104 protein-coding genes and 1 pseudogene (1 of these 105 running past the window's edge) are annotated in these 115,343 nt (G+C 55.0%); 64 read left to right on the top strand and 41 right to left on the bottom strand.

Going from position 1 to position 115,343, the window contains the following annotated elements:
• From murF to secA, 13 genes are all read left to right on the top strand, one after another.
• Positions 1–519 carry the end of a UDP-N-acetylmuramoyl-tripeptide--D-alanyl-D-alanine ligase gene (gene murF / locus K5Y30_RS11620; RefSeq protein WP_222185263.1) on the top strand. 843 nt of this gene lie to the left of the window's left edge, so 519 of the gene's 1,362 nt are visible here — the last part of the coding sequence; its start codon lies beyond the left edge, outside the window; its stop codon occupies positions 517–519.
• Positions 513–1,595 (top strand): phospho-N-acetylmuramoyl-pentapeptide-transferase, encoded by a 1,083-nt coding sequence (gene mraY / locus K5Y30_RS11615; RefSeq protein WP_007888613.1) that lies wholly within the window; start codon positions 513–515, stop codon positions 1,593–1,595. The genes murF and mraY overlap by 7 nt, the downstream gene beginning before the upstream one ends.
• Positions 1,596–1,597: 2 nt before the next feature.
• Positions 1,598–2,914: a UDP-N-acetylmuramoyl-L-alanine--D-glutamate ligase gene (gene murD, locus K5Y30_RS11610; RefSeq protein WP_222211503.1), complete on the top strand. Its 1,317-nt coding sequence runs from the start codon at positions 1,598–1,600 to the stop codon at positions 2,912–2,914.
• Positions 2,914–4,128 carry a cell division protein FtsW gene (gene ftsW, locus K5Y30_RS11605; protein ID WP_222211501.1) on the top strand — a complete coding sequence of 405 codons (1,215 nt, stop codon included), beginning with the start codon at positions 2,914–2,916 and terminating at the stop codon, positions 4,126–4,128. The genes murD and ftsW overlap by 1 nt, the downstream gene beginning before the upstream one ends.
• On the top strand, positions 4,125–5,183 hold the full coding sequence (gene murG / locus K5Y30_RS11600) for an undecaprenyldiphospho-muramoylpentapeptide beta-N-acetylglucosaminyltransferase (protein WP_101762114.1): 1,059 nt from the start codon (positions 4,125–4,127) through the stop codon (positions 5,181–5,183). The genes ftsW and murG overlap by 4 nt, the downstream gene beginning before the upstream one ends.
• Before the next feature lie 70 nt (positions 5,184–5,253).
• Positions 5,254–6,729 (top strand): UDP-N-acetylmuramate--L-alanine ligase, encoded by a 1,476-nt coding sequence (gene murC / locus K5Y30_RS11595; RefSeq protein ID WP_222211499.1) that lies wholly within the window; start codon positions 5,254–5,256, stop codon positions 6,727–6,729.
• Positions 6,722–7,642, top strand: a complete 921-nt coding sequence (locus tag K5Y30_RS11590) for a D-alanine--D-alanine ligase (RefSeq protein ID WP_222185268.1) — start codon at positions 6,722–6,724, stop codon at positions 7,640–7,642. The genes murC and K5Y30_RS11590 overlap by 8 nt, the downstream gene beginning before the upstream one ends.
• A 1-nt stretch (position 7,643) precedes the next feature.
• Entirely contained in the window at positions 7,644–8,483 is an 840-nt protein-coding gene (ftsQ, locus tag K5Y30_RS11585; protein WP_101762111.1) for a cell division protein FtsQ, read from the top strand.
• Positions 8,480–9,736: a cell division protein FtsA gene (gene ftsA / locus K5Y30_RS11580; protein ID WP_007888634.1), complete on the top strand. Its 1,257-nt coding sequence runs from the start codon at positions 8,480–8,482 to the stop codon at positions 9,734–9,736. Before ftsQ ends, ftsA begins: the two co-directional genes overlap by 4 nt.
• A gap of 71 nt (positions 9,737–9,807) precedes the next feature.
• Entirely contained in the window at positions 9,808–10,962 is a 1,155-nt protein-coding gene (gene ftsZ / locus K5Y30_RS11575; RefSeq protein WP_008108602.1) for a cell division protein FtsZ, read from the top strand.
• Between the two features lie 101 nt (positions 10,963–11,063).
• Positions 11,064–11,981, top strand: a complete 918-nt coding sequence (gene lpxC, locus K5Y30_RS11570) for a UDP-3-O-acyl-N-acetylglucosamine deacetylase (RefSeq protein ID WP_007888639.1) — start codon at positions 11,064–11,066, stop codon at positions 11,979–11,981.
• Positions 11,982–12,255: 274 nt separating this feature from the next.
• Positions 12,256–12,756 carry a secA translation cis-regulator SecM gene (gene secM, locus K5Y30_RS11565; protein ID WP_222185270.1) on the top strand — a complete coding sequence of 167 codons (501 nt, stop codon included), beginning with the start codon at positions 12,256–12,258 and terminating at the stop codon, positions 12,754–12,756.
• A 76-nt stretch (positions 12,757–12,832) separates the two neighbouring features.
• Positions 12,833–15,538, top strand: coding sequence for a preprotein translocase subunit SecA (gene secA / locus K5Y30_RS11560; protein WP_154154201.1), 2,706 nt, complete (start codon positions 12,833–12,835; stop codon positions 15,536–15,538).
• A 40-nt stretch (positions 15,539–15,578) separates the two neighbouring features.
• Here secA and K5Y30_RS11555 read toward each other — a convergent pair whose 3' ends face one another.
• On the bottom strand, positions 15,579–16,013 hold the full coding sequence (locus tag K5Y30_RS11555) for a response regulator (RefSeq protein ID WP_255602682.1): 435 nt from the start codon (positions 16,011–16,013) through the stop codon (positions 15,579–15,581).
• Positions 16,014–16,151: 138 nt separating this feature from the next.
• Between K5Y30_RS11555 and mutT the strand changes: the two genes are divergently transcribed.
• On the top strand, positions 16,152–16,547 hold the full coding sequence (gene mutT / locus K5Y30_RS11550) for an 8-oxo-dGTP diphosphatase MutT (RefSeq protein WP_222185271.1): 396 nt from the start codon (positions 16,152–16,154) through the stop codon (positions 16,545–16,547).
• Between the two features lie 27 nt (positions 16,548–16,574).
• Here mutT and yacG read toward each other — a convergent pair whose 3' ends face one another.
• From yacG to coaE, 3 genes are read right to left on the bottom strand one after another with little or no spacing between them, the layout of a single operon-like run.
• A complete protein-coding gene (gene yacG, locus K5Y30_RS11545; RefSeq protein ID WP_064737573.1) occupies positions 16,575–16,772 on the bottom strand; it encodes a DNA gyrase inhibitor YacG in 198 nt (65 codons plus the stop codon).
• Positions 16,773–16,780: 8 nt separating this feature from the next.
• A complete protein-coding gene (gene zapD, locus K5Y30_RS11540; RefSeq protein ID WP_222185272.1) occupies positions 16,781–17,524 on the bottom strand; it encodes a cell division protein ZapD in 744 nt (247 codons plus the stop codon).
• Between the two features lie 4 nt (positions 17,525–17,528).
• Positions 17,529–18,137 (bottom strand): dephospho-CoA kinase, encoded by a 609-nt coding sequence (gene coaE / locus K5Y30_RS11535; RefSeq protein WP_222185273.1) that lies wholly within the window; start codon positions 18,135–18,137, stop codon positions 17,529–17,531.
• Positions 18,138–18,355: 218 nt separating this feature from the next.
• On the opposite strand from coaE, the gene K5Y30_RS11530 reads away from it, so the two are divergent.
• Positions 18,356–19,396 carry a GMP reductase gene (locus tag K5Y30_RS11530; protein WP_222185274.1) on the top strand — a complete coding sequence of 347 codons (1,041 nt, stop codon included), beginning with the start codon at positions 18,356–18,358 and terminating at the stop codon, positions 19,394–19,396.
• A 33-nt stretch (positions 19,397–19,429) separates the two neighbouring features.
• On the opposite strand, the gene hofC is transcribed toward K5Y30_RS11530, so the two are convergent.
• The 4 genes from hofC to nadC all read right to left on the bottom strand — a co-directional run bounded on the left by hofC (position 19,430) and on the right by nadC (position 23,528).
• Positions 19,430–20,629: a protein transport protein HofC gene (gene hofC, locus K5Y30_RS11525; protein ID WP_222211498.1), complete on the bottom strand. Its 1,200-nt coding sequence runs from the start codon at positions 20,627–20,629 to the stop codon at positions 19,430–19,432.
• Positions 20,622–22,010 (bottom strand): type II secretion system protein GspE, encoded by a 1,389-nt coding sequence (gspE, locus tag K5Y30_RS11520; RefSeq protein ID WP_222211496.1) that lies wholly within the window; start codon positions 22,008–22,010, stop codon positions 20,622–20,624. Before gspE ends, hofC begins: the two co-directional genes overlap by 8 nt.
• Complete coding sequence (gene ppdD, locus K5Y30_RS11515; RefSeq protein WP_222185277.1) at positions 22,010–22,453, bottom strand: prepilin peptidase-dependent pilin; 444 nt, start codon at positions 22,451–22,453, stop codon at positions 22,010–22,012. The genes gspE and ppdD overlap by 1 nt, the downstream gene beginning before the upstream one ends.
• Positions 22,454–22,631: 178 nt before the next feature.
• Positions 22,632–23,528 carry a carboxylating nicotinate-nucleotide diphosphorylase gene (nadC, locus tag K5Y30_RS11510; RefSeq protein ID WP_222211494.1) on the bottom strand — a complete coding sequence of 299 codons (897 nt, stop codon included), beginning with the start codon at positions 23,526–23,528 and terminating at the stop codon, positions 22,632–22,634.
• A 182-nt stretch (positions 23,529–23,710) separates the two neighbouring features.
• Here nadC and ampD point away from each other — a divergent pair, with 182 nt between their 5' ends.
• Entirely contained in the window at positions 23,711–24,262 is a 552-nt protein-coding gene (gene ampD, locus K5Y30_RS11505; protein ID WP_192412383.1) for a 1,6-anhydro-N-acetylmuramyl-L-alanine amidase AmpD, read from the top strand.
• 16 nt (positions 24,263–24,278) lie between these two features.
• Positions 24,279–25,133, top strand: a complete 855-nt coding sequence (ampE, locus tag K5Y30_RS11500) for a beta-lactamase regulator AmpE (RefSeq protein ID WP_222211492.1) — start codon at positions 24,279–24,281, stop codon at positions 25,131–25,133.
• Here the strand turns inward: ampE and K5Y30_RS11495 are convergent.
• From K5Y30_RS11495 to aroP, 3 genes are all read right to left on the bottom strand, one after another.
• Entirely contained in the window at positions 25,115–26,068 is a 954-nt protein-coding gene (locus K5Y30_RS11495; protein ID WP_222211490.1) for a family 43 glycosylhydrolase, read from the bottom strand. The genes ampE and K5Y30_RS11495 overlap by 19 nt on opposite strands.
• Positions 26,065–27,471 carry a glycoside-pentoside-hexuronide (GPH):cation symporter gene (locus tag K5Y30_RS11490; protein WP_222211479.1) on the bottom strand — a complete coding sequence of 469 codons (1,407 nt, stop codon included), beginning with the start codon at positions 27,469–27,471 and terminating at the stop codon, positions 26,065–26,067. Before K5Y30_RS11490 ends, K5Y30_RS11495 begins: the two co-directional genes overlap by 4 nt.
• Before the next feature lie 161 nt (positions 27,472–27,632).
• The gene (gene aroP, locus K5Y30_RS11485; RefSeq protein WP_110867537.1) at positions 27,633–28,988 is read right to left on the bottom strand and encodes an aromatic amino acid transporter AroP; all 1,356 of its coding nucleotides are present in this window, start codon (positions 28,986–28,988) and stop codon (positions 27,633–27,635) included.
• Between the two features lie 513 nt (positions 28,989–29,501).
• Between aroP and pdhR the strand changes: the two genes are divergently transcribed.
• The 4 genes from pdhR (at position 29,502) to lpdA (ending at position 36,568) form a co-directional block, all read left to right on the top strand.
• Positions 29,502–30,266, top strand: a complete 765-nt coding sequence (gene pdhR, locus K5Y30_RS11480; RefSeq protein WP_008108566.1) for a pyruvate dehydrogenase complex transcriptional repressor PdhR — start codon at positions 29,502–29,504, stop codon at positions 30,264–30,266.
• 127 nt (positions 30,267–30,393) lie between these two features.
• Positions 30,394–33,060, top strand: a complete 2,667-nt coding sequence (aceE, locus tag K5Y30_RS11475; protein ID WP_222211478.1) for a pyruvate dehydrogenase (acetyl-transferring), homodimeric type — start codon at positions 30,394–30,396, stop codon at positions 33,058–33,060.
• Positions 33,061–33,074: 14 nt separating this feature from the next.
• The gene (gene aceF, locus K5Y30_RS11470; RefSeq protein ID WP_222211477.1) at positions 33,075–34,970 is read left to right on the top strand and encodes a pyruvate dehydrogenase complex dihydrolipoyllysine-residue acetyltransferase; all 1,896 of its coding nucleotides are present in this window, start codon (positions 33,075–33,077) and stop codon (positions 34,968–34,970) included.
• Between the two features lie 173 nt (positions 34,971–35,143).
• Positions 35,144–36,568, top strand: coding sequence for a dihydrolipoyl dehydrogenase (gene lpdA, locus K5Y30_RS11465; protein WP_008108560.1), 1,425 nt, complete (start codon positions 35,144–35,146; stop codon positions 36,566–36,568).
• A gap of 143 nt (positions 36,569–36,711) precedes the next feature.
• Here the strand turns inward: lpdA and K5Y30_RS24935 are convergent, their stop codons facing one another.
• Both K5Y30_RS24935 and K5Y30_RS11455 read right to left on the bottom strand, forming a co-directional pair.
• A complete protein-coding gene (locus K5Y30_RS24935; RefSeq protein WP_137385164.1) occupies positions 36,712–36,858 on the bottom strand; it encodes a Hok/Gef family protein in 147 nt (48 codons plus the stop codon).
• 279 nt (positions 36,859–37,137) lie between these two features.
• Positions 37,138–37,380: a LysR substrate-binding domain-containing protein gene (locus K5Y30_RS11455; protein WP_255606651.1), complete on the bottom strand. Its 243-nt coding sequence runs from the start codon at positions 37,378–37,380 to the stop codon at positions 37,138–37,140.
• A 30-nt stretch (positions 37,381–37,410) separates the two neighbouring features.
• On the opposite strand from K5Y30_RS11455, the gene K5Y30_RS11450 reads away from it, so the two are divergent.
• The 5 genes and pseudogenes from K5Y30_RS11450 to K5Y30_RS11430 all read left to right on the top strand — a co-directional run bounded on the left by K5Y30_RS11450 (position 37,411) and on the right by K5Y30_RS11430 (position 41,914).
• A complete protein-coding gene (locus tag K5Y30_RS11450; RefSeq protein ID WP_255606650.1) occupies positions 37,411–37,650 on the top strand; it encodes an aldo/keto reductase in 240 nt (79 codons plus the stop codon).
• Between the two features lie 237 nt (positions 37,651–37,887).
• Entirely contained in the window at positions 37,888–40,485 is a 2,598-nt protein-coding gene (gene acnB / locus K5Y30_RS11445) for a bifunctional aconitate hydratase 2/2-methylisocitrate dehydratase (RefSeq protein ID WP_222211476.1), read from the top strand.
• A 170-nt stretch (positions 40,486–40,655) separates the two neighbouring features.
• Positions 40,656–41,018, top strand: coding sequence for a protein YacL (yacL, locus tag K5Y30_RS11440; RefSeq protein WP_101762088.1), 363 nt, complete (start codon positions 40,656–40,658; stop codon positions 41,016–41,018).
• A 41-nt stretch (positions 41,019–41,059) separates the two neighbouring features.
• A pseudogene (locus K5Y30_RS11435) lies at positions 41,060–41,146 on the top strand (hypothetical protein); the annotation flags it as partial.
• A gap of 6 nt (positions 41,147–41,152) precedes the next feature.
• Positions 41,153–41,914 carry a DeoR/GlpR family DNA-binding transcription regulator gene (locus tag K5Y30_RS11430; protein WP_101762081.1) on the top strand — a complete coding sequence of 254 codons (762 nt, stop codon included), beginning with the start codon at positions 41,153–41,155 and terminating at the stop codon, positions 41,912–41,914.
• A 183-nt stretch (positions 41,915–42,097) separates the two neighbouring features.
• On the opposite strand, the gene K5Y30_RS11425 is transcribed toward K5Y30_RS11430, so the two are convergent.
• Positions 42,098–42,445, bottom strand: coding sequence for a YacC family pilotin-like protein (locus K5Y30_RS11425; RefSeq protein WP_007888732.1), 348 nt, complete (start codon positions 42,443–42,445; stop codon positions 42,098–42,100).
• A gap of 177 nt (positions 42,446–42,622) precedes the next feature.
• On the opposite strand from K5Y30_RS11425, the gene cueO reads away from it, so the two are divergent.
• Positions 42,623–44,212 carry a multicopper oxidase CueO gene (cueO, locus tag K5Y30_RS11420; RefSeq protein ID WP_222211475.1) on the top strand — a complete coding sequence of 530 codons (1,590 nt, stop codon included), beginning with the start codon at positions 42,623–42,625 and terminating at the stop codon, positions 44,210–44,212.
• On the opposite strand, the gene K5Y30_RS11415 is transcribed toward cueO, so the two are convergent.
• Positions 44,205–45,494, bottom strand: a complete 1,290-nt coding sequence (locus K5Y30_RS11415; protein ID WP_101762079.1) for a cystathionine gamma-synthase family protein — start codon at positions 45,492–45,494, stop codon at positions 44,205–44,207. The genes cueO and K5Y30_RS11415 overlap by 8 nt on opposite strands.
• A gap of 165 nt (positions 45,495–45,659) precedes the next feature.
• On the opposite strand from K5Y30_RS11415, the gene hpt reads away from it, so the two are divergent.
• The 3 genes from hpt (at position 45,660) to K5Y30_RS11400 (ending at position 48,082) form a co-directional block, all read left to right on the top strand.
• The gene (hpt, locus tag K5Y30_RS11410; protein ID WP_222211474.1) at positions 45,660–46,196 is read left to right on the top strand and encodes a hypoxanthine phosphoribosyltransferase; all 537 of its coding nucleotides are present in this window, start codon (positions 45,660–45,662) and stop codon (positions 46,194–46,196) included.
• A gap of 192 nt (positions 46,197–46,388) precedes the next feature.
• Positions 46,389–47,315: an ABC transporter ATP-binding protein gene (locus K5Y30_RS11405; protein WP_008108526.1), complete on the top strand. Its 927-nt coding sequence runs from the start codon at positions 46,389–46,391 to the stop codon at positions 47,313–47,315.
• A complete protein-coding gene (locus K5Y30_RS11400; protein WP_101762076.1) occupies positions 47,312–48,082 on the top strand; it encodes an ABC transporter permease in 771 nt (256 codons plus the stop codon). Before K5Y30_RS11405 ends, K5Y30_RS11400 begins: the two co-directional genes overlap by 4 nt.
• Before the next feature lie 83 nt (positions 48,083–48,165).
• Here the strand turns inward: K5Y30_RS11400 and panD are convergent, their stop codons facing one another.
• The 9 genes from panD to thpR all read right to left on the bottom strand — a co-directional run bounded on the left by panD (position 48,166) and on the right by thpR (position 55,175).
• Positions 48,166–48,546: an aspartate 1-decarboxylase gene (gene panD / locus K5Y30_RS11395; RefSeq protein WP_007888760.1), complete on the bottom strand. Its 381-nt coding sequence runs from the start codon at positions 48,544–48,546 to the stop codon at positions 48,166–48,168.
• A gap of 41 nt (positions 48,547–48,587) precedes the next feature.
• Positions 48,588–49,442, bottom strand: a complete 855-nt coding sequence (panC, locus tag K5Y30_RS11390; RefSeq protein WP_222211473.1) for a pantoate--beta-alanine ligase — start codon at positions 49,440–49,442, stop codon at positions 48,588–48,590.
• A 15-nt stretch (positions 49,443–49,457) separates the two neighbouring features.
• On the bottom strand, positions 49,458–50,252 hold the full coding sequence (gene panB / locus K5Y30_RS11385) for a 3-methyl-2-oxobutanoate hydroxymethyltransferase (protein ID WP_222211472.1): 795 nt from the start codon (positions 50,250–50,252) through the stop codon (positions 49,458–49,460).
• Positions 50,253–50,294: 42 nt separating this feature from the next.
• Positions 50,295–50,780 carry a 2-amino-4-hydroxy-6-hydroxymethyldihydropteridine diphosphokinase gene (gene folK / locus K5Y30_RS11380; protein ID WP_222185289.1) on the bottom strand — a complete coding sequence of 162 codons (486 nt, stop codon included), beginning with the start codon at positions 50,778–50,780 and terminating at the stop codon, positions 50,295–50,297.
• Positions 50,777–52,189 carry a polynucleotide adenylyltransferase PcnB gene (pcnB, locus tag K5Y30_RS11375; protein WP_206098210.1) on the bottom strand — a complete coding sequence of 471 codons (1,413 nt, stop codon included), beginning with the start codon at positions 52,187–52,189 and terminating at the stop codon, positions 50,777–50,779. The genes folK and pcnB overlap by 4 nt, the downstream gene beginning before the upstream one ends.
• A 38-nt stretch (positions 52,190–52,227) precedes the next feature.
• Complete coding sequence (gluQRS, locus tag K5Y30_RS11370; RefSeq protein WP_222211471.1) at positions 52,228–53,157, bottom strand: tRNA glutamyl-Q(34) synthetase GluQRS; 930 nt, start codon at positions 53,155–53,157, stop codon at positions 52,228–52,230.
• Positions 53,158–53,227: 70 nt separating this feature from the next.
• A complete protein-coding gene (gene dksA, locus K5Y30_RS11365; RefSeq protein WP_007888770.1) occupies positions 53,228–53,683 on the bottom strand; it encodes an RNA polymerase-binding protein DksA in 456 nt (151 codons plus the stop codon).
• A gap of 247 nt (positions 53,684–53,930) precedes the next feature.
• Complete coding sequence (gene sfsA, locus K5Y30_RS11360; protein ID WP_222211470.1) at positions 53,931–54,635, bottom strand: DNA/RNA nuclease SfsA; 705 nt, start codon at positions 54,633–54,635, stop codon at positions 53,931–53,933.
• Positions 54,636–55,175 (bottom strand): RNA 2',3'-cyclic phosphodiesterase, encoded by a 540-nt coding sequence (thpR, locus tag K5Y30_RS11355; RefSeq protein WP_222211770.1) that lies wholly within the window; start codon positions 55,173–55,175, stop codon positions 54,636–54,638.
• 36 nt (positions 55,176–55,211) lie between these two features.
• On the opposite strand from thpR, the gene hrpB reads away from it, so the two are divergent.
• The 6 genes from hrpB to fhuB all read left to right on the top strand — a co-directional run bounded on the left by hrpB (position 55,212) and on the right by fhuB (position 66,462).
• Positions 55,212–57,686 carry an ATP-dependent helicase HrpB gene (gene hrpB / locus K5Y30_RS11350; protein ID WP_222211468.1) on the top strand — a complete coding sequence of 825 codons (2,475 nt, stop codon included), beginning with the start codon at positions 55,212–55,214 and terminating at the stop codon, positions 57,684–57,686.
• A 98-nt stretch (positions 57,687–57,784) separates the two neighbouring features.
• Positions 57,785–60,340 (top strand): bifunctional glycosyl transferase/transpeptidase, encoded by a 2,556-nt coding sequence (gene mrcB, locus K5Y30_RS11345; RefSeq protein WP_222211465.1) that lies wholly within the window; start codon positions 57,785–57,787, stop codon positions 60,338–60,340.
• Between the two features lie 213 nt (positions 60,341–60,553).
• The gene (gene fhuA / locus K5Y30_RS11340) at positions 60,554–62,752 is read left to right on the top strand and encodes a ferrichrome porin FhuA (protein WP_222211464.1); all 2,199 of its coding nucleotides are present in this window, start codon (positions 60,554–60,556) and stop codon (positions 62,750–62,752) included.
• 54 nt (positions 62,753–62,806) lie between these two features.
• The gene (gene fhuC, locus K5Y30_RS11335) at positions 62,807–63,601 is read left to right on the top strand and encodes a Fe3+-hydroxamate ABC transporter ATP-binding protein FhuC (protein ID WP_222211462.1); all 795 of its coding nucleotides are present in this window, start codon (positions 62,807–62,809) and stop codon (positions 63,599–63,601) included.
• Between the two features lie 9 nt (positions 63,602–63,610).
• The gene (fhuD, locus tag K5Y30_RS11330; protein WP_222211460.1) at positions 63,611–64,489 is read left to right on the top strand and encodes a Fe(3+)-hydroxamate ABC transporter substrate-binding protein FhuD; all 879 of its coding nucleotides are present in this window, start codon (positions 63,611–63,613) and stop codon (positions 64,487–64,489) included.
• The gene (fhuB, locus tag K5Y30_RS11325; RefSeq protein WP_222211458.1) at positions 64,489–66,462 is read left to right on the top strand and encodes a Fe(3+)-hydroxamate ABC transporter permease FhuB; all 1,974 of its coding nucleotides are present in this window, start codon (positions 64,489–64,491) and stop codon (positions 66,460–66,462) included. Before fhuD ends, fhuB begins: the two co-directional genes overlap by 1 nt.
• A 2-nt stretch (positions 66,463–66,464) precedes the next feature.
• Here the strand turns inward: fhuB and K5Y30_RS11320 are convergent, their stop codons facing one another.
• Complete coding sequence (locus K5Y30_RS11320; protein ID WP_222211456.1) at positions 66,465–68,498, bottom strand: glycosyltransferase family 9 protein; 2,034 nt, start codon at positions 68,496–68,498, stop codon at positions 66,465–66,467.
• Positions 68,499–68,629: 131 nt separating this feature from the next.
• Complete coding sequence (hemL, locus tag K5Y30_RS11315; RefSeq protein WP_222211454.1) at positions 68,630–69,910, bottom strand: glutamate-1-semialdehyde 2,1-aminomutase; 1,281 nt, start codon at positions 69,908–69,910, stop codon at positions 68,630–68,632.
• Between the two features lie 200 nt (positions 69,911–70,110).
• Between hemL and erpA the strand changes: the two genes are divergently transcribed.
• Positions 70,111–70,458, top strand: a complete 348-nt coding sequence (gene erpA / locus K5Y30_RS11310) for an iron-sulfur cluster insertion protein ErpA (RefSeq protein WP_007893884.1) — start codon at positions 70,111–70,113, stop codon at positions 70,456–70,458.
• A 35-nt stretch (positions 70,459–70,493) separates the two neighbouring features.
• Here erpA and K5Y30_RS11305 read toward each other — a convergent pair whose 3' ends face one another.
• The 3 genes from K5Y30_RS11305 to mtnN form a co-directional block, all read right to left on the bottom strand.
• Entirely contained in the window at positions 70,494–70,745 is a 252-nt protein-coding gene (locus K5Y30_RS11305) for a hypothetical protein (protein ID WP_101762055.1), read from the bottom strand.
• A gap of 108 nt (positions 70,746–70,853) precedes the next feature.
• The gene (gene btuF, locus K5Y30_RS11300; RefSeq protein ID WP_222211452.1) at positions 70,854–71,663 is read right to left on the bottom strand and encodes a vitamin B12 ABC transporter substrate-binding protein BtuF; all 810 of its coding nucleotides are present in this window, start codon (positions 71,661–71,663) and stop codon (positions 70,854–70,856) included.
• A complete protein-coding gene (mtnN, locus tag K5Y30_RS11295) occupies positions 71,656–72,354 on the bottom strand; it encodes a 5'-methylthioadenosine/S-adenosylhomocysteine nucleosidase (RefSeq protein WP_192235659.1) in 699 nt (232 codons plus the stop codon). Before mtnN ends, btuF begins: the two co-directional genes overlap by 8 nt.
• Before the next feature lie 97 nt (positions 72,355–72,451).
• Here mtnN and dgt point away from each other — a divergent pair, with 97 nt between their 5' ends.
• The 4 genes from dgt (at position 72,452) to K5Y30_RS11275 (ending at position 78,091) form a co-directional block, all read left to right on the top strand.
• Complete coding sequence (gene dgt, locus K5Y30_RS11290; RefSeq protein ID WP_222211450.1) at positions 72,452–73,945, top strand: dGTPase; 1,494 nt, start codon at positions 72,452–72,454, stop codon at positions 73,943–73,945.
• Positions 73,946–74,081: 136 nt separating this feature from the next.
• Complete coding sequence (degP, locus tag K5Y30_RS11285) at positions 74,082–75,524, top strand: serine endoprotease DegP (protein WP_101762052.1); 1,443 nt, start codon at positions 74,082–74,084, stop codon at positions 75,522–75,524.
• Positions 75,525–75,707: 183 nt separating this feature from the next.
• Positions 75,708–76,865: a CdaR family transcriptional regulator gene (locus K5Y30_RS11280; RefSeq protein ID WP_061718082.1), complete on the top strand. Its 1,158-nt coding sequence runs from the start codon at positions 75,708–75,710 to the stop codon at positions 76,863–76,865.
• Positions 76,865–78,091, top strand: coding sequence for an alginate lyase family protein (locus tag K5Y30_RS11275; protein ID WP_222211438.1), 1,227 nt, complete (start codon positions 76,865–76,867; stop codon positions 78,089–78,091). Before K5Y30_RS11280 ends, K5Y30_RS11275 begins: the two co-directional genes overlap by 1 nt.
• 42 nt (positions 78,092–78,133) lie before the next feature.
• On the opposite strand, the gene K5Y30_RS11270 is transcribed toward K5Y30_RS11275, so the two are convergent.
• The 4 genes from K5Y30_RS11270 to map form a co-directional block, all read right to left on the bottom strand.
• Positions 78,134–78,526: a DUF3461 family protein gene (locus K5Y30_RS11270; RefSeq protein ID WP_007893894.1), complete on the bottom strand. Its 393-nt coding sequence runs from the start codon at positions 78,524–78,526 to the stop codon at positions 78,134–78,136.
• 293 nt (positions 78,527–78,819) lie between these two features.
• Positions 78,820–79,644, bottom strand: a complete 825-nt coding sequence (gene dapD, locus K5Y30_RS11265; protein ID WP_008108489.1) for a 2,3,4,5-tetrahydropyridine-2,6-dicarboxylate N-succinyltransferase — start codon at positions 79,642–79,644, stop codon at positions 78,820–78,822.
• A gap of 76 nt (positions 79,645–79,720) precedes the next feature.
• Complete coding sequence (gene glnD / locus K5Y30_RS11260) at positions 79,721–82,375, bottom strand: bifunctional uridylyltransferase/uridylyl-removing protein GlnD (protein ID WP_222211768.1); 2,655 nt, start codon at positions 82,373–82,375, stop codon at positions 79,721–79,723.
• 70 nt (positions 82,376–82,445) lie between these two features.
• Entirely contained in the window at positions 82,446–83,240 is a 795-nt protein-coding gene (gene map, locus K5Y30_RS11255) for a type I methionyl aminopeptidase (protein ID WP_008108487.1), read from the bottom strand.
• A 318-nt stretch (positions 83,241–83,558) separates the two neighbouring features.
• On the opposite strand from map, the gene rpsB reads away from it, so the two are divergent.
• From rpsB to K5Y30_RS11150, 21 genes are all read left to right on the top strand, one after another.
• Positions 83,559–84,278, top strand: a complete 720-nt coding sequence (gene rpsB / locus K5Y30_RS11250; protein ID WP_007893898.1) for a 30S ribosomal protein S2 — start codon at positions 83,559–83,561, stop codon at positions 84,276–84,278.
• A gap of 182 nt (positions 84,279–84,460) precedes the next feature.
• Positions 84,461–85,312, top strand: a complete 852-nt coding sequence (gene tsf, locus K5Y30_RS11245) for a translation elongation factor Ts (protein ID WP_101762048.1) — start codon at positions 84,461–84,463, stop codon at positions 85,310–85,312.
• Positions 85,313–85,466: 154 nt separating this feature from the next.
• On the top strand, positions 85,467–86,192 hold the full coding sequence (gene pyrH / locus K5Y30_RS11240; RefSeq protein ID WP_007893903.1) for a UMP kinase: 726 nt from the start codon (positions 85,467–85,469) through the stop codon (positions 86,190–86,192).
• Between the two features lie 142 nt (positions 86,193–86,334).
• Entirely contained in the window at positions 86,335–86,892 is a 558-nt protein-coding gene (gene frr, locus K5Y30_RS11235) for a ribosome recycling factor (RefSeq protein WP_036649587.1), read from the top strand.
• A 114-nt stretch (positions 86,893–87,006) separates the two neighbouring features.
• Complete coding sequence (ispC, locus tag K5Y30_RS11230; protein WP_192412747.1) at positions 87,007–88,209, top strand: 1-deoxy-D-xylulose-5-phosphate reductoisomerase; 1,203 nt, start codon at positions 87,007–87,009, stop codon at positions 88,207–88,209.
• Positions 88,210–88,375: 166 nt separating this feature from the next.
• The gene (gene ispU, locus K5Y30_RS11225) at positions 88,376–89,128 is read left to right on the top strand and encodes a (2E,6E)-farnesyl-diphosphate-specific ditrans,polycis-undecaprenyl-diphosphate synthase (RefSeq protein ID WP_222185303.1); all 753 of its coding nucleotides are present in this window, start codon (positions 88,376–88,378) and stop codon (positions 89,126–89,128) included.
• 18 nt (positions 89,129–89,146) lie between these two features.
• Complete coding sequence (gene cdsA / locus K5Y30_RS11220; RefSeq protein ID WP_222211435.1) at positions 89,147–90,004, top strand: phosphatidate cytidylyltransferase; 858 nt, start codon at positions 89,147–89,149, stop codon at positions 90,002–90,004.
• A gap of 12 nt (positions 90,005–90,016) precedes the next feature.
• On the top strand, positions 90,017–91,366 hold the full coding sequence (gene rseP, locus K5Y30_RS11215; RefSeq protein ID WP_101762045.1) for a sigma E protease regulator RseP: 1,350 nt from the start codon (positions 90,017–90,019) through the stop codon (positions 91,364–91,366).
• 51 nt (positions 91,367–91,417) lie between these two features.
• A complete protein-coding gene (gene bamA, locus K5Y30_RS11210) occupies positions 91,418–93,829 on the top strand; it encodes an outer membrane protein assembly factor BamA (protein ID WP_222185315.1) in 2,412 nt (803 codons plus the stop codon).
• Positions 93,830–93,924: 95 nt separating this feature from the next.
• Positions 93,925–94,425 carry an OmpH family outer membrane protein gene (locus K5Y30_RS11205; RefSeq protein WP_007893920.1) on the top strand — a complete coding sequence of 167 codons (501 nt, stop codon included), beginning with the start codon at positions 93,925–93,927 and terminating at the stop codon, positions 94,423–94,425.
• 3 nt (positions 94,426–94,428) lie between these two features.
• Positions 94,429–95,454, top strand: a complete 1,026-nt coding sequence (gene lpxD, locus K5Y30_RS11200) for a UDP-3-O-(3-hydroxymyristoyl)glucosamine N-acyltransferase (protein ID WP_110867574.1) — start codon at positions 94,429–94,431, stop codon at positions 95,452–95,454.
• 191 nt (positions 95,455–95,645) lie between these two features.
• The gene (gene fabZ / locus K5Y30_RS11195; protein WP_007893924.1) at positions 95,646–96,101 is read left to right on the top strand and encodes a 3-hydroxyacyl-ACP dehydratase FabZ; all 456 of its coding nucleotides are present in this window, start codon (positions 95,646–95,648) and stop codon (positions 96,099–96,101) included.
• Between the two features lie 3 nt (positions 96,102–96,104).
• Positions 96,105–96,893: an acyl-ACP--UDP-N-acetylglucosamine O-acyltransferase gene (gene lpxA, locus K5Y30_RS11190; protein WP_101762042.1), complete on the top strand. Its 789-nt coding sequence runs from the start codon at positions 96,105–96,107 to the stop codon at positions 96,891–96,893.
• 3 nt (positions 96,894–96,896) lie between these two features.
• Positions 96,897–98,045, top strand: coding sequence for a lipid-A-disaccharide synthase (lpxB, locus tag K5Y30_RS11185; protein WP_101762041.1), 1,149 nt, complete (start codon positions 96,897–96,899; stop codon positions 98,043–98,045).
• Positions 98,038–98,664, top strand: coding sequence for a ribonuclease HII (rnhB, locus tag K5Y30_RS11180; RefSeq protein WP_222211433.1), 627 nt, complete (start codon positions 98,038–98,040; stop codon positions 98,662–98,664). Before lpxB ends, rnhB begins: the two co-directional genes overlap by 8 nt.
• A gap of 31 nt (positions 98,665–98,695) precedes the next feature.
• Positions 98,696–102,178, top strand: a complete 3,483-nt coding sequence (dnaE, locus tag K5Y30_RS11175; RefSeq protein WP_101762039.1) for a DNA polymerase III subunit alpha — start codon at positions 98,696–98,698, stop codon at positions 102,176–102,178.
• Positions 102,179–102,190: 12 nt separating this feature from the next.
• Positions 102,191–103,150, top strand: coding sequence for an acetyl-CoA carboxylase carboxyl transferase subunit alpha (gene accA, locus K5Y30_RS11170; RefSeq protein WP_101762038.1), 960 nt, complete (start codon positions 102,191–102,193; stop codon positions 103,148–103,150).
• Positions 103,151–103,408: 258 nt separating this feature from the next.
• Positions 103,409–105,559 (top strand): lysine decarboxylase LdcC, encoded by a 2,151-nt coding sequence (locus tag K5Y30_RS11165; RefSeq protein ID WP_222211431.1) that lies wholly within the window; start codon positions 103,409–103,411, stop codon positions 105,557–105,559.
• 75 nt (positions 105,560–105,634) lie between these two features.
• The gene (locus K5Y30_RS11160) at positions 105,635–106,024 is read left to right on the top strand and encodes a VOC family protein (RefSeq protein WP_222211429.1); all 390 of its coding nucleotides are present in this window, start codon (positions 105,635–105,637) and stop codon (positions 106,022–106,024) included.
• A gap of 54 nt (positions 106,025–106,078) precedes the next feature.
• Positions 106,079–107,380: a tRNA lysidine(34) synthetase TilS gene (gene tilS / locus K5Y30_RS11155; protein WP_222211427.1), complete on the top strand. Its 1,302-nt coding sequence runs from the start codon at positions 106,079–106,081 to the stop codon at positions 107,378–107,380.
• Positions 107,381–107,394: 14 nt separating this feature from the next.
• On the top strand, positions 107,395–107,703 hold the full coding sequence (locus K5Y30_RS11150; protein ID WP_101762035.1) for a cytochrome c: 309 nt from the start codon (positions 107,395–107,397) through the stop codon (positions 107,701–107,703).
• A gap of 39 nt (positions 107,704–107,742) precedes the next feature.
• Here K5Y30_RS11150 and rof read toward each other — a convergent pair whose 3' ends face one another.
• Together rof and K5Y30_RS11140 are read right to left on the bottom strand one after the other, a co-directional pair.
• Positions 107,743–108,006, bottom strand: a complete 264-nt coding sequence (gene rof, locus K5Y30_RS11145; RefSeq protein ID WP_101762034.1) for a Rho-binding antiterminator — start codon at positions 108,004–108,006, stop codon at positions 107,743–107,745.
• Entirely contained in the window at positions 107,993–108,193 is a 201-nt protein-coding gene (locus K5Y30_RS11140; RefSeq protein WP_222211425.1) for a YaeP family protein, read from the bottom strand. Before K5Y30_RS11140 ends, rof begins: the two co-directional genes overlap by 14 nt.
• A gap of 214 nt (positions 108,194–108,407) precedes the next feature.
• On the opposite strand from K5Y30_RS11140, the gene arfB reads away from it, so the two are divergent.
• Entirely contained in the window at positions 108,408–108,818 is a 411-nt protein-coding gene (gene arfB, locus K5Y30_RS11135; protein WP_154154056.1) for an alternative ribosome rescue aminoacyl-tRNA hydrolase ArfB, read from the top strand.
• A 30-nt stretch (positions 108,819–108,848) separates the two neighbouring features.
• Here arfB and proS read toward each other — a convergent pair whose 3' ends face one another.
• From proS to metN, 6 genes are all read right to left on the bottom strand, one after another.
• On the bottom strand, positions 108,849–110,567 hold the full coding sequence (gene proS, locus K5Y30_RS11130) for a proline--tRNA ligase (protein ID WP_222211423.1): 1,719 nt from the start codon (positions 110,565–110,567) through the stop codon (positions 108,849–108,851).
• 89 nt (positions 110,568–110,656) lie between these two features.
• The gene (gene tsaA / locus K5Y30_RS11125; protein WP_192235639.1) at positions 110,657–111,364 is read right to left on the bottom strand and encodes a tRNA (N6-threonylcarbamoyladenosine(37)-N6)-methyltransferase TrmO; all 708 of its coding nucleotides are present in this window, start codon (positions 111,362–111,364) and stop codon (positions 110,657–110,659) included.
• Positions 111,361–111,762, bottom strand: a complete 402-nt coding sequence (gene rcsF, locus K5Y30_RS11120) for an Rcs stress response system protein RcsF (protein WP_101762030.1) — start codon at positions 111,760–111,762, stop codon at positions 111,361–111,363. Before rcsF ends, tsaA begins: the two co-directional genes overlap by 4 nt.
• A gap of 129 nt (positions 111,763–111,891) precedes the next feature.
• Positions 111,892–112,707: a MetQ/NlpA family lipoprotein gene (locus K5Y30_RS11115; protein WP_110867582.1), complete on the bottom strand. Its 816-nt coding sequence runs from the start codon at positions 112,705–112,707 to the stop codon at positions 111,892–111,894.
• A 37-nt stretch (positions 112,708–112,744) separates the two neighbouring features.
• On the bottom strand, positions 112,745–113,398 hold the full coding sequence (locus K5Y30_RS11110) for a methionine ABC transporter permease MetI (protein WP_222185308.1): 654 nt from the start codon (positions 113,396–113,398) through the stop codon (positions 112,745–112,747).
• Entirely contained in the window at positions 113,391–114,422 is a 1,032-nt protein-coding gene (metN, locus tag K5Y30_RS11105; protein ID WP_101762027.1) for a methionine ABC transporter ATP-binding protein MetN, read from the bottom strand. Before metN ends, K5Y30_RS11110 begins: the two co-directional genes overlap by 8 nt.
• Before the next feature lie 187 nt (positions 114,423–114,609).
• Here metN and gmhB point away from each other — a divergent pair, with 187 nt between their 5' ends.
• Positions 114,610–115,170: a D-glycero-beta-D-manno-heptose 1,7-bisphosphate 7-phosphatase gene (gmhB, locus tag K5Y30_RS11100; RefSeq protein WP_222211421.1), complete on the top strand. Its 561-nt coding sequence runs from the start codon at positions 114,610–114,612 to the stop codon at positions 115,168–115,170.
• Positions 115,171–115,343: the final 173 nt, after the last annotated feature.

The raw sequence follows: 115,343 nt of genomic DNA, 5'->3' as shown, positions 1-115,343 counted from the left end.
CATAACATCGCGAATGCGTTAGCCGCTGCAGCGCTGGCATTGTCAGTAGATGCGCCGCTAACGGCGATTCAAGCTGGCCTTAAAACCTTGCAGCCTGTTCCTGGTCGACTGTTCCCGATTCGTCTGGCGGCAAATCAGTTGCTGCTGGATGACAGCTACAATGCCAACGTCGGTTCCATGACTGCCGCCGCGCAGGTGCTGGGCGATATGCCTGGCTACCGCGTGATGGTGGTGGGCGATATGGCGGAGCTGGGCGATGAAGCCGAACTGTGTCATCGCCAGGTCGGCGATGCGGCCAAAGCGGCCGGTGTCGATCGCGTGCTTAGCACCGGAACGCTGAGCCAGCTGATTGGCGAAAGCAGCGGTAAAGGCGAGCATTTCGCCACGAAAGCCGCGCTGACTGAACGTTTACGCACATTGCTGTCCGAACATCAGGACATCACTATTTTGGTTAAAGGTTCACGTAGTGCCGCCATGGAGCAGGTAGTACAGAGCTTACAGGAGAAAGGAACATGCTAGTCTGGCTGGCCGAACATTTGGTCGCATTTTATTCCGGCTTTAACGTCTTCTCGTATCTGACGTTTCGCGCCATTGTCAGCCTGCTGACCGCCTTGTTCATTTCTCTGTGGATGGGCCCGCGCCTGATTGCCTGGCTGCAGAAACTGCAGATCGGTCAGGTGGTGCGTAACGACGGTCCAGAGTCACACTTCAGCAAGCGCGGCACGCCAACCATGGGCGGCGTGATGATCCTCACCTCCATCACCATTTCGGTACTGATGTGGGCCTATCCGTCCAATCCGTACGTCTGGTGCGTACTGGTGGTGCTGGTCGGTTTTGGCATCATCGGCTTTGTGGATGACTATCGTAAGGTGGTGCGCAAAGACACCAAAGGCCTGATCGCGCGCTGGAAATATTTCTGGATGTCGGTGATTTCGCTGGCTGTTGCTTTCGCGCTGTTTATCGCCGGAAAAGATACGCCTGCAACGCAGCTGGTGGTGCCATTCTTTAAAGACGTGATGCCGCAGCTGGGCCTGTTCTACGTGGTGCTGGCCTACTTCGTGATTGTCGGTACCGGCAACGCGGTTAACTTAACGGATGGCCTTGATGGCTTAGCCATTATGCCAACGGTGTTCGTGGCAGCAGGCTTTGCGCTGGTGGCGTGGGCGACCGGTAACGTCAAGTTTGCCGAATATCTGCACATTCCTTATTTACGGCACGCGGGCGAATTAGTGATTGTCTGCACCGCGATTGTCGGAGCCGGACTCGGATTTTTGTGGTTCAACACCTATCCAGCGCAAGTGTTCATGGGCGATGTCGGCTCCCTGGCGCTGGGTGGCGCGCTCGGCACCATCGCCGTGCTGCTGCGTCAGGAATTCTTGCTGTTAATCATGGGCGGCGTGTTTGTGGTCGAAACGCTGTCGGTGATTCTGCAGGTGGGATCGTTCAAGCTGCGCGGTCAACGCATTTTCCGTATGGCGCCGATTCATCATCACTATGAATTAAAAGGCTGGCCGGAGCCGCGCGTCATCGTGCGCTTCTGGATTATTTCGCTGATGCTGGTGCTGATTGGCCTGGCAACGCTGAAGGTACGTTAATCATGGCTGACTATCGGGGCAGAAAAGTCGTCATCATTGGATTAGGCATTACTGGCCTCTCCTGTGTTGATTTCTTCCTCGCGCAAGGCGTAACGCCACGCGTGATGGATACCCGTGTCTCGCCGCCGGGGCTGGACAAGCTGCCAGCCTCGGTGGAGCGCTATGTTGGCGGTATTAATAGCGATTGGCTGCTGGCGTCCGATCTGATTATCGCCAGCCCCGGCATCGCGCTGGCGCATCCTGCATTGAGCGAAGCCGCCGATGCCGGGATAGAAATCATCGGTGATATCGAGCTGTTCTGCCGTGAAGCGCAGGCACCGATTGTGGCGATTACCGGTTCCAACGGTAAAAGCACCGTGACGACGCTGGTGGGCGAAATGGCGCGTGCTGCAGGTTGGCAGGTGGGCGTGGGCGGCAACATCGGTTTGCCGGCGCTAACGCTGTTGAAATCGCCAGCACAGCTTTATGTGCTCGAACTCTCCAGCTTCCAGCTGGAAACCACCCACAGCCTGAAAGCGGCTGCGGCGACGATCCTCAATCTCACCGAGGATCATATGGATCGCTATCCGCTCGGCATGCAGCAGTATCGTGCCGCCAAGCTGCGCATTTACGAAAACGCCAGCGTCTGCGTAGTGAATGCTGACGATGGCATGACCATGCCGGTACGCGGTGTTGATCAGCGCTGCGTGAGCTTCGGCATCAACCTCGGCGATTATCATCTCAATCAGCAGCAGGGCAGCACCTGGCTGCGGGCGAAGGGCGAGAAAGTCCTGAACACCGATGAGATGACGCTGGTGGGTCAACACAATTACACCAACGCGCTGGCAGCGCTGGCATTGGCCGACGCGGTGAACATTCCGCGCGCTTCCAGCCTGAAAGCCTTAACCACCTTTACCGGCCTGGCGCACCGCTTCCAACTGGTGCATGAAGCCAACGGTGTGCGCTGGATTAACGATTCCAAAGCCACCAACGTTGGCAGCACCGAAGCGGCGCTGAATGGCCTGCAGGTAAAAGGCACTTTGTGGCTGCTGCTGGGCGGCGACGGCAAGTCGGCTGATTTCAGCCCGCTGGCGCGCTATCTGCAGGGCGACAATGTGAAGCTGTTCTGTTTTGGACGCGATGGCGATGCGTTAGTGGCATTGCGTCCCGACATTGCCACGCGCACAGAAACGATGCAGCAGGCGATGACGCAAATTGCCGCACAGGTAAAAGCGGGCGATATGGTGCTGTTATCACCGGCCTGCGCCAGCCTCGACCAGTTCCTTAATTTTGAACAGCGTGGCGATCAGTTCGCGCAACTGGCGAAGGAGTTGAGCTGATGCGCATTCCTGGAGCCGGTATCGCCAACTATCTGTCAATGCGCCTGCGCGATTGGGTGATGGGCGCGCGCGACAGTGATGATGCGCCAGTGGTGCTGTACGACCGCACGCTGCTGTGGTTGACCTTTGGTCTGGCGCTGATCGGTTTTGTGATGGTGACGTCGGCGTCAATGCCGGTTGGTCAACGTCTGAACGAAGATCCGTTCTACTTTGCCAAGCGTGATGCATTCTATATCGCTTTGGCGTTCGGCATGGCGCTGGTGACCTTGCGCATCCCGATGGATTTCTGGCAGCGCTACAGCAACGTGATGCTGATGGTATCCGTGGTGATGCTGCTAATCGTATTGGTGGTCGGTAGCTCGGTGAACGGTGCATCGCGCTGGATTGCCCTTGGCCCGCTGCGTATTCAGCCGGCCGAGCTTTCGAAGTTGACGCTGTTCTGCTATCTCGCCAGCTATCTGGTGCGCAAAGTCGAAGAGGTGCGTAACAACTTCTGGGGCTTCTGTAAGCCGATGGGCGTGATGGTGGTGCTGGCCGTGCTGCTGCTGGCGCAGCCGGATCTCGGTACCGTGGTTGTGCTGTTTGTTACCACGCTGGCGATGCTGTTCCTCGCCGGGGCGAAAATGTGGCAGTTCCTGGCGATCATCGGCTCCGGTATTTTTGCCGTGGTGCTGCTGATCATCGCCGAACCGTACCGTATGCGCCGTGTGACCTCCTTCTGGAACCCGTGGGAAGATCCCTTCGGCAGCGGCTACCAGCTGACGCAATCGTTGATGGCGTTTGGGCGCGGTGAGTTCTGGGGGCAGGGCTTAGGCAACTCGGTACAGAAACTGGAATATCTGCCGGAAGCACATACCGACTTTATCTTCTCCATCATCGGTGAAGAGTTGGGTTATGTCGGTGTGGTTTTAGCGCTGTTGATGGTATTCTTCGTCGCTTTTCGCGCGATGTCGATTGGTCGCCGTGCTCTGGAGATCGATCAACGCTTCTCAGGCTTCCTCGCTTGCTCAATTGGCGTGTGGTTTAGCTTCCAGGCGCTGGTTAACGTGGGTGCGGCCGCAGGTATGCTGCCAACCAAAGGTCTGACGCTGCCGCTGATCAGTTACGGTGGTTCGAGTCTGATCATCATGTCGACCGCCATCGTATTTTTATTGCGCATAGATTATGAAACGCGTTTGGCAAAAGCGCAGGCGTTTACCCGAGGTGCACGATGAGTGGCAAACGGTTGATGGTCATGGCAGGCGGTACTGGCGGACATGTGTTCCCCGGTCTGGCCGTTGCCCATCACCTGATGGAACAAGGCTGGCAGGTGCGCTGGCTGGGAACCGCTGACCGAATGGAAGCGGATTTGGTGCCGAAACACGGCATTGAAATTGATTTTATCCGCATCAGCGGTTTACGCGGTAAAGGTGTTAAAGCGCAGTTGCTGGCACCGGTACGCATCTTCAATGCATGGCGCCAGGCGCGTCGCATCATGAAGAGCTGGCAGCCGGATGTGGTGCTGGGAATGGGCGGCTACGTTTCGGGTCCTGGCGGCTTAGCGGCGTGGAGCTGCGGTATTCCGGTGGTGCTGCATGAGCAGAACGGCATTGCCGGACTGACCAACAAGTGGCTGGCGAAGATCGCCACCAAAGTGATGCAGGCGTTTCCGGGGGCGTTTCCAAATGCTGAAGTGGTTGGCAATCCGGTGCGTACCGATGTGTTAGCGCTGCCGTTACCGGCAGAGCGCCTAAGTGCACGTTTCGGCCCGATTCGCGTGCTGGTGGTTGGCGGCAGTCAGGGCGCGCGCATCCTTAACCAGACCGTGCCGCAAGTGGCCGCAGCGTTGGGCGATGCCATTACGGTTTGGCATCAAACCGGTAAAGGCGGACTGGAAACCGTGCAGCAGGCTTACCGCGCAGCGGGCCAGCCGCAGCACAAAGTCACCGAGTTTATCGATGACATGGCCGAAGCTTACGCCTGGGCCGATGTCGTAGTGTGCCGTTCGGGCGCATTGACGGTAAGTGAAGTGGCGGCTGCAGGTTTACCGGCAATTTTCGTACCGTTTCAGCACAAAGATCGTCAGCAGTACTGGAATGCGTTGCCGCTGGAAAAAGCGGGCGCAGCCAAAATTTTCGAGCAGCCGCAGTTCACCGCGGCTGTGGTAGCGGACACGCTGCGTCACTGGGATCGCACCACATTGTTGGCGATGGCAGAAAAAGCCCGTCAGGTCGCGATTCCCGATGCAACCGAGCGGGTTGCAAATGAAGTGGCGCGCGTCGCGAAGTAAATTAATCGGCCAGTTGATTTGGCCCGTACCTTTAGCAGGTACAAACGGGAAAAACAGGTAATTGAAACAGATGAATACACAACAATTGGCAAAACTGCGTTCTATTGTGCCCGAGATGCGTCGCGTCCGGCACATTCACTTTGTCGGCATCGGTGGTGCTGGCATGGGCGGTATTGCCGAGGTGTTGGCGAACGAAGGCTATCACATCAGCGGTTCTGATCTGGCGCCGAACGCGGTGACACAGCATCTGGCTGCGCTGGGTGCGACGATTTATTTCAACCATCGTCCGGAAAACGTCACCGATGCCAGCGTTGTCGTGGTGTCGACGGCCGTAGCGCAGGATAACCCTGAACTGGTTGCCGCCCGTGAGCAGCGTATTCCCGTGATTCGTCGCGCTGAGATGTTGGCTGAACTGATGCGTTTCCGTCACGGCATCGCCGTTGCGGGCACGCACGGTAAAACCACCACCACCGCGATGGTGACCAGCATTTACGCGGAAGGCGGACTGGATCCCACCTTCGTTAACGGTGGCTTGGTTAAAGCCGCAGGTACGCATGCGCGCCTGGGCAGCAGCCGTTATCTGATTGCTGAAGCAGATGAAAGTGATGCGTCCTTCCTGCATCTGCAACCGATGGTGGCAATTGTCACCAACATCGAAGCGGATCACATGGACACTTATCAGGGCGATTTCGAGAACCTGAAGCAGACGTTCATTAACTTCCTGCACAACCTGCCATTCTATGGACGCGCGGTAATGTGCGTGGATGATGCAGTGATTCGTGACCTGATCCCGCGCGTAGGCCGCCAGGTAACCACCTACGGCTTCAGCGATGACGCGGATGTGCGTATCGAGAATTACGAGCAGCGCGGCGCACAAGGACACTTCACCATTATTCGTCAGGATAAGCCGGTGCTGAAAGTGACGCTGAATGCGCCTGGCCGTCATAACGCGCTGAACGCAGCCGCCGCGGTAGCTGTTGCCAGCGAAGAGGGGATTGAAGATAACGCGATTCTGGCCGCGCTGGAGAGCTTCCAGGGCACCGGACGCCGCTTTGACGTGCTGGGCGAGTTCGATACCGCCGCCGTCAACGGTAATCCAGGCAGTGCGATGCTGGTCGACGATTATGGCCATCATCCCACCGAAGTGGATGTCACCATCAAAGCCGCACGTGCGGGCTGGCCTGAGAAGAAGCTGGTGATGGTGTTCCAGCCGCATCGTTACACGCGTACGCGTGACCTGTTTGATGATTTCGCTAATGTGTTGTCGCAGGTGGATGTGTTGCTGATGCTGGATGTCTATCCGGCGGGTGAAGCGGCGATTCCCGGCGCTGACAGCCGCTCGCTGTGCCGTGCGATTCGTAACCGTGGCAAGGTTGATCCGATTCTGGTCTCTGAGCATGACGCGCTGCCAGATGCGCTGGCGCCGTTGCTATCGGGCGACGATCTGGTGATCGTGCAGGGCGCAGGCAACATCGGCAAGATTGCCCGCAAGCTGGCCGAAAACGAATTACAGCCTGCCGTTAAGTCGGAGGCGCGCCATGACTGAGAAGGTTGCAGTATTGATGGGCGGCACCTCGGCAGAGCGTGACGTATCGCTGATGTCCGGTGCGGCGGTACTGGCCGGACTGCGTGAAATGGGCATTGATGCGCATGCGGTCGATACGCGTGATGTGTCGGTGCTGGAACTGAAACAGCAAGGCTTCGCTAAAGCGTTTATTGCTTTGCACGGTCGTGGTGGTGAAGACGGCACGCTGCAAGCGGTGCTGGAGTTCCTGCAATTGCCTTACACCGGCAGCGGCGTGATGGCTTCGGCTATCACTATGGACAAACTGCGCAGCAAATTGCTGTGGCAGGGCAGGGGATTACCATCAGGCAAATTTGTCTGGCTGACGCGTCAGCAGCATGAACAAGGTTTAGACGCGGATACCACCAAAGCTATTGAGGCGCTGGGCTTACCGCTGTTTGTAAAGCCAAGCTGCGAAGGTTCTAGCGTTGGTATCAGCCGCGTGAACCATGCGGATGCATTACCCGCAGCGCTTGAAGAAGCCTTTCGTCATGATGATGACGTGCTGATTGAAGCTTTTCTGAGCGGCGCGGAGTACACCGTGGGCATCGTAGGTGAGCAAATTCTGCCTTCCATCAGAATTAAAACCGCCAGCGAGTTCTATGACTATGAAGCGAAATACATTTCTGACGATACTGAATACTTCTGCCCGAGCGGTTTAAGCGTCGAGCAGGAAGCAGAATTGCAGACGTTGGTGTGGTCAGCCTGGCGCGCATTGGGTTGCAGCGGCTGGGGCCGCGTGGACGTGATGGCTGACGGTGAGGGCAATTTCCAGCTGCTGGAAGTGAATACTTCGCCTGGCATGACCAGCCACAGTTTAGTGCCGATGGCCGCAAAGCAAGCGGGATACAGCTTCCCGCAGCTGGTGGCGCGTATTCTGGAGCTGGCTGACTGATATGTCTCAGGCAGCGATACGAGTACGCAATCGCGAACCTCAGGAGCGGACACGCTCCGGGCGTAGCAACGGTGCGCGACTGTTTGGCATGGTGTTCCTGCTGATTGTGCTGGGCATTATGGTGGCGGGCGGCCTCGTGGTGCTGAAGTGGATGAATGACGCGTCACGCTTGCCGTTATCGAAGCTGGTGGTGACCGGGCAAACCCACTACACCACGCATGATGATATTCGTCAGGCCATTTTATCGCTTGGCGCGCCGGGGACCTTCATGTCGCAGAACGTGGATATCATCCAGCAGCAGATTGAGCGTTTACCCTGGATTAAGCAGGTCAGTGTGCGCAAGCAGTGGCCTGATGAGCTGAAGATAAATCTGGTGGAGTATGTTCCGGTTGCACGCTGGAACGACTCACATATGGTGGACGCCGCTGGCGTCTCCTTCAGCGTCCCGGCCAGTCACGTTGGCAAAGAAACGTTGCCAATGTTGTACGGCCCGGAAGGCAGTGAAAATGAGGTGTTAGCCGGCTATCACACCATGAGTGATGTGTTAAAGGCTAACAAGTTTACCCTGAAGGTCGCGTCGATGACGGCGCGGCGCTCGTGGCAATTAGTGACCAGTGACGATGTGCGCATCGAATTAGGTCGTAGCGATACCATGAAGCGTCTGAACCGTTTTATTGAGCTTTATCCGGATTTGCAGCAGCAGGGCCAGAGTCAGAACCAGCGCATCACGTACGTTGATTTGCGCTACGATTCGGGCGCCGCAGTCGGTTGGGCCGCTGCACCGATAGAGCCACAGGACAGTAATCAGCAACAGAACCAGGCACAGGCTAAACCACAATGATCAAGGCAACGGACAGAAAACTGGTAGTAGGACTCGAAATTGGCACCGCGAAGGTGTCCGCCCTGGTTGGGGAAATTCTGCCCGATGGTATGGTCAATATTATTGGGGTGGGCAGTTGCCCGTCTCGCGGCATGGATAAAGGCGGCGTAAACGATCTGGAGTCGGTGGTGAAATGCGTACAGCGCGCCATCGATCAGGCTGAATTGATGGCGGATTGCCAGATTTCATCGGTCTACCTTGCTTTATCGGGCAAACATATCAGTTGCCAGAACGAAATCGGGATGGTTCCGATTTCGGAAGAGGAAGTGACTCAGGATGATGTAGAGAACGTGGTGCATACGGCGAAATCCGTTCGCGTACGTGATGAGCATCGTATTCTGCATGTCATTCCGCAGGAATATGCCATCGATTATCAGGAAGGCATTAAGAATCCAGTGGGACTTTCCGGCGTGCGTATGCAGGCGAAAGTACATTTGATCACCTGCCACAACGATATGGCAAAAAATATTGTCAAAGCCGTTGAACGTTGCGGCCTGAAAGTTGACCAACTGATTTTTGCTGGGTTGGCATCCAGTTTCTCTGTACTGACGGAAGATGAACGTGAGCTGGGCGTCTGTGTTGTTGATATCGGTGGCGGTACAATGGATATCGCTGTCTATACTGGCGGTGCACTGCGTCACACCAAAGTGATCCCGTATGCCGGGAACGTGGTAACCAGCGATATTGCATACGCTTTTGGTACACCGCCGACCGACGCAGAAGCGATTAAAGTGCGTCACGGTTGTGCATTGGGCTCGATTGTCGGCAAAGACGAAAATGTCGAAGTGCCGAGCGTAGGTGGACGTCCACCACGTAGCCTGCAGCGTCAAACGCTGGCTGAAGTCATCGAGCCGCGTTACACCGAACTGTTGAATCTGGTCAACGACGAGATTCTGCAATTACAGGAGCAGCTGCGCCAGCAAGGCGTGAAACATCATCTGGCGGCCGGTATCGTGCTGACCGGTGGTGCGGCGCAGATTGAAGGTTTGGCAGCCTGCGCACAGCGCGTGTTCCACACGCAAGTGCGCATCGGACAGCCGCTTAACATCACCGGCCTGACGGATTATGCGCAGGAGCCGTATTACTCTACGGCGGTTGGCCTGCTGCATTACGGCAAAGAGTCACACATGAACGGTGATGCAGAAACGGAAAAACGTGCTTCAGTGGGCAACTGGTTCAAGCGGATCAACAGCTGGCTGAAGAAAGAGTTTTAATTTTTGAAAAAGGAGATCATGCTGGCAATGTTTATGATCTCCAGGCGACAGGCACATAACGGAGAGAAATCATGTTTGAACCTATGGAATTAACCAATGACGCGGTGATTAAAGTCATCGGCGTCGGCGGTGGCGGTGGCAACGCCGTAGAGCACATGGTACGCGAGCGTATCGAAGGTGTGGAATTCTTCGCTGTAAACACCGACGCGCAAGCGTTGCGTAAGACAGCGGTCGGCCAGACGATCCAGATCGGGACCAATATCACTAAAGGTCTTGGTGCAGGTGCGAACCCAGAAGTGGGCCGTAACTCTGCAGAAGAGGATCGCGAAGCACTGCGTGCTGCGCTGGATGGTGCAGACATGGTATTTATCGCAGCTGGCATGGGCGGCGGTACTGGTACCGGTGCAGCGCCAGTCGTGGCTGAAGTGGCAAAAGATTTGGGTATCCTGACGGTTGCGGTGGTGACTAAGCCATTCAACTTTGAAGGTAAAAAGCGTATGGCTTTTGCTGAGCAAGGTATCGCTGAACTGTCTAAGCATGTCGATTCACTGATCACTATTCCAAACGACAAGCTGCTGAAAGTTCTGGGGCGCGGTATTTCTCTGTTGGATGCGTTCGGCGCAGCCAACGACGTATTGAAAGGCGCAGTGCAGGGTATCGCTGAACTGATTACGCGTCCTGGCCTGATGAACGTCGACTTCGCGGACGTGCGTACCGTGATGTCAGAAATGGGTTACGCCATGATGGGTTCAGGTGTGGCATGTGGTGAAGATCGTGCGGAAGAAGCGGCAGAAATGGCGATCTCTTCTCCACTGTTGGAAGACATCGATCTGTCTGGCGCGCGCGGCGTGCTGGTCAACATCACTGCGGGCTTCGACCTGCGTCTTGATGAGTTCGAAACCGTGGGTAACACCATCCGTGCCTTCGCTTCTGACAACGCAACCGTAGTTATCGGTACTTCTCTGGATCCAGAGATGAACGACGAACTGCGTGTGACCGTAGTTGCAACCGGCATCGGCATGGATAAGCGTCCGGAAATCACTCTGGTGACCAACAAACCGGCCACTCAGCCAGTGATGGATCATCGCTACCAGCAGCACGGCATGGCGCCGCTGCCGCAGGAGCAAAAACCAGCCGCGAAAGTGGTGAATGACCAACCGGCGGCATCCAGCAAAGAACCCGATTACCTTGATATTCCAGCCTTCTTGCGTAAGCAGGCAGACTAAGAATATCCCGAGAATTGGGATTCCCCGCTCTTTGTGCTAAAGTATCCCCCCGCTGGTAATTTATACTGGCGGTCGGAAGGGTAATATTGCGAGATAAAGCGATGATCAAACAAAGGACATTAAAACGTATTGTTCAGGCGACTGGCGTCGGTTTACATACCGGCAAGAAAGTCACACTGACGTTACGCCCTGCGTCGGCTAACACCGGGGTCATCTATCGTCGCACTGACTTGAATCCACCGGTAGATTTCCCGGCTGATGCAAAATATGTGCGCGACACCATGCTGAGTACTTGCCTGGTGAATGATGAAGGCGTGCGTATTTCAACAGTTGAACACCTGAACGCCGCATTGGCGGGCTTGGGCATCGACAATATCATTGTTGAAGTTGATGCACCGGAAATCCCAATCATGGATGGCAGTGCCGCACCTTTTGTCTATCTGCTGATGGACGCAGGCATCGAAGAGCTGAACAGCGCGAAGAAATTCGTACGCGTTAAGCAAACGGTGCGTGTGGAGGATGGCGATAAGTGGGCCGAGATCAAACCGTATAACGGTTTCTCACTCGACTTCACTATCGACTTCAAACATCCAGCGATTGACTCAAGCTCGCAGCGTTACCAGCTCAACTTCTCGGCTGAGAACTTTGTTCGCCAAATCAGCCGTGCGCGCACTTTTGGCTTTATGCGTGAAATCGAATATCTGCAGTCTAAAGGCCTGTGCCTGGGCGGTAGTTTAGATTGTGCGATTGGCCTCGATGATTTCCGCGTATTAAACGAAGACGGTCTGCGCTTTGAAGACGAATTTGTTCGTCATAAAATGCTCGATGCGATCGGTGACCTGTTCATGTGCGGCCACAATGTTATTGGCGCGTTTACCGCCTTTAAATCGGGCCATGCGTTGAACAACAAGTTGCTGCAAGCGGTTCTTGCTAAGCAGGAAGCCTGGGAATGGGCGACCTTCGAAGATGAAGCTGAACTGCCACTGGCATTCAAAGCACCAAATTTAGTTCTGGCGTAAGTCAGACCTAAAACGGCAGGTTTCGCTGACACCCTCTCCGGTCAGTTGAACCTGCCGTTTTTTATTGCCTCATTTTCAATCCTGCCAAACCGATCTCATTTCGCTGTAGCAACTGGCGAAACCCTGTACAAAAAAACGTGAATTCCGCCGAAGCCCCTTTAATGACTGGTGTCGAAGCCGCACATAAGTGCTATCATCTGGCGCTCATATAAGCCGGGTAACGCAGATTTTTGCCACCGCTTTATCACTTTATTCAACGCATTGTGGACGGATTGTGATCGGGATTTTCTCACGCTGGCGACAATTAGGCAGACGCTATTTCTGGCCACATCTCCTGTTGGGGATGGTGGCGGCCAGTTTAGGTTTGCCTGCCTGTGCGCAAAGTTCTGAGCCGAAAGCAAATGATTCGCCGATCAGCAGCCTGTTTGTCGGCAATGTTGTCCATTTTGACCATCTGATTCGTCTGCAGGAAAGCGCGCGTCGACCGAATTTCAACGTCGATTACTGGCACCAGCATGCGATTCGCACCGTTATTCGCCACCTTTCCTTTAGTATGACGCCGCCCGCTCAGGCGGAAGCCGATCAAGCTGTGCCGCTAACGGCACAAAAGCTGGCGTTGATAGGTTCGCTTCAGGCGTTGCTGACTTCTCCGGCGCAATCGCTGACTGTTGTTGAGCCGCAACAAAACCTGCGTCACAACGAACCACAAATCCTTTCCTCTGCTGATTGGCAAGCTGCTATTCATGGCATCCGCGCCGGGCCTTTCATTGCTTAACTGCTAACGTTTTTTCCACATCCTGAATCAGATTTTGCAGCCCGTGAAATCACGGCTGAATTGAGAAAAATTTATCATGTTAATCAAATTATTAACTAAAGTATTCGGCAGCAGCAATGATCGTACTCTGCGCCGTATGCGCAAAATCGTCGACGTCATCAATAAGATGGAGCCGGATTTCGTAAAGCTCTCTGACGATGAACTGAAAGCGAAAACTGACCTGTTCCGCGAGCGCCTGAAAAAAGGCGAAAGCCTTGAGAGCCTGATTCCAGAAGCCTTTGCCACCGTACGTGAAGCAAGTAAGCGCGTCTTCGGTATGCGTCACTTTGATGTGCAGCTGATTGGCGGCATGGTGCTCAACGAACGTTGCATCGCAGAGATGCGCACCGGTGAAGGTAAAACCCTGACTGCGACCCTGCCCGCTTACCTGAACGCGCTGAGCGGCAAAGGCGTGCACGTTGTTACCGTCAACGACTATCTGGCGCAGCGTGACGCCGAAAATAACCGTGCACTGTTTGAATTCCTTGGCCTGACCATCGGCATTAACCTGCCAAACATGCCAGCTGTGGCGAAGCGTGCAGCTTATGCCGCTGACATCACCTACGGCACCAACAACGAATACGGCTTCGACTACCTGCGCGACAACATGGCGTTCAGCCCGGAAGAGCGCGTGCAGCGTAAGCTGCATTACGCATTAGTGGATGAAGTCGACTCAATCCTGATCGATGAAGCACGTACGCCACTGATCATCTCTGGTCCGGCGGAAGACAGCTCTGAGCTGTATACCAAAGTTAACAAGATCATCCCGCATCTGGTGCGTCAGGAAAAAGAAGACTCTGAAACCTTCCAGGGCGAAGGCGATTTCTGGGTCGATGAAAAAGCGCGCCAGGCACACATGAGCGAGCGCGGCCTGGTAAAAGTTGAAGAGCTGCTGGTTAGCCAAAACATTATGGTAGAGGGCGAGTCACTCTACTCCCCAACCAACATCATGCTGATGCACCACGTTACTGCGGCGCTGCGTGCTCATGCACTCTTCACCCGCGATGTTGATTACATCGTTAAAGATGGCGAAGTGGTCATCGTTGATGAACACACCGGTCGTACCATGCAAGGTCGCCGCTGGTCAGATGGTCTGCATCAGGCGGTTGAAGCGAAAGAAGGCGTGGAAATCCAGAATGAAAACCAGACGCTGGCTTCCATTACCTTCCAGAACTACTTCCGTATCTATGAGAAACTGGCCGGTATGACCGGTACCGCGGATACCGAAGCGTTCGAATTCAGCTCCATTTACAAGCTCGACACTATCGTGGTGCCAACCAACCGTCCGATGGTGCGTAAAGATATGGCCGATCTGGTCTACATGACCGAGAAAGAGAAGATCGATGCCATTATCGAAGACATCCGTGCCTGTACTGCCAAAGGGCAGCCGGTGTTGGTGGGTACGATTTCGATTGAGAAATCGGAAGTCGTATCCAACGAACTGACGCGCGCAGGCATTAAACACAGCGTACTGAACGCTAAATTCCACGCCAGCGAAGCGGATATTGTTGCTCAGGCAGGTCAACCTGCAGCGGTCACCATCGCAACCAACATGGCCGGTCGTGGTACCGATATCGTGCTGGGCGGTAGCTGGCAGGCTGAGCTTGCCGCGATGGACGAGCCAACCGAAGAGCAGATTCAGGCGATGAAAGAGGCGTGGAAACTGCGTCACGATGCGGTGCTGGCTGCAGGCGGTCTGCACATCATTGGTACTGAGCGTCACGAATCTCGCCGTATCGATAACCAGCTGCGTGGTCGTGCGGGTCGTCAGGGTGATGCCGGTTCTTCACGCTTCTATCTGTCGATGGAAGATGCATTGATGCGTATCTTCGCTTCAGATCGCGTATCGAACATGATGCGTAAACTGGGCATGAAACCAGGCGAAGCAATTGAGCATCCATGGGTGACCAAAGCGATTGCCAACGCCCAGCGTAAAGTGGAAAGCCGCAACTTCGATATTCGTAAGCAGCTGCTGGAATACGATGACGTGGCTAACGATCAGCGTCGTGCTATCTATAGCCAGCGTAACGAACTGCTGGATGTGTCTGATGTGTCGGAAACCATCAACAGCATCCGCGAAGATGTCTACAAAACCACCATTGATACCTACATTCCGCCGCAGTCACTGGAAGAGATGTGGGATGTTGCCGGCCTGGAAGAGCGTCTGCGTAACGACTTCGATCTGAACCTGCCTATTGCTGAGTGGTTGGATAAAGAGCCCGATCTTCACGAAGAGACGCTGCGCGAACGCATCATGACCCACGCCGCGGAAAACTATGCTGCCAAAGAAGAAGTGGTTGGCGAAGAGATGATGCGTAACTTCGAGAAAGGCGTGATGCTGCAAACGCTGGATTCGTTGTGGAAAGAGCATCTGGCGGCGATGGATTATTTGCGTCAGGGCATCCACCTGCGCGGTTATGCCCAGAAAGATCCGAAGCAGGAATACAAGCGTGAATCCTTCTCTATGTTTGCGGCGATGCTGGAGTCACTGAAATACGAAGTGATCAGCACCCTGAGCAAAGTTCAGGTGCGCATGCCAGAAGAAGTTGAAGCGATGGAACAGCAGCGCCGTGAAGAAGCTGAGCGTTTAGCGCAACAGCAGCAGTTGAGCCACGTTGATGATGCCACCGCTGCCGCCGAAGCATTAGCCGCACAAGGCGGGGAGCGTAAAGTGGGCCGTAATGATCTCTGCCCATGTGGTTCCGGCAAAAAATACAAACAGTGCCACGGTCGTCTGGCCTGATAAAAAAGGAGCCTTCGGGCTCCTTTTTTTTAATAACGATTTAGCGTGTTATCGCCATTAGTTTCTCTTCGTTTAGGCGCACGCCATGATAGGGCAGCGTCACCAGCAGACCATCCGGTAGGCCAGCTCGCTTCAACAGCGCCCGGCTTTGGAACAGGAGTTGATGGTAATTATTATCGCTGATGCTCGGATAGCTCTCATTCCACACCGTAGCAATAATCTGACGCTTCGAGGTAATGCGCAGCAACAGGCAGGAGAAGAATCTTTTTTGCGCTTCATTCAACGAAATAACTTTGTGTTCAGGCCACCATGTTAAGGTGTTCTTAGCGCTGTCTAACGTCAGGATGTCATGAAATACCAAATGGCGTAGGGCATGTAATTGTTCCGGCGTATTTTGCGCCAGAAACGTTGTTTCTTTGAATTCCATAGGTAGTCGGGTTTGGCAGAAGAAAGTGGCTGCGAGTATTCCCAACATTCCCGGTTGCGATCCTTACGACATGTCTTAATCACTGGCTTTTGTGCGGCGCAGGGCGTCACTTTCCTCTCAACGGTTAACATCACTTCATGACTGATTTACACTCAGCGCTCATTTATTAAAAGTGGAATCCAGCTTATGAAACACCTGCAGGTTGCGGTGGGCATCATTCGCAATACAGAACGTCAAATCTTCCTTGCCCAGCGTGCGGCAAGCTCCTACATGGCAAATAAGTGGGAGTTTCCTGGCGGAAAAATTGAACAAGATGAATCTGCCGAGCAGGCGCTCAAGCGTGAGCTGATGGAAGAAACCGGTATCGAAGTCACATCGGCAAGCGCGATTGGCCAGGCCGACCACAGTTATGAAGATCTGCGCGTTACGCTGCATTTCTTCCTGGTTGAAGGCTGGAACGGCGAACCTTATGGTCGTGAAGGTCAGCCACAGCGTTGGGTCGAACAGCAGAATTTGGTCGCGGATGAATTTCCGCCTGCGAACCATGAACTGATCAGCCGATTAGTGGCTGGCGAGATTTAAGTGAAGGGGCGCTAGGCCCCTTACTTTTTACTGCTGTTCTTCGCTCCAGTCATCGCTGTCCATCTGGTCACCGCTGCTGGGAATGCGTTTCTCTTCTGCTGCCCATTCACCTAAATCAATCAGCTGGCAGCGTTTACTGCAGAATGGCCGCCACGGGCTCAACTCATCCCAAATCACATCGCGACGACAATTGGGGCAAGGTACGGTAATCATCTCTTCCGGCATAACTTCCTCTAACAACAAGCTAATTCAAAATTCAGTCGGGCTGGCACTTCTCCGCGTTCGCTGTCTAACGGCAGGAAACGAATCGCATAACGGCTTTTATGGCCCGAGACTTGCGGATACAGCGCGTCTTCCAGAGTTAATTGCAGGCGCAGTAAATCGGATCCTTCGGCGTTATCCTGATAAAAGCCGTTGAGGCTGGTTTGATGACGAAATACGCCAGACTGGCGTACTAAATCAAGGATCATCGTCAAACTATTACGCAGCGGATTCAGTGATTCCAGCCAGCCATTCACCTGAACATCCCGCACCGCTTGCTCCTGATGCAGCCAGATATGCAGGCTTGGTAGATCGAAACTGCAGCAGCCGCCGGGAATACTCAAACGCTGACGTACCAGAGCAACCAGGCGATCTTCACGTAACTGTTGGCCCATGCGCGGTGCCGCCATGAGTTCGCTTGAGCATTGCTTCAACTGCTGACGCAGATTATTCACACGCAATTCGTCAATGCCTGGCACATCCAGCCACGCGCGCAATTTTTGCTGCTGGCGCTCCAGCTCTTTTAGCAGTTCAGTGCGCATATCCCCGCGCTCAAAAATATCCAGTAAATCGCTAAGGATGCGGAACACGCCAAGTGCTGAAACCGAACCACTAACCGGCACCGTTTCATACAGCTGATCAATCAGATATTCAACTCGCAGCCAGGTGCGCATCTTCTCATTCAAAGGGTGTTCAAACAGAACAACAGTGCTCATGATGTTAATCCTTTCCGGTTGCTGCCAGGCGTAGATAGCGCTGGTGAAGCTCAGCAACGCGCGGTAGCACCTGTTCAGGCGTACCACTGTTATCAATGATGTCATCCGCACAGGCTTGACGCTGTTCGCGACTGGCCTGTGCGGCAAGAATATTTTTCGCCTGACTCAGCGAAATGCCATCCCGCTGTTGGGTGCGTTGCAACTGCGTGGCGGTATCCACATCTACGACCAACACGCGATCGGCCTGATGCTGTAAGCCGTTTTCGACCAACAGCGGTACCACCCAAAGCACATAAGGTGAAGTAGCCAGTAACTTTAATTGTTGCGTGCGGGCGTTGATGAGTGGATGAAGCAACTGATTGAGCCAGTTTTTCTCTTGTGGCTGCTGGAAAATAATTTCACGAAGCCGTGCACGATAGAGCGTGCCTTCTGCCGTCAGAATGGTATCTCCATAACGCTGAGCAATCGCCTTTAGTGCAGGCGTTCCGGGCTCAACAACTTCTCTGGCAATGACGTCAGCGTCAATAATATCAACGCCTAGCGCTGCGAAAGCGTTGGCAATAGTGGTTTTACCACTGCCAATGCCGCCGGTGAGCGCAACGGTATAAGGCATAGCGTTCTCGCAAAATTTATATCGTGAGCGGCGATCAACCACAGCAAGATGAGAGCATGATCACAATCAATTCTCTCAGCTAAATTTAAGGGATTGTAGCCTAAATAAAGTGAAATTCGCAGTCTTGTCGCGGAACGAATGGCGCGTATGATAACGACACTGGAGCCGTGAGCGCTACCCGAACCGCGGTTCGTCGTCACTAACCAGGATAATTAGCTATGCGCATTGAAGAAGATCTAAAACTGGGCTTTAAAGATGTTTTGATCCGCCCAAAACGTTCCACGTTGAAAAGCCGTTCCGAGGTTGAGCTGGAACGCACCTTCACTTTTAAACACTCAGGCTTGAACTGGAGTGGCATTCCAATCATTGCCGCCAACATGGATACCGTCGGCACTTTCACGATGGCTGAAGCCCTGGCGAGTTTTAACGTACTGACCGCAGTGCATAAACATTACAGCGTGCAAGAGTGGCAGGCATTTGTGCAGCGCGCGCCAGCGGCGGCGCTGAGTTATGTGATGGTCTCATCCGGTACATCAGAATCAGATTTCACGAAGTTATCCGCCATTCTGGCGTTATCACCGCAGCTCAACTTTATCTGTATCGACGTTGCTAACGGCTACTCTGAGCACTTCGTTCAGTTTCTGTTGCGCGTGCGTGAAAGCTTCCCTGGTAAAACCATCTGCGCAGGCAACGTGGTTACCGGTGAAATGGTGGAAGAACTGATTTTGTCTGGCGCAGACATCGTCAAAGTGGGTATTGGCCCCGGCTCAGTGTGCACCACACGCGTGAAGACCGGCGTTGGTTATCCTCAGCTTTCTGCCGTTATCGAGTGCGCTGATGCGGCCCACGGTTTAGGCGGACAGATCGTCAGCGACGGCGGCTGCTCGGTTCCAGGTGACATTGCCAAAGCTTTCGGGGGCGGTGCAGATTTCACCATGCTCGGCGGCATGCTTGCGGCACATGACGAGTGTGAAGGAACCATCGTTGAAGAACAGGGTGAGAAATTTATGCTGTTCTACGGCATGAGTTCCGAATCGGCGATGAAACGCCACGTTGGCGGTGTCGCACAATACCGTGCGGCGGAAGGCAAAACCGTGCGGTTACCAGTGCGCGGGCCGGTTGAGGAGACGGTTAAAGATATCCTCGGCGGTTTACGTTCGGCCTGTACCTACGTCGGTGCTGAACGATTGAAAGAGCTGACGAAACGCACCACCTTTATCCGCGTCGCTGAACAAGAGAACCGCGTGTTCACTCGTTAATCTCTGCCAACGGGCGCGCATCGCGCGTGCCCGTCATCGAATGGCATCGCCAAGACCAAATACCGGCAGATACATTGCAATCACTAAGGTGCCAACAATCCCGCCGATTACCACCATCATCATCGGTTCCAGCGATGCCGCCAGAGCATCAGCGCGCGCTAATGTTTGCGCCTCATGCCACTCCGCCAGCCGTGCCAGCATCACATCTAACGCACCCGCTTCTTCACCCACTCGGATGAGTTGGGCACACAGGGGCGTAAACAGCAGATGCTGTTGCAGCGCCTGATGCAGCGGCGCACCCGCAGCAATGTGCTGCTGCAACTGAATGATGGCATCGCGCCACAATCGCGATACCAAGGTCACTTCAACCGCCTGCAGGCTTTGCAACAAGGTCAAACCGGATTGTTGTGTAAGTTGCAGGATTGCGTATATCTGGCTGAGCTGCCCGCCGCGCCACAGCGGAGATAACAATGGCATGCGCAGTAACCATTGATGTACGCGCTTTTGCCACGGTACCGAACGTCGATAAGTCTGCTGCACAATCACCACTAATACGGCACCTACCAGCAACAGCGGCAGCGCGGCCTTCTGCAGCAGTTCTGACAGCGACATCACCGCCGCAGTAAAAGCGGGCAGCGGCGCATCAAAGCTGGCATAGACAGAGACAAACTCCGGTAAAACAAACAGCAGCATGCCAGCACTGACCCCGAGCGCTACCAGCAAGATAAACAGGGGATAACGCAGCGCCTTCACCACTTTTTGCCGTAAGTATTGCTGCTTGCTTTGCTGCTGCGCCAGCTGGCGACAGCACTCGTCGAGTTGGCCGGTTAATTCACCCACTTGCATCAAAGCGGGAAACAGCGGGGGAAAGATTTGCGGCCACTCTTGCAAGGCTTGCGAGAAGGGCTCACCAGCGATGACGCGGCGCTGCAATCCTTTCAGTAATACCCGCCAACCGGCATGAGGATGGCCTTCTGCCAGCAGAATCAGACTTTCGGCCAGCGGTAAGCCGGCCTTGAGCAGCGTCGCCAGTTGCCGCACCAGGTCGATTTTCTGTTGCCACTTCCAGTCGCGCGAACGCCAGCATTTTCCACGCTGCCAGTTCACCGGCAGCATGCCGCGATCGGAGAGTTGATTGAGCAACGTATCCTGGCTGGCATTGAGTGATTCGCCTTCCTGCAGCACGCCCATGGTATCAAGAGCCTGCCAGCGGAAATGATAGAGATTAGCCATCGCCCAATCCCACCACGCGCTGCATCTCTTCAAAGGAGGTATCGCCGCGACTTACCGCTTCAAGCCCCGCAGCCAGCAAAGTTTTCATTCCCTGCTCATTTGCCAGCGTTAGCAGATGCTCCAGCGGCATATCTGCCGAAATAGCATTCTGCAATTTGCTGGTTAGCGGCAAGACTTCAAACAGCGCCAGCCGCCCGTAATAGCCGGAGAAGCAGTGATCGCAGCCCGGTGCGCGCCAGGTTTGCAGCGTGCCCGGCCAGAGTTCGGCCGGCAGATGGGCGATGGCTTGTCCCGGCTGACGGCAATGCACGCACAAGCGTCTGACCAGACGCTGCGCCACCACCAACTGCAAAGCGGGGCCCAGCAGATAACCGGGAATATCCATCTGGCGCAGGCGCGTTAGCGTTTCAGCTGTCGAGTTGGTATGCAGTGTTGAAAGCACCAGATGGCCGGTCTGCGCAGCTTTAACGGCGATGCTGGCCGTCTCGGCATCACGGATTTCCCCTACCATAATCACATCGGGATCCTGGCGCAGCAGTGCGCGCAGCACACGATTGAAATCAAGTCCGCTGCGCGGCTGGATCTGTGTTTGATTAATGCCATCCAGCGGGATCTCAACCGGATCTTCTACGCTACATACATTCTTCTCCGGCACGTTAAGCGCGCTTAACCCGCTATAGAGCGTGAAGGTTTTACCGCTGCCGGTCGGGCCGGTAACCAGAATCAAACCCTGCGGTTTCGCCAGCGCGTTTTTCAGCAAACGCAGTTGTGCTGCGGGCATGCCGAGTTTATCGAGGGTGATGGCGCTGTTTTCACTTTGCAGCAGCCGCACCACGGCTTTTTCACCCTGGCTTACCGGCAGCGTTGAGAGTCGAAACGCCGCCAGTTTGTCCTCTATCTCCAGCGTAAACTGTCCGTCCTGCGGCAGACGCCGTTCGGCGATATCCAATCCACCGAGGATTTTCAGGCGCGCCAGAATCGCAGCGGGTTGTGCTTCAGAAGGCTGAGGCAGTTTATGCAACACGCCATCGATGCGCAGACGCACCCGCAATCCATGGCGCTGCGGTTCGAAATGCACATCTGAGGCGCGGCGCTGAATGGCCTGGCGCAAAATCTGATCGACCGCGTTAATCGCTGACTCAGCGCTGGCATGTTCACGCGGTGCTGCGGCGGCATCCGGTTCGTGCAGCAACTGCTCAAGTCGTGCGGCAGGCCAGCACTCGACCTCCACCTTACATTGGCTGGCGAACTGTAGCGCTTCCAGCAGCAGCGGATCGGGCGTGTCGGCTACCGCTACGCGCAGTAGTGTGGCGTCATGGTGCAGAATCACCGCCTGATAACGGGCGCACAAGGCTTGCAGCGCACTATTAGGATTGTCCATCAGTTGGCATCCTTGTCGGCAAAGCGGAACTGCTCGAGGCAGCTATCGCGCAGGCTGCTGTTATCGCTGGTACAAGTGCGTTGCCAGCTCAACGTGCCATCGGTTGCGCTCCAAATCGGCAGCATTTCAACCGTTAATCCGCTGAGACTTTCCTGGCCGGTCAGGTTGATGGTTCCATTAACGACGCTGAGTGTCGCCACATAGCGCGAACCTTTGGCCACCGGAATACCGCGTTGTCCTGCCTGACACTGTGCCGGTCCGCCGCGCTCAATGGAGCAGAGTTCAACTGCTGTTTTGTACGGCACCATGGTTTGCAGCATGTCGGTAAGCGCTGCGCGTTGCAGGTAGTTTTGATAGGCCGGTAAACCGATGGCGCTGAGAATGGCGACGATGCCAATCACAATCATCAATTCGATAAGGGTAAAACCGCGTTGTCTGTCCATAGTGAGGCTCCTTGTTGTGGAGCCGCTACGGTAGAAAAGGGCGAGAGAAAGCGGAAGTCAGGCCTGCGTGAGGCTGGAAAGCATCGCGCAGAGAATCGTAAGGATTACAGCGGGGATAACAGCATTTTTGAAGCCAGCTCGCATATCTGCCGCGCTAACAGGCGGCAGACTTAGAGCATTAGAGTTCGCGGAAACGCATCGACAGATCCAGCGCATGCACATGTTTGGTCAGCGCGCCGACAGAAACATAATCAACGCCGGTCTGGGCAATTTGCGGCAGCGTGGTTTCGGTTACGTTGCCAGAGACTTCCAGTAAAGCTCGCTTGTTGGTTAGCGCAACCGCTTCATGCATCATCTCAAGGCTGAAGTTATCGAGCATGATGATGTCCGCTCCAGCATCGATGGCATCCTGCAGTTCCGTCAGCGATTCGACTTCAACTTCTACCGGCACATCAGGCGACAGCCACAGCGCTTTTTCTACGGCGTTACGCACCGAGCCGCTGGCGATAATGTGGTTCTCTTTGATAAGAAAAGCATCCGACAGGCCTAAACGATGGTTGTTACCGCCACCGCACAGCACCGCATATTTCAGTGCGGTACGCAGGCCTGGCAAGGTCTTGCGTGTATCAAGCAGCTGGGTTTCGCTGCTCGCCAGCAGGGCGACATAACGGTTGACCTCGGTGGCCACGCCGGACAGTGTTTGCACGAAATTGAGCGCGGTGCGCTCTGCGGTTAACAGCAGGCGCGCCGGACCGGTAAGCTCGAACAGCAGCTGATCGGCAACCAGTGTTTGTCCATCTTCAACATGCCAGGTAAGAGTGACTTTATTGCCAAGCTGGATAAAGACTTCTTCCACCCAGCGTTTACCACAAAAAACACCGGCTTCACGGGTGATGACTTTTGCCACCGCCTGTTTTTCTGCCGGCAGCAGCAACGCAGTGATATCGCGATCCGCATCCACTTCGCCGCCTAAATCCTCCTGAAGCGCCCGGGCAACGGCTTCCGGGATATCCTGTTCAATACGTTTAATCAGTTCCTGACGGCGATGATCGGGATCGTAACGACGCGTTGCCATGGTTTTGCCACTCCACAAGACGAGATTTTGTGCGCTCACCTTAGCCTGGTTTATCGGTCATTGCCAGTTGCTGGCGGTGAAATGTTTAGTATCCTGAACTCAGCTGCGTCGGCGCATTAAGTCGCAAGTCTGATGGGTGAAACATGTTATTCTCAGCCTGATTTTGCTTAGGATTTAACAGCATGAAACTGGAAGAGGGCTGGATTACCAGCGCGCGTAAAGTACCTTCACCACACTTCAATCAGCGTCCAAATGATGAAGTGCCTTCGCTGTTGGTGATTCATAACATCAGCTTACCGCCCGGTGAGTTTGGCGGGCCGTGGATCGATCGCTTGTTTACCGGCACGTTGCCTGCCGATGCGCATCCCTATTTTGCTGATATCGCCCATTTACGCGTGGCGGCGCACTGTTTAATCCGCCGCGACGGCGAGCTGGTGCAATACGTCTCTTTCGATCAGCGTGCCTGGCACGCCGGTGTGTCGCAGTTTGAAGGGCGTGAAAGCTGCAACGACTTTTCCATGGGCATTGAACTGGAAGGCACTGATACGCTGCCCTATACCGATGCCCAGTACGTGACTTTGCAGCAGGTGACTCAACTCCTGCTGCAGCACTATCCGTTGACGCCTGCGCGCATCACCGGCCATAGCGATATCGCACCAGAGCGGAAAACCGATCCCGGTTCCTCTTTTGACTGGTTGCGCTATAAAGAATCCATCAGGCAGGAGAATCCCTGATACAGCAGGAGCGGGTATGACGTTGTTTAGCTTGTTATTAGTTTTAGGTTGGGAACGCCTGTTTAAGTTGGGTGAGCATTGGCAACTGGACCATCGGCTGGAGCCGCTGTTTCGTGGCCGTCAGCGTTTTTCCCTGCTGCGCACGCTAATGATGACAGTGATAGCGATGCTGATCGTCTGGCTGGTGGTGTGGAGCCTGAAAGGCATCTTGTTTGGCGTGACGCAACTGCTGTTCTGGATTTTGGTGGGATTGCTGTGTATCGGCGCGGGTTCGGTGCGACTGCACTATCACAGCTATCTCAAAGCCGCGAGCCATGACGATGAAGCGGCACATCAGGCGATGGCGGCTGAACTGACGCTGATTCACGGCGTGCCGGTTGAGTGCAGCGAGCGCGAGTTCCTGCGTGAACTGCAGAACGCGCTGATTTGGATTAACTTCCGCTTCTATCTTGCGCCGCTGTTCTGGTTTGTGGTCGGTGGGCCTTACGGTCCGGTGCTGCTGGTGGGGTATGCGTTTCTGCGTGCCTGGCAGAGCTGGCTGGCGAAACATCAGTCGCCGCTGGCGCGCTCGCAGTCTGGCGTTGATCGTCTGCTGCACGTTTTGGACTGGATCCCCGTGCGTTTGGCCGGCGTGGCTTACGCGCTGCTCGGCCATGGCGAACGTGCGCTGCCAGCATGGTTTGCCGCGCTGGGCGATCTGCATCGCCCGCAATATCAGGTGCTGACCAGCCTGGCGCAGTTCTCGCTGGCGCGCGATCCGCACATGGATAAAGTCGAAACGCCACGTATTGCGGTGGCGTTGGCGAAACGTATTTCTCTGGTGCTGGTGGTGGTGGTCGCGCTGTTGACGATCTACGGCACGCTGGTGTGATCGGCTGGCGGCACGCCGAAATCCGGTGTGCCGTCTTCGCGCCAGTCGAAGTATTTCAAGCGCGTATGGCGATTCGGATCCCACAGCGGGTCGCCCTCAATTTCGGTGTAATTGCGCGCGTGATACACCAGCACCGCTCTTCCCGCTTCATCCACCGTAAAGCTGTTGTGTCCCGGTCCGTATTGCTGATTATCCCAGCTGGTGGCAAATACCGGCCGCGCGGATTTATGCCAGGCGCTGATGTTGAGCGGATCGGCCAGCACATCAATGCTTAATATCCCCAGGCAGTAGTTTTCATCGGTCGCGCTGGCGGAATAGGTGACAAAAAGCTGGTCGCCATGCTGAATCACCGCCGGTCCTTCATTAACGCTAAATCCCGCGCACTCCCATTCATACTCCGGTCGGCTCAGCATCAGCGGGGCGCTTTTTAGCGTCCACGGATTGAGCAACTCGGCGAGATACAGGTTAGAGTTTCCGGGAATCGCCGGATCTTTTTGCGCCCACAGATACCAGTGTTTACCTTGATGGTGGAAGTAGGTGGCGTCCAGTGAGAAGGAGTCGATGGGCGTATGTACGCGGCGGCAGGGCTGCCAGTTACCGCTCAGCGGATCGGCATCATTACACACCAGCGCATACATGCGGTGCTGGAACAGGCCATCTTTTATCGCCCGCGTCGGTGCGGCGGCGAAATAGATCACCCATTGCCCGTTGATGTAATGCAGTTCTGGCGCCCAGATCAGCGCGCTATACGGGCCGGTATCCGGTTTGCGCCACACCGTTACCGCTTCTGCCTCAATCAGGCCTGCCAGCGTTGTGGCATAGCGAATCTCCAGTCGGTCATATTCCGGCACCGAGGCGATAAAATAGTAGCCATCGGCATGGCGCAGAATAAAGGGATCGGCACGTTGAGTTATAAAAGGATTGGGCCAGCTCATTTGATCTCTCCAGGTTGCGCAGTTGCAGAGGACGCGATAGGGGATACGTGATGTGAATGGGCACGGCGCAGCGCCAGATCGGCCTGAATCGTACGCATTAAGTTGCGATCCACTTTCATTAAACGCACGACGCCGGCGGTGATCAGATATCCCACGCCCGGGATCACCGTGAACAGCAGCATGATGCCGTTAATGGCGTTGGGGGCCTGCTGTTTTGCGCCGGCATCGTAGCCATAAATCGACAGCAGGAAACCGACCATCGCCCCCGCAACCGCCAGCCCCACTTTGAGGAAGAACAGGTTGCCGGAGAAGCTCATACCGGTGATACGTTTGCCGGTTTTCCATTCGCCGTAATCATCCACGTCGGCCATTAGCGACCAGTGCAGCGGCGACGGAATCTGATGCAGGATATTCAGCAGGAAGTAGGCGATCACCACCGCGACGGTGGCGTGCGGATCAATCCAGTAGAAGCCGCAGGAGAACAGCGCCAGCGCGATGTTGGTCCAGAAGAACACTTTGAGCTTGCACCAGCGATCGGTGAGGATTTTCGCCAGCGTGCTGCCGAACATCATGCCGATCACCCCAAGGCTGATAAACAGCGTGGCAAAGTGCGTTGATTGCCCCATCACCCAGGTGACGTAATACATGGTGGCGGCCATGCGGATAAAACCGGGGCAGACGTTGCAGAAGGTCAGCAGCAGAATGCGCACCCACTGATCGTTTTTCCACACGTCGCGCAGATCTTGTTTCAAATCATCGTTGCTTGGCGTCGCAGGATGAATGCGTTCACGCACATTGGCAAAACAGAACAGGAACATCACCAAACCAATCAGCGCCAGCACGCTCATCGCCAGTTGATAGCCGCGCGCTTTGTTGTCGCCGCCAAACCATTCGGCCATCGGCAGCAGCGAAAGTGAGAGGATCAGCGTGGCGATGCCCACCATCACAAAGCGATAGGACTGACATGACACGCGCTCACCCGGATCGTTGGTGATTACGCCGCCCAGCGAGCAGTAAGGAATGTTGATGGCGGTGTAAGTGAGTGACATCAGGAAGTAAGTGACAAACGCCCAGATAACCTTGTTGTCGTAGCTCCACTCCGGCGTGGTGAACATCAACACGCTAAATAGCACGTAAGGCACGGAAACCCACAGCAGCCACGGACGGAAGCGGCCCCAGCGGCTTTGCGTACGATCGGCAATGGCGCCCATGATCGGATCGGTTACCGCATCAAGTACGCGTACCGACAGTAATAGCGTACCGACCAGCGCCGGGGCTAAACCAAACACATCAGTGTAGAAATAATTGAGGAACAGCATGATGGCACCGCCAATCATGTTGCATCCGGCATCGCCCATGCCATATCCCAGTTTCTCTCTGAACGAGAGGGCTGATCCTTTCATTGATCGTCTCCAGCGATATGATGAGCAGGAATTATCTGTGCAAAATCAGTAATCTGCTGGGGAGCAAATGGTCGGGTAGATGGACAAAACGCGCGGGCGGGGAAAAGTGTGAGCCAGATCAGAAGTGCTGCCCGGCAACAGCGTGCCGGGCAGGGAAAACATTACGCTTTCTGTAGTTTGTTTTTGATGGTGTAACCGATAGCCAGAATCACCAGCCATACCGGAATCAACCATACCGATATCGCCATGCCTGGCGTCATCAGCATAATGACCAACACACCGGCGAGGAACACCAGGCAAATCCAGTTACCCAGCGGATAGAGCACCGCTTTGAAGCGCGTGGTGACACCTTGCTGGTCTTTCTTTTTACGGAATTTCAGATGCGCGAGGCTGATCATCGCCCAGTTGATCACCAGTGCGGAAACCACCAGCGCCATCAGCAGGCCAAAGGCTTCGCCTGGCATCAGGTAGTTGATCAGTACACACAGCAGGGTCGCTACGGCTGAGACCAGAATGGTGGCGACCGGTACGCCGCGACTGTCCACTTTCAGCAATGCTTTCGGCGCATTACCCTGTTGCGCCAGACCAAACAGCATGCGGCTGTTGCAGTAAACGCAGCTGTTGTAGACCGACAGCGCCGCCGTCAGGATTACCACGTTCAGCGCGTTGGCCACAAAGGCATCGCCCAGCTCATGAAAAATCAGCACGAACGGGCTGGTATCGGCAGTGACACGCGTCCAAGGCAGCAGCGAAAGCAGCACCGCGAGTGAGCCAATATAGAAAATCAGAATACGCCACAGCACCTGATTGGTGGCTTTCGGGATGCTCTCTTGTGGATTGTCGGCTTCTGCGGCAGTGATGCCCACCAGCTCCAGACCACCAAACGAGAACATAATGATTGCCATCATCATCACCAATCCGGTCATGCCGTGAGGCAGGAAGCCGCCCTGATCCCACAGGTTGCTGACGCTGGCCTGCGGGCCGCCGTTGCCGCTAAACAGCAACCAGCCACCGAACAGAATCATGCCGATGACCGCGACCACTTTGATAATCGCGAACCAGAACTCCATCTCACCGAACACTTTGACGTTGGTCAGGTTAATGGCGTTGATCAATACAAAGAAGATGGCGGCGGTGGCCCAGGTAGGGAAGTCAGGCCACCAGAATTGTACGTACTTGCCCACAGCGGTGAGTTCGGCCATGGCAACCAGCACATACAGAACCCAATAGTTCCAGCCCGAGGCGAAACCGGCGAAGTTGCCCCAATATTTGTAGGCGAAGTGACTGAAGCTGCCGGCAACCGGCTCTTCAACCACCATCTCGCCGAGTTGGCGCATGATCAGAAAGGCAATAAAACCGGCAATCGCATATCCCAGAATCACGGCCGGACCGGCCGATTGAATCACTGATGCGCTACCCAGAAACAGGCCAGTACCTACGGCTCCGCCCAGCGCAATCAGCTGAATATGGCGATTCTTTAAGCCGCGGTGCAGCGTGTCGCCATGCTGTTGTTCCATACAAACCTCGTGATGTTGTTATTGTGCACCTGCAGTGCGCGCACTGTAAGGCTGTTTACCTTAATGTATTCTTTTCTTTACGGTATCTGGCGTGCTGTGTGCATGCATGAGCTACCACGGCGTTCAGAATAGTGATAAGCGCGTCAGTTTGCACCTGCTTTTGCTTTTTGTGCTGAGAGATGACTGAAAAAGCAGCAGCATCCTCTGCGCGCCCGTCGCAGTATTTCTGCCATGAAAAAAGGGTGAACACGAATAGGTTTCCCTTATGGTTGGGCCGTTTTCTGGGCGCTAACTCAGTGTAAGGTTAGGTAAAAGTGCAATTCATTAACATTTGCCGCGTGCGGGGGATTTCTCGCTTGATGCCGGTAGGTTAGCGCACCAGCGCTGCGATCATCACATGAAGTGTGACCGCACCCATATAGACACAAGGTGAATACTTTGTTACTTTACCGGCACCATTTTTCAATTGGTATTACCAATTTACTCCGGACGTTTGGCTGATAAGAAGGGAAGATGGCCTACAGTAAAATTCGCCAACCCAAGCTCTCCGATGCGATCGAGCAACAGCTGGAATCCCTCATTATGGAAGGGACGCTCCAGCCGGGTGAAAAACTGCTCCCCGAGCGTGAACTGGCGAAACAGTTTGATGTCTCACGTCCATCCCTGCGCGAAGCGATTCAGAGCCTGGAAGCTAAAGGCCTGCTGCTACGTCGTCAGGGCGGCGGCACCTTCGTCCAAAAAAATCTCTGGCAAAGCCTGAGCGACCCGCTGGTCGGTCTGCTTGCCGAACATCCAGAATCTCAGTTTGACCTGCTGGAAACCCGCCACGCGCTGGAAGGCGTTGCTGCCTATTACGCGGCACTACGGGGAACCGATGAAGATCTGCAGCGCATCCGCGACTGCCATGTTCATATTCAGCAGGCACAGGACAGCGGCGATCTCGACGCCGAAGCGGATGCAGTGATGAAGTATCAGATCGCTGTCACAGAAGCCGCCCATAATGTGGTGTTGCTGCATCTGCTGCGTTCCATGGGCCCTATGCTGGAACAAAACGTCCGTCAGAATTTTGAATTGCTCTACGCTCGTCGGGAAATGCTGGCGAAAGTGAGCGGTCACCGCGCCAGTATCTACGAGGCGATTGTGGCTCGTGAGCCAGAACAAGCACGCGAGGCATCTCATCGTCACCTGGCGTTCATTGAGGAAATCTTGCTGGATAGAAGTCGGGAGCAGAGTCGTCGTGAACGCTCCCTGCGTCGTTTACAGCAACGTAAGGAATAACGCACGGCAACGAACGTGCGGAAAACACGACGGGCCTGTCTTCTTGTGCTGTGAACCAGAAGCAAAGCACAAGAAGACAGGCTCCTGATAATTTCAACGTATTAGACACAGATAAGGAATACACCCCATGTCAGAACGTTTACAGAATGACGTGGATCCGATCGAAACTCGTGATTGGCTACAAGCGATCGAATCGGTCATCCGTGAAGAAGGTGTTGAGCGCGCGCAGTATCTGATTGATCAGGTAATGAGTGCAGCACGCAAAGGTGGCGTGAAAGTTGCCGCAGGTTCCTCTGCAATCAGCAACTACATTAACTCTATTGCTGTTGAAGATGAGCCGGACTATCCGGGCAACACCTCTCTTGAACGTCGTATCCGTTCCGCAATTCGTTGGAACGCCATCATGTCGGTGCTGCGTGCGTCGAAGAAAGATCTGGAGCTTGGCGGCCACATGTCCTCCTTCCAGTCTTCCGCGACCATTTATGAAGTGTGCTTTAACCACTTCTTCCGCGCGCGTAGCGACAAAGACGGCGGCGATCTGGTTTTCTTCCAGGGTCACATTTCTCCAGGTATCTACGCCCGCGCCTTCCTTGAAGGTCGTCTGAGCGAAGACCAAATGAACAACTTCCGTCAGGAAGTGCAGGGCAAAGGTCTCTCTTCTTACCCGCACCCGAAACTGATGCCGGACTTCTGGCAGTTCCCAACCGTATCAATGGGCCTGGGTCCGTTGAACGCGATCTATCAGGCGAAATTCCTGAAGTATCTGGAACACCGCGGTCTGAAAGACACCTCAGCACAAACCGTTTACGCCTTCCTCGGTGATGGCGAGATGGATGAGCCGGAATCCAAAGGTGCGATCACCATCGCCACCCGCGAGAAGCTGGACAACCTGGTGTTCATCATCAACTGTAACCTGCAGCGTCTGGACGGCCCGGTCACCGGTAACGGTAAGATCATCAACGAGCTGGAAGGCATCTTTGCCGGTGCTGGCTGGAACGTGATCAAAGTGATTTGGGGCGGTCGTTGGGATGAACTGCTGCGTCAGGACACCAGCGGCAAGCTGATTCAGCTGATGAACGAAACCGTTGATGGCGATTATCAGACCTTCAAATCCCGTAACGGCGCGTACGTACGTGAGCACTTCTTCGGTAAATATCCGGAAACCGCAGCTCTGGTGAAAGACTGGTCAGACGAAGAGATCTTCGCGCTGAACCGCGGCGGCCACGATCCGAAGAAAGTCTACGCTGCACTGAAAAAAGCGCAGGACACCAAAGGTCAGCCAACGCTGATTCTGGCCCATACCATCAAAGGTTATGGCATGGGTGACACTGCTGAAGGTAAAAACATCGCGCACCAGGTTAAGAAGATGAACATGGATGGCGTTCGCTACATCCGCGATCGCTTCAATGTGCCGGTGGCCGATGACAGAATCGAAGAGCTGCCATACGTCACCTTCGAAAAAGGCTCTGAAGAGTACAACTATCTGCACGGTCAGCGTGAGAAGTTGGGCGGCTACCTGCCAACGCGTCAGGCTGAGTTCAGCGAGAAGCTGGAAATGCCAACGCTGGAAGAGTTCCGTCCACTGCTGGAAGAGCAGAATAAAGAGATCTCCACCACCATCGCCTTCGTGCGTGCATTGAACGTGATGCTGAAGAACAAGTCGATCAAAGATCGTCTGGTTCCAATCCTTGCCGACGAAGCCCGTACCTTCGGTATGGAAGGTCTGTTCCGTCAGATTGGTATCTACAGCCCGAACGGTCAGCAGTACACCCCGCAGGACCGCGAGCAGGTTGCGTACTATAAAGAAGACGAGAAAGGCCAGATTCTGCAGGAAGGGATCAACGAGCTGGGCGCAGGTTCATCCTGGCTGGCGGCGGCGACCTCTTACAGCACCAACAACCTGCCGATGATTCCGTTCTACATCTATTACTCGATGTTCGGCTTCCAGCGCATCGGCGATCTGATGTGGCTGGCCGGCGATATGCAGGCACGCGGCTTCCTGGTTGGCGGTACTTCAGGTCGCACTACGCTGAACGGCGAAGGTTTGCAGCACGAAGATGGTCACAGCCACATTCAGTCGCTGACTATCCCGAACTGTATCTCTTACGATCCGTCTTACGCGTACGAAATCGCGGTCATCATGCAAGATGGCCTGGTGCGTATGTACGGCGAAGCGCAGGAAAACATCTACTACTACATCACCACGCTGAACGAAAACTACCACATGCCTGCGATGCCGCAGGGTGCGGAAGAGGGTATCCGTAAGGGTATCTACAAGCTGGAAACCGTAGAAGGTAGCAAAGGCAAAGTGCAGCTGCTGGGTTCAGGTTCAATTATGCGTCACGTGCGTGAAGCCGCGCAGATCCTGGCGAAAGATTACGGCATCGCTTCTGACGTCTACAGCGTGACCTCGTTCACCGAGCTGGCGCGTGATGGTCAGGATTGTGAGCGCTGGAACATGCTGCACCCAACCGATGAGCCACGCGTACCTTACATCGCGCAAGTGATGAACGAAGCACCGGCCGTCGCATCGACCGACTACATGAAGCTGTTCGCAGAACAAGTTCGCAGCTACGTGCCTTCCAGCGATTATCGCGTGTTGGGTACCGATGGCTTCGGTCGTTCTGACAGCCGTGAAAACCTGCGTCACCACTTCGAAGTGGATGCATCGTATGTGGTTGTGGCTGCGCTGGGTGAGCTGGCTAAACGCGGTGAAATCGATAAGAAAGTGGTGGCAGAAGCCATCACCAAATTCAATATCGACGCCGATAAAGTTAACCCGCGTCTGGCATAAGAGGTAAGAGAGTAATGGCTATCGAAATTAACGTACCGGACATCGGGGCAGACGAAGTTGAAGTCACCGAAATCCTGGTAAAGGTGGGCGACAAAGTTGAAGCTGAACAGTCGCTGATCACCGTGGAAGGCGATAAAGCCTCCATGGAAGTGCCTTCGCCGCAGGCGGGCGTGGTTAAAGAGATCAAAATCTCGACCGGCGACAAAGTAGAAACCGGCTCGCTGATTATGATTTTTGACGCAGAAGGTGCCGCAGAAGCGGCGCCAGCGCCAGCAGAAGAGAAGAAAGCGGAAGCCGCTCCTGCTCCAGCTGCTGCCGCTGCTGCGGTCAGCAAAGAAGTCAACGTACCGGACATCGGCGGCGACGAAGTTGAAGTCACTGAGATCCTGGTCAAAGTGGGCGACACCGTAACGGCTGAGCAGTCGCTGATCACTGTTGAAGGCGACAAAGCCTCAATGGAAGTCCCGGCACCGTTCGCGGGCGTGGTGAAAGAGATCAAAATCTCCACCGGCGACAAAGTGAACACCGGTTCACTGATCATGGTGTTCGAAGCAGAAGGCGCAGCGCCGGCGGCTGCTCCAGCAGCTAAACAGGAAGCGGCTCCAGCAGCAACACCTGCGGCGTCTGGCGCTAAAGACGTCAACGTGCCAGACATTGGTGGCGACGAAGTTGAAGTCACCGAGATCCTGGTGAAAGTGGGCGACAAAGTCGCTGCTGAGCAATCCCTGATCGTGGTGGAAGGCGACAAAGCCTCAATGGAAGTGCCTGCACCGTTCGCCGGTACCGTGAAAGAGTTGAAAGTGTCGACAGGCGATAAAGTCAGCACCGGTAAACTGATCATGGTGTTCGAAGTGGAAGGCGCGGCACCGGCTGCGGCTCCTGCGGCTAAGCAGGAAGCGGCTCCAGCGGCAGAAGCAGCGAAACCGGCAGCGGCCCCAGCAGCAGCCAAAGCAGATGCGAAAGGCGAGTTCGCTGAGAACGATGCTTACGTACACGCGACGCCGGTGATTCGTCGCCTGGCGCGCGAGTTCGGTGTTAACCTGGCGAAAGTCAAAGGTACCGGCCGTAAAGGTCGCATCCTGAAAGAAGACGTGCAGACTTACGTCAAAGACGCAGTGAAACGCGCTGAAGCGGCTCCGGCTGCAGCAGCCAGTGGCGGAAGCCTGCCAGGTCTGTTGCCTTGGCCGAAAGTGGACTTCAGCAAGTTCGGCGAAATCGAAGAAGTTGAACTGGGTCGTATCCAGAAAATTTCCGGTGCCAACCTGAGCCGTAACTGGGTGGTGATCCCGCACGTTACGCACTTCGACAAAACCGATATCACCGATCTGGAAGCGTTCCGCAAACAGCAGAATGCCGAAGCAGAGAAACGCAAACTGGATGTGAAATTCACGCCAGTGGTGTTCATCATGAAAGCCGTTGCCGCTGCTCTTGAGCAGATGCCACGCTTCAACAGTTCACTGTCTGAAGATGCACAGAAACTGACGCTGAAGAAATACATCAACATCGGTGTGGCGGTTGATACGCCAAACGGTCTGGTGGTTCCAGTGTTCAAAGATGTGAACAAGAAAGGCATCACTGAACTGTCCCGCGAGCTGATGGCGATTTCGAAGAAAGCGCGTGATGGCAAGCTGACCGCCGGCGACATGCAGGGCGGTTGCTTCACCATCTCCAGCCTTGGCGGCCTGGGCACCACGCACTTCGCGCCAATCGTCAACGCGCCGGAAGTGGCTATCCTCGGTGTTTCCAAGTCAGCGATGGAACCGGTGTGGAACGGTAAAGAGTTTGAGCCGCGTCTGATGATGCCGATCTCACTCTCCTTCGACCACCGTGTGATCGACGGTGCTGATGGTGCGCGCTTTATCACCATCATCAACAACACACTGTCCGACATTCGCCGTCTGGTGATGTGAAGTTAATCAAGGCCGGCGAAAGCCGGCCTTGTTGTAAGCATTCAATGTTGCCGCGGTTGGCAGTTTGTTAACAATTCTGTAAACTCTCGCGGTGAAATGTCCCGGCGGATATAGGGCATTAGAGCTTGGGAAAAGCTTTTTCCTGACTGCCGGTAATCAAACAAGAGGTCATGATGAGTACAGAGATTAAAACTCAAGTCGTGGTACTTGGGGCAGGTCCTGCAGGTTACTCTGCAGCCTTCCGTTGCGCTGATTTAGGTCTGGAAACCGTAATCGTTGAGCGTTACAGCACCCTTGGCGGTGTTTGTCTGAACGTAGGCTGTATCCCGTCAAAAGCGCTGCTGCACGTCGCCAAAGTGATCGACGAAGCAAAAGCCCTGGAAGAGCACGGTATCGTGTTTGGCCAGCCGCAAACTGACATCGACAAAATTCGTTCGTGGAAAGAGAAGGTGATCAACCAGCTCACTGGCGGCCTCGCGGGTATGGCGAAAGGTCGTAAAGTGAAAGTGGTGACTGGCCTCGGCAAATTCACCGGTGCTAACACGCTGGTGGTCGAAGGTGAAGGTGGCGCAACCACTATTAACTTCGATAACGCGATTATCGCGGCCGGTTCTCGTCCAATCGAACTGCCATTCATTCCGCACAACGATCCGCGCGTGTGGGACTCAACCGATGCGCTGGAACTGAAAGAAGTGCCAAAGCGTCTGCTGGTTATGGGCGGCGGCATCATCGGTCTGGAAATGGCCACCGTTTATAAAGCGCTGGGTTCAGAGATCGACGTGGTTGAGATGTTCGACCAGGTGATCCCGGCTGCCGATAAAGACGTAGTGAAAGTCTTTACCAAGCGTATCAGCAAGAAATTCAACCTGATGCTGGAAACCAAAGTCACCGCTGTTGAAGCGAAAGACGACGGTATCTACGTATCGATGGAAGGCAAAAAAGCACCAGCTGATGCACAGCGTTACGATGCGGTGCTGGTGGCGATTGGTCGCGTACCGAACGGTAAAGGCCTTGATGCGGGTAAAGCAGGCGTGGAAGTGGACGATCGCGGCTTTATCCGCGTCGATAAGCAGATGCGCACCAACGTACCGCACATCTACGCTATCGGTGACATCGTGGGTCAGCCAATGCTGGCGCACAAAGGTGTGCACGAAGGCCACGTAGCGGCGGAAGTGATCTCGGGCCTGAAGCACTACTTCGACCCGAAAGTGATCCCATCCATTGCTTACACCGAGCCAGAAGTTGCCTGGGTTGGTCTGACCGAGAAAGAAGCCAAAGAGAAAGGCATCAGCTACGAAGTGTCCACCTTCCCGTGGGCCGCTTCAGGCCGTGCTATCGCTTCTGATTGTGCAGACGGCATGACCAAACTGATTTTCGACAAAGAGACTCACCGTGTTATCGGTGGTGCGATTGTCGGTACCAACGGCGGCGAGCTGCTGGGTGAAATCGGTCTGGCGATTGAAATGGGCTGTGATGCCGAAGATATCGCTCTGACCATTCACGCGCACCCAACGCTGCATGAGTCTGTCGGCCTGGCTGCCGAAGTGTTCGAAGGTAGCATCACTGACCTGCCGAACCCTAAAGCGAAAAAGAAATAAGTTTACGCTTTAAATAAATTAACGGCTCCTTTAAGGAGCCGTTTTTAATTAATGGTTCTATTTAAATAAACAAATAAAAAGGCGCGAGAGCTAACACGTGCGCAATGCCGGAATAGCGGGAGCGAACTCCCGCTAGTAAAGTTTTACTGTTGTGCTTCGTAAGCCATAACAGCCGATAATTCAGCAGTGAATATCCGTAATCGTAATTCACAGAGTGAACTGCGATTAACCAGACACAATCCTAATAGAATGAGCCCGCTGATAATCAGCTTGCTGAATATAGACTTCATAGTCACGTTCCTCTTGATTTAGCACGAGCAAGCGACTACCCTGACATTTCTCAGGTGTAGGGTAGTTCGCTTGCCCGTGCGGTTAATGAAAGTTAACTGCACGGTTTTACGCTCCACAACCCACCCCAATCTTTTCAGCTTGAAGCAAGTTGCCTCAAGCGCCCGCAGGCAGTCTACGCCAAACTTCTTTTATTTCATCTTAAATTTTAAATTATTTATAATTAATGACTTTCTCTATTATCTAATTATTTAAAAAGAACGTGTAATGGATGGGTTTAATTAATGATTAATTTCCTTAAGCCAATCAATAAAATGCCTTAGCGGAGCGGAAAGATATTTTCGGCTCGGATAGTAGAGCCAGAATCCTTCTTCTACCTGAGTGAAGTTCGCCAGTATTTCTACTAAGTCACCGCGAATTAAAACTTCCCGCACCGTAGCTTGATGCAGAAAGGCAATGCCTACGCCCGCACGGGCTGCCTGTAATATCCTCTCATTACTATCCTGCAGGATGCGCAGGCTCATAACCAGAAGTTAGTAAATCAACTTACCGAGATGGCTGCAGGTTATGATGCAACAGCCGCTCAGCTGGCGTTAGCGTGGGTGCTGGCAAAAGGCGAGTCTATTGTGCCGATTCCAGGCGCCAGTAAAATCGCCCATCTGGAACAGAACTGTGCCGCCGCCGATTTAGCAATACTTCATGCGGATGTCGCCACGCTGGACGAGTTATTTAGCGAGAAAAATATTCTGGGCGAACGCTATAACGACAGCGAATTTGTGCTGGTCGATCGTTAACACTCTTCTGCGCACATGAGAAAAAGCAGGCTTTCATAGCCTGCTTTTTATGTGATCCCGCTCAATTTGTAGATGAAGCTGCTAAAAAACGCACGGATGTTGCTTTTTTGTAAACAGATTAACAATCAGGCGAAATGCTGCTATGCTGCCCCACGCGGAACCGGGCACCTCACCCTACTGTTCGACAGCATCAAGGGGTGCACCGGAAAGCTATACAATGAGAGCGAGGAGAACGTCGTGCTAGAAGAATACCGTAAGCACGTTGCCGAGCGTGCTGCCCAGGGAATCGTACCTAAGCCGTTAGATGCTTCCCAAATGGCCGCGCTGGTTGAACTGCTGAAAAACCCGCCAGCGGGTGAAGAAGAATTCCTGACCGACCTGTTGGTCAATCGTGTCCCACCAGGTGTTGATGAAGCGGCGTACGTAAAAGCCGGTTTCCTGGCAGCTGTCACTAAGGGCGAAGCCCACTCTCCTCTGGTTACTCGCGAAAAAGCCGTTGAGCTGCTGGGCACCATGCAGGGCGGTTATAACATCCATGCGCTGATTGAAGCGTTAGAAGATGAAGCCTTAGCACCGATTGCTGCCGAAGCCCTGTCTCACACGCTGCTGATGTTCGATAACTTCTACGATGTCGAAGAGAAAGCCAAAGCGGGTAACCCACACGCGAAAAAAATTATCCAGTCCTGGGCCGATGCCGAATGGTTCCTGAAGCGTCCAAAACTGGCTGAAAAAATCACCACCACCGTGTTCAAAGTGACCGGCGAAACCAACACCGATGACCTCTCTCCGGCGCCGGATGCATGGTCACGTCCGGATATTCCACTGCACGCGCTGGCAATGCTGAAAAACGCCCGTGAAGGCATCGAACCCGACGATGCTGGTAACATTGGCCCGATCAAACAGATCGAAGCACTGCAGACCAAAGGCTTCCCGCTGACCTACGTCGGCGACGTGGTCGGTACCGGTTCTTCACGTAAATCCGCCACCAACTCGGTGCTGTGGTTTATGGGCGACGATATTCCTTTCGTGCCGAACAAGAAGGGCGGCGGTCTGTGCCTCGGCGGTAAAATCGCTCCTATCTTCTTCAACACCATGGAAGATGCTGGCGCCTTGCCGATCGAGCTCGACGTTGATCGTCTGAACATGGGCGATGTCATCGACGTTTACCCGTACAAAGGCGAAGTGCGCAATCATGAAACCGACGAATTGCTGGCGACCTTCGAGCTGAAGACCGACGTACTGCTGGACGAAGTCCGTGCTGGCGGTCGTATTCCGCTGATCATCGGTCGTGGCCTGACCACCAAAGCGCGCGAATCGCTGGGTCTGCCGCATAGCGATGTGTTCGTACAAGCCAAAGATGTGGCTGTTAGCACCCGCGGTTACTCGCTGGCGCAGAAAATGGTCGGGCGCGCTTGCGGCGTAGAGGGGGTCCGTCCGGGCTCATACTGCGAACCAAAAATGACCTCAGTGGGTTCTCAGGACACCACCGGTCCAATGACCCGTGATGAACTGAAAGACCTGGCCTGCCTCGGCTTCTCCGCTGACCTGGTGATGCAGTCATTCTGCCACACCGCCGCCTATCCGAAGCCGGTCGACGTGACCACGCACCATACGCTGCCAGACTTCATCATGAACCGTGGCGGCGTGTCGCTGCGTCCGGGCGATGGCGTTATCCATAGCTGGCTGAACCGTATGCTGCTGCCAGATACCGTTGGTACCGGCGGTGACTCACACACCCGTTTCCCAATCGGTATTTCCTTCCCGGCAGGTTCTGGTCTGGTGGCGTTTGCTGCTGCGACGGGCGTGATGCCGCTGGATATGCCGGAATCGGTGCTGGTGCGCTTCAAAGGCGAAATGCAGCCGGGTATCACCCTGCGCGATCTGGTACACGCCATTCCGCTGTATGCGATTAAAGCTGGCCTGCTGACCGTTGAGAAGAAAGGGAAGAAAAACATCTTCTCTGGCCGCGTGCTGGAAATCGAAGGTCTGCCGAAACTGAAAGTTGAGCAGGCATTTGAGCTGACCGATGCCTCGGCTGAGCGTTCTGCTGCCGGCTGTACTATTAAGCTGGATAAAGAGCCAATCATCGAGTACCTCAACTCGAACATCGTGCTGCTGAAGTGGATGATCTCGGAAGGCTACGGCGATCGTCGTACGCTGGAGCGCCGCATTGAAGGCATGCAGAAATGGCTGGCCGATCCGCAACTGCTGGAAGGCGATGCGGATGCTGAGTACGCGGCGGTGATCGATATCGATCTGGCCGAGATCAAAGAGCCAATTCTGTGCGCACCGAACGATCCAGATGACGCGCGTTGGTTGTCTGACGTGCAGGGCGAGAAGATTGACGAAGTGTTCATCGGTTCGTGCATGACCAACATCGGTCACTTCCGCGCGGCCGGTAAGCTGCTGGATGCCCATAAAGGCCAGCTGCCAACCCGTCTGTGGGTTGCGCCGCCAACCAAAATGGACGCCGCCCAGCTGACCGAAGAGGGCTATTACAGCGTCTTTGGTAAGAGCGGTGCGCGTATCGAAATTCCAGGCTGTTCACTGTGCATGGGTAACCAGGCGCGTGTGGCAGACGGCGCGACGGTGGTTTCCACCTCAACCCGTAACTTCCCGAACCGTCTGGGTACCGGTGCGAACGTCTTCCTGGCGTCAGCGGAACTGGCGGCGGTCGCTTCGCTGCTTGGCAAGCTGCCAACGCCGGACGAGTATCAACAGTTCATGCTGCAGGTTGATAAAACCGCGGCTGACACGTATCGCTACCTCAACTTTGATCAGCTGGGACAATACACTGACAAAGCCGACACAGTGATCTTCCAGACTGCCGTTTAATCGGTTATCGGGATGAACAAGGGGACGATGAAAATCGTCCCTTTTTTTATGCCCTTTTTTCCGCTGACATCTCCAGGCATAATGCGAGCGCGATCCCACTTTATTCAGCGTGCTGCGCACAAAATGCACTAACACTGTGCTGCACAGCGCGTCATCAGTATGAGGCAATCATGGAATATGAATTTCTGCGTGATTTGACCGGTCAGGTCAAAGTGCGTATGTCGATGGACCACGAAGCGGTGGGGCACTGGTTCAACGAAGAGGTCAAAGACAATCTGCCGTTGCTGGATGAGGTTGAGGCCGCCGCCCAACAGGTGAAAGGCACCATCAATCAGTGGCAGCGTGTCGGGCATGAGTACACGCTGTGGCTGGATGATGAAGAGGTGATGATTCGTGCCAACCAGCTGGCGCTGGAAGATGACGGCATGGAAGAGGGCATGACTTATTACGACGAAGAGAGCCTCTCTTTCTGTGGCGTCGACGATTTTCTCGCAGTGATTGCCGCTTATCGCCTGTTTATTGCCGGTAAATAACAGCTGTACTCAGATGATGATAGACGTGGATAAGCACCTCTGGCACCACGTTTGATATCGCCTGGACAGGTAAAGCGAACTCTGCGAGCATGGCGATCTCCATTAAACTCGCGATGCAGCTTGCATAGGGAAAGATGAAGGGACAAAGCCGTCTCGACCAGATTATGGACTATCTGAAGAGCCATAATTTGGTCACTGTTGAACAACTGGTGAGCGCTATTTCCGCCTCGCCAGCAACGATCCGCCGCGATCTGATCAAGCTGGATAAGGAAGGCGTTATTAGCCGCAGCCACGGCGGCGTTACGCTGAATCGCTTTATCCCTAATCAGCCCACCACGCTGGAGAAGATGCAGCGTAACCTCGCCGAGAAGCAGGCCATCGCGCAATTTGCCGCCAGCTATGTGCAGTCGGGTGATGCGGTGGTGCTGGATGCCGGCACCACCATGCTGGAGCTGGCGCGCCAGCTGACGCACCTCAAGCTGCGCGTCATCACCGCCGATCTGCATATCGCGCTGTTTCTGTCCGAGTTTAAGCAAATCGAAACCACCATTATTGGTGGACGTATCGACGATTCCAGCCAGTCGTGCATTGGCGAACACGGTCGCCGTTTGCTGCGCAGCATCAATCCTGATATTGCCTTTGTCAGCTGCAACTCGTGGAGCATCGAACGCGGGATTACCACGCCAACCGAAGAGAAAGCCGGATTGAAGATGGATCTGCTGGCCAACGCGCGCCGCCGTGTTCTGCTGGCGGACAGCAGTAAATACGGTTCATGGTCGCTGTATTGCGCCGCGCCGATTGATAGCCTGACCGATGTGGTGACGGATGCGCGTCTGGATGAAGCGGTGTGCCGGGATCTACGCGAGCGTGGTATTGGCTTGGAGTTAACAGTTTAGATTGAGATTGGGATTGTGCTGGCTGTCCCCCATCCCGGCCTTCCCCCGCCAGCGGGGGAAGGAGACGCTGCCACATGCAACCTCAGAGCCGCATATTGCAGCATCTTCCTCCCCCACTTGTGGGGGGAGGACCGAGGAGGGGGACAGCAAGCACCATTCGAGGAGGGGGACAGCGGGCAACGATTACTTAACGTAAGCCAGCAAACTCAGCGAATCGCGCGCCAGCGACTTACACTTTTTGTCGTTGGTAATGGCGATGCCGCTCAAATCCTTGTAGCTCTCTTCGCCCAGCGACTTCATGTTGTAATTGCTGTAGTTGCTTAAATCCCAACGGTTTTGTTGGGCGAAAAACACCAGCGCTTTACGAATCTGTGCGTCCGGCAAATCCTGATAGCCACAATCGTTCTTGAGATAAACGAACACGGCGGTGAGGTCGGCCAGATCTTCTGCTTCGGATTCGCTCAGGGCAAAACTGGTGGAGGAGAAGCCAAGGAGTCCCGCCAGCAGCAGGATCTTGATGCTTTTCGTCATAATCATTCTCAACAAGGGACAATTTATTGACGTTAGCACAGTTATTGCCGGTATTCCGCTAAATTTGCCCTTTCGGGCCATTCCCACCAATTTTATCAGTGCAATCTGTTTCAGGGCTTGACCCTCCCGCAGGGTAAAGGTTTACGCTGTGCCCTTATTCACGACAAGGATAAGAATATGCAACGTCGTCATTTTCTAAAGTTGACTGCCGCACTCAGCGCCGCCGGTGCGCTGCCGCTGTGGAGCCGCTCACTAATGGCCGCCACGCGCCCATTATTACCGATTCCCTCCATTTTGCAGCCTGATGCCCGCGGGCAATACACCTTGACCGCCATGACCGGTAGCAGCCAATGGAATGGCAAAGCGGTGCCTACCTGGGGATACAACGGTGGATTGCTCGGACCCGCGCTGCGTCTGCAACGCGAAAAAGCCGTCACGGTGAACATCCATAACCAGCTGCCGGAAGCCACCACCTTGCACTGGCACGGGCTGGAGATCCCCGGCGATGTTGATGGCGGCCCGCAAGGGATTATTGCGCCCGGCGCGACGCGTCAGGTCAGTTTCACCCCCGATCAACCCGCCGCGACCTGCTGGTTCCATCCGCATCACCACGGCAAAACCGGTTATCAGGTGGCGCAAGGTCTGGCGGGTTTGGTGCTGCTGGAAGATGAAGCGTCCGGCAAGCTGCGTTTGCCGATGCAGTGGGGCGAAGACGATGTGCCGCTGATTTTCCAGGATAAGCAGCTGAACAAAGCCGGAACGCAAATCGATTATCAGCTGGATATTATGCGTGCCGCCGTCGGCTGGTTTGGCGACATGATGCTCACCAACGGCGTGCAATATCCGCAGCATGCGGTGCCACGCGGCTGGCTGCGTCTGCGTTTGCTTAACGGCTGTAACGCGCGTTCGCTGCATATCGCCACCAGCGATCAACGTCCGCTGTACGTAATTGGCAGCGACGGTGGGTTGCTGGCCGAGCCGGTGAAAGTGGATAGCTTGCCGCTGCTGCCGGGCGAGCGTTTTGAAGTGCTGGTGGATACGTCAGATGGCAAAGCCTTCGACGTGGTGACGCTGCCGGTGACGCAGATGGGCATGACGCTGGCGCCGTTTGACCAACCGCTGCCGCTGGTCAACATTCTGCCGCTGCGCGTAATGGCCAGCGGTACGCTGCCGGACAAGCTGGTGGATCTGCCGCCCATTCCCGCCACCGAAGGCCTGCAAAGCCGCTGGCTGCAGCTGATGATGGATCCGCAGCTTGATCAGCAAGGTATGCAGGCGCTTATGGATCGTTACGGCGATAAAGCCATGGGCGGCATGAAAATGGATCATGGCAACATGGCGATGAGTGATAGCGCGAAGCCGATGGATCATGGCGATATGGCGATGGATCACGGCAGCCACGGCAAAACTGCCGCCTATGATTTCCATAATGGCAACAAGATCAACGGTCAGGCATTTAACATGACCAAGCCGATGTTCAACGTGGAGTTGGGCAAAGTCGAGAAGTGGACGATTTCCGGTGAAGGCGATCACATGCTGCATCCGTTCCACATTCACGGCACGCAGTTCCGCATCCTGTCAGAAAACGGCAAGCCGCCTGCACCGCATCGCGCAGGCTGGAAGGACATGGTCAGCGTTAACGGCTGGCGCAGCGAAGTGCTGGTGCGCTTCAACTATGTCGCTAACGCCGACAATGCGTACATGGCGCATTGCCATCTACTGGAGCATGAAGATACCGGCATGATGCTCGGTTTTAGCGTCAGTTAACCGACGCCTCCAGCGCCAGGCGAATATCCTCGATCAGGTCGTCAGGATGTTCGATCCCAATCGACAAGCGCACGGTCGCATCGGTGATGCCAATACGCTGTCGTACATCCTGCGGCACGCCCGAATGGGTGGTGCTGGCAGGATGGCTGGCGAGCGACTCGGTGCCGCCGAGGCTCACTGCCAGCTTGAACAGTTCCAGCGTATTAAGGAAACGGAACGCCGCCGCTTGCCCGCCACGAATATCAAACGAGAAAGTTGAACCCGCGCCGCTGCACTGGCGCTGATACGTTTTGCCCGCCGGACTTTCAGCCGCCAGATACGGCAGCCAATGCAGTTTCTCCACCTGCGGATGATCGCGTAAAAACGCCGCCACGTTTTCGGCATTGCTGGTGGCTTTCTCCATGCGCAGCGACAGCGTTTCCAGCGAGCGGCCAATCATCCAGCTGGAGTGCGGATCCAGCTGCGTGCCGATGGCGCTGCGCAGCGAACGTACCTTGCCGATTAACGCTTTGCTACCCAGCACCGCACCGGCAATCAAGTCCGAATGGCCGCCGACATATTTGGTCAGTGAATAGAGCGACAAATCTGCGCCATGCTGCAACGGCTGTTGAAACACCGGCCCGAGCAGCGTGTTATCGCAGGCGAGAATCGGCCGCGAACCTTGCTGCTGCGCAATCACATCCGCCACCTGCTGCATCAACTGGATATCCACCAGGCTGTTGGTGGGATTGGCGGGCGTTTCAATCAGAATCAGCGCCACGCGTCCGCGCTGCCACGCCAGCTTCGCCGCTTCATGCACCTTATCTTCATCGGTGCCATCGCTGAAACCCACCGCTTTGATCTCCAAATCGTGCAGCGTTTTGCTCAGCAGCGTTTCGGTGCCGCCGTACAACGGCTGGGAATGCAGAATCACTTCACCCGGACGCGCAAACGTCAGCAGCGTGGTGGCAATCGCCGACATCCCGGAAGAGAACAGCGCCGCGCTTTCCGCGCCTTCATACACCGCCAGCCGATCCTCAACGATTTCGCTGTTGGGATGATTGAAGCGTGAATAGACCAGCCCACCAGTTTTGCCTTCCGGCGGCTGCTTGCGCCCGGCGACGAAATCGAAAAAGTCCTGCCCCTCTTCGGCGCTGTTAAACACGAAGGTGGAGGTGAGAAACACCGGCGGTTTCACCGCGCCTTCCGATAACTGCGGATCGTAACCGTAATTCAGCATCTGCGTTTCCGGGTGCAGATCGCGCGTACCAATCTTGGTTTTTTTACTGGATGAAGCGGTCATAGGAACTCCAGAACTCGGCGGTAAAGGGGCGGACGTGTTCCTATAGTTAACGCCAGCGCGATAAATTTCGCCACGGAATCGTTTGCGTTCTGTGCGCGGCGTTAGACGCTGGCTCGTCTATGATAGACTTCGTGGCTTTCCAAAAACCGTAACTGGACGCATGCAATGAAACATACCGTCGACGTGATGATCTCCGAGCAAGAGATCGCAACCCGAATTGCCGAACTGGGCAAGCAGATCAACGAGCACTACCGCAACAGCGGCAGCGAAATGGTGCTGGTGGGTTTGCTGCGCGGCTCCTTTATGTTTATGGCCGATCTGTGCCGCGCCATCGACGTGCCGCATGAAGTCGACTTTATGACGGCGTCAAGCTACGGCAGCGGCATGTCGAGCAGCCGCGATGTGAAAATCTTCAAAGATCTCGATGAAGATATTCGCGGCAAGGATGTGCTGATCGTGGAAGACATCATCGATTCCGGCAACACGCTGAGCAAAGTGCGTGAAATCCTGCGCCTGCGCGAGCCAAAGTCATTGGCGATTTGTACCTTGCTGGATAAGCCAGAGCGTCGCGAAGTGGACGTCACCGTCGAATTCGTTGGCTTTACCATTCCCGATGAGTTCGTGGTCGGCTTTGGTATCGATTACGCCCAGCGCTATCGCCATCTGCCGTATATCGGCAAAGTTATCCCGACCGGTGAATAACCGCACAATCGTCCAAGGCTAAACTTCCCCGCCTGCGATACACTGCGCAGCCCGTAAGCCAACGGTTTATGGGCTGGCTCGACTCTCTGCTAAACTCCATTGATTTCTTAATGTTAATGACCGCGACATCGCTCGTGCGCATTACCATTTTCATAGGCCTTTGATGTCTCTACAACAAGGTATGGATTCGCAATGACATATGCACTGGAAATTTCCGGGCTGACCAAAACCTATCCCGGCGGCGTACAGGCGCTGAAAGGACTCGATCTCAACGTGGAAGCGGGCGACTTTTACGCCCTGCTGGGGCCAAACGGCGCCGGTAAATCCACCACCATCGGTATTATCAGCTCGTTAGTGAATAAAACCGGCGGCAGCGTGCGCGTGTTTGGCTATGACCTGCAAAAAGATGTGGTCAACGCCAAGCGCCAGCTTGGGCTGGTGCCGCAGGAGTTCAACTTCAACCCGTTTGAAACCGTAATGCAGATTGTGGTCAATCAGGCCGGTTATTACGGCGTTGAACGCGCTGAAGCTAACAAGCGCGCGGAAAAATACCTGAATCAGCTCGATCTGTGGGGCAAACGCAACGAACGTGCGCGCATGCTTTCGGGCGGGATGAAGCGTCGTCTGATGATTGCGCGTGCGCTGATGCATGAACCGAAGCTGCTGATCCTCGACGAACCGACCGCCGGCGTGGATATCGAACTGCGTCGTTCGATGTGGAGCTTCCTGAAAGAGCTGAATATCAAAGGCACCACCATCATCCTCACCACGCACTATCTGGAAGAGGCGGAAATGCTGTGCCGCAATATCGGTATTATTCAGAGCGGCGAGCTGGTGGAGAACACCTCGATGAAAGGGTTGCTCTCCAAGCTGCAATCCGAAACCTTTATTCTCGATCTGGCACCGCGCAGCCCGCTGCCGCAGCTGGAAGGCTTCCAGTATCGACTGGTCGATACCTCGACGCTGGAAGTGGAAGTGATGCGTGAGCAAGGTCTGAACAGCGTGTTCAGCCAGCTGAGCGCGCAAGGCGTGCAGGTGCTGAGCATGCGCAATAAAGCTAACCGCCTTGAGGAGCTGTTCGTCAGCCTGACACAGGGAAAAACAGGAGTGAAAGCATGACGCACTTGTATTGGGTGGCGCTCAAGAGCATCTGGAGCAAAGAGATCAACCGCTTCGCCCGCATCTGGATTCAGACGCTGGTGCCGCCGGTGATCACCATGACGCTCTACTTCATCATCTTCGGCAATCTGATCGGTTCACGCATCGGCGATATGCACGGTTTCAGCTACATGCAGTTTATCGTGCCGGGCCTGATCATGATGGCGGTGATCACTAACGCTTATGCCAACGTGGCATCGTCGTTCTTTAGCGCCAAGTTCCAGCGCAACATTGAAGAGCTGCTGGTAGCGCCGGTGCCAACGCACATCATCATCGCCGGTTATGTCGGCGGCGGCGTGGCGCGCGGCGTGTGCGTGGGGATTTTGGTTACCGCGATTTCGCTGTTCTTCGTACCGTTCCACGTGCATTCATGGTCAATGGTGGCGCTGACGCTGCTGCTGACGGCGATTCTGTTCTCACTGGCGGGCCTGCTGAATGCGGTATTCGCGCGCACTTTTGACGATATCAGCCTGATTCCCACCTTTGTGCTGACGCCGTTAACCTACCTCGGCGGCGTGTTCTATTCGCTGACGCTGCTGCCGCCGTTCTGGCAAGCGGTGTCGAAGCTGAATCCGGTGGTGTATATGATTAGCGGCTTCCGTTACGGTTTCCTCGGCATCAACGATGTGCCGCTGGTGTTCACGCTGTCGGTGTTGATCGCCTTTATCGTGGTGTTTTATGTGCTGGTGTATTCGCTGATTCAGCGTGGGCGCGGGTTGCGGACGTAGGTTTTAGTGCGGCGTTTAAGAAGGTCGCCATGAATGGCGACCCTACGATAACAAGGGCGGGATTTAATCCCGCCCTTGTTGTATCAGGCCACCTGAACCGGCAACGCTTTGGCGAGGCGCTTCATTTCGTTATCGCCTTCGAAGTAGGCGACTTTCGGCTGCCAGCTGCGCGCGACTTCATCTTCGACCTGCACGTAAGAGCAGATGATCATGATATCGCCAGCGCAGGCGCAGCGCGCGGCGGCACCGTTGACTGAGATGATCTTCGAGCCACGTTCAGCGGCAATCGCGTAAGTGGAAAAACGCTGGCCGTTAGTGACGTTGTAGATGTCGATGGCTTCGTATTGCAGAATGCCGGATGCGTCGAGGAAATCCTGGTCAATGGCGCAGGAACCTTCGTAATGCAAATCTGCCTGAGTGACTTTAACGCGATGCAGTTTGCCTTGAAGTACGGTGCGAATCATAACTGTCTAACCTTGTTAAGCTGCCAATAAACGACGGAAAACTACTCCGTCAGATCCACTTGCTGATTATCAATCAGACGCGCATTGCCGAGCCATGCGGCCATCAAAATCACCGCGCGCTGGCTGTCCACGTTCAGCGCTTGTAGGGTTTCGGCATCGCAAATCGCCAGTCCATCCGGACGGAAACCCTTCTCACGCAACGCCACTTCCGCTTGCTCGATAATCTCTTCGATATGGCGCTCGCCGTTGCTCAGACGTGCGGCCATGCTGTTCATCACCTGGCTAAGACCGGCCGCGATTTTACGCTCGTCGGCGGTGAGATAGCCATTGCGCGAACTCAGCGCCAGACCATCTTTCGCGCGCACCGTTGGCACGCCCACAATCTCAATATCGAAGCCCATATCCGCCACCATCTTGCGGATGATCGCCAGCTGCTGGAAATCCTTCTCGCCAAAGCAGGCGATGTCAGGCTGCACCAGATTAAACAGTTTGCTGACGATGGTGGAGACGCCACGGAAATGTCCCGGACGGCTGGCACCTTCCAGCAGCGATGATAAACCCGGCACTTCCACGAAGGTTTGGCTATCCAGGCCTTTCGGATAGACATCCGCGGGCGCGGGTGCGAACACCAGATCCACGCTATGACGATTTAGCTTCTCGCAGTCGTCCTGCAGCGTGCGCGGATAGCGCGCCAGATCGTCGGGACGATCAAACTGCATCGGATTGACGAAAATCGATACCACCACCACATCGGCGCGCTCGCGCGCTTCATCAACCAACGTCAGATGACCGTCGTGCAGGTTGCCCATAGTGGGCACCAGCGCGATACGTTTACCTGCCTGACGCCAGCGACGAATCTCACGACGCAGCATCGGCAGTGTTTCAATGATCAGCACTGCAAATCTCCTGATTTACTGGAAACTGTGTTCAGCGGCTGGATAGAGGCCCGCTTCAACGTCGGCGATATATTGGCGAATCGCCGCACGAATGTCGCCGGTTTCTGCGAGGAAATTTTTGGCAAATTTGGGAATGTGACCACCGGTAATGCCAAAGGCGTCGTGCATCACCAGAATCTGGCCGTCAGTGACGTTGCCCGCGCCGATGCCGATCACCGGCACCGACAGCGCTTTGGTCACGCGTTCCGCCAGCGCCACCGGCACGCACTCCAGCACCAGCAGCTGCATACCGGCGGCTTCCAGCGCCAGCGCATCGGCCAGCAGACGTTCAGCGGCAGCTTCATCGCGGCCCTGCACTTTGTAGCCACCGAAGATGTTCACCGACTGCGGCGTCAGGCCCAGATGACCGCACACCGGGACGGCGCGCTCGGTTAGCATTCGCACGGTTTCCGCCAGCCACTCGCCGCCTTCCAGCTTCACCAGATTGGCGCCCGCGCGCATCAGCTGTGCGGCGTTGTTGAAGGTCTGTTCCGGCGTGGCGTAACTCATAAACGGCAGATCGGCCATCAGCAGCGCCAGCGGCGAGCCACGGCGCACGGCGGCGGTGTGATAGGCGATATCATCCACGGTGACCGGCAAGGTTGATTCGTGGCCCTGCACGGTCATGCCGAGCGAATCGCCAATCAGCATTACCTGAATGCCTTCATCGGCAAACAAGCGGGCAAAACTGAAGTCGTACGCCGTCAGCGTGGCAAATTTGCGGCCGCTGGTTTTGAGCTGGCGTAAATGGGAGAGGGTTGTTGGTTTCATCACACGCTCCAGAGTTTTCTGATGCGCGCAGTGTACTACGGCTTACTCAGACCACAAACGGATAGCGCTGCGATCCAGGGTGGCAAGAATCACAGATAAGGCTTGTCCATTCGGCAGCGACACTTGCGGGGCAATTTCCAGCAGCGGCACCAGCATAAAGGCGCGATTGTGCATGTCGTAATGCGGCACGGTCAGGCGCGGCGTGTTAATGGTGGCGTCGCCAAACAGCATGATATCGAGATCCAGCGTGCGCGGTCCCCAGCGTTCAGCTTTGCGCACGCGACCGTGTTCCAGCTCAATGCGCTGGGTATGATCGAGCAGCGCGTCGGCGTCCAGCGCGGTTTTCAGCGCCACTACCGCATTAAGGTAATCAGGCTGATCCGGCGGGCCGTACGGCGGCGTGCGATACAGGGAAGATGTGGCGATGCGCGAGGTGTGCGGAATGGCATCGAGCGCGGCCAACGCTGCATCAACCTGATGCAGCGGATCGGCCAGATTACTGCCTAAAGCGAGGTAAACGCGGGTCATTGCGGACTGTTTGTGCGAGGCCCGGTTGGACGGCGACGCGGACGGCGCGGTTTACGGCGCGGGGCCGGATCGTCGCCCAGCGTGGTCATCATGGTTTTCTGCTGCACCGGTGCCGCCGCCTGGAACTCGCCCCACCAATGCGTCAGCTTTTGCAGCTCAGGATTGTTTTCCACGTCGGCACGCAGCGCCATCAAATCGTAAGCGGCACGGAACTTAGGATGCTCCATCAGCTTCCACGCACGCTTGCCGTGACGACGCGACATGCGCAGCTGCAGCTGCCAGATATCACGAATCAGCGTGGTGATACGCTTTGGAATCGCCAGCGCGCGGCAGGCTTCATCCAGCGTTTCGTTCATCGACAAGGCGAAAGCATCGTAATAGGTCAGGCCGCTTTCCTGCGCAATGCGTTCGGCGGATTCCAGCTGCGGATACCAGAACATCGCGGCAAACAGGAAGGCCGGATTGACGCGCATATCATTTTGCAGGCGGGTATCCGTATTTTTCAGAACCTGCGCCAGCATACGCTCCATCAGGCTGTCGCTTTCGGCGGTGAAACCGCGCGTCAGCATCGGGAACAGCGGCTGGAACAGCTGATATTCACGCATCATCTGATAGGTGCGGTAGCCGTAACCGGCCTGCAGCAGCTTGAGCGACTCTTCAAACATGCGCGCCGGCGGAATGTCATTCAGCAGCGTCGCCAGACGCGGGATCGGCTCGGCCGTTTCTGCCGCGATACGCATCTGCAGCTTGGCGGCGAAGCGCACCACACGCAGCATGCGCACCGGATCTTCGCGGTAGCGCGTTTCCGGATCGCCAATCATGCGAATGATGCCTTCGTGCAGATCGTGCAAGCCACCGACGTAATCACGTACGGTGAAATCGGCCACGCTGTAATAGAGGCTGTTGATGGTGAGATCGCGGCGTTGGGCATCGTCTTCAATGCTGCCGAAAATGTTGTCGCGCAGCAGCATGCCGTTCTGGCCGCGCTGCGAGCTGTTGCGATCTTCTTCGCTCTCTTCATGATGATGACCACGGAAGGTGGCGACTTCGATCACTTCCGGACCGAACATCACATGTGCCAGACGAAAACGACGACCCACCAAACGGCAGTTGCGGAACAGCTTACGCATCTGTTCAGGCGTGGCGTTGGTGGTGATATCAAAGTCTTTCGGCTTGCTGCCGAGCAGCAAATCGCGCACGCCGCCGCCAACCAGGTAGGCTTCGAATCCGGCTTTGTTCAGGCGATAGAGCACTTTGAGGGCGTTTTCGCTGATATCTTTGCGTGAGATGTTGTGGCTTTCTCGTGGAATGACAGTCATCTGACCAGGACTTTCAGCTTCCACCTCTTCAGGCGCCTCCTCATCACGCTTGAGGACTCTCCGGCAAAAATTAGCGACTCGGGTAAAAATGGGACACCTCGACAGTGAGAAAAAGGGTGTTAATAAAATCAGCGGCTAATCATAGCCTGTTGAGAACCATTTAGGAATGGTGATGTCGTTTCATCCTCTTTAAGACCGTTCTGCAACGGAATCAGGCGGATATTCCACAGCGCCACCGCCTGTTTCAACAGGCTTTCCAGCGATTCATCCTGCCAGCCAGGCGATACCGGCTGGCCAAGAAAGCGCAAAGCCTGCACCAGCAGCGGCCGCGCATCACCATCGGGCAGCGCGGGCGCATGATTCTGCTTGGAAAGCTTGTTGCCATCGCGATTAACCGCCAGCGGCAAATGCAGGTAATCCGGCACCGGCCAGGTAAACTGCTGATACAGCGCAATCTGGCGCACCGTTGGCTCAATTAAATCCGCGCCGCGCACGATTTCCGTCACGCCCTGAAAATGATCATCAACCACCACCGCGAGGTTGTAGGCAAAAAGCCCATCACGGCGATGGATAATAAAATCTTCCTGCGCCAGCTGCGCTTCAGCCTGCAAATGGCCGCGTAGGCGATCGTCAAAGCCGTTAACCGGCGCATGTTGACGCAGACGCAGCGCGGCGTTGTCCGGCGGCAGTTGCAAATCGCGGCAGTGACCATCGTAAAAACCGCCCAGCTGCTGGATGCGGCTGCGCGTGCAGGTGCAGAAGTAACTTTGTCGATGGGTTTGCAGCCAGCTCAGCGCGGCGCGATAGGCGTCGTGGCGCTGTGACTGCCACAAAACGTCGCCATCCCAGTAAAGACCATAATGTTCCAGCTGCTGCAAAATACGCGTTGCGGCACCGGGAACTTCACGCGGGGGATCGATATCTTCGATGCGCACCAGCCAGCGTCCCTGTTGCGCGCGCGCACTCAGGTAACTGCCTAACGCAGCAATCAGCGAACCAAAATGGAGGTCACCAGAAGGAGAGGGGGCGAAACGCCCAATGCAGTTTGAAGGATTCATAACGAAGTGTACCGCACGTCGGGAAAACAGGGATTTTCCCGGCTGTGCGGTAACAATTTGCTCACGGCCATTAGCCAGCCATCTGCTTCTCGCGGATTTCTGCCAGCGTTTTGCAGTCAATGCAGAGATCGGCAGTCGGACGCGCTTCAAGGCGGCGAATACCAATTTCTACACCGCAGGAGTCGCAGTAACCGAAATCGTCGTCATCCACTTTCTTGAGCGTTTTCTCAATCTTTTTAATGAGTTTGCGCTCACGATCGCGGTTACGCAATTCCAGGCTGAACTCTTCTTCCTGCGCAGCACGGTCGACCGGATCCGGGAAGTTGGCAGCTTCGTCCTGCATATGTGACACAGTGCGATCTACTTCATCCCGAAGTTGGTTGCGCCAGGCTTCCAGAATCTTACGGAAATGGCCTAGCTGGGCGTCGTTCATATACTCTTCGCCCGGTTTCACCTGATAAGGCTCAACTCCAGCGATGGCGAGGATACTCAGGGACGATGTTTTACGGTTTTGCCCTTCTTGCATGTTGTTTCTCCTGGATAACACGCACTTCCCTAGATACGTCAAGTTGCATGTGCGTTGACTGTGTGCCTGCAACCTGAACGATTTAGGGCTTATCGATTCCCATAAAGGGAAAAAAACAGGCCGCTATAAATAGCAGAAGCAATCAAGGTTGGCAATTATTCCTGACCACTACTTGACAAGCCTCTGAACAATCGCGTATTCAGCGCCTCGCCCAGAACATTCCTATCACACCAAATTGCTATAAATATTACAACGCTACGTTAATCGGTTGCGTAAGTAATATCTTTAACGGTGAAATTTGAGCTTGATACGCCAAAACTTCCACACCACAACGCTGCGCCTGTTCCAGTAGTTCTGCGTAGTGCACGTCGATATGGCGTGCCGGGGAAACGTCCTCAATCCCCGTATGCAAAACTGCGAACAACAAAACGGCTCGATGACCTTCTGCCACGATGGTGCTCAATTCGCGCAGATGTTTCTGTCCACGAGCCGTCACCGCATCCGGAAAATAGCCTTTACCTTCCTGTAAAAGGGTGACGGACTTGACTTCAATATAGCAGTTGGATCGGCCATCCGCTTGCAGCAGGAAGTCAATTCGGCTTTTTTCCGTGCCGTATTTCACTTCAGGCTGGCAGCGGCTGTAAGCGGATAATTCCGGAATCGTGTCGAGCGTCAGCGCCTCGCGCACCAGCTGATTGGCGCGCAGCGTATTCACGCAGATCCAGTGGCCTTGTTGGGTCTCGGTGAGTTCCCAGCTGTGCGGATATTTTCGCGTGGCACTGCTGGATGTCGAATACCACACGGTATCGCCCGGCGTGGCGCAGCCGGTCATTGCGCCGGTATTGGCGCAGTGAATGGTCAGCGTTTCACCTTCTGGCGTAACCACATCGGCTAAAAAGCGTTTGTAACGGGCGATTAAACGGGCGGGTTTAAGCGGCGGGTCGAACTCCATTTACTCTCCTGTGGATGATAGTAGTGGCCAGCGGGCCAGCGCCTGATAACGTGTGCGGCCGCGCGTCACGTTCGAAGCGAACAGCGCAAAATGGCGGATATCGGTGCGCCAGTGAAAACCGCGCGCGGGTAGCGCGATCTGTGACGCCGCATGGCGCAACAGCGTGACGTGCGGATGAAACGGCTGCGGGCTCTGCGCACAGCCATGACGTGCCGCTTGCGCGCGCAGCAGGCTGGCGAGCTGCAGTAATCCGCGCGGCGCACGCTGACAGCCGAGCCACACCACGCCGGGACGCGGCCAGTGACCGGCGTCATCCAAATCGAGGGCAAAACCGGGCTGTTCGATGCGTGAGGCCAGCCGCTGCAGCTTGCGTGACGTCTCATCGCTGACCTCGCCGAGAAACGCCAGCGTCAGGTGCAGGTTAGCCGCCGCCACCGGTTTCCCGGCTTCGGCAGCAAAATTATCCGCGCGCCACTGCACCAACTGTTGCTGGAGCGGAGCGGGCAGTTCAAGAGCAAAAAACAGACGTTGCGTTGCCAGGTTGGCCTCCGGTAATCCGCGCCTCAGAGTGCTACAATGCGCGCCATCTTAGCACAGGCATTTTGGGAGTTGAGTTTGAGTGAGTTACCGGTAAGCGAGGTGCTGCCTGCGTTGCTGGACGCGCTGGCGCAGTCGCCGCAGGTGTTGCTGGCGGCGCCGACCGGCGCAGGTAAATCGACCTGGCTGCCGTTACAACTGCTGCAACACGCCCCATTGCCCGGCCGCATCATCATGCTGGAGCCGCGCCGACTGGCGGCACGCAACGTGGCGCAGCGTCTGGCAGAACAGCTTGGCGAGCAGCCGGGCGGCATCGTTGGCTATCGCATGCGCGGTGAAAACTGCTGCGGTGCCAACACGCGCCTCGAAGTGGTCACCGAAGGCATTTTGACGCGCATGTTGCAGCGCGATGCAATGCTGGAAGGCGTCTCGCTGGTGATTCTCGATGAATTCCATGAACGCAGCCTGCAGGCCGATCTGGCGCTGGCGCTGCTGCTCGATGTGCAGCAAGGATTACGCGACGATCTGAAAATCCTGCTGATGTCGGCCACGCTCGACAATCTGCGTTTGCGTCAGCTGCTGCCGGATGCGCCTTTTGTGGTCTCTGAGGGCCGCAGCTTCCCGGTCACGCGCCGCTATGCTTCGCTCAACAGTCAGCAACGTTTTGAAGAAGCGGTAGCGCGCGAGGTGGCACAACTGCTGCGCGAAGAGTCAGGATCGCTGCTGCTGTTCCTGCCCGGCGTGGCGGAGATCGAACGGGTGAAGCGCGAGCTTGAAGCGCGGGTCAGTGACGAGGTGGATCTTACTCCTTTATATGGCGCGCTGTCGCTGGAGGCGCAACGCCGCGCCATCCTGCCGTCTCAGGCGGGCCGCCGCAAAGTGGTGCTGGCGACCAACATCGCCGAAACCAGCTTAACCATCGAAGGCATCCGATTAGTGGTCGATAGCGCGCTGGAGCGCTCGGCGCAGTTTGACGTGCGCAGCGGCGTGACGCGGCTGCAAACGCAGCGTATCAGCCAGGCGTCGATGACGCAGCGCGCCGGTCGTGCTGGCCGTCTGGAACCCGGCATCTGCCTGCACTTACTGCCGCAGGAGCAGGCGCTGCGTGCTGCGGCGCAGAGCGAAGCGGAAATTCTCAACAGCGATTTGACTTCGCTGCAGATCGATCTGCTGCAATGGGGTTGTCAGGAGGCGTCGCAGCTTAGTTGGCTTGACGCGCCGCCACCGCGCAATTTGCGTGCGGCGTGCGAGCGGTTAGCGCAGTTAGGCGCGCTGGAGAATCACCAGCTCAACGCGCGCGGTCGTAAAATGGCCGCGCTGGGCAGCGATCCGCGCCTGAGCGCCATTCTGGTGGCCGCCGGGCAAAATAGTGATGCCATCGCCAGCGCTGCGCTGCTGGTGGCGATTCTGGAAGATCCGCCACGCAGCGGCAGCGCCGATCTGCGTGATGCGCTTAATCATCCGCAGCCGCACTGGCAGCGCCGCGCGCGTCACTGGCAGAAGCGCCTCAACGCCAGCGGCGGCACCATTGATCCCGACCTGTTCCCGCAGCTACTGGCCGCCGGTTTTGCCGATCGTCTGGCGCAGCGTCGTGGCGACAGCGCGCGCTATCAGCTGGCGAACGGCATGGGCGCGATGCTCAACGAGCAGGATGGTTTGAGCCGCTATGAGTGGCTGATTGCGCCGACGCTGTTGCAGGGCGCCAGCGCCGTCGAGGCGCGCATGCTGCTGGCGCTGCCGGTGGATATCGACGCGCTGCGCCGCGAGTGTCCCACCTTAATTGAGCAGCGTACCGATGTGGAGTGGGATGAAGAGAAAGGCACTTTGCGCGCGTGGAAACGCGAACTGATCGGCGCGCTGGTCCTAAAAGCGCAGCCGCAGGCACGCCCGGAGGCGGAAATATTGCATCCGGCGATGCTGCGCTGGATCCGCGAAAACGGATTGTCGGTGTTGGGCTGGAAAGAAGACGCCGAACAGCTACGCTTGCGGGTGCATTGTGCCACGCAGTGGCTGCCGGAAGAGGCGTGGCCGCCGCTGGACGATGAGAGCCTGCTCGACACGCTCGAAAGCTGGCTGCTGCCGGAGATGAGCGCGGTGCGCGATCTGAAAGGATTGCAGAGCATCAACCTTGTCAGCGCATTATTACATTTGCTGACATGGTCACAACGTCAGCGGCTGGATACTGTGCTGCCAACTCATTACACTGTGCCGACCGGAAGCCGCCTGCCGATCCGCTACGATGCAGAGAAGCCACCCGCGCTGGCGGTGCGGATTCAGGAGATGTTTGGCGAAGCACAGAATCCGGCGGTGGCCGATGGCCGCGTACCGCTGGTGTTAGAGCTGCTCTCGCCCGCGCACCGTCCGCTGCAGATCACCCGTGACCTCGCGGCGTTCTGGCTTGGTGCGTATCCCGAAGTGCAGAAAGAGATGAAAGGGCGCTATCCAAAGCATCCGTGGCCGGACGATCCGGCCAACGCCTTACCCACAAGGCGGACCAAGAAATTTTCATCGTGAAACGCTGTGGATCGAATTCAGAGGGTTCTGCCATGCGTCGCATGAGAAAGCAGTTAGAGTAACGGCCGCCGCCGTAGCAATACCTGGAGAATAAAAGCATGTCTGGGAACGATCGCGAACCTATCGGGCGCAAAGGAAAAGCGCCAAAGCCGCCGCGCAGCAGTGCGCGGCGGGGTCGCCGCAGGGAACTTGATGATGATATCGATCAGGACGATTTTGACGAAGAAGATGAGGAGAGTGGACCGGTGCCACCAAAAAGTAAAAAACGTCCGCCACGCGGCAAACGTCGCTGGTTGGGCTGGTTGATTAAACTCTTCCTGGTCTTTGTGGTGGTGATGGCCGCCTGGGGCGTCTATCTCGACTCGGAAATCCGCAGCCGCATCGACGGTAAAGTGTGGCAACTGCCGGCCGCCGTTTATGGCCGCATGGTCAGCCTTGAACCGGGCATGTCGTACGACAAAAAAGAGATGATTGCGCTGCTGGAAGGCACGCAGTATCGCGAAGTGTCGCGCATTACCCGTCCGGGCGAGTTTAGCGTCAAAGGCAACACCATTGATCTGCTGCGCCGTCCGTTTGATTTCCCGGACAGCAAAGAGGGGCAGATCAACGCGCGCCTGACCTTTAGCAACAATGAGCTGAGCGAGATTAAAAATCTCGATACCGGCCGCGATTTTGGCTTCTTCCGCCTCGATCCGCGCCTGATCACCATGTTGCAGTCGCCGAACGGTGAACAGCGTCTGTTCGTGCCGCGCGCCGGTTTCCCGGATCTGCTGGTGAGCACCTTGATCGCCACTGAAGATCGCCACTTCTACGAGCACGACGGCATTAGCCCGTATTCGATTGGTCGTGCGTTCCTCGCCAACATCACCGCCGGTAAAGCGGTGCAGGGCGGTAGTACGCTGACGCAGCAGCTGGTGAAAAACCTGTTCCTCACCAACGAGCGTTCGCTGTGGCGTAAAGCGCGTGAAGCCTATATGGCGGTGATCATGGATGCGCGCTACAGCAAAGATCGCATCCTCGAGCTGTATCTCAACGAGGTGTATCTCGGCCAGACCGGTAATGACCAGATCCGCGGCTTCCCGCTGGCGAGTCTTTACTACTTCGGTCGTCCGGTGGATGAGCTGAGCCTCGATCAGCAGGCGATGCTGGTCGGCATGGTGAAAGGCGCGTCGCTGTACAATCCGTGGCGTAACCCGAAACTGGCGCTGGAGCGACGTAATCTGGTGCTGCGTTTGTTGCAGCAGCAGAACGTCATCGATCAGGAACTGTATGACATGCTGTCGGCGCGTCCGCTTGGCGTGCAGCCGAAAGGCGGTGTGATCACGCCTCAGCCAGCGTTTATGCAGATGGTGCGTAACGAGCTGCAGGCCAAGCTCGGCGACAAAATGAAAGATCTCTCCGGCGTGAAGATTTTCACCACGCTGGATGCGATTTCGCAGGATGCCGCCGAGAAAGCGGTAATTGAAGGCATTCCAACGCTGAAAAAACAGCGTGGCCTGAAAGATCTGGAAACCGCGATGGTGGTGGTTGACCGCTTCAGCGGTGAAGTGCGCGCCATGGTCGGCGGTGCCGATCCGCAGTTTGCCGGTTACAACCGCGCGCTGCAGGCACGTCGTTCGATTGGCTCGCTGGCAAAACCGGCCACCTATCTTACCGCGCTGAGCCAGCCGAACAGCTATCGCCTCAACAGCTGGATCGCCGATGAGCCGATTGCGCTGAAACAACCGAACGGCACCATCTGGAAACCGATGAATGACGATCGTCGTTTTAGCGGCAAAGTGATGCTGGTGGATGCGCTGACCAACTCGATGAACGTGCCAACCGTCAACCTCGGTATGACGCTGGGACTGGATGCGGTAGTCGATACCTGGAACAAACTCGGCGTGCCGAAAGATCAGCTGCATCCGGTGCCGTCAATGCTGCTGGGCGCACTGAACCTGACGCCGATTGAAGTGGCGCAGGCGTTCCAGTCGATTGCCAGCGGCGGTAACCGCGCTGAGCTGTCGGCGGTGCGTTCGGTGATTGCGGAAGATGGCACGGTGCTGTATCAGAGTTATCCGCAGGCGCAGCGCGTTGAACCGGCGCAGGCGGCGTATCTGACGCTCTACACCATGCAGCAGGTCGCCGATCACGGCACCGCGCGTGCGCTGGGTGCGCGTTATCCTAAAGCGCATCTGGCAGGCAAAACCGGTACCACCAATGACCTGATCGACAGTTGGTTCGCCGGTATTGATGGCAAAGAAGTGGCGATTACCTGGGTTGGCCGCGATAACAACCAAACCTCGAAGCTGTACGGTGCCAGCGGTGCAATGCAGCTCTATCGTCGCTATCTCGATAACCAGGCGCCGATGCCGCTGGTGCTGACGCCGCCGGAAGATATCACGCAGATGAATGTCGATTCTGCCGGTAACTTTATCTGCGGTACGGGCAGCAGCACATGGCGTTCGCTGCCGGTGTGGTCGCTGGATCCGAACGCGCTGTGTCAGCAGCAGCAAGAGCAGGTTCAGCAACAACAGCAGCAGTTGCAGCAGCAACAAGAGCAACAAGAGCAGCAACAGCAGCAACAGCAGCAACAACATCAGCAGCCACAGAATGAGCAGAAAGATTCTGACGGCGTGGCGGGTTGGATTAAAGATATGTTCGGCAGCAAATAAGTTGCTGAGAAAACACAGGGCGCTGCGGCGCCCTTTTTCATGCCTGCATTTTTGTTAAGCACGATCATGGATATACGCGATCTGGGCGCTAACGCCCCGCGAACAGCCATTAATCGTTGCGAATATGACACTATTTCGCCTAAAATCCGTGCGTCATAATAATCATTCTCGTTTGTATTCGCCTGCATCGACTTTTTTCGAGAGACCTCACTTATGAATACGCGAAACACTAATCCTTGTTTCTTACGCCCGCGTTCGCTGGCTTGGTTTATTTCACTGACTATGGGTACGTTCAGCGTGCAGGCGTTGGCAGAAGATACCGTGGTGGTTAGCGCTGATGGCGGCAGCGGAGTCGAGCAAGAGAAAGCGTGGGGCCCGTCGCCAACTATTGCGGCCAAACGCAGCGCCACCGGCACCAAAACCGATACGCCGATCGAGAAGAACCCGCAGTCAATCTCGGTAGTCACGCAGGAAGAGATGGCGATGAAAAACGTCACCAGCGTGAAAGGGGCTTTCAACTACACGCCAGGCGTGTTGACCGGTAACCGCGGTAGCTCCAATGTTATCGATGCGCTCTCTATTCGCGGCTTCAGCGAAACCAACACCAACCAATATCTTGATGGCCTGAAACTGCAGGGTGATAACTACTCTGAGTTTGCTATCGATCCCTATTTCCTTGAACGCGCCGAACTGTTGCGCGGTCCGGTTTCGGTGCTGTACGGCAAGAGCAATCCGGGCGGCGTGGTGTCGCTGGTGAGTAAGCGTCCTACGCAGGAGACGCTGCGTGAAGTGCAGTTCAAGATGGGCACCAACAATCAGTTTTCCACCGGTTTTGATTTCGGCGGCTCGCTGGATGATGACGGCGTTTACAGCTATCGCCTGACCGGTCTCGCGCGTAGCGCCGATGCGCAGCAGGATATGAACAAAGAGAAGCGCTACACCATTGCGCCATCATTCAGCTGGCGTCCGGATGAGAATACGCGTTTCGATTTGCTAACCTACTTCCAGAACGAACCGGAAACCGGCTATTACGGCTGGTTGCCGCGTCAGGGCACCGTGGTTGGCATCACCCGTCCTGACGGCAGCAGTTACAAGCTGCCAACTAACTTTGATGAAGGCGAAGACAGCAACAAGATTTCGCGCAACACCAGGATGGTGGGCTACAACTTCGAGCACAGCTTCAACGACACCTGGACGGTGCGGCAGAATCTGCGCTATGCGGATCTGAGAACGGATTATCGCAGTATTTATGGCAATGGTTTTAATGCCGAGACACAGCAAATCACCCGCGGTTCAGCGGTTTCTAATGAAAAGCTGAATCAGTTTGCAGTCGATAACCAGGCGCAGGCTAAATTTGCGACGGGGCAGGTTGATCACACACTTTTGCTGGGTGTCGATTTCCAGCGCACGCGTAACGATATTGATGCCCAATTTGGTACCGCATCACCGCTGAATGCCGTTAATCCACAATATGGCGACGACAGCGTTACGCCGTTCCCTGATCCTTATCAGCACCTTAATAAGCAGCGCCAAACCGGTTTATACGCGCAGGATCAGATGGAGTGGAACCGCTGGGTGTTAACCCTCGGCGGCCGTTACGATTACGCTATGAACTCGGTTTACGATCGCGTAGCCAATAGCGTTGATCGCCAGAACGATCAGGCTTTCACCTGGCGTGGCGGTCTGAACTATGTGTTTGATAACGGTATCGCGCCTTACTTCAGTTACAGCGAAGCCTTCATTCCGAACTCAGGTTCAACCTTTGATGGCCAAGCCTTCGATCCTTCACGCGCGAAGCAATATGAAGCCGGTGTGAAATATGTTCCTAAAGATCGGCCGGTGGTGTTGACGGCGGCGGTGTATCAACTGACCAAAACCAAAAACCTGACGGCCGATCCGGATACCCTTAACCACCCAAATGCCAGCATTCAGAGTGGTGAAATTCGCTCGCGTGGCGTGGAGCTGGAAGCCAAAGCCGCGTTGAATGCCAACATCAATATGACCGCGTCTTATACCTACACCGATGCGGAATACACTGAAGACACCAATCTGAAAGGCAAAACGCCAGTGCAGGTGCCGAAGCATATGGCATCGCTGTGGAGTGATTACACCTTCCATGAAACGGCGCTGTCGGGCGTGACGGTGGGTGCAGGTGTGCGTTATGTGGGTGAGAGCAAAGGGTTGTACGCCAGCGGCGACGATGTGAACCAAAACTTCGACGTAGCCGGTTACACCACCGTTGATGCCGCGCTGAAATACGATCTCGCACGCTTTGGCATGCCGGGCTCCACCATCGGCGTTAACGTCAATAACCTGTTCGATCGTGAATACATCGCCAGCTGCTACCGCGACTACGCCTGCTATTGGGGCGCTGAGCGCCAGATTGTCGGTACTGCGACTTTCCGTTTCTAATCGTGTTACGCAGGTCGCCATCAATGGCGACCTACTGATTAACCAGGGATTATCATGCAGCATCCGCACAACGCAGAAACCACCTTCAGGCTGGATAACGTCAGTTTTCGTGTGCCAGGCCGCACGCTGCTGCATCCGCTGTCTCTTACTTTTGCTCCGGGCAAAGTCACCGCGCTGATTGGTCATAACGGTTCCGGCAAATCCACGCTGCTGAAAATGCTCGGTCGTCACCATGCGGCGAGTGAAGGGCGCGTATTGCTGAATGAGGACGCGGTAGATAACTGGGGCAGCAAAGATTTTGCGCGTCAGGTGGCGTATCTGCCGCAGCAGCTGCCGGCGGCGGAAGGCATGACGGTGCGCGAGCTGGTGGCGATTGGCCGCTATCCGTGGCACGGCGCGCTGGGCCGTTATGGTCAGGAAGATCGCGATCGAGTGGAAGAGGCGATTACGCTGGTGGGATTAAAGCCTTTTGCCGGGCGTCTGGTGGATAGCCTTTCCGGCGGCGAGCGTCAGCGTGCCTGGCTGGCGATGCTGGTGGCGCAGAACAGTCGCTGCCTGTTGCTGGATGAACCGACATCGGCGCTGGATATCGCGCATCAGGTTGATGTGCTGGCGCTGATTCAGCGTCTCAGCCGCGAACGTGGGCTGACGGTGATTGCGGTGCTGCACGATCTCAACATGGCGGCGCGCTATTGCGATCGTCTGGTGGCATTGCGCGGTGGCGAAGTGATTGCCGAAGGCAGCCCCGAGGTGATCATGCAGGCCGATGTGCTGGGCAACATTTACGGTATTCCGATGGGCATTTTGCCGCATCCGCTGGGCGGCGCGCCCGTCAGTTTCGTTTACTAAGGCCTCGCCATGTTCGACATTTCTCGCCGCCGCCTGCTGACGGCGCTGGCGCTTTCCCCGTTGATGTCCGCGTTGCCGCTGCGTGCCGCCGTGCCGGATGCGCAGCGCATTCTGGCGCTGGAGTGGCTGCCGGTGGAGCTGCTGATGGCGCTCGGCGTGACGCCACTCGGCGTGGCCGACATGCACAACTACAACATTTGGGTCGGCGATCCGCAGCTGCCGTCCAGCGTTAACGATCTTGGCCTGCGCACCGAACCCAATCTGGAGCTGATGACGCAGCTTGAACCTTCACTCATCCTGCACTCCAATGGTTACGGTCCGGCGCTGGATAAGCTGCAGCGCATCGCGCCGACCATGGGTTTTGACCTCAATAGCGGCGATGGCAAACCGCTCAGCACCGCGCGTCACTCATTGCAGGCGCTCGGCATGCGTCTTGGCCGTGAAGCGCAGGCCGTGCAGCATCTGCAGTATGTGGATGAACAGCTGGCGGCGGCGCGTGAACGCCTCAAGCCGTGGGCCGATCGTCCGGTGCTGCTGATGTCGCTGATGGACAGCCGCCACGCGATTACCTTCGGTAAAAACAGTTTGTTCCTTGAGGTGATGGAGATCCTTGGCTTGAGCAATGCCTGGCAGGGCGAAACCAACTTCTGGGGCAGCGCAGTCGTTGGGCTGGAGCGGCTGGCGGACGTGGGTGATGTGCAGGTGATCTGCTTCGATCACGATAACGATCGCGATATGCAGCAAGTGATGGCTACCGCGCTGTGGCAGGCGCTGCCATTTGTGCGTGCGCAGCGTTTCCAGCGCGTGCCGGCGGTGTGGTATTACGGCGCGACCTATTCGGCGCTGAAATTTGTCCGTGTGCTGGAACACGCGCTGGAGTCGCACTGATGCGCAATCGTCTTTTTCCCGTCACGCTGCTGAGTGCGGTCTTTCTGCTGGCGCTGGCCTTAAGCGTGATCAATCTGCGCCAGGCGCTGCCGAGCGATCAGTGGTCGCAGGCGTTTTTTGCGCCTGACATCAACAACATCCAGCAAGTGGTGTTTCATCACAGTTTGCTGTCGCGGCTGGCGCTGTCGCTGCTGGTTGGCGCGGGCCTTGGCCTGGCTGGTTTGCTGTTTCAACAGGTGCTGCGCAATCCGCTGGCGGAACCCACCACGCTGGGCGTGTCGTCGGGCGCTCAGCTGGGGATTACCGTCGCGACGTTGTGGCATTTGCCGGGCGGCGAGCTAACGCAGCAGTTTGCGGCGATGGGCGGCGCGGTAATTGTCGGTATTCTGGTATTCGGCGTGGCCTGGGGCAAACGTCTGTCGCCGGTGACACTGATTCTGGCTGGGCTGGTGTTGAGTTTGTACGCCGGTTCGGTGAATCAAATCTTCGCGATCTTCAATCACGATCAGTTGCAGAACATGTTCCTGTGGAGCACCGGCGCGCTCAACCAGCTGGATGGACACAATGTGGCGCAGCTGTGGCCGCGTCTGCTGCTGGCGTTTGTGGTGGCGCTGGCGCTGCTGCGTCCGCTGACGCTGATGGGGCTCGACGATGGCGTAGCAAAAAACCTCGGTCTGGCGCTGTCGGCGGCACGTATTGCCGCGCTGGCGCTGGCGATTTTGCTTAGCGCGCAGCTGGTCAATGTTGCGGGCATCATCGGCTTTATCGGCCTGTTCGCGCCGCTGCTGGCGAAGATGCTCGGCGGACGTCGTCTGATGAGCCGCATGATGCTTGCCCCGCTGATCGGTGCGCTGCTGCTGTGGCTGGCCGATCAGTGCGTGCTATGGCTGACCAGCCACTGGCGCGAAGTGTCTACCGGCACGGCGACCGCGCTGATCGGCGTGCCGATTCTGCTATGGTTGCTGCCGCGCCTGCGCACCGGATCGGTGCCGCCAGCGCTTAATCAGGGCGATAGCGTGCTGGCTGAGCGGCAGAACGTCTTGCGCTGGAGTCTGGTCGGTTTGCTGATTCTGGCCGTGTTTAGCTGGGTTGGCATCACCTTTGGCCGCGATGCGCACGGCTTTGCGTGGGTGGGCGGCGATATGCTGCAGCAGCTGCTGCCGTGGCGCGCACCGCGCGTATTGGCAGCGCTAATTGTGGGCATGATGCTAGGCGTGGCGGGTGCGCTGATCCAGCGGCTCACTGGTAATCCGATGGCGAGCCCGGAAGTGTTGGGCATCAGCTCGGGTGCAGCGTGCGGCGTGGTGGTGATGATGTTCTTCGTGCCGGGCGATGCGGTGGCGTGGCTGTTGCCTGCCGGTGCGCTGGGTGCGGCGTTGACGCTGTTGATTATTATGCTGGTGGCGAGTCGCGGCGGCTTTTCGCCAGAACGCATGTTGCTGGCGGGCATGGCGCTTAACAGCGCGTTTGTCACACTTTTGATGGTGCTGCTGGCCAGCGGCGATCCGCGCATGGCGGGCTTGCTGAGCTGGATTTCCGGTTCAACCTACAACATCAATATGCAGCAGGCCGTGCAAAGCGCGGTGGTGGGTTTGGTGCTGATGGCGCTGGCGCCGCTGGCAAGTCGCTGGTTAACGCTGTTACCACTCGGCAGCACCACCGCACGTTCGGCGGGCATGGCACTCACCACCTCGCGCCTCAGCCTGCTGCTGCTGGCGGCGGCATTAACCGCCACGGCAACCTTAACCATCGGGCCGCTGAGCTTTATCGGGCTGATGGCGCCGCATATCGTGCGCATGCTCGGGTTCCGCCGTGCATTACCGCAGGTGCTGATGGCCGGTTTGTTGGGCGGCGGTTTGATGATGTTCGCCGACTGGTGCGGCAGGGTGTTGGCGTTTCCTGATCAGATCCCCGCCGGATTGATGGCGACCTTCTTTGGTGCGCCATACTTTATCTGGCTATTGCGGCGTTGACGTTAAAAGGGTAGGCGATCGGCGAATGGAATGTAATGGTCCGAATCCAGGAAGTCTTGAATTGCTTGCCAGAAGTGCGCTGGAGAGTATTCATTCAGGCAGGCATATTTGTTCTCATTAGGGCACCATTTCGCGAATGCTTCACCAGAGAAATATTGCTGTGTTTCCGGGCGGGTTGGTATTCTGAACGCTTCATTAATAAAGGTTTCACCACATTGACCAAACTGACAGCCGCGATTTATCGCGCTAGCATTCCAGCCCATTTTTCCCTGGCGTATGGGAAGACGATACTGTCCAGGAATGTTTGAATAGAGCGCGCAAATGGCAATGTTGCTGTTGGCGGCTAAAGCTACTGGGCCTGCATCGCAACTGACCAGTAAATCGCAGTGGTCCATTAAAATCGTGCTTTCAATTGGTGAGAACACATCAATGGCATCGACAATGCGCGGATCATCCCAAACCGGCATGCCTTTTTGTTTGTACTTATTGTGATTACTGCCAATGAATACCACGCGCCAGCCATTATCCAGGAAATTATTGCAAAGGGCTGACCAATGCTGTTGCGGCCATGAGCGATTAGGAGCCCCGATCGCCGGATGCAATAGGACGGTTTTAACATTCAAGAGTTGGTGCTGCTGAATAAATTGTTCAACCCGCTTTTGATCATCGACTGTTTTTTGCAAGATTAATTGCTGTTCAGTCTCTCGGTAAGAGATGGATAATTTTGTGCATATTGCTGATTGCATGTGTTCGGGAGCAAGGACAGTTTGCCAATCTATAATATTGATGTATTTATTTTTTTTAATTGCTCGCTGCAACTCCTCATAATGTTTAATGGGATGATCAATATCCCAAACGGCATCTACATAGGGCGATCGCAGAGCGAGCGAATGATATATTTTCGGTAAGTTAATAACGATTTCGCCAGCGTATTTAGCGCGGAAAGTAGGCAGCGTACTGAGCAAAAAGAGTAAGTCGCCCATCGATGCTTCCATATTAAATACCCAGTAATCTTCCCGAAGAATAGCCGCGTCATGCGATGTGGCCTCCACTTTAAGTTGATTCCAAATCTCAACGTCTCCCGCACTTTTCATCTCGTCTTGTGGGAAAAATGTGGCAATTTCTGGCGAAACCCACCAGGGTAACATCTGTACTTGGGCAGCCGAGGGCATGTCATTTAAATTTGATGCGAAGGTTTGATATATAATATTCCCTTCATGCTGAATACTTTCGCGATATATATTCAGTGCAGGTATAGGCTTAAACCAGGGCATTTCATTACTATCCATTATCCATAATAAAGGAAGACCAGGATTGATCAGGTTGCTGAGCACTTTAGCTGGAATGTTTAATAATTTACAGAGGGTTAATTTGTCTATCTGGCTAAGATGTTTGTTAGCAGGTAAAGGCAACTTATAAATGTCTTGGCTCAATTCAGAGGCCAACGATGATGTGCTCTGTAACATCGTAATGTCCAACCAGAAGTAAGTGGTGGAGTAAAAACGTTGCCATAGCAGATGTGAAATTTGCTTGCCACCATTAACCAATGGGATTTCAGGCTTTTTAAGCCAATTACTGAGTTGCTGCTCTTCAATGTTCATCAGCGATGCCAGAGATATCTCAGGATAGGCGAACAACTGCTGACGTTTTTCGACATCGCTGTGATTACCATCATAAATGTTGAGATGAAGTGACTTTGCCACTGATCCAGGCAGGCTCTGCAAGATTTGTTGCATGATAGGAAGCAGCATGTTTTGTTGGCTAAAAACGGTAACGAGCGTGTAATGAAATTTTTTGTTCAGCGATTGCAGCGTCTGTTGCAGGCGAGCATTGAGATAAACATCCTTCTCAATAATAAGACTGTTATTCACATTTAGATATTTGCTATTCAAGGTGCCTGGTGCAGCAATGAATACATGAATGACACGGGAATCGAGCTTGGTTTCAAGATAGTCAACCAACATGGCGAGCCGAGAGAATCCCATCTCCAGAGAATAGATTTTTAACGATACCTTCACTTTAATAACTCTCATCATCACAGAAAACTAATCACTAGCAAAAATCGCGCCAAGATTAACTTTCTTATTTATCAATAATTTGATGAGGTGTGAGGAAGTAGGGTTTCCGGAAAATAAGAATGGGCTGGTTCTATCCCAGCCCACCCTGATTAGAGTTTGGCGAAGCTGCGGCGTGCAGCATCGATGGTACGTTGAATATCTTCTTCACTGTGCGCCAGCGACATGAAGCCCGCTTCAAAAGCAGATGGCGCAAGGTAAACGCCTTCTTCCAGCATCAGGTGGAAGAAACGCTTAAAGCGCTCAACGTCACACTGAGTAACGTCCTGATAGCAGGTCACTTCATCGGCATCGGTGAAGAAAATCCCGAACATGCCGCCAACGTGGTTGATCACTAGCGGAATGTTTTCAGCCTTCGCTGCAGCCAGCAAGCCTTGCGCTAACTGCGTGGTCAGATTGGTCAGCGTGCTGTGGGTGCCTGGCTGCGCAATTTGCGACAGACACGCGAACCCCGCCGCCATGGCTATCGGATTACCGGACAAGGTACCGGCCTGATAAACCGGACCGGTCGGTGCCAGCGCATCCATCACATCGCGACGACCACCAAAAGCACCGACCGGCATGCCGCCACCAATGATTTTACCGAGACAGGTCAGGTCTGGCGTCACGTCGTAATAGGCCTGAGCACCGCCTAATGCGACGCGGAAGCCGGTCATCACTTCGTCGATAATCAGCAGCGCGCCGAACTCATCACATAACGCACGCAGGCCTGGCAGAAAGTCTGGCTGCGGTGGAATGCAGTTCATGTTGCCCGCTACCGGCTCAACGATGATGCAGGCAATATCCTCAGGATACTGCTCGAAAGCCGCACGCACAGTGCTGAGATCGTTATAGGTGCAGGTCAGCGTATGCTTAGCGAAATCGGCCGGTACGCCAGGCGAGTTTGGCTGGCCGAGCGTCAGCGCGCCGGAGCCGGCTTTCACCAGCAGGCAGTCGGCGTGGCCGTGATAGCAGCCTTCGAATTTGATGATTTTGTCGCGATGGGTGAAGCCGCGCGCCAGGCGAATGGCACTCATGGTGGCTTCGGTGCCGGAGTTAACCATGCGCACCATGTCCATGCTGGGCACTAGTTCGCACACCAGCTCGGCCATTTTCACTTCCATCTCGGTTGGCGCGCCGAAGCTCAGACCGCGCGTGGCGGCTTCAATCACCGCGTTACGGATGTTGGCGTTGTTATGACCCAGCACCATCGGGCCCCACGAACCGACATAGTCGATATAGCCTTTGCCGTCGGCGTCATACAGATACGCACCGTCAGCGCGTTCGATGAACAGCGGCACACCGCCCACACCGGTAAATGCACGTACCGGGGAGTTCACACCGCCAGGGATCAGGCGTTGCGCTGCGGCATACAGGTTTTCTGACTTACTCATTGTTCTGCTCCTGCTGTTCGGAAAAAAATCTGGCGCCATTCTACGGGAATAACGGCTTGCGCTAAAGTTTAGGGTATATACTTTCCTGCGCATGCGGCGGCACGCAGTGTCAAGCTTGAGACTTGATTGCACTGGACGGCTGGCAGATAATAGCGAGATTAAGGTCGTTTTCTGACCTCGACGTTTACCCGGAGTAAAAGATGAGTGACGACTTAGCAGCGCTGCCTTTGCAATTCACTGATGCAGCAGCAAAAAAAGTGAAAAACCTGATTTCTGATGAAGAGAATCCCGAGCTGAAATTGCGCGTTTATATTACCGGCGGCGGTTGCAGCGGTTTCCAGTACGGCTTCACGTTTGACGATCAAATGAATGACGGTGACATGACCATCGAGAAACAAGGCGTGGCGCTAGTGGTGGATCCGATGAGCCTGCAATATCTGGTGGGCGGTTCCGTGGATTACACCGAAGGCCTGGAAGGTTCACGTTTTATCGTGACCAACCCGAATGCCAAAACCACCTGCGGTTGTGGTTCTTCCTTCAGCATCTAATGCTGGTTCTGGCTGCCGTTCTGGTAGCCAGATTCCTACCACTCAATAGTCACTAAACGCGCAGATTCGCGGCGTTTAGCATCGCGTTTTAATACTCGTTCGGTAATGCGCGGCTGCGCGCTGAAGTGACGTCCACAATCCACTTTGGGCAGAGAGTGTTCACTCTGGCGTGAGATATCGCAACGCGAGAATAATGTTAAGGTAGCGGCAATAGAGCCGGTCGACGTGGCCGCACTCAGAGGTGCAGCGATCACGAGCCCTATGGCCAGCAGCAGTGCTCTGGTCATGAATAGTTCCTGGTGAAGACAAAATTGCGCTAAGCGCTAAAAAAGGGCACAGAGCATACGTGGCCGCTGCGCCTTGTATTATGATTTACGACAATTTCTGCCGGATCTTTAATCTTTATGGGTGCTTTTTTTCGTCGGATATAAATCTGCACACAGCTGTTTCGCTGCCAGCAGCATGCGAGGCCCCGGACGGCTAAGCCAGTCGTCATTGATGGCGATCACCGGCACATCCAATTGCGGCTGCCAATATTGCGCGATGCTGGCGGCCCGAGCGGCATCACCCCCGATGACAATCGCCTGCGGATGGCGCATCAGCACCTGTTCGCGGCTCACCTGCGGCCAGCTAACGCTGCTATCGGCAAAAATATTCCTGCCGCCGCACAGCTCAATCACCTGGTTTTGCATGGTGTTACGTGAAGCCGTAAACAGCGGCTGCTGACCAAACTGTAAAAACAGCGGCAGCGGCGTACTTTGCTGATACTGCTTGCGCAGCGCCGCTTCCTGCGCGCGTAATGCCTGCGCCGCATCGATGGCTTGCTGCGGCTGCGGACTCCAGCGCTGTAACGCCGCCAGCGCATCGATCATTTGGTCAATGGTTTGCGGATCGATCCACTCAACCTTAATCCCGAAACGCTGCAGCTGTTCAATTTGCCGCTGTGGATTACCGCCGCGCCACGCCAGCACCACATCCGGCTTCAGTTGCAGAATGCGTTCCACTTTAATGCCTTGCCAGTTCGCCACCTGTTCCAGCGCGTTGGCCTGCGTGGGATAATCGGAGAAGGCGCTGACGGCGAGCGGCGTAATGCCTGCGGCGAAGGCCAGTTCCGTCAGATGGGGCGAAAGGGTGATGACGCGCGGCGCGGCGGCGAACAGGCTGTTGCACAGCAGCAACAGCCCAAGCAGCAGGATTTTAGCCACGCGCCAGCTGAACCAGCAGGTTTTCAACCATCAGTGAAGATTGTTTTGCCGCAACGCTGAGGAACTCGTCGAAGCTGAGGTGTGATTCCTGATCGGCGACGTCAGAAATGGCGCGCACCACCACAAATGGCACCTTGAACTGATGGCAAACGTGACCAATCGCGGTCGCTTCCATCTCCACCGCAATCGCCTGCGGGAAGGTGGTGCGGATGCGTTCCAGCGGTGCTGCGCCGTTGATAAAGGCATCGCCGCTCACCACCAAACCGCGTACCGCGTTGAGGTCGAGCTGCTTGATAACCAGCTCAGCGGCGGTAATCAGTTTGTCATCCGCCACGAAAGCGGCGGGGCAGCTGGCCATTTGGCCTGGCTCGTAACCGAAGGCGGTGACGTCGGCATCGTGATAGCGCACTTCATCCGACACCACGATATCGCCCACTTTCAGCGTTGGCGCCAGGCCGCCGGCAGAACCGGTGTTAATTACTACATCCGGCTTGCACAGCTGAAGCAGCAACGTGGTGCCGAGCGCTGCTGCCACTTTGCCGATGCCTGATTTCAGCAGCGCCACCTCAACACCGTTCAGCGTGCCGGTATAAATTTCGCAGCCGGCCAGCGTCAGTGTCTGGCGGTTTTCGATTTTGTCACGCAGCAGAGTAACTTCCTGCTCCATCGCGCCAATAATGCCTACTTTCATAAGAATCTCGCTAATTTAATGGATGTAACCCGCAAAAGTGAGGCATAGTCTAACATGGCTGATTGAGGAAGAATTCACGAAAAAATAAGGGGTAATTATGGCGACGATCAATTTCAGGAAGAAGATCAGTTTCACCCGCCCTTATACCAGCCGCAAAGATCCCGAAGGGGAATACTTTATTACCCGCCATTTTGAAAGCGATCGTGGACGTATTATTAACTCCGCCGCGATTCGTCGTCTGCAACAGAAAACTCAGGTATTCCCGCTGGAGCGCAATGCGGCGGTGCGATCGCGTCTGACGCATTCGCTGGAAGTGCAGCAAACCGGGCGATATATCACCAAAGAGATTCTGCAAGCGCTGAAAACCCAGGGCGGCGGGCTGGCGAATTATGGATTGGATGAGTTTGAAGGCGCCTTCGAAAGCCTGATTGAGATGGCCTGTTTGCTGCACGATGTCGGCAATCCGCCGTTTGGTCATTTTGGTGAAGCGGCGATCAATGACTGGTTCGACGATAATCTGCCTGCCGAGCTGGTCGATCCGCTGGTGGCGGGCGTTGCCGATGAGGCTGAGCGCGCCGCTTTTGACCAATTGAATGCCATGATTCGTCAAGATTTATGCCATTTCGAGGGCAATGCCCAGGCGATTCGCCTGGTGCATACGCTGCTGCAACTCAATCTTAGCTATGCGCAGGTAGCCTGTATTTTGAAATATACCGCGCCCGCATGGTGGCAAGGCGATAAACCGGATGAATTTAGCGTATTAATGAAAAAGCCGGGCTTCTATTTATCCGAGCGTGAATATGTGGCTGAGTTGCGCGAAGCGACGAATATTAAACAGCACCATCGTTTTCCACTCACCTGGATAATGGAAGCCGCCGACGATATCTCTTATTGCATTGCCGATCTGGATGACGCCGTGGAAAAAGATATTTTCCATGTTGAAACGCTGTATAAGCATTTATTGGATGCCTGGGGCACAGTAAAAAACGGCGATGTTTTCAGCCGCACTATCGGCGATGCCTGGAAAGAGGCTAATCAGAAAAAACGCCGTAGTATCAGCGATCAATTCTTTATGTCATTGCGGGTTAACGTACAAAACGTGCTGGTTAGCCATGCGGTTAAGCGTTTTATCGACAACCTGCCGGCTATTTTCGAAGGCGATTTTAATCACGCTTTACTGGAAGATGATGGCGAAGAAGGGCGCTTGCTGAACCTGTTTAAAACGGTCGCGCGTCAGAAAGTGTTTAATCATCCGGAAGTTGAACAACTGGAATTGCAGGGTTATCGGGTGATTAAAGGTCTGCTCGAAATATATCAATCCTTGCTGTTGCTGGATTACGAGCAATTTTCCACCTTAATGAACGAGGATTTTCTGGCAAAGCATCCGATTGAAACCCGGTTGTTTCATAAGCTTTCCGGCAAACATCGCAAAGCTTATCAGCAACACATGCGTTCATTGATTGTTGAGCATAAATATCAGCGCTTGTTGTGGGAACGTTATTATCGTGCGCGCCTGATTCAGGACTACATTAGTGGGATGACGGACAATTATGCCTGGGATGAATATCGTCGTTTAATGGCGGTTGAATAAGCGCACAATTGTAAAGATGAAGAACAATTTTTTACCTTTACCTAAAACTTTATTAGGAACTTCGCGCTAAAAACTTAATCTCACCATCACGACCACAGCAATGGTCTGGCCGTAATTCTTAGAGAGACACAGATAAATGAAAAAAAACACAATTATGCTGGCGTTGGCGCTGAGTTTCGGCGCGGCGACGTTGAGCCCTGTGAGTGTATTTGCCGCAGAGACCGCTTCTTCTTCCAGCCAGCAGTTGCCAAGCCTGGCACCCATGCTGGAAAAAGTCATGCCTTCCGTGGTGAGTATCAGTGTGGAAGGCTCGACGACGGTTAAAACGCCGCGTATGCCGCAGCAGTTCCAGCAATTCTTTGGTGATAATTCTCCGTTCTGCCAGGACGGTTCACCGTTCCAAAGCTCACCCATGTGTCAAAACGGCGGTGGTGACGGCGGCGCGGATGGCGGTGCTAACGCGCAGAAACAGCAGTTCCGTGCGCTCGGTTCCGGCGTGGTAATTAACGCGGATAAAGGCTATGTGGTGACCAACAACCACGTGGTGGATAACGCGACCAAAATCCAGGTGCAGCTCAGCGATGGACGTCGTTACGACGCCAAAGTGATCGGTAAAGATCCACAATCAGATATTGCGCTGATTCAGCTGCAGGATGCGAAAAACCTCACCGCAATCAAGATTGCCGACTCCGACAACCTGCGCGTCGGTGATTACACCGTGGCGATTGGTAACCCGTACGGCCTTGGCGAAACGGTGACTTCGGGGATTGTTTCGGCGCTGGGCCGCAGCGGCCTGAACGTTGAAAATTACGAAAACTTCATTCAGACCGATGCGGCGATTAACCGTGGTAACTCCGGTGGCGCATTGGTAAACCTTAACGGCGAGCTGATCGGGATTAACACCGCGATTCTGGCGCCGGACGGCGGCAACATCGGTATCGGCTTTGCGATCCCTAGCTCAATGGTGAAAAACCTTACCGCGCAGATGGTGGAGTACGGCCAGGTGAAACGCGGCGAGCTGGGCATTATGGGCACCGAGCTGAACTCAGAGCTGGCGAAAGCGATGAAAGTCGATGCGCAGCGTGGCGCCTTTGTTAGCCAGGTATTGCCGAACTCTGCTGCGGCGAAAGCCGGCGTGAAAGCGGGTGACGTGGTGGTGTCGATGAACGGTAAAGCGCTGACGAGCTTTGCAGCGCTGCGTGCCGAAGTCGGCTCGCTGCCGGTCGGTACCAAGCTGCAGCTGGGTCTGCTGCGCGAAGGCAAACCGGTGAACGTCACGGTTGAACTGCAGCAGAGCTCGCAGGATAAAGTGCAGTCCGCCACCATTTACACCGGCATTGAAGGTGCCGATCTCAGCAATATCGATACTAACGGCCAGAAAGGCGTACGTGTCGATAGCGTTAAACCGGGCAGCGCAGCGGCGCGTATTGGCCTGAAGAAAGGTGACGTGATTCTGGGTGTCAACCAGCAAGCTGTGGCTAATCTTGGCGAGCTGCGTAAAGTGCTCGACACCAAACCTTCGGTGCTGGCACTGAACGTGCAGCGCGGTGACAGCAGCCTTTATCTGCTGATGCAGTAGTTTTAGGTTGTTGATAACAGGCGAGCTTCGGCTCGCCTTTTTTGTGTCTGTGCAAATGTCCGGTACTGAATGTGACGCTTACCGCAAATCCCGCATAATCCCACTGGCTATGTGCAGTTGCACAATGTCAGCGCCGTAACGGATGCGTATTCTGTCTGTTCGTCCTTATCTCCGGAGTGTTTGATGGCCACCTATCATCTCGATGCGCGACTGGCTCAGGATATTGTTGCCCGCACCATGCAAATTATTGATAGCAATGTCAACGTGATGGACGCGCGCGGTCGCATCATCGGCAGTGGCGATCGTGAACGCATTGGCGAATTGCACGAAGGCGCGCTGCTGGTGCTGTCACAGGGCCGCGTGGTGGACATCGACGAAGCGGTGGCAAAACATCTGCACGGCGTGCGTCCCGGCATCAATTTGCCGCTGCGTATTGATGGCGACATCGTCGGCGTTATCGGCTTGACTGGCCAACCAGCAACGCTGCGTCACTACGGTGAATTGGTGTGTATGACCGCCGAAATGATGCTGGAACAGGCGCGTTTGCTGCACATGCTGGCGCAGGACAGCCGCTTGCGTGAAGAGCTGGTGCTGAATCTGGTGCGCAGCGAAACCTTATCGCCAGCGCTCAGCGAATGGGCGCAGCGGCTCGGCATCGATCTCAATCAGCCGCGCGTGGTGGCGGTGGTGGAAGTGGACAGCGGCCAGCTCGGCGTCGATAGCGCCATGTCCGAGCTGCAGCAGCTGCAAACGCTGCTGACCACGCCGGAACGCGACAACCTGATTGCGATTGTTTCACTCACCGAAATGGTGGTGCTGAAACCGGCACTGAATGCGCATGGCCGCTACGATCAGGACGATCATCGTCGCCGTGTGGATCAACTGCTGCAACGCATGAAGGAGAGCGGCCAGGTACGGATGCGTATCGCGCTCGGCAACTACTTTACCGGTCCCGGCAGCATCGCACGTTCGTACCGCACCGCGCGCACCACCATGATGGTGGGCAAACAGCGCATGCCGGAACAGCGCAGTTATTTTTATCAGGATCTGGTGCTACCGGTGCTGCTCGACAGTTTACGCGGCGGCTGGCAGGCCAACGAACTGGCGCGCCCGCTGGCAAAGCTGAAAAGCATGGATAACAATGGCTTGCTGCGACGCACCTTGGTGGCGTGGTTCAGCCATAACGTGCAACCCAGCGCTACGGCTCGCGCACTGTTTATTCATCGCAATACGCTGGAGTATCGCCTCAACCGTATTTCCGAGCTCACCGGGCTCGATCTGGGTAACTTTGACGATCGTTTGCTGCTGTACGTGGCGCTTCAACTGGATGAGCAGAGTTAATGAGGAATCTGTGGATTGCGCTGCTGTGGCTTTATAGCGCGCTTAGTGTGGCTAACGATCCGGCCTTTCTCTCTTTAAACGATCTGCAGAAAGTTAAGCAGCAGCTGGCACATCATCAGGCCGCGCCGCCCACGCTCGACGCCTGGCATCAGCTAAAGCAGCAGGCGGATAACGCGCTGAAACACCCCAATCCCAGCGTCACCGATAAAGGCATGCTGCCGCCGAGCGGCTCGAAGCAGGATTATTTAAGCCTGAGCGCCTATTGGTGGCCGGACGCCAGCAGCGCCGATGGCCTGCCGTGGCAGCGTCGTGATGGCGAAATAAATCCTGCCAGTAAGAATGATCAAAGTGATGGCGTAAGGCTGGCGCGCTTTACCGCTGATTTTCAGGCGCTGACGCTGGCCTGGTATTTTTCTCACGATCAACGTTATGCCGACAAAGCGCTGGCGATGATGCGTCACTGGTTTATCAATCCCGCCAGCCGTATGCATCCCAACCTTAATTTTGCCCAAGGCATTCCGGGCCGATCCGCAGGCCGCCATGATGGCGTGCTCGATGGACGCTACTTTGCCACGCGCGTGGTGGATGCGTTGACTTTGCTACGCAATGCGCCCGGTTGGCAGCCAGCCGATCAGCAGGCAATGCATTTATGGTTTAGCGAGTATCTGCACTGGCTGCGGCACAATCCGTTAGCTCTGAAAGAAGCGGCTGCGGCGAACAATCATGGCAGCTGGTATTGCACGCAGGTGGCGGGAATTGCGTGGTATCTGGGCGATCGTGAGACAGTCAAAGCGATGGTAGAGCTGGCGCGCAGTAAAATTGCGCTGCAAATTCGTGCCGATGGCAGCCAGCCCGCAGAGTTAGCGCGCACGCGATCCTTCCATTACAGCTACTTCAATCTGCAGGCGCTTACTGCATTGGCGCAGTTGGCCGGTAAAGCGGGATTGGGTGATTTATGGCATAGCCAGCAGCCAGGCAGCTCGTTGCTGGCTGCGCTCGACATGATGGCGCCGTACAGCGATGCCACTAAAGTCTGGCCGTGGAAAAACCGCGATCGGGTGAGCCAGCGCATCATTCCGCTGCTTTCCATGGCCGATAACAGCTTGCAGCAGCCGCGTTATCAGCAGTGGATCATGCAGACGCAGTGGAAAGATCAAAAGAGTGGGGCGGTGATGCAGGCACAGCGTGATACCTGGCTGCTTTCACTGCCTTTTCAGCAGCCATAAAAAAAGGCCAGCATCGGCTGGCCTGTTATCTAAAGCGCGAAATTAACGGTTGTTGCGGGTCAGCTGATCAAGGTCTGATTCGATTTCAGCGATCTTGTTCGAAACCACGCTTTCCAGATGGCGCAGATCCGCCAGAATTTTGCGCTTCAGATCCACTTCAACTTGGTCGCGCTGGCAAATCTGGTCCAGCTCATCGATCACATAACGCAGGTTCGGGCTGATTTCCTGCACTTCTTTGTAACCCTGGCTGGTGTGATCGGCGACAACGGTTTTGCGCTGACGTGGATATTTGAATTTCACGCTTTTAGCAAAGAATTCACCTTTGTCTTTGCGGAAGTAGATTTTAAGAATGTCGTTGTTAGCTTCCTGACGCAGGCTGTAACGGTCGATGTCGTCAGGGTTGCTGATACCTAAGCTTTTCAGGTTGTCGTACATAGCGTTTATATTCCATCTAAGAGTGGGTGAGCGCGCAGGACTATCATCATCATTCGGGATGCAGCAGAAACGCGGCAACCGGAACGCTTACGGCATACTTAATCAACTGTAGACACAAAAACCGGGATGAACAGTGCGCGACCGGAGTTAACTTGGCGCGGATTATGAACTGTTTGAAAAATAAACGCACGTGTTAATTCGCGGCGCGAAACAGGTAATTCTGGCGGGAGTGTAAACAAATAATTACGGGCCTGTAGGCAGGCCCGTCGGGAAGATCTTCAGGCAGGAGAAGCTCAGTCGATGCTGCGCAGCAGTTCGTTAATGCCTGTTTTGCTGAGCGTTTTAGCGTCAACTTTCTTCACAATTACCGCGCAGTACAGGCTGTAGCTACCATCTTTAGACGGCAGGTTACCGGAAACCACCACGGAACCCGCTGGAACGCGACCGTAATGCACTTCGCCAGTTTCGCGGTCAAAGATTTTGGTGCTCTGGCCGATGTAAACGCCCATGGAGATAACGGACCCTTCTTCGACGATAACGCCTTCGACGATTTCTGAACGTGCGCCAATGAAGCAGTTATCTTCGATGATGGTTGGGTTAGCCTGCAGCGGCTCCAGCACGCCACCGATGCCCACGCCGCCTGACAGGTGGACGTTTTTACCGATCTGCGCGCAAGAGCCCACGGTCGCCCAGGTATCAACCATGGTGCCTTCATCAACGTAAGCGCCGATGTTGACGTAGGAAGGCATCAGCACGGTATTACGTGCGATGAATGCGCCCTGACGCACGGCAGCAGGTGGCACAACGCGGAAACCGGCGTTTTTAAAACGCGCTTCATCCCAGCCAGCAAACTTCATTGGCACTTTGTCGTAGAAGCGGGTTTCAGAACCTTCCATGACCTGATTGTCGTTGATGCGGAACGACAACAGCACTGCTTTCTTCAGCCACTGATGCGTTACCCACTCACCGTTGATCTTTTCAGACACGCGCAGTTCACCGCTATCCAGCAGGCCAATAACCTGGGTGATAGCATCGCGGGTCGCGCTGTCTACGCTAGATGGCGTGATGTCGGCGCGGCGCTCAAAGGCAGATTCGATAACGCTCTGTAACTGTTGCATAATGATTTCCTAAGTCTGTAATACGGGTGCCAGCATCGCACTGGCACGGTAAATAAATTTGATTAATCGATTGCGGTCACACTTTATCGTTTGGATTAAGGGCCTCTGTCAACCTCTGTTGCAACACATTGCGCATTTCCACCCCAAGCGCACGTCGCTCACCATCGGCGAGGATGAAAAGATCCTCAACCCGTTCACCAATCGTACTGATGCGTGCGCCGTGCAGCGACACGCCCAAATCGGCGAACACTTCACCCACGCGCGCCAGTAAGCCGGGCTGATCGAGCGCGACCAATTCCAGATAACTGCGGCGGTCGGTGTGCGTCGGCAGGAAATTGACTTCGGTATCGACACTGAAATGCTTGAGGCGCGCAGACTGGCGACGCGTACGCGGCGGAACCCATTCGTTTTGCGTGATGGCTTGTTCCAGCGCCTGAATGATCAGCGGATGGCGATCGGCGGCCAGCGGGCTGCCATCCGGCTCCAGCACAATAAAAGTGTCCATCGCCATGCCATCGCGACTGGTAAAGATCTGCGCATCATGCACGCTGAGATTGCGGCGATCCAACTCGCCGGCCACCGCCGCAAACAGGTGCGGACGATCCGGGCTCCAGATAAAGATCTCGGTACCGCCGCGCGTGGCCTGCGGGCTGACCAGCACCAGCGGTTTGTTGAGATCGTGATGAATTAAATGACGCGCATGCCAGGCGAGCTGATTCGGTGTGTGGCGCAGGAAATAGTCGGCGCGGCAGCGGCTCCAGATATGGTGCAAACGCTCTTCGTCGAGGTTTTCCATCCGCAGCAGCGCCAGCGCTTGCAGACGATGATGGCGCACGCGCTCGCGCAGATCCGGGCTGTTTTCCATGCCGCGGCGCAGCTGTTTTTCGGTCGCGAAGAACAGCTCGCGCAACAGGCTCTGCTTCCAGCTGTTCCACAAGCTTTCATTGGTGGCGCAGATATCGGAAACCGTCAGGCACGCCAGATAGCGTAAGCGATTTTCGTTCTGCATCACTTCGGCGAATTGCTGAATCACGGTGGGATCCTGAATATCGCGACGCTGCGCGGTGACTGACATCAGTAAATGATGGCGTACCAGCCAGGCAACCAGCTGCGTTTCGCGGGAGTTCAGTCCGTGTAATTCGGCAAAGTCGAGTGCATCCTGCGCGCCGAGAATGGAGTGATCGCCGTTGCGGCCTTTGGCGATATCGTGCAGCAGCGCAGCCATCAGCAACAGTTCCGGCTGTGGCAGGCGCGGCCAGAGTTCAACGCACAGCGGATGCATCGGGCGCGTGGCTTCGTCGGCAAAACTCTCCAGCTTCTGCAGCACGCGGATGGTGTGCTCATCCACCGTGTAAGCGTGGAACAGATCGAACTGCATCTGACCGACGATGTTGCCCCACAGCGGCGTATAGGCCCATAACACGCTGTGACGATGCATCGGCACCAGCGCACGCTTAACCGCGCCAGGATGACGCAGAATCGCCATAAAGGTTTCACGCGCTTCAGGAATTTGACACAGCGGCTGCTTCAAATGGCGGCGCGCATAGCGCAACTGCCGCAGCGTGGTGGAGTAAATACCTTTGATGTTTTCGTTACGCACCATCACGTAGAACATGCGCAGGATGGCTTGCGGCTCACGCTCAAACAGCGTGAGATCGCGCAGGTCGATGAGGTCACCGCGAATCTGGAAATCGTCATCAATGTTGCGCGGTTTTTCAGTGGTCGACAGCGCCAGAATCGCTTCATCGAACAGCTGCAGCAGCATCTGATTGAGTTCGCCGATGCGACGCGTGACGCGATAGAAGTCCTTCATCATGCGCTCAACCGGCTCGTTGACTTCGCCAAGATAGTTGAGGCGCTGAGCGACGGTGAGTTGGCGATCGAACAGCAGACGATTGTCATAGCGTGGCAGCGTTAAGTGCAGCGCAAAGCGAATGCGCCACAAAAATTCCTGACACTCGTTGATTTCATTGCGTTCCGCTTCGGTGATAAAGCCGAAACCAACCATCTCATCCATGGTGGTGGCGCCAAAGTGACGACGCGCCACCCATTGCAGCGTGTGTATGTCGCGCAGGCCACCGGGGCTGCTTTTGATATCCGGTTCGAGGTTGTAGCTGGTGCCGTGATAGCGCTGGTGGCGCTCCTGCTGCTCTTCAATTTTGGCGGCGAAGAAGCGCGACGACGGCCAGAAACCATCGCTGAAGATGTTCTTTTGCAGTTCGAGAAACAGCGCCACATCGCCAGTGAGCATGCGCGATTCGATCAGGTTGGTGGCGACCGTAAGATCGGATAAGCCTTCCAGCAGGCACTCTTCCAGCGTACGTACGCTGTGCCCGACTTCCAGCTTCAAATCCCACATCAGCGTTAGCAGCTCGCTGGCGCGCTGCGCGGCTGTGTCGTCCAGCGGCTGGCGGCTGAGGATCAGCACATCAATATCGGAGAGCGGATGCAGTTCGCCGCGACCATAACCGCCAACGGCAACCAGTGCGATCTCCTTCATCTGGTCGAAACCAAAGAAGCGCCACAGACGACGCAATAAGCGGTCGATAAACAGCGTGCGGGCATCAATCAGAGATTCAATATCGGTGCCCGCATCAAATGCAATGCCCAGGTGCTGCTGGAATTGCTCAAGATAGTGTTTGAGCTTGTCGCGCGTCAGGGCGTCATCCGGCCAGCTGGCGGGGGAATCGGTCAGGCCTTTGTGTACTGCTTCGGTCACGCTACCACTCATCAACATGCCTCTTCATTACGCACATAAAAAAGGCCAGCGATAAGCCGGCCTGGTACTGTTAGCGAGATGATTACGCGACGTTTTCGAGCACCGCTGGAATGGTGTCGTCTTCACGCAGCGTCAGAATCTCACAGCCGTTTTCTGTCACCACAATAGTATGCTCATACTGCGCGGACAAGCTGCGATCTTTGGTTTTCACGGTCCAGCCATCCTTCATGGTGCGGATGCGGTAATCACCGGCATTGACCATCGGTTCGATGGTGAAGGTCATGCCTGCTTGCAACACCACGCCGCTATCATCCGCGTCGTAATGCAGTACCTGCGGCTCTTCATGGAAGCCTTTGCCGATGCCGTGACCGCAATACTCGCGCACCACCGAAAAATCCTGTGCTTCGACATACTGCTGAATCGCGCGGCCCAGTTCACGCAGACGAATACCCGGTTTCACCAGACGCAGCGCGATATAGAGACTTTCCTGAGTAACGCGACACAGGCGCTCGCCCTGAATGGTGGCTTTACCGACGATGAACATTTTTGAGGTATCGCCGTGATACTCATCTTTGATCACCGTGACATCGACGTTAACTACGTCGCCATCCTTCAGCACGCGATCGTCGCTCGGAATACCGTGACATACCACTTCATTCACCGAAATACACACCGATTTCGGGAAGCCGTGATAGCCGAGGCAGGCGGAAATCGCCTGCTGCTTCTGCGTGATGTGTTCGTGGCAGAGACGATCCAGTTCACCGGTGGTGACGCCAGGCACCACGTGCGGGGCAATCATCTCCAGCACTTCAGCGGCCAGGCGGCCCGCCACGCGCATTTTTTCGATTTCTTCAGGGGTTTTAATTGAAATAGCCATTAAATTAATCCGCAATCGTCGAATTTTTCGACAATAATGAGTTCTGTGGCAGTCATGTTAGCAGCCAGCAAAAGGGCTGCCAAATGGCGATTGTCTGCGCCTGCGGCGCTCAACTACTATTGGCGTATTCCTGCGCATTGTGGTATAAAGCGCGCCGACGATTCTCTGTCACCGACGTTTGGCTGGCAGGAAACGCATAAAACTCATTATGTGTACTAAAACACACATGTATCGACACATACGCCGGGGTGCCTTGAAAGAGGTCGGTCGTATGGGATACATGGAGGCCCAACCCCAAATCAAACTTTAGAGGTAATCATGGCAACTGTTTCAATGCGCGACATGCTCAAGGCTGGTGTTCACTTTGGTCACCAGACCCGTTACTGGAACCCGAAAATGAAGCCATTCATCTTCGGCGCACGTAACAAGGTTCACATCATCAACCTCGAGCAGACTGTGCCAATGTTCAACGACGCTCTGGCTGAGTTGAAAAAGATCTCTTCCCGTAAAGGTAAGATCCTGATCGTTGGTACTAAGCGCGCTGCTGCCGAAGCGGTAAAAGAGTCAGCTCTGAGCTGCGACCAGTTCTTCGTAAACCACCGCTGGTTGGGTGGCATGCTGACTAACTGGAAAACCGTTCGTCAGTCAATCAAACGCCTGAAAGATCTTGAGTCTCAGTCTCAGGACGGTACTTTCGACAAACTGACCAAGAAAGAAGCGCTGATGCGCACTCGCGAACTGGCCAAGCTGGAAAACAGCCTGGGCGGTATCAAAGATATGGGCGGTCTGCCGGATGCACTGTTCGTTGTTGACGCTGATCACGAGCACATCGCTATCAAAGAAGCAAACAACCTGGGTATCCCAGTATTTGCTATCGTTGATACCAACTCTGATCCAGACGGCGTTGACTTCGTTATCCCAGGTAACGACGATGCGATCCGTGCTGTAAGCCTGTACCTGACTGCCGTTGCCACTACCGTGCGCGAAGGCCGTTCACAGGATCTGGCTGAGCAGGCTGAAGAAGCTGCTGAAGCTTAATAAGGTTCGCTCTTTCTAAGAGCCCTTAGACATCAGATGTTATCTGTTAAGGGGGCCGTTCAGGCCCCTTTATTTTATCTAAGTCTGTCACGCTCACTGCAGAGCGAGCGGGGCAGAGTAAATTTTCCGCAACAAGTTTCTGACAGTGTGTGAGCACACAGAGACGAATCGAGGATTCTGGAATGGCTGATATTACCGCTGCATTGGTAAAAGAACTGCGTGAGCGTACTGGCGCAGGCATGATGGACTGCAAAAAAGCGCTGACCGAAGCGAACGGCGACATCGAGCTGGCGATTGAGAACATGCGCAAATCTGGCGCAATCAAAGCGGCTAAGAAAGCAGGCAACGTTGCTGCTGATGGCGTGATCAAAACCAAAATCGCTGACGGCTTCGCGGCGATCCTTGAAGTAAACTGCCAGACCGACTTCGTTGCAAAAGATGGCGGTTTCCAGGCGTTTGCTGACAAGGTTCTGGATGCAGCTGTCGCTGGCAAAGTTACCGATGTGGAAGTTCTGAAAGCGCAGTTCGAAGAAGAACGCGTAGCGCTGGTTACGAAAATCGGTGAGAACATCAACATCCGTCGTATTGCTATCCTGGAAGGCGCTGAGCTGAACAGCTATCAGCATGGCGCACGTATCGGTGTGGTTGTTTCTACCACCGGTGCTGACGAAGAACTGAGCAAGCAAGTTGCTATGCACATCGCTGCAAGCAAGCCAGAATTCGTTAAGCCAGAAGACGTGTCTGCAGACGTGGTTGAGAAAGAGTACCAGGTTCAGCTGGATATCGCCATGCAGTCTGGCAAGCCAAAAGAAATCGCAGAGAAAATGGTTGAAGGCCGCATGAAGAAATTCACCGGCGAAGTTTCTCTGACCGGTCAGGCTTTCGTTATTGACCCAAGCAAAACCGTTGGCCAGGCGTTGAAAGAGAAAAACGCTGACGTCATCAACTTCATCCGCTTCGAAGTGGGCGAAGGCATTGAGAAAGTTGAAGCTGACTTCGCAGCAGAAGTTGCTGCAATGTCCAAACAGTCTTAATGGTCCGAAAGAACCGCCACAAGGCGGTTCTTTTTTGTCTGCGATTTAGTGCAGCACTTTCAGTCTCATCCCAATAGCTTTTCTCGCGGGCTTTGCGGATGATCGACCAGATTTTACTTCTCCTTTTCATCATATCTTCCAGGAAGAACTGACCATGGCGACCAACGCAAAACCTGTATATCAACGTATCCTGCTAAAACTGAGTGGCGAAGCACTGCAAGGTGCCGAAGGTTTTGGCATCGACGCGAGCGTGCTTGACCGCATGGCGCAAGAGGTGAAAGAGCTGGTTGAGCTGGGCATTCAGGTGGGTGTGGTTATTGGTGGCGGTAACCTGTTCCGCGGCGCAGGTCTGGCCCAGGCGGGCATGAACCGTGTGGTCGGCGACCATATGGGCATGCTGGCAACAGTGATGAATGGCCTGGCAATGCGTGACGCGCTGCACCGTGCGTATGTCAATGCGCGCTTGATGTCAGCGATTCCGCTGAACGGCGTGTGTGATAACTATAGCTGGGCAGAAGCGATCAGCCTGCTGCGTAATAACCGCGTCGTGATCTTTGCGGCCGGTACCGGCAACCCGTTCTTTACCACTGACTCTGCAGCCTGCCTGCGCGGCATCGAAATCGAAGCCGACGTGGTACTGAAAGCCACCAAAGTAGACGGCGTCTACTCTGAAGATCCGGTGAAAAACCCGGATGCCACGCTGTATGACCAACTGAGCTATGCAGAAGTGTTGGATAAAGAGCTTAAAGTAATGGATCTCGCCGCCTTTACGCTGGCGCGTGACCACAAGCTGCCTATCCGCGTCTTCAACATGAACAAGCCTGGCGCATTGCGTCGCGTCGTGATGGGTGAAAAAGAAGGCACCCTGATTACGCATTAATACCCGACGCGCGTTAAAATAAGGTATATTCTTTTGCCGCGATGCTCTGACATCGCGCAGCAATTAGGATGATCGATGTTTATCGATACCGCTTCCGGTTAGCCCGGAAATGGCCAGGTCAACCGAATTCAAGGGTTTCAACGTGATTAACGACATTAAAAAAGATGCAGACACGCGCATGGAAAAATGTGTGGATGCATTTAAAAACAACATCAGCAAAATCCGCACCGGCCGAGCTTCGCCTTCACTGCTCGACGGCATTGTGGTTCCTTATTACGGTACACCAACGCCGCTGCGCCAGCTGGCTAGCGTGACGGTTGAGGATTCACGTACGTTAAAAATCAACGTATTTGATCGCTCGCTGAGCGCTGCGGTTGAGAAAGCGATTATGACGTCTGATTTGGGTCTGAACCCAAGCTCAGCCGGTAGCGATATTCGTGTGCCGCTGCCAGCGCTGACCGAAGAGCGTCGTAAAGATCTGATCAAGATCGTGCGTGGCGAAGCTGAGCAGGGCCGTGTCTCTGTACGTAACGTCCGTCGTGACGCGAACGACAAGATCAAAGCGCTGCTGAAAGATAAAGAGATCAGCGAAGACGACGAGCGTCGTACGCAGGACGAGATCCAGAAAATGACCGATGCGCACATCAAGAGTGTTGATGCGGCATTGGCCGATAAAGAAAAGGAACTGATGGACTTCTAATTCCATCAACTGCTTTTCAAAACGCCGTTCAGAGACGTGTTCGACTCTGGCGGCGTTTTACATTGTGTCCGGCGCTGTTGCGGACACTCTCCACGACTTCACAGGGATAGCATGATGAAGCGATTAACTCTGCTGGGATCGACCGGCTCCATTGGTACCAGCACGCTGGCGGTGATTGCCGCCAATCCTGAACTTTATCAGGTGACCGCGCTGGTGGCTGGCCAGAATGTGGCGTTGATGGCTGAACAATGCCTGCAATTCCAACCGCGCTATGCCGCGATGTCCGACGAGACTTCCGCACAAGCGCTGCGTGAGCGACTGAAAGCACTCAACGTTAATACCGAAGTGCTCTCCGGCGTTCAGGCAGCCTGCGAATTGGCCGCGCTGGATGACGTGGATCAGGTGATGGCGGCGATTGTTGGCGCCTCAGGTTTACAGCCCACCATGGCGGCGATTCGCGCCGGTAAAACCGTGCTGCTGGCCAACAAAGAGTCGCTTGTCACATGCGGCCGTCTGTTTATGGAGGCGGTACGCCAACATCAGGTGCAATTGCTGCCGGTAGATAGCGAGCACAACGCCATTTTTCAGAGTTTACCCGCTTCCATACAGCATCAGTTGGGGTACGCTGATCTGCGGGGAAACGGCATCGAGTCGATTCTCCTTACGGGATCGGGTGGTCCTTTTCGTGACACGCCATTAGCGGATTTAGCCGGTATGTCGCCGGATCAGGCTTGTGCGCATCCGAACTGGTCAATGGGGCGTAAAATCTCCGTTGATTCGGCCACCATGATGAATAAAGGTCTTGAATACATTGAAGCCCGCTGGCTGTTTAATGCGACTGACGCGCAGATGGAGGTGATCCTGCATCCGCAGTCGGTTATCCATTCGATGGTGCGTTATTGCGACGGCAGCGTGCTGGCGCAACTGGGCTCTCCGGATATGCGGACGCCTATTGCGCACAGCATGGCATGGCCAGCACGTATTTCTGCGGGCGTAACGCCGCTCGACTTCACGCGCATGAAGTCGTTGACGTTTTCCGAGCCGGACTACGAGCGCTATCCCTGCCTGAAGCTTGCGATTGATGCCTGTGCCACAGGTCAGGCCGCTACGACATCGCTGAATGCAGCGAATGAAGTGGCGGTGGCAGCTTTTCTGCAGCACCAGATTCGCTTTACCGATATTGCCGCCATCAACAGCGAAGTGCTGGCGTCCCTGAGTTGTCAGGAGCCGGGCAGCATTGACGAGGTGATGGAGATCGATCGGTTAGCGCGCGTGCGTGCCAATGAATTGTTACCGCGCTTTCGTTTAGCAGGTTGATAGTTCCCGCTATTTGTTCGCTCTGGGTGAAAATGGTATAGTCGCTCGCTCGCGTTTCACAGCCCGACATTGTTTCGATGTCATCTGGCGTGTTTGCCGGAGTTTGCTGCAGGCGCAATGTATTCAGAAACCACAGCATTTCTGATGAAAGGAATTATTACGCGTTATGTTGTCCAACAATCACAACACAATCGATGACGAGTCGTACTGCACGCCACGTCACGTGGCCATCATTATGGATGGTAATGGTCGCTGGGCAAAAAATCAGGGCAAACTGCGTATTTCAGGCCACAAAGCCGGGGTAAAATCAGTACGCCGGGCTGTCAGCTTTGCGGTCAGCCATAAACTGGAAGCGCTCACGCTTTATGCGTTCAGCAGTGAAAACTGGAGCCGTCCGATTCAGGAAGTGACAGCGTTAATGGAGTTGTTTGTCTGGGCGCTCGACAGCGAAGTCAAAAGCCTGCACAAGCACAATGTGCGTCTGCGCATTATTGGTGATATCAGTCGTTTCAATAACCGTATTCAGGAACGCATTCGCCGCGCCGAGGAACTGACTCAGCAAAATAATGGACTGACCCTTAACATTGCTGCCAACTATGGCGGCCGTTGGGATATTATCCAGGGTGCCAGAAAATTGGCCGAACAGGTTCAGGAAGGTTTACTGCGTCCTGACCAGATTACCGAAGAAAGCCTGGCTCCGTATTTGTGTATGCAGGAGCTGGCGCCAGTGGATTTAGTGATAAGGACCGGGGGAGAGCATCGGATTAGCAACTTCCTGCTGTGGCAAATCGCCTATGCTGAGTTTTGGTTTACCGATGTTCTTTGGCCTGATTTTGATGAAAACGTTTTTGAAGGTGCACTGAATGCATTCTCTACGCGGGAGCGACGCTATGGCGGTACTGCACCAGGCGGCGCCTAAGCAATTTGGGGGTAACCTTTGCTGAAGTCTCGTCTGATTACCGCGTTAATTTTGATTCCGCTGGTGATCGCTGCACTGTTCTGGTTACCCCTGTCCGGTTTTGCGATCATCACTATCATTATCTGCATGCTTGCCGCCTGGGAATGGGGGCAGTTTGCCGGCATGAAAACGCGTCAGCAACGTATCTGGCTGGCCGTGCTATGCGGTCTGTTGCTGTCCGCGATGCTCTTTACCCTTGAACCCTATCAACGCAATCTGCACCAATTCCAGATGGAAGGCTCGCTCTGGGCATCGCTGGTGTGGTGGATTGTCGCGCTCATCTTAGTGCTGTTCTATCCCGCTTCTGCTGCATTGTGGCGTCATTCGCTTACTCTGCGCCTGCTGTTTGGCGTGCTCACCTTGATTCCGTTCTTCTGGGGCATGATGGCGCTGCGTCAGTATCATTACGATACCGATCATTTCGCCGGCGCATGGTGGCTGCTGTTCGTGATGTTCCTCGTCTGGGGCGCAGATTCCGGTGCTTACATGTTTGGTCGTCTGTTTGGCAAACACAAGCTGGCACCGAAAGTCTCTCCGGGTAAAACCTGGGAAGGTTTCTTCGGTGGCCTGTTGTCATCTGCCATCATCGCCTGGCTGTTTGCCCTGATGGCACCGCTTTCGGTGGCGCCCGGCACGCTGATTATCTGTGCGGTGATTGCAACGCTGGCATCGGTATTGGGCGACCTGACAGAAAGTATGTTCAAGCGTGAAGCGGGCATTAAAGACAGCGGTAACTTGATTCCGGGGCACGGTGGTATTCTCGATCGTATTGATAGCCTGACTGCTGCGGTGCCGGTGTTTGCCTGCCTGCTGCTGTTGGTGTTCCGCACCCTCTGAGGATAGCCGACGATGTTGAGTATACTCTGGAGTTTTGCCGCCTTTATCGTGGCGCTTGGCGTGCTGATTACCGTGCACGAGTTTGGCCATTTTTGGGTGGCGCGCCGCTGCGGTGTCAAAGTCGAACGTTTCTCGATTGGCTTTGGTAAAGCGCTGTGGCGTCGCAGCGATCGTCAGGGCACCGAATATGTTATCGCGCTGATTCCTCTGGGTGGCTACGTCAAAATGCTCGACGAACGCGTTGAGAGCGTTCCCGCCGAACTGCGTCATCAAGCCTTCAACAACAAAACTGTGCTGCAGCGTGCTTCAATCATCGCAGCCGGTCCTATCGCCAACTTCATCTTCGCCATCTTTGCTTACTGGGTCGTGTTTATTCACGGCGTGCCAGGTGTGCGTCCTGTAGTTGGTGAAATTCTGAACGGTTCCGTCGCTGCCGAAGCGCAAATTACCTCCGGCATGGAACTTAAAGCGGTAGATGGTATCGAAACGCCTGATTGGGATGCTGTGCGTATGGCGCTGATCGGTAAAATCGGCGACAGCGATGCCACGCTTACCGTCTCGCAATTTGGCGAAGAAGCCACGCAGCAAAAGCAATTAAATTTGCGCGATTGGCAATTTGAGCCTGATAAACAGGATCCGGTGGTCGCTTTAGGTATTCGTCCACGTGGGCCGCAGATTGAAACGACCTTAGCCGAAGTTCAGGCAAACTCACCGGCAAGCAATGCTGGTTTGCAAGCGGGCGATAGGATCGTTAAAGTCGATGGTCAGCCATTGTCACAGTGGCAGGCTTTTGCGGCACAGGTGCGGGATAATCCGGGTAAAAACATGGCGCTAGATATCGAGCGCAACGGCGAACCTGTGGCGTTGACGTTAACGCCGGAAGCGAAACCGGGCAATGAAGCGGAAGGCTTCGCGGGTGTCATCCCGCGTGTGATTCCGCTGCCTGATGAGTACAAAACGGTAAGGCAGTATGGACCTTTTGCGGCGATCGGCGAAGCCAGTGTAAAAACCTGGCAGTTGATGAAGCTTACAGTCTCCATGCTGGGCAAGTTGATAATCGGGGATGTGAAGCTGAATAACCTGAGCGGGCCGATTTCGATCGCGCAGGGTGCCGGGTTATCAGCTGAGTACGGGGTGATTTATTACCTGATGTTCCTGGCGCTGATCAGCGTCAACCTGGGCATCATTAACCTGTTCCCTCTGCCGGTTTTAGATGGTGGTCATCTGCTCTTTCTGGCGATCGAAAAGATCAAAGGTGGACCGGTGTCCGAGCGAGTTCAGGACTTTAGTTATCGCATTGGCTCAATCTTGCTAGTGCTGTTAATGGGGCTTGCACTTTTCAATGATTTCTCTCGTCTGTAATAGCTGGAACGCATACAGGCGCGGGATGTGTTAGGAAAACGCATAACAACGATGGCGATGAAAAAGTTGCTCATAGCGTCGCTGCTGTTTAGCAGCGCCACCGTTTACGGTGCAGACGATTTCGTAGTGAAGGACATTCATTTCGAAGGTCTCCAGCGAGTCGCCGTCGGCGCGGCTCTGCTCAGCATGCCGGTACGTGTCGGTGATACGGTGAATGACGATGACGTCAGAAACACCATTCGCTCACTGTTCGCCACCGGTAACTTTGAAGATGTGCAGGTTCTGCGTGACGGTACAACCCTGATTGTTCAGGTAAAAGAGCGTCCAACCATTGCCAACATCACTTTCTCCGGCAACAAAGCGGTGAAAGAAGATCAGCTGAAACAGAACCTCGAAGCGTCTGGCGTTCGCGTTGGCGAAGCGCTGGACCGCACCACGCTCTCTTCAATCGAGAAGGGCCTGGAAGACTTCTACTACAGCGTCGGTAAATACACCGCCAGCGTCAAAGCGATTGCTACGCCGCTGCCGCGCAACCGTGTGGATCTAAAGTTCGTCTTCCAGGAAGGCGTTTCAGCGCAGATCCAGCAGATCAACATCGTCGGTAATAAAGCATTTAGCTCTGACGAACTGATCTCGCGCTTCTCACTGCGTGACGAAGTGCCGTGGTGGAACGTGGTGGGCGATCGTAAATACCAGAAACAGAAGTTAGCGGGCGATCTCGAAACCCTGCGCAGCTTCTATCTGGATCGCGGTTATGCGCGTTTCAACATCGATTCCACGCAGGTGAGCCTGACGCCAGATAAGAAAGGCATCTACATCACCGTGAACATCAACGAAGGCGATCAGTACAAGATTGCCGGCGTGATCGTGAACGGCAGCATGGCGGGCCATTCTGCTGAAATCGAAAAGATGACCAGAATTCCAGCGGGTGAGCTGTATAACGGCACCAAAGTCACCCAGATGGAAGATGACATCAAGAAATTGCTGGGTCGCTACGGTTACGCCTATCCGCGCGTAATGACGCAGCCAGAAATCAACGATGCTGACAAAACCGTCAAGCTGCACATCAACGTGGATGCGGGCAACCGTTACTACGTGCGTAAAGTGCGCTTTGAAGGTAACGACACCTCAAAAGATTCAGTGCTGCGCCGTGAAATGCGTCAGATGGAAGGTGCCTGGTTGGGCAGCGACCTCGTCGATCAGGGTAAAGAGCGTCTGAATCGTACCGGTTACTTCGAAACCGTGGATGTGGATACGCAACGTGTTCCGGGTGCACCGGATCAGGTTGATGTGGTCTACAAGGTGAAAGAGCGTAACACCGGTACCTTCAACTTTGGTGTCGGTTACGGTACTGAAAGTGGCGTCAGTTTCCAGGTGGGTGTGACTCAGGAAAACTGGCTCGGCACCGGTAACACCGTTGGCCTTAGCGGTACCAAAAACGATTACCAGACCTATGCTGAGTTCTCACTAACCGATCCGTACTTCACGGTTGACGGTGTGAGCCTTGGCGGTCGTTTGTTCTACAACGACTTTAAGGCCGATAACGCGGATCTGTCTGACTATACCAACAAAAGTTATGGTCTCGACGGTACGCTGGGCTTCCCGGTTAACGAAAATAACACGCTGCGTGTTGGTTTAGGTTACGTGCATAACGACCTGTCCAACATGCGTCCACAGGTTGCAATGTGGCGTTATCTGGATTCGGTCGGTCGCCATCAAGGCTTGAACGATGACGGTGATTTCTCTGCAGATGACTTCACCTTCAACTACGGTTGGACCTATAACACCTTAGACCGTGGCTTCTTCCCAACGCGCGGTAACCGTACCAACCTGAACGGTAAAGTGACGATTCCAGGCTCTGATAACGCGTTCTACAAAGCGACGTTGGATAGCCAGCAATATGTGCCGCTGAACCGCGATGGTACGTGGGTGGTGTTAGGCCGTGGCCGTGTTGGATATGGTGACGGACTTAATGGAAAAGAGATGCCGTTCTATGAGAACTTCTACGGCGGTGGTTCGAGCACGGTTCGTGGCTTCCAGTCCAATACCATTGGTCCTAAAGCTGCGTATCTGAACGATGGCTCGTCAACCTGTAATATCTCTGATCCAAACGGCGTCTGTAAGTCGGATGATGCGGTCGGTGGTAACGCCATGGCGATTGCCAGCCTTGAGCTGATCACGCCAACGCCGTTCCTGAGCGAGAAGTATGCGAATTCCGTGCGTACCTCGGTGTTTATGGATGCCGGTACCGTTTGGGATACTAAATGGCAGAACACCGCGGAAACACGCGCGGCGGGTGTGCCAGATTACAGCGATCCTAATAACATTCGCGTCTCTGCCGGTGTGGCACTGCAGTGGATGTCACCGTTAGGACCGCTGGTATTCTCATACGCCCAGCCGATGAAGAAAGTCGAGGGAGACAAGTCAGAGCAATTCCAGTTTAACATTGGTAAAACCTGGTAAGGCTCTGAGCAGGGAAGTGAAAATACCGTATTGCACGCGTGCGGCCTGATAATGCGGCACGCTGCAAACACACACGTTGAGGTAAGGAGTTTATAGTGAAAAAGTTGTTCTGTGCTGCTGCTCTGGGTGTTGCATTAGCTGCTTCTGCGGGTGCCCAAGCGGCTGATAAAGTTGCCGTCGTGAACCTGAGCCAGGTTTTCCAGCAGTCTCCGCAGCGTGCCGCTGTTGCTAAACAGCTTGAAGGTGAATTCCAGAGCCGCGCCTCTGACCTCCAGTCTCAGCAGCAGAAGATCCAGCAAGAAATTCAGGATCTGCAGCGTAATGCATCGACCATGAAAGCGAGCGACCGCACCAAGAAAGAGAAGCAAATCTCTTCTGAGCGTGCTGCCTTTGAACAAAAAGCACAGGCTTTTGACAAAGACAACCAAACTCGTCAGATGCAGGAGCGTAACAAGCTGCTGGCTAAAATCCAGACCGCTGTTCAGTCTGTAGCGAAAAGCGAAGGTTACGATCTGGTTCTGGACTCTCAGGCCGTGCTGTACTCTTCTTCTGATGCTAAAGACATCACTGCTGACGTTGTAAAACAGGTTAAATAATTGATGTCATCAATTCGACTGGCTGATTTAGCCCAGCAGTTGGATGCAGAATTGCACGGAGATGGCGATATCGTCATCTCCGGCATTGCTTCTATGCAATCCGCCACAACTGGCCAAATCACTTTTCTTGCAAACAGCCGCTACCGCGAGCAGCTCGCTACTATCCAGGCTTCAGCCGTGGTGCTGACGGAAGCGGATCTGGAGTGGTGTAAAACGGCCGCCCTGGTGGTGAAAAATCCTTACCTGACTTATGCCCGCATGGCACAACTGCTGGACACAACGCCGCAGCCCGCGCAGAATATCGCGCCCAGCGCGGTGATCGATGCAACGGCTAAGCTGGGTAACAACGTTTCGGTAGGCGCAAATGCGGTGATCGAGTCCGGTGTAGAGCTGGGTGACGATGTCGTTATTGGCGCAGGATGTTTTGTTGGTAAGCAGACGCGTATCGGTCGCGGCTCACGTTTGTGGGCTAACGTCACGATTTATCACGAAATCCAGATTGGTCAGGATTGTCTGATTCAGTCCGGCACCGTCATTGGTGCTGATGGTTTCGGGTATGCTAACGATCGCGGCAATTGGGTGAAAATCCCGCAGCTGGGTACCGTAGTGATTGGTGATCGGGTAGAAATTGGTGCCTGTACCACCATCGATCGCGGCGCGCTGGATAACACTCTGATCGGCAATGGTGTTATCATAGATAACCAGTGTCAGATTGCGCACAACGTCGTGATTGGTGATAACACCGCAGTTGCGGGTGGTGTGATCATGGCGGGTAGTCTGAAGATTGGACGTTACTGTATGATCGGCGGCGCCAGCGTCATTAACGGCCATATGGAAATCTGTGACAAAGTGACCGTAACGGGCATGGGCATGGTAATGCGCCCTATCACAGAGCCAGGCGTGTATTCGTCGGGTATTCCACTGCAACCCAACAAAACCTGGCGTAAAACAGCAGCGCTGGTGATGAACATCGATGAAATAAGCAAACGCTTAAAAGCCATCGAACGTAAGGTCGGCAAAGACGACTAAACGCATCCCACGCTACTCGCTTTCATAACAAGAAGTGTACTTTCTTCCACCTTCGGGTCACCCGAGAATGGCAGCAGGTATCGTAAGAAAGCGAAACGCCCCGAACTAATTTGCGGCCTGCGGAAGATCATTTTGATCGGTGCAGGCCGTGTTATTGTTGCCATCAGATTTTTTAGGACAGGAAGAGTATTTTGACTACTGAAACGCATACTCTGAAAATTGAAGAGATTTTAGAACTGCTGCCACACCGCTATCCTTTCTTGCTGGTTGATCGCGTGCTGGATTTTGAAGAGCATAAATATCTGCGCGCGGTGAAGAACGTTTCTGTTAACGAACCGTTTTTCCAGGGACATTTCCCTGGTAAGCCGATTTTCCCAGGCGTTCTGATCCTGGAAGCGATGGCGCAAGCGACCGGTATTCTGGCGTTCAAAAGCGTTGGGAAACTGGAACCAGGCGAACTCTATTACTTCGCTGGTATCGATGAAGCCCGTTTCAAACGTCCGGTTGTGCCGGGCGATCAGATGATCATGGAAGTGACCTTCGAGAAAACCCGTCGTGGTCTGACGCGCTTTAAAGGCGTGGCGACCGTGGACGGTAAAATTGTCTGTGAAGCGACCATGATGTGTGCCCGTAGCCGGGAGGCATAATAAGTGATTGATTCAACCGCCAATATCCATCCCAGTTCTGTCATTGAAGAGGGTGCCGTCATCGGTGCCAATGTTCATATCGGCCCGTTCTGCTTTATCGGCGCTAATGTGGAAATTGGTGAAGGAACCGTACTCAAATCGCACGTGGTGGTGAACGGCCACACGCGTATCGGCAAAGACAATCAGATCTACCAGTTCGCTTCCATTGGTGAAGTGAATCAGGACCTGAAATATGCGGGCGAACCGACGCGCGTTGAAATTGGCGATCGTAACCGCATCCGCGAGAGCGTCACCATTCATCGTGGCACTACGCAGGGCGGCAATGTGACTAAAGTCGGCAGCGATAACCTGCTGATGGTGAATGCTCACATCGCGCATGACTGCGTGATCGGTAATCGCTGCATCTTTGCTAACAATGCCACGCTGGGCGGTCACGTCACCGTTGATGATTTTGCGATTATCGGCGGCATGACGGCGGTACATCAGTGGTGCACCATTGGTGCTCACGTGATGGTTGGCGGTTGTTCAGGCGTCGCGCAGGATGTGCCGCCTTATGTCATTGCGCAGGGCAACCACGCAACGCCATACGGTATCAACATCGAAGGTCTGAAGCGTCGCGGCTTTAGCAAAGAAGCGCTGCATGCCATTCGCAACGCGTACAAACTGCTGTACCGCAGCGGCAAAACGCTGGATGAAGTGAAACCAGAGATTGAAGAGCTGGCGAAACAACACAGCGAAGTGCAGCCTTTCTATGACTTCTTTGCCCGTTCAACGCGTGGATTGATTCGTTAATCCATGTCAGCGCGTCCCCTAACGATTGCCCTGGTCGCCGGAGAAACCTCCGGCGATATTCTTGGTGCAGGTCTCATCCGTGCGTTAAAAGCGCGCCATCCTGATGCGCGCTTTGTTGGCGTGGCCGGTCCGCTGATGCAGGCCGAAGGCTGCGAAGCCTGGTATGAGATGGAAGAGCTGGCGGTGATGGGCATCGTCGAAGTGCTGGGACGCCTGCGGCGTCTGCTGAAAATTCGTCGTGACCTGACGCAGCGCTTCACCGAACTCAAGCCGGATGTGTTCGTGGGCATTGATGCGCCGGATTTCAATATCACGTTGGAAGGTCGCCTTAAGCGCGCGGGCATTCGCACAATTCATTACGTCAGCCCTTCCGTTTGGGCGTGGCGTCAAAAGCGCGTTTTCAAAATCGGCCGCAACACCAATCTGGTGCTGGCATTTCTGCCGTTTGAAAAAGCTTTCTACGATCGCTTTAACGTGCCGTGCCGCTTTATCGGCCACACCATGGCTGATGCGATGCCGTTGCAGCCCGATAAGCTGGCGGCGCGCCGCGAGTTAGGCATTGCTGACGAGGCGATTTGCCTTGGCTTGTTGCCGGGCAGTCGCGGTGCCGAAGTGGAAATGCTCAGCGCCGATTTCCTGCGCGCCGCGCAGCTGCTGCGTCAGCGCTATCCCACGCTGGAAATCGTGGTGCCGCTGGTGAATGCCAAACGCCGCGCGCAGTTTGAGCAGATCAAAGCGCAAGTTGCGCCAGAACTGCCGATGCATTTGCTGGATGGCAAAGGCCGTCAGGCGATGCTGGCCAGCGATGCCGCTATTCTTGCGTCTGGCACCGCCGCGCTGGAGTGCATGCTGGCGAAATGCCCGATGGTGGTCGGTTATCGCATGAAGCCGTCTACTTTTTGGCTGGCAAAACGTCTGGTAAAAACGCCGTACGTTTCCCTGCCAAATCTGCTGGCCGGTCGCGAGCTGGTGAAAGAGTTGCTGCAGGACGAATGCCAGCCCGACGCGCTCGCCGCGGCGCTGGAGCCGTTACTGCACGCTGGCCCTGAGCGCGAAGCGCTACTGAAAACCTTCACCGAACTGCATCAACAGATTCGCTGGAATGCCGATGAGCAGGCGGCGGATGCGGTACTGGAGATCATCAATGGCTGAATTTATCTATCCCAACGCGCAGCGGATTGCTGGCGTTGATGAAGTAGGGCGCGGCCCGCTGGTTGGCGCCGTGGTCACGGCGGCGGTGATCCTCGATCCCGCCAACCCGATTGCCGGACTGGCCGACTCGAAAAAGCTCTCCGAGAAGCGTCGTCTGGCGCTGTATGACGAGATCAAAGAGAAGGCGCTGGCCTGGAGCCTTGGTCGTGCCGAGCCAGAGGAGATCGATCAGCTCAATATTCTGCACGCTACTATGCTGGCGATGCAGCGCGCGGTCGCGGGCTTGCACATTGCTCCGGACTTCGTACTGATCGATGGTAACCGTTGCCCGGCGCTGCCGATGCCCTCACAGGCGGTGGTGAAGGGCGATAGCCTGGTGCAAGCGATCAGTGCCGCCTCGATCATCGCCAAAGTCACGCGCGATCGTGAAATGGCCGAACTGGATCTGCTGTTCCCGCAATATGGTTTTGCGCAACACAAAGGCTATCCAACCGCGCTGCACATGGAAAAGCTGACGCAGCACGGCGCCACACCTCATCATCGTCGCAGCTTTGCGCCGGTGCGTAACGCCTTGATTGATGCCGATGTGCTGGCAGCCCGCCAGCCAACTACGCTTTAATAGCCTGACGCTGTTTTAACCGGAAACTGATATGGCTGAACCTCGTTTTATACATCTGCGCGTCCACAGTGATTACTCCATGGTTGATGGTCTGGCGAAAACCGGACCCTTAGTCAAGAAGGCGGCTGCGCTGGGCATGCCGGCGATTGCCATTACCGATTACATCAACCTGTGCGGGCTGGTGCGTTTTTACGGTAGCGCACACGGCGCGGGGATCAAGCCGATTATTGGTGCTGACTTCCAGGTTGCCAGCGAATTGATGGGCGATGAGCTGACACAGTTAACGCTGCTGGCGGCCAATAACACCGGTTATCAAAACCTGACCTTGCTGATTTCACGTGCATATCAGCGCGGTTACGGCATTGCGGGCCCCATCATCGATCGTGACTGGCTGCTGGAATTAGGTGAAGGCCTGATTCTGCTGTCTGGCGGACGTCGCGGCGACGTGGGCCGCAGTCTGCTGCGCGGCAATAGCGCAATGGTGGCGCAGTGTTTAAGCTTTTATCAGGAACACTTCCCGAATCGTTATTACCTGGAATTGATGCGCACCGGTCGCGCCGATGAAGAAGCGTATCTGCATGCCGCCGTCGAGCTGGCGGTGGCCGAAGGCATTCCCGTCGTTGCCACCAACGAAGTGTGCTTCCTGAATGAAGAAGATTTTGATGCGCATGAAATCCGCGTCGCGATTCATGACGGCTATACGCTGGACGATCCCAAGCGTCCACGCAACTACAGTCCTCAGCAATATATGCGCAGTGAAGAGGAGATGTGCGAGCTTTTCTCGGACATTCCGGAAGCGCTGGAAAATAGCGTAGAGATTGCTAAGCGCTGTAACGTGACGGTGCGCCTCGGCGAATATTTCCTGCCGCAGTTCCCCACCGGTGACATGAGCACCGAAGACTTCCTCGTGGCGAAGTCACGTGAAGGCCTGGAAGAGCGTATGGAATTCCTCTTCCCGGATCCGGCGGTGCGCGCTGAAAAACGCGTGGAATATGATGAACGTCTGGAGATTGAACTCACCGTTATCAACCAGATGGGCTTCCCCGGCTACTTCCTGATCGTGATGGAGTTTATCCAGTGGTCGAAGGACAACGGCATTCCCGTCGGCCCAGGCCGTGGTTCGGGTGCCGGTTCTTTGGTGGCGTATGCGCTGAAAATTACCGATATCGATCCGCTGGAGTTTGACCTGCTGTTCGAACGCTTCCTGAACCCGGAACGTGTCTCGATGCCCGACTTCGACGTCGACTTCTGCATGGAGAAGCGCGACCAGGTAATCGACCACGTGGCCGATATGTATGGACGCGATGCGGTATCACAGATCATCACATTCGGTACCATGGCGGCAAAAGCGGTTATCCGTGATGTGGGCCGCGTACTCGGCCATCCGTACGGTTTTGTTGATCGTATCTCGAAACTGATCCCGCCGGATCCGGGCATGACGCTGGAGAAAGCCTTCCTGGCTGAACCGCAGCTGCCGGAGATCTACGAGGCTGATGAAGAGGTGAAAGCGCTGATCGACATGGCGCGCAAACTGGAAGGTGTCACGCGTAACGCCGGTAAACATGCTGGTGGTGTGGTGATCTCGCCGACCAAAATCACCGATTTTGCGCCACTGTACTGCGATGAAAACGGGCAATTCCCGGTTACCCAGTTTGATAAGAATGACGTGGAATATGCCGGGCTGGTGAAGTTTGACTTCCTCGGCCTGCGTACGCTTACCATCATCGACTGGGCGCTGAAGATGATTAACCCGCGCCGTGAAAAGCAGGGTTTGCCACCGATTGATATCGCCGCCATTCCGCTGGATGACAAGAAAAGCTTTGATATGCTGCAGCGCTCGGAAACCACGGCGGTGTTCCAGCTTGAATCGCGCGGCATGAAAGATCTGATCAAACGTCTGAAGCCTGACTGCTTCGAAGATATGATCGCACTGGTGGCGCTGTTCCGTCCGGGACCGCTGCAATCGGGCATGGTAGATAACTTCATTGACCGTAAGCACGGTCGCGAAGAGATCTCTTATCCGGATATTCAGTGGCAGCACGAAACCCTGAAGCCGGTGCTGGAGCCGACCTACGGCATCATTCTGTATCAGGAACAGGTGATGCAGATTGCGCAGGTGCTGTCTGGCTACACGCTGGGCGGCGCGGACATGCTGCGTCGTGCGATGGGTAAAAAGAAACCCGAAGAGATGGCGAAGCAGCGTTCGGTGTTCCGGGATGGTGCGGAGAAGATGGGCGTCGACGGCGAACTGTCGATGAAAATCTTCGATCTGGTAGAGAAGTTCGCCGGTTATGGCTTTAACAAGTCGCACTCCGCCGCTTACGCGCTGGTTTCCTATCAAACGTTGTGGCTGAAAGCACACTATCCGGCAGAGTTTATGGCGGCCGTAATGACCGCCGATATGGATAACACCGAGAAAGTGGTTGGCCTGGTCGACGAATGCTGGCGCATGGGCCTTAAAGTTCTGCCGCCAGACATCAACTCAGGTTTGTATCCGTTCCACGTCAATGACGAAGGCGAGATCGTTTACGGCATCGGCGCGATCAAAGGCGTGGGTGAAGGTCCGATCGAAGCGATCATTGATGCGCGTAATGAAGGCGGCTACTTCAAAGAGCTGTTTGATCTCTGCGCGCGCACCGACACCAAAAAGATCAACCGTCGCGTGATGGAAAAACTGATCATGTCGGGCGCGTTCGATCGTCTCGGCCCGCATCGCGCGGCCTTGATGAGCGCGCTTGGCGATGCCTTAAAAGCGGCCGATCAACATGCCAAAGCCGAAGCCATCGGCCAGGCCGATATGTTTGGCGTGTTGGCGGAAGAGCCGGAGCAGGTGGAGAAATCCTACGCCAGCATCACGCCGTGGCCGGAACAAATTCAACTGGATGGCGAACGAGAGACTTTGGGTCTCTATCTTACCGGCCATCCAATTAATCAGTATTTGAAAGAAATTGAGCGTTACGTCGGCGGCATGCGGCTGAAAGACATGCATCCGACAGATCGTGGTAAAGTAACCGTCGCAGCGGGGCTGGTGATTGCCGCCCGTGTGATGGTCACTAAACGCGGCAACCGAATTGGTATTTGTACCATTGACGATCGTTCTGGTCGTCTTGAAGTGATGTTATTTACCGATGCGTTAGATAAATACCAGCAGTTGCTGGAGAAGGACCGTATCCTGATCGTCAGTGGACAGGTCAGCTTTGATGACTTTAGCGGTGGCCTTAAAATGACCGCTCGAGAAGTTATGGACATCGACGAAGCGCGGGAAAAATACGCGCGCGGACTTGCTATCTCGCTGACGGACAGGCAAATTGATGACCAGCTTTTAAACCGTCTCCGCCAGTCTCTGGAGCCTCATCGCTCCGGGACCATTCCGGTGCATCTCTACTATCAGAGAGCCGATGCGCGAGCGAAGCTACGCTTTGGTGCAGCGTGGCGTATTTCGCCCAGCGATCGTTTACTCAACGATTTGCGGTCGTTAGTAGGATCGGAGCAGGTGGAACTGGAGTTTGACTAAAACAGGAACATTATGAGTCTTAATTACCTGGATTTTGAACAGCCAATCGCAGAGCTTGAAGCGAAAATCGACTCGTTAAAATCGATTGGCCGTTCGGATGAGAAACACGATATTAATTTGGATGAGGAAGTGCAGCGTTTACGCGAAAAAAGCGTTGAGCTGACCCGTAAAATCTTCTCCGATTTAGGCGCATGGCAAGTGGCGCAACTCGCGCGTCATCCGCTGCGTCCTTATACACTGGACTATATCCGCAACGCGTTTGATGATTTCGACGAACTGGCTGGCGATCGTGCTTATGCCGATGATAAAGCGATTGTCGGCGGTATTGCCCGTCTTGACGGTCGTCCAGTGATGATCATTGGTCATCAGAAAGGTCGCGAAACCAAAGAGAAAATTCGTCGTAACTTCGGTATGCCGGCACCAGAAGGCTATCGCAAAGCGCTGCGTCTGATGGAAATGGCTGAACGCTTTAAGATGCCGCTGATCACCTTCATCGATACGCCGGGAGCTTATCCGGGCGTGGGTGCAGAAGAGCGCGGTCAGTCAGAAGCGATCGCACGCAACCTGCGTGAAATGTCTGGCCTGAAAATTCCGGTAATTTGTACCGTAATCGGCGAAGGCGGTTCCGGTGGTGCGCTGGCAATCGGCGTGGGTGATAAAGTCAACATGCTGCAGTACAGCACCTATTCGGTGATTTCACCGGAAGGTTGTGCGTCGATCCTGTGGAAAAGCGCCGACAAAGCTCCGCTGGCTGCCGAAGCGATGGGTATCACAGCTGAGCGTCTGAAAGAGCTGAAGCTGATCGATTCCATCATTCCTGAGCCGCTGGGCGGCGCGCATCGTCAGCCGGTAGATATGGCGGCTTCTCTTAAGCAGCAACTGCTGGCCGATCTGGCCGATCTCGATGTGCTGAGCACCGAAGAGTTGCTCAACCGTCGCTATCAGCGCCTGATGAACTACGGCTACGCTTGATACATCAGAGCTAAGCAAGAAGCGGACCCCGGTCCGCTTTTTTTATGTCTGCTGATCGGTAATTTCGCATTGGTCGCCATAAATGGCGCCCCTACAAAACCGCACCGTCTTCCGTAGGGTCGCCATTAATGGCGACCTTTTCTGGCCTCAGCACACAACCCAAAGCGCTATGAAGCTCAACAGCAGAGCATTCCAGGTTTATCCGCGCGCGCTTTTCGCTATCCTTATTCAGTGCCACAACACCACAGGAGGTGAGCATTGAATATTATTGCGATCATGGGACCGCACGGCGCTTTCTACAAAGATGAGCCTATTCGCGAACTGGATGCTGCCCTCAAGCTGCAAGGCTTCCAAACCGTTTACCCCAATAATGCCAGCGACCTGCTGAAGTTGATTGAACACAATCCGCGTATCTGCGGTGTGATTTTTGACTGGGACGATTACAGTCTGGCGCTGTGTAGCGACATCAATCAGCTTAATGAATATCTGCCGCTCTATGCCTTCATCAACACCCATTCGCAGATGGATGTCAGCATCAACGAGATGCGCATGGCGCTGCACTTCTTCGAGTATGCCCTGAGCGCTGCCGATGACATCGCGCTGCATATTCGTCAGTACACCGATGAGTACATCGATAACATCACGCCGCCGCTAACTAAAGCGTTGTTCACCTACGTCAAAGAGGGCAAATACACCTTTTGCACGCCGGGTCACATGGGCGGCAGCGCTTTCCAGAAAAGTCCGGTGGGCAGCCTGTTTTATGACTTCTTTGGCTCGAACACCTTAAAAGCGGATGTCTCGATCTCGGTCACGGAATTGGGTTCATTGCTCGATCACACCGGCCCGCATCTGGAAGCGGAGGAGTACGTTGCTCGCACCTTTGGCGCTGAGCAAAGCTACATGGTGACTAACGGCACCTCGACCTCGAATAAAATCGTCGGCATGTATGCGGCGCCTGCGGGTAGCACGGTGCTGATTGACCGTAACTGCCATAAATCGCTGACCCATTTGCTGATGATGAGCGACATCATCCCAATCTGGCTGAAACCGACGCGCAACGCACTGGGCATTCTGGGCGGCATTCCACAGCGCGAGTTTACGCGTGACAGCATCCAGCAAAAGGTCAACGCCACGCCGCGTGCCAGCTGGCCGGTGCATGCGGTAATCACCAACTCAACCTATGATGGCCTGCTGTACAACACGCAGTTCATCAAACAGACGCTGGATGTGCCATCGATCCACTTTGATTCTGCGTGGGTGCCGTACACCAATTTCCATCCGATCTATGCCGGTAAAAGCGGCATGAGCGGCGATCGTACTCCCGGCAAAGTGATTTATGAAACGCAATCGACGCACAAACTGTTAGCGGCGTTCTCGCAGGCTTCGCTGATTCACATCAAAGGCGATTACGACGAGCACACCTTCAACGAAGCCTACATGATGCACACCACCACCTCGCCGAGCTACGCGATTGTCTCGTCGATTGAAACCGCGGCGGCGATGCTGCGCGGCAATCCGGGTAAGCGACTGATCAACCGCTCGGTTGAACGTGCGCTGCATTTCCGTCGTGAGATTCAACGCTTGCGCGAAGAGTCTGACGGCTGGTTCTTTGATATCTGGCAGCCGGAGCAGGTCGATCAAGCCGAATGCTGGCCGATCCAGCCGGGCGAGGAGGATTGGCACGGTTTCACCCATGCCGATCGCGATCATATGTATCTCGATCCGATCAAAGTCACCATTCTGACGCCGGGCATGAGCGAGCTGGGTAACATGGCGGAAGAGGGCATTCCAGCCGCGCTGGTGGCGAAGTTCCTCGATCAACGCGGCATCGTGGTGGAGAAAACCGGGCCGTACAATCTGCTGTTCCTGTTCAGCATCGGCATCGATAAAACCAAAGCGATGAGCGTGCTGCGTGGGCTGACGGAGTTTAAGCGCGCATACGATCTCAACCTGCGGGTGAAAAATATGCTGCCGGATCTTTACGCTGAAGATCCCGACTTCTACCGCAACATGCGCATTCAAACGCTGGCGCAGGGTATTCATCAATTGATCCTGCAACATGATCTGCCGCGCCTGATGTTGAAAGCGTTCGATGTACTGCCGGAGATAAAGATGACGCCGCATCAGGCATTTCAGCGCCAGGTAAAAGGTCAGGTGGAAACGGTGGATATTCGCGAGCTGGTGGGGCGCATTTCCGCCAACATGATTCTGCCGTATCCGCCTGGCGTGCCGGTGGTGATGCCGGGCGAGATGATCACCGAAGAGAGCCGTTCCGTACTCGATTTTCTGCTGATGCTATGCACCATCGGCCGGCACTATCCCGGCTTCGAGACCGACATTCACGGTGCGACGTTGACGGACGATGGGCGTTATCTGGTGCGCGTATTGCGTGAAGATGACGAAGGCTAACTTAGGACAATCACCTCTTTTCATCGCCGCATTTGCCACGTAGGGTAAGCGGCTTGTGTGAAAACCGGAGTCGCTATGCTGCAAATTAAACAGATCCATCACATCGCCATTATTGCCACCGATTATGAGCGCAGTAAGGCGTTTTATTGTGATGTGCTGGGCTTTGAATTGTTGGGTGAATATTACCGCGCCGAGCGTGACTCGTGGAAAGGCGATCTTGGCCTGAATGGGGTTTATACCATCGAACTGTTCTCTTTCCCCTCGCCGCCGCCACGCGTTAGTGGACCGGAAGCCTGCGGCCTGCGTCATCTGGCGTTTTGCGTTGAGGATGTTGAGCAGTCAATAGCGGCGCTGGCGGAGAAGGGCGTGACGTGCGAGCCGATTCGTATCGATGCGTTAACCGGTAAAGCCTGCACTTTCTTCCCCGATCCGGATGGTTTGCCGCTGGAGCTGTATCAGGCGTAAACTAGCGTCCGCCGCGAGCCGCAATTCGGTGGCTCGCCCGGACGGAACGCGCTCATGTCTTTATCTCATCTTGCTTCGCTGCTGGCACCCGACGCTGGCTATGTGCTGGCGTTCAGCGGCGGACTTGATTCCACCGCGCTGCTGCATCAATTGGTCTGCTGGCAACGTCAGCAGCCAGCGCTGCGCGTGCGCGCGTTACACGTCCATCATGGTCTCAGCCCGAATGCCGATAGCTGGGCGCTGCATTGCCAGCAAGTTTGCCAGCAGTGGCAGATTCCCTGTGAAGTGCTGCATGTGCAGGTTGATGGCCGTGCCAACGGCATTGAAGCGGCCGCACGCGAGGCGCGCTATCAGGCGCTGTTTCAGCAGCTGCAACCCGGTGAGCACTTACTTACTGCTCAGCACCTCGACGATCAGGCGGAAACGCTGCTGCTGGCGTTAAAACGCGGCAGCGGACCGGCGGGTTTGGCCGCGATGCCGCCGCAGCGTAGCGTGGGTGAACATCAGCATCTGCGTCCGTTACTGGACGTCAGCCGTCAGCAGCTGGAAAACTATGCTGCCGAGCATCATCTGAGCTGGATTGAAGATGAAAGCAACGCCGATAGCCGCTATGACCGCAACTTCCTGCGTCAGCAGGTGCTGCCGCTGCTGCAGGCGCGCTGGCCACACTTCAGCGACGCCAGCGCGCGCAGCGCCGCACTCTGTGGCGAGCAGGAGCAACTGCTCGACGAGTTGCTGGCGGAACAGCTGGCGCAGCTAAGCGATGCGCAGGGCGCGCTGCACTTCCCGCCGTTAATGAACATGAGCGAAGCGCGGCGTCATGCGCTGTTACGCCGCTGGATTGCTCAACAGGGCGGCGCGATGCCTTCGCGCGAGGCATTGAAACGCATCACCGATGAAGTCATCAACAGCCGTGAAGATGCCAAACCTTGTTTGCGTTTCGGCGCTTTTGAGCTGCGCCGCTATCGCCAGCAACTCTATTGGCTAACGCCGCAGCCTTCACTTAGTCAGCACTTGCTAACCTGGCAAGACCGCACGCAGCCGCTTAATTTACCCGCTGGTTTAGGTTCTCTGCACGCGAATGCGTGGATTGCCGAGCTGCGCCAGCCTGCAGCGGATGAAGCGATCACGATCCGCTTCCAGGCGCAGGGTTATTATCATATACAGGGGCGCGCAGGTGGCCGCGAGATGAAGAAGCTGTGGCAAGAGCTGGGCGTTGCGCCCTGGCAGCGCGAACGTATTCCGTTGATTTATTTTAACCAGACGTTAATTAGCGCGCCGGGGCTGTTTGTTACCCGCGAAGGCGCAGCCAGCAACGAGCAAGGCTGGCAGGCGATCTGGTCACCACAACAATAAAATGGAGAGCAATGATGAAACTTTGGATGGCCGCGGCGTTATTCGCTGCGGCGCTGCCGGCGTTGGCCGATGGCGATGTGAATGCGGGCGCGCAAAAAGCGGCAAGCTGTATGGCGTGTCACGGTGCGGAGGGCAAAAGCGCCGTGCCGCTCTATCCCAATCTGGCCGGGCAACATGCGCCTTATCTGCTACATTCACTGCAAGCCTATAAAAAAGGCGAGCGGAGCGGCGGCCAGGCGGAAGTGATGAAAGCGTTTGTAGCGGGATTGAGCGATCAGGATATGGCAGATTTATCGGCGTATTACAGTTCGTTAAAACCTTAAGCGAGGTGGGCGGGATGTGATTCCCGCCCGAGAGAGGTTTTACTCGTCTTCGCTGACGACGACGGTGCCCAGCTCCGGATGTGTGAAGCTGGCGATGTGGTCGAGCCGCACTTCGCGGGTCTCGCCTGAAAGATCGACGGCAAGGTACTCGACGTTTTTACGTGAGACCATGTCCACGGCTTTGGCCTTGAGCTGATCGCCGTTTTTTAACTCTAACGACAGCGTCCAGTGTTTTTGGCAGGCGAGTTCAAGGTTGTCGTAATCATCGCAGTTGATGGGTTTGTAGGCTTCATTCGTCAACATAGTCGCTCACCAATAAGTTTGCAGCGGCATACGCTGCTTGTTCCCTGAGAGAAGAGTTTAGCGCAGAATCAGCGGCAATATCGTTGAGAGCCTTCAACGCACAACCTATGGCGTCTGGCACATACCCAAGGTCGCCGCTACCAATTTCGGCATACTTCTGGCGAACTAACTCACAAAACTTTTGCACATACACCTCCTCAGCAGAGTTGATACTCTGGATGATAGGCGACTATATCACAGGAATTTCATCGAAATCAGCCCGGTCGTCACGGGAATGATGCAAGCAAATGGGCAAAAGTGACATTTCGCGCTGGTCTTATGCACTCAGCGTGCGCACAAAAGGTTAAGTTGATGAACAGGTTATTACGCGACGCAACGTCGAGCCAAACGGTAGGTGACAGATGATTGTGCTGTCTCGATCGCTTTCACTTGCAGATAATGAAGTGGAACTCAGTGCCATCCGTGCGCAAGGTGCCGGTGGCCAACATGTGAATAAAACGTCGACGGCGATTCACCTGCGATTTGATATTCATGCCTCATCGCTGCCGCCGTTTTATAAAGAGCGACTGCTGGCGGCGAGCCATCATTTGATTACCGCAGAAGGCGTGGTGATCATCAAAGCACAGGAACATCGCAGCCAGGAAATGAATCGGGAAGCGGCCGTGCAGCGGCTGATAAATCTGATTCAGGAGTTAACCACGGTGGAAAAAGTGCGGCGTGCGACCAAACCGACGCACGGCTCTAAAGTGAGGCGGCTGGAAGGTAAAACGCGGCGCAGTAACGTGAAGGCGATGCGCGGAAAGGTGCAATAAAAAACGCCTCCGGCTGGAGGCGTTTTAGCGTTACTTGTTGAGTGCTTTCACCAGGAAGTCGACGATGTCATGTTGCTTAATCATCTGCTTCTCGCTGGCGGTACGCGCCTTGTACTCAATCTCTTCGTTATCGAGATTACGATCGCCAATTACGATGGTGTGCGGCACGCCAATCAGCTCCATATCCGCGAACATCACGCCTGGACGCTCTTTACGGTCATCCAGAATCACGTCAATGCCTTTGGCACGCAGCGTGTTGTACAGCTCTTCAGCCAACTGCTGCACACGGAAAGATTTGTGCATATTCATTGGCAGAATTGCCACTTCAAACGGTGCCAATGCCGCAGGCCAGATGATACCGCGCTGGTCGTTGTTCTGCTCAATCGCAGCCGCCACAACGCGCGTAATACCAATGCCGTAGCAACCCATGGTCATCACCTGGTTACGACCATCTTCGCCCTGTACCGCCGCTTTCATCGCTTCGGAATACTTGGTACCCAGCTGGAAGATGTGGCCGACTTCGATACCGCGCTTAATCAGCAGCGTGCCTTTGCCGTCTGGGCTTGGATCGCCTTCCACTACGTTACGGATATCTTCCACACGAGGTTCTGGCAGATCGCGTCCCCAGTTGATGCCGCTCAAATGCTTGCCATCAATGTTCGCGCCAGCGCAGAAGTCGCTGGTTTTCGCCACGGTACGATCGGCGATCACTGGCATGGTCAAACCGACCGGGCCAAGCGAGCCTGGACCGGCACCCAGCAGCGCGCGAATCTGTTCTTCGCTCGCCATCTCCAGCGGTTCAGCGACGATATCCAGCTTCTCCGCTTTAATTTCGTTCAGCTGATGATCGCCGCGCAGCAGCAGGGCAACCAGCGTGTGGCCGCTCTCTTCGGTGGCTTTGACGAACAGCGTCTTAACGGTTTTCTCAATCGGCAACTGATGTTGCTCAACCAGCTCGGCGATAGTTTTGGCGTTTGGCGTATCGAACTGCGTCATGGCTTCTGTGGCCTGCGGACGCTCGCCAGCCGGCGCTAAGGCTTCGGCTTTCTCAATGTTGGCCGCGTAATCAGATTCGCTGGAGAAGATCACGTCATCTTCACCGCTCAGCGCCAGCACCTGGAATTCATGTGATGCGCTGCCGCCGATAGAACCGGTGTCAGCTTGTACGGCGCGGAAATCCAGGCCCATACGGCTGAAGCTCTGGCTGTAGGCGCGGTACATCGCGTCGTAGGTTTCCTGCAGCGATTCCTGCGTGGTGTGGAACGAGTAAGCATCTTTCATGATGAACTCGCGTGAACGCATCACACCAAAACGCGGGCGCACTTCATCGCGGAATTTGGTCTGGATCTGATACAGATTGAGCGGCAGCTGTTTATAAGAGCTCAGCTCGTTGCGGATCAAATCGGTGACCACTTCTTCGTGGGTTGGACCCAGCACGAAGGGACGCTCGTGACGATCTTTAATGCGCAGCAGTTCCGGGCCGTACTGCTCCCAACGGCCGCTCTCTTCCCACAGATCGGCAGGCTGGACAACCGGCATGGAGATCTCAATCGCACCGGCGTTGTTCATCTCTTCACGCACGATGTTTTCAACTTTTCGCAACACGCGAATCCCGGTCGGCAACCAGGTGTAGAGACCGGAAGCCAGTTTGCGGATCATGCCGGCGCGCAGCATCAGCTGGTGGCTGATCACTTCTGCATCGGAAGGTGTCTCCTTCAGAGTGGAGAGCAGATATTGAGTAGTACGCATTGATTACGATTCCAGTTATACGGAAGGAAACTGACAAAATTTTTCTGGCGGCTAGTGTACCAGCGAGATCAATCACTCAAAAGCGGGTTTTAACGGGGATCGAGGGCGATCACCTCGGTTCCTGCCTCATCAATGCGCCAGCGCACGTTAAAGTCGAGTAGCCAGGCGGCATATTCACGATCTTCCGTCTCACCTTTACGGTAAGCCGGGCGCGGATCCTGTGCCAGCACTTCGCTAATGAAACGCGCTAGCTGCGGATGGGTTTTCTGCTGCAGCTGAAGCTGGCTCTGCGCCAGCGGCGAAAAGCGCACCGGCATGGTGGCATCAGGCGCCGCCTGCGCAAACCCGGCGCGCGCATCAGGCAGCGCTTCGGCGAACGGCAGATAAGGTTTGATATCCACCACCGGCGTGCCATCGACTAAATCGAGGCTGCCGAGCTGCAAGATCACCTGCTGCTTCTCGCAGCGAATGCCTTTTAACTCAACCAGCGACATGCCGATAGGATTGGGGCGGAAGGTTGAACGGGTGGCAAACACGCCCATACGCGCATTGCCACCGAGGCGCGGGGGACGCACGGTCGGACGCCAGCCACCTTCCATCGTTTGGTGGAACACAAACAGCACCCACAAATGACTAAACGCTTCCAGCCCGCGCACCGCTTCCGGCTGATTGTAAGGTGGTAGCAGATGCAGCTCGCCGCCGCCATCCTGCACCAGACCGGGCTGGCGCGGGACGGCAAACTTCTCTTTCCACGGCGAACGAATTACGCCGATTTGCGCAAAGGCAAACTCACTCATTGATTCGATACTTTCAGTGCGGAGCCCTGGCAAATGGCCTGGCGATAGCATCCCGGCGTGCTGGTGACAATTTCGCACTTATGCAGCAGGACGGCGTTGGCTTTCATGCCGGCTGCGCGAATCTGCAGGCGCTTGCGCGCGGTGTTGATGTTAGGAGGCGAATCCTGGCTGCTGCTCTGGCAATCTTCAGCGGAGACTTCGCCCAAATCGCGGAACGGGTTGCTGACCAGATCGGTCGCATCGGTGTAGATCTTCACCGGCGCGGGACGTGGAGTCGGTTTACGTTGTGGTTCGCTGGATGCCTGTTGCGGACGAGAAGGAGCACTGCTTATCGGGTGATATTCGCGCACACACCCGGTTAGCATCAATGCTAACAAGCAGAGCGGTAAAAAACGCATGGCAACATCCTCAAGTAATAAAAAAGTGGCGTTATTGAAACAAGGACGACAATAAATAACAAGTCAGGTGCAATTTATGGCAAAAGAAAGGGCGGCCGAAGCCGCCCTGCAAGGTATGAAAGGTGAACATTACCAGCCTTTCACTGCGCCGCCGTTGAAGATCTTGTTGGCCGCTTCAGACACTTCGTCTGATTGGTAAGCCTGCACAAACTTCTTCACGTTCTCAGCGTCTTTGTTGTCTTCACGGCTAACAATCAGGTTCACGTAAGGTGAATCTTTGTCTTCCACGAAGATGCCATCTTTCGCTGGCGTCAGACCAATCTGGCTGGCGTACGTGGTGTTGATCACCGCCAGTGCGATCTGCTGATCGTCAAGTGAACGTGGCAGCTGCGGCGCTTCCAGCTCAACAATCTTCAGCTTTTTCGGGTTCTCAGTGATATCCAGTGAGGTTGGCAGCAGGCCAACGCCATCTTTCAGTTTGATCAGGCCGACTTTCTGCAGCAGCAGCAGTGAACGTCCCAGGTTGGTTGGATCGTTCGGGATAGCAACCTGTGAACCGTCCTGCAGTTCATCCAGTGATTTGATTTTCTTCGAGTAGCCGGCGATTGGGTAAACGAAGGTGTTGGCTACGATGGCCAGCTTGTAACCGCGATCTTTGATCTGCTGATCCAGATACGGCTTGTGCTGGAAGGCGTTAACGTCAATATCACCTTTGCTCAGCGCTTCGTTTGGCAGCACGTAATCGTTAAAGGTCACCAGCTCAACGTCGAGGCCATATTTTTCTTTCGCCACTTTCACTGCAGTTTCAGCAACCTGCTGTTCAGCGCCGACAATAACACCCACTTTAATGTGGTTTGGATCTTTTGCTTTCTGATCGCATCCTGCCAACGCAATTGCGCCAATCAGAGCACCCACAGCGGCAATCTTTTTAAATGTAAAAGACATATCCTTTCCTTAATAGAGGACTATTGATGTTGCTTGCTTACTTATGGGACACAGCACGTACAATGCGGTCGCCACAGAATTGGATTAAATAGACCAGCACAACCAGCAAAACCAGCACGGTGTTCATTACGGTGGCGTTATAGCCAATGTACCCGTATTGATAGCCAATCTGGCCCAAACCGCCTGCGCCAACCGCTCCGCCCATTGCGGAGTAGCCAACCAGCGTAATCAGGGTAATTGTAGCGGCATTCACCAGACCTGGCAGCGCTTCCGGCAGCAGGACTTTACGCACGATCTGCAGCGGCGTGGCGCCCATGGCGCGAGATGCTTCGATCAATCCGGTTGGCAGTTCCAGCAGGGCGTTTTCCACCATACGTGCAATAAACGGCGCGGCGCCGATGGTTAGCGGCACAATCGCGGCTTGCAGGCCAATCGAGGTGCCGACAATGGCGCGGGTGAATGGAATCATCCATACCAGCAGGATAATGAACGGAATCGAACGGAAGATATTCACCAGCGCGGACAGCACGCGATAAAGCGCGTTGTTGGCCAGAATCTGGCCGGGACGCGTCACATACAGCAGCACGCCAATCGGAAGACCGAGGACAAAACCAAAGAAACCAGAGACGAAGGTCATCATCAGCGTTTCCCAGACGCCACGCGTCAGTAACCACATCATCGCTTCAGACATAACCCAACACCTCTACTTTCACATGATTTTCTTTCAGCCAGGCAATCGCGGCTTGTGTATCTGTTTCACTGCCATCCATCTCAGCCAGCATGATGCCGAACTTCACGCCGCCGGCGTAATCCATCTGCGCACTGATGATGTTGTTATTAACGTTAAAGCGTCGAGCCGATTCTGACAGTAGCGGAGCATCCACCGATTTGCCGGTGAACTCCAGACGCAGCAGCGGCACGCTATCAGCTGTTGGCTGTGGCGCCATGCGTTGCTGGTAGTCGTCGGGGATATCCAGATGCAGCGTCGATTGAATGAATTGTTGCGCCAGCGGCGTTTTCGGATGCGAAAACACTTCGCTCACGCTATCTTTTTCAATTAACTCACCATTGCTGATCACCGCAACCTGATCGCAGATGCGTTTCACCACATCCATTTCATGGGTGATCAACAGAATGGTAATGCCCAGACGACGGTTAATGTCCTTAAGCAGCTCCAGAATTGAACGCGTGGTTGCAGGATCCAGTGCGCTGGTAGCTTCATCACACAGCAGCACCTTAGGATTGCTCGCCAGTGCGCGGGCAATTGCAACACGCTGCTTTTGTCCGCCAGAGAGATTCGCTGGCCAGCTATCATGCTTGTCTGATAATCCCACCAGATCCAGCAATTCGCTAACGCGCTTCTTTATCTGTTCGCGCGAAAGATTGCCTAACTCTAATGGCAGCGCCACGTTACCGGAGACGGTGCGGGAGTTCATCAGATTAAAGTGCTGGAAAATCATGCCAATCTGGCGGCGTGCCAGCGTCAATTGACCAGAAGAAAGGGTGGTTAATTCCTGGCCATCAACCAGCACGCGTCCGGAGGTTGGGCGCTCCAGCAGATTGACGCAGCGAATCAGGGTACTTTTACCGGCTCCAGAGGAACCGATGACGCCATAGATCTGTCCAGCAGGCACGTGCAGGCTGACGTTGGACAGCGCCTGAATGGTGCGTGAGCCTTGCTGGAACACTTTGGTGATATTTTCGAGTTTAATCATTAGTTTATTTATTGTCGTGTTGCATAGTCCGTGGTGTATCGGGCTTCACTCAGCAGGGCTGTGCGAAATTTGGATGGATGTTAAGGCATCCAGACGGCTAAATCAATGGAAGTCATTCAAACTGCCATTCTCTCGCTATACGCAATCATGCGATACTTAGCGACACATTTTCAGCAGGAGTTTCTACGTGGCGAACAAAGTCCCGGCTATTTTTCTTGATCGTGATGGCACATTGAATGTTGATCACGGCTATGTTCATGAAATCGATAATTTCGAATTTATTGATGGCACCATCGAAGCGCTACAGGCGTTAAAGAAGATGGGCTATGCGCTGGTACTGGTGACTAACCAGTCGGGCATTGCGCGTGGCATGTTTACCGAAGACCAGTTTATGCAACTCACAGAATGGATGGATTGGTCGCTGGCCGATCGTGATGTTGATTTGGATGGCATCTATTTCTGTCCGCATTTGCCAGATGCCACGGTAGAAGCGTATCGCCAGCAGTGTGATTGCCGTAAGCCGCAGCCTGGCATGTTGCTCTCCGCGCAGCAGCATCTGGATATCGATATGGCTTCTTCTTATATGGTAGGCGACAAAATAGAAGATATGCAGGCGGCGTTAGCTGCGGGTGTGGGTACCAAAGTGCTGGTGCGTAGCGGCAAGCCGGTAACGGCAGAAGGTGAAGCTGCAGCGGATTGGGTGATTAATAGTCTGGCAGAGCTGCCAGCACGCATCATAAAGGCCTGAAAACTGGCCTTTTGCGCAAATTTTAAGCGAACAGCAAAAAACTTGGAATTTGCACTTGTCAGCTCCGAATAACTCCCTATAATGCGCCACCACTGAGACGGCAAAGCGGCAACGCAGACGGCTCAGCAGGGAGTGAAGAAATTCATCCCGCCGGATGAAAACGCTGAAAAAAG

Origin of the sequence: Pantoea sp. DY-5 (assembly GCF_019795955.1) — a bacterium.
Taxonomy (GTDB): Bacteria; Pseudomonadota; Gammaproteobacteria; order Enterobacterales; family Enterobacteriaceae; genus Pantoea; species Pantoea leporis.
Note: the sequence above shows the minus strand (reverse complement) of the source record. Positions and strands in the feature narration are given on the sequence as shown.

Bases quoted from the DNA above. Each gene is read 5' to 3' on its own strand.
- mraY (WP_007888613.1), top strand. From the start codon at position 513: ATGCTAGTCTGGCTGGCCGAACATTTGGTCGCATTTTATTCCGGCTTT.
- murD (WP_222211503.1), top strand. From the start codon at position 1,598: ATGGCTGACTATCGGGGCAGAAAAGTCGTCATCATTGGATTAGGCATT.
- ftsW (WP_222211501.1), top strand. From the start codon at position 2,914: ATGCGCATTCCTGGAGCCGGTATCGCCAACTATCTGTCAATGCGCCTG.
- murG (WP_101762114.1), top strand. From the start codon at position 4,125: ATGAGTGGCAAACGGTTGATGGTCATGGCAGGCGGTACTGGCGGACAT.
- murC (WP_222211499.1), top strand. From the start codon at position 5,254: ATGAATACACAACAATTGGCAAAACTGCGTTCTATTGTGCCCGAGATG.
- K5Y30_RS11590 (WP_222185268.1), top strand. From the start codon at position 6,722: ATGACTGAGAAGGTTGCAGTATTGATGGGCGGCACCTCGGCAGAGCGT.
- ftsQ (WP_101762111.1), top strand. From the start codon at position 7,644: ATGTCTCAGGCAGCGATACGAGTACGCAATCGCGAACCTCAGGAGCGG.
- ftsA (WP_007888634.1), top strand. From the start codon at position 8,480: ATGATCAAGGCAACGGACAGAAAACTGGTAGTAGGACTCGAAATTGGC.
- ftsZ (WP_008108602.1), top strand. From the start codon at position 9,808: ATGTTTGAACCTATGGAATTAACCAATGACGCGGTGATTAAAGTCATC.
- lpxC (WP_007888639.1), top strand. From the start codon at position 11,064: ATGATCAAACAAAGGACATTAAAACGTATTGTTCAGGCGACTGGCGTC.
- secA (WP_154154201.1), top strand. From the start codon at position 12,833: ATGTTAATCAAATTATTAACTAAAGTATTCGGCAGCAGCAATGATCGT.
- K5Y30_RS11555 (WP_255602682.1), bottom strand. From the start codon at position 16,013: ATGTTGGGAATACTCGCAGCCACTTTCTTCTGCCAAACCCGACTACCT.
- mutT (WP_222185271.1), top strand. From the start codon at position 16,152: ATGAAACACCTGCAGGTTGCGGTGGGCATCATTCGCAATACAGAACGT.
- yacG (WP_064737573.1), bottom strand. From the start codon at position 16,772: ATGCCGGAAGAGATGATTACCGTACCTTGCCCCAATTGTCGTCGCGAT.
- zapD (WP_222185272.1), bottom strand. From the start codon at position 17,524: ATGAGCACTGTTGTTCTGTTTGAACACCCTTTGAATGAGAAGATGCGC.
- coaE (WP_222185273.1), bottom strand. From the start codon at position 18,137: ATGCCTTATACCGTTGCGCTCACCGGCGGCATTGGCAGTGGTAAAACC.
- K5Y30_RS11530 (WP_222185274.1), top strand. From the start codon at position 18,356: ATGCGCATTGAAGAAGATCTAAAACTGGGCTTTAAAGATGTTTTGATC.
- hofC (WP_222211498.1), bottom strand. From the start codon at position 20,629: ATGGCTAATCTCTATCATTTCCGCTGGCAGGCTCTTGATACCATGGGC.
- gspE (WP_222211496.1), bottom strand. From the start codon at position 22,010: ATGGACAATCCTAATAGTGCGCTGCAAGCCTTGTGCGCCCGTTATCAG.
- ppdD (WP_222185277.1), bottom strand. From the start codon at position 22,453: ATGGACAGACAACGCGGTTTTACCCTTATCGAATTGATGATTGTGATT.
- nadC (WP_222211494.1), bottom strand. From the start codon at position 23,528: ATGGCAACGCGTCGTTACGATCCCGATCATCGCCGTCAGGAACTGATT.
- ampD (WP_192412383.1), top strand. From the start codon at position 23,711: ATGAAACTGGAAGAGGGCTGGATTACCAGCGCGCGTAAAGTACCTTCA.
- ampE (WP_222211492.1), top strand. From the start codon at position 24,279: ATGACGTTGTTTAGCTTGTTATTAGTTTTAGGTTGGGAACGCCTGTTT.
- K5Y30_RS11495 (WP_222211490.1), bottom strand. From the start codon at position 26,068: ATGAGCTGGCCCAATCCTTTTATAACTCAACGTGCCGATCCCTTTATT.
- K5Y30_RS11490 (WP_222211479.1), bottom strand. From the start codon at position 27,471: ATGAAAGGATCAGCCCTCTCGTTCAGAGAGAAACTGGGATATGGCATG.
- aroP (WP_110867537.1), bottom strand. From the start codon at position 28,988: ATGGAACAACAGCATGGCGACACGCTGCACCGCGGCTTAAAGAATCGC.
- pdhR (WP_008108566.1), top strand. From the start codon at position 29,502: ATGGCCTACAGTAAAATTCGCCAACCCAAGCTCTCCGATGCGATCGAG.
- aceE (WP_222211478.1), top strand. From the start codon at position 30,394: ATGTCAGAACGTTTACAGAATGACGTGGATCCGATCGAAACTCGTGAT.
- aceF (WP_222211477.1), top strand. From the start codon at position 33,075: ATGGCTATCGAAATTAACGTACCGGACATCGGGGCAGACGAAGTTGAA.
- lpdA (WP_008108560.1), top strand. From the start codon at position 35,144: ATGAGTACAGAGATTAAAACTCAAGTCGTGGTACTTGGGGCAGGTCCT.
- K5Y30_RS24935 (WP_137385164.1), bottom strand. From the start codon at position 36,858: ATGAAGTCTATATTCAGCAAGCTGATTATCAGCGGGCTCATTCTATTA.
- K5Y30_RS11455 (WP_255606651.1), bottom strand. From the start codon at position 37,380: ATGAGCCTGCGCATCCTGCAGGATAGTAATGAGAGGATATTACAGGCA.
- K5Y30_RS11450 (WP_255606650.1), top strand. From the start codon at position 37,411: ATGGCTGCAGGTTATGATGCAACAGCCGCTCAGCTGGCGTTAGCGTGG.
- yacL (WP_101762088.1), top strand. From the start codon at position 40,656: ATGGAATATGAATTTCTGCGTGATTTGACCGGTCAGGTCAAAGTGCGT.
- K5Y30_RS11430 (WP_101762081.1), top strand. From the start codon at position 41,153: ATGAAGGGACAAAGCCGTCTCGACCAGATTATGGACTATCTGAAGAGC.
- K5Y30_RS11425 (WP_007888732.1), bottom strand. From the start codon at position 42,445: ATGACGAAAAGCATCAAGATCCTGCTGCTGGCGGGACTCCTTGGCTTC.
- cueO (WP_222211475.1), top strand. From the start codon at position 42,623: ATGCAACGTCGTCATTTTCTAAAGTTGACTGCCGCACTCAGCGCCGCC.
- K5Y30_RS11415 (WP_101762079.1), bottom strand. From the start codon at position 45,494: ATGACCGCTTCATCCAGTAAAAAAACCAAGATTGGTACGCGCGATCTG.
- hpt (WP_222211474.1), top strand. From the start codon at position 45,660: ATGAAACATACCGTCGACGTGATGATCTCCGAGCAAGAGATCGCAACC.
- K5Y30_RS11405 (WP_008108526.1), top strand. From the start codon at position 46,389: ATGACATATGCACTGGAAATTTCCGGGCTGACCAAAACCTATCCCGGC.
- K5Y30_RS11400 (WP_101762076.1), top strand. From the start codon at position 47,312: ATGACGCACTTGTATTGGGTGGCGCTCAAGAGCATCTGGAGCAAAGAG.
- panD (WP_007888760.1), bottom strand. From the start codon at position 48,546: ATGATTCGCACCGTACTTCAAGGCAAACTGCATCGCGTTAAAGTCACT.
- panB (WP_222211472.1), bottom strand. From the start codon at position 50,252: ATGAAACCAACAACCCTCTCCCATTTACGCCAGCTCAAAACCAGCGGC.
- folK (WP_222185289.1), bottom strand. From the start codon at position 50,780: ATGACCCGCGTTTACCTCGCTTTAGGCAGTAATCTGGCCGATCCGCTG.
- gluQRS (WP_222211471.1), bottom strand. From the start codon at position 53,157: ATGAATCCTTCAAACTGCATTGGGCGTTTCGCCCCCTCTCCTTCTGGT.
- dksA (WP_007888770.1), bottom strand. From the start codon at position 53,683: ATGCAAGAAGGGCAAAACCGTAAAACATCGTCCCTGAGTATCCTCGCC.
- sfsA (WP_222211470.1), bottom strand. From the start codon at position 54,635: ATGGAGTTCGACCCGCCGCTTAAACCCGCCCGTTTAATCGCCCGTTAC.
- hrpB (WP_222211468.1), top strand. From the start codon at position 55,212: ATGCGCGCCATCTTAGCACAGGCATTTTGGGAGTTGAGTTTGAGTGAG.
- mrcB (WP_222211465.1), top strand. From the start codon at position 57,785: ATGTCTGGGAACGATCGCGAACCTATCGGGCGCAAAGGAAAAGCGCCA.
- fhuA (WP_222211464.1), top strand. From the start codon at position 60,554: ATGAATACGCGAAACACTAATCCTTGTTTCTTACGCCCGCGTTCGCTG.
- fhuC (WP_222211462.1), top strand. From the start codon at position 62,807: ATGCAGCATCCGCACAACGCAGAAACCACCTTCAGGCTGGATAACGTC.
- fhuD (WP_222211460.1), top strand. From the start codon at position 63,611: ATGTTCGACATTTCTCGCCGCCGCCTGCTGACGGCGCTGGCGCTTTCC.
- fhuB (WP_222211458.1), top strand. From the start codon at position 64,489: ATGCGCAATCGTCTTTTTCCCGTCACGCTGCTGAGTGCGGTCTTTCTG.
- K5Y30_RS11320 (WP_222211456.1), bottom strand. From the start codon at position 68,498: ATGATGAGAGTTATTAAAGTGAAGGTATCGTTAAAAATCTATTCTCTG.
- hemL (WP_222211454.1), bottom strand. From the start codon at position 69,910: ATGAGTAAGTCAGAAAACCTGTATGCCGCAGCGCAACGCCTGATCCCT.
- erpA (WP_007893884.1), top strand. From the start codon at position 70,111: ATGAGTGACGACTTAGCAGCGCTGCCTTTGCAATTCACTGATGCAGCA.
- K5Y30_RS11305 (WP_101762055.1), bottom strand. From the start codon at position 70,745: ATGACCAGAGCACTGCTGCTGGCCATAGGGCTCGTGATCGCTGCACCT.
- mtnN (WP_192235659.1), bottom strand. From the start codon at position 72,354: ATGAAAGTAGGCATTATTGGCGCGATGGAGCAGGAAGTTACTCTGCTG.
- dgt (WP_222211450.1), top strand. From the start codon at position 72,452: ATGGCGACGATCAATTTCAGGAAGAAGATCAGTTTCACCCGCCCTTAT.
- degP (WP_101762052.1), top strand. From the start codon at position 74,082: ATGAAAAAAAACACAATTATGCTGGCGTTGGCGCTGAGTTTCGGCGCG.
- K5Y30_RS11280 (WP_061718082.1), top strand. From the start codon at position 75,708: ATGGCCACCTATCATCTCGATGCGCGACTGGCTCAGGATATTGTTGCC.
- K5Y30_RS11275 (WP_222211438.1), top strand. From the start codon at position 76,865: ATGAGGAATCTGTGGATTGCGCTGCTGTGGCTTTATAGCGCGCTTAGT.
- K5Y30_RS11270 (WP_007893894.1), bottom strand. From the start codon at position 78,526: ATGTACGACAACCTGAAAAGCTTAGGTATCAGCAACCCTGACGACATC.
- dapD (WP_008108489.1), bottom strand. From the start codon at position 79,644: ATGCAACAGTTACAGAGCGTTATCGAATCTGCCTTTGAGCGCCGCGCC.
- glnD (WP_222211768.1), bottom strand. From the start codon at position 82,375: ATGAGTGGTAGCGTGACCGAAGCAGTACACAAAGGCCTGACCGATTCC.
- map (WP_008108487.1), bottom strand. From the start codon at position 83,240: ATGGCTATTTCAATTAAAACCCCTGAAGAAATCGAAAAAATGCGCGTG.
- rpsB (WP_007893898.1), top strand. From the start codon at position 83,559: ATGGCAACTGTTTCAATGCGCGACATGCTCAAGGCTGGTGTTCACTTT.
- tsf (WP_101762048.1), top strand. From the start codon at position 84,461: ATGGCTGATATTACCGCTGCATTGGTAAAAGAACTGCGTGAGCGTACT.
- pyrH (WP_007893903.1), top strand. From the start codon at position 85,467: ATGGCGACCAACGCAAAACCTGTATATCAACGTATCCTGCTAAAACTG.
- ispC (WP_192412747.1), top strand. From the start codon at position 87,007: ATGAAGCGATTAACTCTGCTGGGATCGACCGGCTCCATTGGTACCAGC.
- ispU (WP_222185303.1), top strand. From the start codon at position 88,376: ATGTTGTCCAACAATCACAACACAATCGATGACGAGTCGTACTGCACG.
- rseP (WP_101762045.1), top strand. From the start codon at position 90,017: ATGTTGAGTATACTCTGGAGTTTTGCCGCCTTTATCGTGGCGCTTGGC.
- bamA (WP_222185315.1), top strand. From the start codon at position 91,418: ATGGCGATGAAAAAGTTGCTCATAGCGTCGCTGCTGTTTAGCAGCGCC.
- lpxD (WP_110867574.1), top strand. From the start codon at position 94,429: ATGTCATCAATTCGACTGGCTGATTTAGCCCAGCAGTTGGATGCAGAA.
- lpxB (WP_101762041.1), top strand. From the start codon at position 96,897: ATGTCAGCGCGTCCCCTAACGATTGCCCTGGTCGCCGGAGAAACCTCC.
- rnhB (WP_222211433.1), top strand. From the start codon at position 98,038: ATGGCTGAATTTATCTATCCCAACGCGCAGCGGATTGCTGGCGTTGAT.
- dnaE (WP_101762039.1), top strand. From the start codon at position 98,696: ATGGCTGAACCTCGTTTTATACATCTGCGCGTCCACAGTGATTACTCC.
- accA (WP_101762038.1), top strand. From the start codon at position 102,191: ATGAGTCTTAATTACCTGGATTTTGAACAGCCAATCGCAGAGCTTGAA.
- K5Y30_RS11160 (WP_222211429.1), top strand. From the start codon at position 105,635: ATGCTGCAAATTAAACAGATCCATCACATCGCCATTATTGCCACCGAT.
- tilS (WP_222211427.1), top strand. From the start codon at position 106,079: ATGTCTTTATCTCATCTTGCTTCGCTGCTGGCACCCGACGCTGGCTAT.
- K5Y30_RS11150 (WP_101762035.1), top strand. From the start codon at position 107,395: ATGAAACTTTGGATGGCCGCGGCGTTATTCGCTGCGGCGCTGCCGGCG.
- rof (WP_101762034.1), bottom strand. From the start codon at position 108,006: ATGTTGACGAATGAAGCCTACAAACCCATCAACTGCGATGATTACGAC.
- arfB (WP_154154056.1), top strand. From the start codon at position 108,408: ATGATTGTGCTGTCTCGATCGCTTTCACTTGCAGATAATGAAGTGGAA.
- proS (WP_222211423.1), bottom strand. From the start codon at position 110,567: ATGCGTACTACTCAATATCTGCTCTCCACTCTGAAGGAGACACCTTCC.
- tsaA (WP_192235639.1), bottom strand. From the start codon at position 111,364: ATGAGTGAGTTTGCCTTTGCGCAAATCGGCGTAATTCGTTCGCCGTGG.
- rcsF (WP_101762030.1), bottom strand. From the start codon at position 111,762: ATGCGTTTTTTACCGCTCTGCTTGTTAGCATTGATGCTAACCGGGTGT.
- K5Y30_RS11115 (WP_110867582.1), bottom strand. From the start codon at position 112,707: ATGTCTTTTACATTTAAAAAGATTGCCGCTGTGGGTGCTCTGATTGGC.
- K5Y30_RS11110 (WP_222185308.1), bottom strand. From the start codon at position 113,398: ATGTCTGAAGCGATGATGTGGTTACTGACGCGTGGCGTCTGGGAAACG.
- metN (WP_101762027.1), bottom strand. From the start codon at position 114,422: ATGATTAAACTCGAAAATATCACCAAAGTGTTCCAGCAAGGCTCACGC.